Source organism: Bacillus seohaeanensis, from assembly GCF_042684945.1.
In the GTDB taxonomy this organism is placed as follows: domain Bacteria; phylum Bacillota; class Bacilli; order Bacillales; family Bacillaceae_B; genus Rossellomorea; species Rossellomorea seohaeanensis.
Genome location: NZ_JBHUMF010000030.1, coordinates 230687 through 346029, shown reverse-complemented (window position 1 = coordinate 346029; position 115343 = coordinate 230687). Strand labels below are relative to the sequence as shown.

The 115343-nt window shown below is 37.0% G+C and carries 104 protein-coding genes, 2 pseudogenes, 1 riboswitch and 2 other annotated features (2 of these 109 running past the window's edge); of the genes and pseudogenes, 73 read left to right on the top strand and 33 right to left on the bottom strand.

Translation table 11 applies throughout. From position 1 onward, the window contains the following. Window positions 1–858 carry the 3' portion of a glycogen synthase GlgA gene (glgA, locus tag ACFSUL_RS13175; protein WP_377936118.1) on the top strand. 597 nt of this gene lie to the left of the window's left edge, so 858 of the gene's 1455 nt are visible here — the last part of the coding sequence; the start codon falls outside the window, past its left edge; its stop codon occupies window positions 856–858. After that, the gene (locus ACFSUL_RS13170) at window positions 848–3235 is read left to right on the top strand and encodes a glycogen/starch/alpha-glucan phosphorylase (RefSeq protein ID WP_377936116.1); all 2388 of its coding nucleotides are present in this window, start codon (window positions 848–850) and stop codon (window positions 3233–3235) included. Before glgA ends, ACFSUL_RS13170 begins: the two co-directional genes overlap by 11 nt. 222 nt (window positions 3236–3457) lie before the next feature. On the opposite strand, the gene liaG is transcribed toward ACFSUL_RS13170, so the two are convergent. Then, window positions 3458–4327: a LiaG family protein gene (gene liaG / locus ACFSUL_RS13165; RefSeq protein ID WP_377936114.1), complete on the bottom strand. Its 870-nt coding sequence runs from the start codon at window positions 4325–4327 to the stop codon at window positions 3458–3460. Window positions 4328–4512: 185 nt separating this feature from the next. Next, window positions 4513–4747 (bottom strand): annotated as a pseudogene (locus tag ACFSUL_RS13160) (1,4-dihydroxy-2-naphthoate polyprenyltransferase); the annotation flags it as partial. 302 nt (window positions 4748–5049) lie between these two features. Between ACFSUL_RS13160 and ACFSUL_RS13155 the strand changes: the two are divergent. The 6 genes from ACFSUL_RS13155 (at window position 5050) to menC (ending at window position 12684) form a co-directional block, all read left to right on the top strand. Beyond that, entirely contained in the window at window positions 5050–6456 is a 1407-nt protein-coding gene (locus tag ACFSUL_RS13155) for an isochorismate synthase (protein ID WP_377936112.1), read from the top strand. Then, a complete protein-coding gene (menD, locus tag ACFSUL_RS13150; RefSeq protein WP_377936110.1) occupies window positions 6453–8204 on the top strand; it encodes a 2-succinyl-5-enolpyruvyl-6-hydroxy-3-cyclohexene-1-carboxylic-acid synthase in 1752 nt (583 codons plus the stop codon). The genes ACFSUL_RS13155 and menD overlap by 4 nt, the downstream gene beginning before the upstream one ends. Further along, window positions 8201–9013, top strand: a complete 813-nt coding sequence (menH, locus tag ACFSUL_RS13145) for a 2-succinyl-6-hydroxy-2,4-cyclohexadiene-1-carboxylate synthase (protein WP_377936108.1) — start codon at window positions 8201–8203, stop codon at window positions 9011–9013. The genes menD and menH overlap by 4 nt, the downstream gene beginning before the upstream one ends. A gap of 15 nt (window positions 9014–9028) precedes the next feature. Then, window positions 9029–9847, top strand: a complete 819-nt coding sequence (gene menB / locus ACFSUL_RS13140) for a 1,4-dihydroxy-2-naphthoyl-CoA synthase (protein WP_071410961.1) — start codon at window positions 9029–9031, stop codon at window positions 9845–9847. 231 nt (window positions 9848–10078) lie between these two features. Continuing rightward, window positions 10079–11578 carry an o-succinylbenzoate--CoA ligase gene (locus tag ACFSUL_RS13135; protein WP_377936106.1) on the top strand — a complete coding sequence of 500 codons (1500 nt, stop codon included), beginning with the start codon at window positions 10079–10081 and terminating at the stop codon, window positions 11576–11578. Then, window positions 11578–12684, top strand: a complete 1107-nt coding sequence (gene menC / locus ACFSUL_RS13130; RefSeq protein ID WP_377936144.1) for an o-succinylbenzoate synthase — start codon at window positions 11578–11580, stop codon at window positions 12682–12684. The genes ACFSUL_RS13135 and menC overlap by 1 nt, the downstream gene beginning before the upstream one ends. A 120-nt stretch (window positions 12685–12804) precedes the next feature. On the opposite strand, the gene ACFSUL_RS13125 is transcribed toward menC, so the two are convergent. The 4 genes from ACFSUL_RS13125 to yidD form a co-directional block, all read right to left on the bottom strand. Continuing rightward, entirely contained in the window at window positions 12805–13833 is a 1029-nt protein-coding gene (locus ACFSUL_RS13125) for a cytochrome d ubiquinol oxidase subunit II (protein ID WP_071410963.1), read from the bottom strand. Window positions 13834–13865: 32 nt separating this feature from the next. Next, window positions 13866–15218 carry a cytochrome ubiquinol oxidase subunit I gene (locus ACFSUL_RS13120; protein ID WP_377936103.1) on the bottom strand — a complete coding sequence of 451 codons (1353 nt, stop codon included), beginning with the start codon at window positions 15216–15218 and terminating at the stop codon, window positions 13866–13868. A 145-nt stretch (window positions 15219–15363) separates the two neighbouring features. After that, on the bottom strand, window positions 15364–16329 hold the full coding sequence (locus tag ACFSUL_RS13115; protein ID WP_377936101.1) for a metal ABC transporter solute-binding protein, Zn/Mn family: 966 nt from the start codon (window positions 16327–16329) through the stop codon (window positions 15364–15366). A 567-nt stretch (window positions 16330–16896) separates the two neighbouring features. Continuing rightward, a complete protein-coding gene (yidD, locus tag ACFSUL_RS13110) occupies window positions 16897–17142 on the bottom strand; it encodes a membrane protein insertion efficiency factor YidD (protein ID WP_377936099.1) in 246 nt (81 codons plus the stop codon). A 158-nt stretch (window positions 17143–17300) separates the two neighbouring features. Between yidD and ACFSUL_RS13105 the strand changes: the two genes are divergently transcribed. After that, complete coding sequence (locus ACFSUL_RS13105; RefSeq protein WP_377936097.1) at window positions 17301–17774, top strand: S-ribosylhomocysteine lyase; 474 nt, start codon at window positions 17301–17303, stop codon at window positions 17772–17774. A gap of 59 nt (window positions 17775–17833) precedes the next feature. Here the strand turns inward: ACFSUL_RS13105 and ytzI are convergent, their stop codons facing one another. Further along, window positions 17834–18013 (bottom strand): YtzI protein, encoded by a 180-nt coding sequence (gene ytzI, locus ACFSUL_RS13100; protein WP_071410968.1) that lies wholly within the window; start codon window positions 18011–18013, stop codon window positions 17834–17836. A 197-nt stretch (window positions 18014–18210) separates the two neighbouring features. Between ytzI and ACFSUL_RS13095 the strand changes: the two genes are divergently transcribed. Further along, entirely contained in the window at window positions 18211–18393 is a 183-nt protein-coding gene (locus ACFSUL_RS13095) for a polyribonucleotide nucleotidyltransferase (protein WP_071410969.1), read from the top strand. 233 nt (window positions 18394–18626) lie between these two features. Here ACFSUL_RS13095 and ACFSUL_RS13090 read toward each other — a convergent pair whose 3' ends face one another. Next, window positions 18627–18875, bottom strand: a complete 249-nt coding sequence (locus ACFSUL_RS13090; protein ID WP_377936094.1) for a DUF6154 family protein — start codon at window positions 18873–18875, stop codon at window positions 18627–18629. 274 nt (window positions 18876–19149) lie between these two features. Here ACFSUL_RS13090 and ACFSUL_RS13085 point away from each other — a divergent pair, with 274 nt between their 5' ends. Both ACFSUL_RS13085 and ACFSUL_RS13080 read left to right on the top strand, forming a co-directional pair. Beyond that, window positions 19150–19539 carry a phage holin family protein gene (locus ACFSUL_RS13085; protein ID WP_377936092.1) on the top strand — a complete coding sequence of 130 codons (390 nt, stop codon included), beginning with the start codon at window positions 19150–19152 and terminating at the stop codon, window positions 19537–19539. A gap of 21 nt (window positions 19540–19560) precedes the next feature. Beyond that, window positions 19561–19917 (top strand): hydrolase, encoded by a 357-nt coding sequence (locus ACFSUL_RS13080; protein WP_377936090.1) that lies wholly within the window; start codon window positions 19561–19563, stop codon window positions 19915–19917. A 230-nt stretch (window positions 19918–20147) separates the two neighbouring features. Here the strand turns inward: ACFSUL_RS13080 and ACFSUL_RS13075 are convergent, their stop codons facing one another. Further along, the gene (locus ACFSUL_RS13075) at window positions 20148–21032 is read right to left on the bottom strand and encodes a DUF6612 family protein (RefSeq protein ID WP_377936088.1); all 885 of its coding nucleotides are present in this window, start codon (window positions 21030–21032) and stop codon (window positions 20148–20150) included. Between the two features lie 157 nt (window positions 21033–21189). On the opposite strand from ACFSUL_RS13075, the gene ytkD reads away from it, so the two are divergent. The 3 genes from ytkD (at window position 21190) to ACFSUL_RS13060 (ending at window position 22962) form a co-directional block, all read left to right on the top strand. Continuing rightward, entirely contained in the window at window positions 21190–21660 is a 471-nt protein-coding gene (ytkD, locus tag ACFSUL_RS13070) for an RNA deprotection pyrophosphohydrolase (protein ID WP_377936086.1), read from the top strand. Window positions 21661–21741: 81 nt separating this feature from the next. Further along, window positions 21742–22524, top strand: coding sequence for an alpha/beta hydrolase family protein (locus ACFSUL_RS13065; protein WP_377936084.1), 783 nt, complete (start codon window positions 21742–21744; stop codon window positions 22522–22524). Between the two features lie 195 nt (window positions 22525–22719). Beyond that, window positions 22720–22962, top strand: a complete 243-nt coding sequence (locus ACFSUL_RS13060) for a DUF2584 domain-containing protein (RefSeq protein WP_071410975.1) — start codon at window positions 22720–22722, stop codon at window positions 22960–22962. A 124-nt stretch (window positions 22963–23086) separates the two neighbouring features. Here the strand turns inward: ACFSUL_RS13060 and pckA are convergent, their stop codons facing one another. After that, window positions 23087–24676 (bottom strand): phosphoenolpyruvate carboxykinase (ATP), encoded by a 1590-nt coding sequence (gene pckA, locus ACFSUL_RS13055; protein WP_377936081.1) that lies wholly within the window; start codon window positions 24674–24676, stop codon window positions 23087–23089. Window positions 24677–25164: 488 nt separating this feature from the next. Further along, a riboswitch (SAM riboswitch) is annotated at window positions 25165–25283 on the top strand. Window positions 25284–25552: 269 nt separating this feature from the next. On the opposite strand from pckA, the gene metK reads away from it, so the two are divergent. Further along, window positions 25553–26752: a methionine adenosyltransferase gene (gene metK, locus ACFSUL_RS13050; protein ID WP_377936079.1), complete on the top strand. Its 1200-nt coding sequence runs from the start codon at window positions 25553–25555 to the stop codon at window positions 26750–26752. 196 nt (window positions 26753–26948) lie between these two features. Here metK and ACFSUL_RS13045 read toward each other — a convergent pair whose 3' ends face one another. Then, window positions 26949–27467, bottom strand: coding sequence for a gamma carbonic anhydrase (locus ACFSUL_RS13045; RefSeq protein WP_377936077.1), 519 nt, complete (start codon window positions 27465–27467; stop codon window positions 26949–26951). Between the two features lie 253 nt (window positions 27468–27720). Here ACFSUL_RS13045 and ACFSUL_RS13040 point away from each other — a divergent pair, with 253 nt between their 5' ends. The 3 genes from ACFSUL_RS13040 to ACFSUL_RS13030 all read left to right on the top strand — a co-directional run bounded on the left by ACFSUL_RS13040 (window position 27721) and on the right by ACFSUL_RS13030 (window position 30986). Beyond that, the gene (locus tag ACFSUL_RS13040; RefSeq protein WP_377936074.1) at window positions 27721–28524 is read left to right on the top strand and encodes an alpha/beta hydrolase; all 804 of its coding nucleotides are present in this window, start codon (window positions 27721–27723) and stop codon (window positions 28522–28524) included. A gap of 14 nt (window positions 28525–28538) precedes the next feature. Continuing rightward, a complete protein-coding gene (locus ACFSUL_RS13035; RefSeq protein ID WP_377936072.1) occupies window positions 28539–29612 on the top strand; it encodes a tetraprenyl-beta-curcumene synthase family protein in 1074 nt (357 codons plus the stop codon). A gap of 372 nt (window positions 29613–29984) precedes the next feature. Beyond that, a complete protein-coding gene (locus tag ACFSUL_RS13030; RefSeq protein WP_377936071.1) occupies window positions 29985–30986 on the top strand; it encodes an LLM class flavin-dependent oxidoreductase in 1002 nt (333 codons plus the stop codon). Between the two features lie 50 nt (window positions 30987–31036). On the opposite strand, the gene ACFSUL_RS13025 is transcribed toward ACFSUL_RS13030, so the two are convergent. Both ACFSUL_RS13025 and ACFSUL_RS13020 read right to left on the bottom strand, forming a co-directional pair. Then, on the bottom strand, window positions 31037–31609 hold the full coding sequence (locus ACFSUL_RS13025) for a class I SAM-dependent methyltransferase (protein ID WP_377936069.1): 573 nt from the start codon (window positions 31607–31609) through the stop codon (window positions 31037–31039). After that, complete coding sequence (locus tag ACFSUL_RS13020) at window positions 31606–32568, bottom strand: TIGR01212 family radical SAM protein (protein ID WP_377936067.1); 963 nt, start codon at window positions 32566–32568, stop codon at window positions 31606–31608. The genes ACFSUL_RS13025 and ACFSUL_RS13020 overlap by 4 nt, the downstream gene beginning before the upstream one ends. 361 nt (window positions 32569–32929) lie before the next feature. Between ACFSUL_RS13020 and ACFSUL_RS13015 the strand changes: the two genes are divergently transcribed. The 3 genes from ACFSUL_RS13015 (at window position 32930) to ACFSUL_RS13005 (ending at window position 34981) form a co-directional block, all read left to right on the top strand. Further along, entirely contained in the window at window positions 32930–33223 is a 294-nt protein-coding gene (locus ACFSUL_RS13015; protein WP_377936065.1) for a YtzC family protein, read from the top strand. Next, the gene (locus ACFSUL_RS13010) at window positions 33220–33381 is read left to right on the top strand and encodes a glycogen biosynthesis protein GlgD (protein WP_377936063.1); all 162 of its coding nucleotides are present in this window, start codon (window positions 33220–33222) and stop codon (window positions 33379–33381) included. Before ACFSUL_RS13015 ends, ACFSUL_RS13010 begins: the two co-directional genes overlap by 4 nt. A 409-nt stretch (window positions 33382–33790) precedes the next feature. Continuing rightward, window positions 33791–34981 carry an MDR family MFS transporter gene (locus ACFSUL_RS13005; RefSeq protein ID WP_377936061.1) on the top strand — a complete coding sequence of 397 codons (1191 nt, stop codon included), beginning with the start codon at window positions 33791–33793 and terminating at the stop codon, window positions 34979–34981. Between the two features lie 48 nt (window positions 34982–35029). Here the strand turns inward: ACFSUL_RS13005 and ACFSUL_RS13000 are convergent, their stop codons facing one another. Genes ACFSUL_RS13000 through ACFSUL_RS12990 form a run of 3 tightly spaced genes read right to left on the bottom strand, consistent with a single transcriptional unit; the run spans window position 35030 to window position 37502 of the window. Next, window positions 35030–35698: a TetR/AcrR family transcriptional regulator gene (locus ACFSUL_RS13000; RefSeq protein WP_377936059.1), complete on the bottom strand. Its 669-nt coding sequence runs from the start codon at window positions 35696–35698 to the stop codon at window positions 35030–35032. A 32-nt stretch (window positions 35699–35730) separates the two neighbouring features. Beyond that, complete coding sequence (locus ACFSUL_RS12995) at window positions 35731–36780, bottom strand: ABC transporter permease (RefSeq protein WP_377936057.1); 1050 nt, start codon at window positions 36778–36780, stop codon at window positions 35731–35733. After that, window positions 36777–37502 (bottom strand): ABC transporter ATP-binding protein, encoded by a 726-nt coding sequence (locus ACFSUL_RS12990; protein ID WP_377936055.1) that lies wholly within the window; start codon window positions 37500–37502, stop codon window positions 36777–36779. Before ACFSUL_RS12990 ends, ACFSUL_RS12995 begins: the two co-directional genes overlap by 4 nt. Before the next feature lie 186 nt (window positions 37503–37688). Here ACFSUL_RS12990 and ACFSUL_RS12985 point away from each other — a divergent pair, with 186 nt between their 5' ends. From ACFSUL_RS12985 to ACFSUL_RS12965, 5 genes are all read left to right on the top strand, one after another. Next, on the top strand, window positions 37689–37871 hold the full coding sequence (locus tag ACFSUL_RS12985; protein ID WP_377936053.1) for a hypothetical protein: 183 nt from the start codon (window positions 37689–37691) through the stop codon (window positions 37869–37871). Window positions 37872–38014: 143 nt separating this feature from the next. Further along, window positions 38015–38240: a binding site (T-box leader), on the top strand. Window positions 38241–38293: 53 nt separating this feature from the next. Continuing rightward, a complete protein-coding gene (leuS, locus tag ACFSUL_RS12980) occupies window positions 38294–40708 on the top strand; it encodes a leucine--tRNA ligase (protein ID WP_377936051.1) in 2415 nt (804 codons plus the stop codon). Between the two features lie 84 nt (window positions 40709–40792). Further along, window positions 40793–41008 (top strand): hypothetical protein, encoded by a 216-nt coding sequence (locus ACFSUL_RS12975; RefSeq protein ID WP_071410988.1) that lies wholly within the window; start codon window positions 40793–40795, stop codon window positions 41006–41008. Between the two features lie 94 nt (window positions 41009–41102). Beyond that, a complete protein-coding gene (locus ACFSUL_RS12970) occupies window positions 41103–41414 on the top strand; it encodes a rhodanese-like domain-containing protein (protein WP_377936048.1) in 312 nt (103 codons plus the stop codon). A gap of 451 nt (window positions 41415–41865) precedes the next feature. After that, window positions 41866–42051: a sporulation protein Cse60 gene (locus ACFSUL_RS12965; RefSeq protein ID WP_071410990.1), complete on the top strand. Its 186-nt coding sequence runs from the start codon at window positions 41866–41868 to the stop codon at window positions 42049–42051. 51 nt (window positions 42052–42102) lie between these two features. Here the strand turns inward: ACFSUL_RS12965 and ACFSUL_RS12960 are convergent, their stop codons facing one another. Continuing rightward, on the bottom strand, window positions 42103–43362 hold the full coding sequence (locus tag ACFSUL_RS12960; RefSeq protein WP_377936045.1) for a BaiN/RdsA family NAD(P)/FAD-dependent oxidoreductase: 1260 nt from the start codon (window positions 43360–43362) through the stop codon (window positions 42103–42105). Window positions 43363–43615: 253 nt separating this feature from the next. Here ACFSUL_RS12960 and ACFSUL_RS12955 point away from each other — a divergent pair, with 253 nt between their 5' ends. After that, window positions 43616–45235, top strand: a complete 1620-nt coding sequence (locus ACFSUL_RS12955) for a putative polysaccharide biosynthesis protein (protein ID WP_377936043.1) — start codon at window positions 43616–43618, stop codon at window positions 45233–45235. A gap of 44 nt (window positions 45236–45279) precedes the next feature. Further along, window positions 45280–45996, top strand: a complete 717-nt coding sequence (locus tag ACFSUL_RS12950) for a pseudouridine synthase (protein WP_377936041.1) — start codon at window positions 45280–45282, stop codon at window positions 45994–45996. Window positions 45997–46214: 218 nt separating this feature from the next. Here the strand turns inward: ACFSUL_RS12950 and ACFSUL_RS12945 are convergent, their stop codons facing one another. Continuing rightward, window positions 46215–46433, bottom strand: a complete 219-nt coding sequence (locus ACFSUL_RS12945) for a DeoR family transcriptional regulator (RefSeq protein ID WP_071410994.1) — start codon at window positions 46431–46433, stop codon at window positions 46215–46217. A 417-nt stretch (window positions 46434–46850) separates the two neighbouring features. Between ACFSUL_RS12945 and ACFSUL_RS12940 the strand changes: the two genes are divergently transcribed. The 4 genes from ACFSUL_RS12940 (at window position 46851) to dat (ending at window position 51174) form a co-directional block, all read left to right on the top strand. Next, a complete protein-coding gene (locus ACFSUL_RS12940; protein WP_377936038.1) occupies window positions 46851–47564 on the top strand; it encodes an ABC transporter ATP-binding protein in 714 nt (237 codons plus the stop codon). Then, complete coding sequence (locus tag ACFSUL_RS12935; protein WP_377936036.1) at window positions 47557–48696, top strand: ABC transporter permease; 1140 nt, start codon at window positions 47557–47559, stop codon at window positions 48694–48696. The genes ACFSUL_RS12940 and ACFSUL_RS12935 overlap by 8 nt, the downstream gene beginning before the upstream one ends. 125 nt (window positions 48697–48821) lie before the next feature. After that, a complete protein-coding gene (pepV, locus tag ACFSUL_RS12930; RefSeq protein ID WP_377936034.1) occupies window positions 48822–50237 on the top strand; it encodes a dipeptidase PepV in 1416 nt (471 codons plus the stop codon). Window positions 50238–50334: 97 nt separating this feature from the next. Further along, window positions 50335–51174: a D-amino-acid transaminase gene (dat, locus tag ACFSUL_RS12925; protein WP_377936032.1), complete on the top strand. Its 840-nt coding sequence runs from the start codon at window positions 50335–50337 to the stop codon at window positions 51172–51174. Between the two features lie 477 nt (window positions 51175–51651). Here the strand turns inward: dat and cysK are convergent, their stop codons facing one another. After that, entirely contained in the window at window positions 51652–52584 is a 933-nt protein-coding gene (gene cysK, locus ACFSUL_RS12920) for a cysteine synthase A (protein ID WP_377936030.1), read from the bottom strand. Window positions 52585–52918: 334 nt separating this feature from the next. On the opposite strand from cysK, the gene thpR reads away from it, so the two are divergent. From thpR to ACFSUL_RS12895, 5 genes are all read left to right on the top strand, one after another. After that, window positions 52919–53473 (top strand): RNA 2',3'-cyclic phosphodiesterase, encoded by a 555-nt coding sequence (gene thpR, locus ACFSUL_RS12915; RefSeq protein WP_377936028.1) that lies wholly within the window; start codon window positions 52919–52921, stop codon window positions 53471–53473. An 85-nt stretch (window positions 53474–53558) separates the two neighbouring features. Further along, on the top strand, window positions 53559–54524 hold the full coding sequence (locus ACFSUL_RS12910; RefSeq protein WP_377936026.1) for an NERD domain-containing protein: 966 nt from the start codon (window positions 53559–53561) through the stop codon (window positions 54522–54524). Window positions 54525–54526: 2 nt separating this feature from the next. Next, the gene (locus ACFSUL_RS12905; RefSeq protein ID WP_377936024.1) at window positions 54527–55471 is read left to right on the top strand and encodes a diacylglycerol/lipid kinase family protein; all 945 of its coding nucleotides are present in this window, start codon (window positions 54527–54529) and stop codon (window positions 55469–55471) included. Between the two features lie 355 nt (window positions 55472–55826). Beyond that, complete coding sequence (gene pulA / locus ACFSUL_RS12900) at window positions 55827–57968, top strand: type I pullulanase (RefSeq protein WP_377936022.1); 2142 nt, start codon at window positions 55827–55829, stop codon at window positions 57966–57968. A gap of 164 nt (window positions 57969–58132) precedes the next feature. Then, window positions 58133–58909 carry a phosphotransferase family protein gene (locus ACFSUL_RS12895; protein WP_377936020.1) on the top strand — a complete coding sequence of 259 codons (777 nt, stop codon included), beginning with the start codon at window positions 58133–58135 and terminating at the stop codon, window positions 58907–58909. 19 nt (window positions 58910–58928) lie between these two features. Here the strand turns inward: ACFSUL_RS12895 and ACFSUL_RS12890 are convergent, their stop codons facing one another. Continuing rightward, a complete protein-coding gene (locus tag ACFSUL_RS12890) occupies window positions 58929–59207 on the bottom strand; it encodes a YtzH-like family protein (RefSeq protein ID WP_377936019.1) in 279 nt (92 codons plus the stop codon). A gap of 252 nt (window positions 59208–59459) precedes the next feature. On the opposite strand from ACFSUL_RS12890, the gene trmB reads away from it, so the two are divergent. Further along, complete coding sequence (gene trmB / locus ACFSUL_RS12885) at window positions 59460–60107, top strand: tRNA (guanosine(46)-N7)-methyltransferase TrmB (RefSeq protein WP_377936018.1); 648 nt, start codon at window positions 59460–59462, stop codon at window positions 60105–60107. Window positions 60108–60340: 233 nt separating this feature from the next. Then, window positions 60341–61183, top strand: a complete 843-nt coding sequence (locus ACFSUL_RS12880) for a YtnP family quorum-quenching lactonase (protein WP_377936016.1) — start codon at window positions 60341–60343, stop codon at window positions 61181–61183. A gap of 74 nt (window positions 61184–61257) precedes the next feature. On the opposite strand, the gene ACFSUL_RS12875 is transcribed toward ACFSUL_RS12880, so the two are convergent. Beyond that, complete coding sequence (locus ACFSUL_RS12875; protein WP_377936014.1) at window positions 61258–61572, bottom strand: hypothetical protein; 315 nt, start codon at window positions 61570–61572, stop codon at window positions 61258–61260. Between the two features lie 214 nt (window positions 61573–61786). Here ACFSUL_RS12875 and ACFSUL_RS12870 point away from each other — a divergent pair, with 214 nt between their 5' ends. Continuing rightward, entirely contained in the window at window positions 61787–62860 is a 1074-nt protein-coding gene (locus ACFSUL_RS12870) for a M42 family metallopeptidase (protein ID WP_377936012.1), read from the top strand. 89 nt (window positions 62861–62949) lie between these two features. Next, window positions 62950–63471 carry a DUF84 family protein gene (locus tag ACFSUL_RS12865; RefSeq protein WP_377936010.1) on the top strand — a complete coding sequence of 174 codons (522 nt, stop codon included), beginning with the start codon at window positions 62950–62952 and terminating at the stop codon, window positions 63469–63471. 140 nt (window positions 63472–63611) lie between these two features. Here ACFSUL_RS12865 and ACFSUL_RS12860 read toward each other — a convergent pair whose 3' ends face one another. Then, window positions 63612–64058, bottom strand: a complete 447-nt coding sequence (locus tag ACFSUL_RS12860; protein ID WP_377936008.1) for a YtoQ family protein — start codon at window positions 64056–64058, stop codon at window positions 63612–63614. Between the two features lie 242 nt (window positions 64059–64300). On the opposite strand from ACFSUL_RS12860, the gene ACFSUL_RS12855 reads away from it, so the two are divergent. The 9 genes and pseudogenes from ACFSUL_RS12855 (at window position 64301) to ACFSUL_RS12815 (ending at window position 74679) form a co-directional block, all read left to right on the top strand. Beyond that, window positions 64301–64813 carry a hypothetical protein gene (locus tag ACFSUL_RS12855; RefSeq protein ID WP_377936006.1) on the top strand — a complete coding sequence of 171 codons (513 nt, stop codon included), beginning with the start codon at window positions 64301–64303 and terminating at the stop codon, window positions 64811–64813. 987 nt (window positions 64814–65800) lie between these two features. After that, window positions 65801–66820 carry a PTS transporter subunit IIC gene (locus tag ACFSUL_RS12850; protein WP_377936004.1) on the top strand — a complete coding sequence of 340 codons (1020 nt, stop codon included), beginning with the start codon at window positions 65801–65803 and terminating at the stop codon, window positions 66818–66820. Window positions 66821–66822: 2 nt separating this feature from the next. Then, window positions 66823–67134 (top strand): thioredoxin family protein, encoded by a 312-nt coding sequence (locus tag ACFSUL_RS12845; protein WP_377936002.1) that lies wholly within the window; start codon window positions 66823–66825, stop codon window positions 67132–67134. A 235-nt stretch (window positions 67135–67369) separates the two neighbouring features. Beyond that, window positions 67370–68164 (top strand): DUF1444 domain-containing protein, encoded by a 795-nt coding sequence (locus tag ACFSUL_RS12840; protein WP_377936000.1) that lies wholly within the window; start codon window positions 67370–67372, stop codon window positions 68162–68164. Window positions 68165–68178: 14 nt separating this feature from the next. Further along, complete coding sequence (ytpR, locus tag ACFSUL_RS12835; RefSeq protein WP_377935998.1) at window positions 68179–68790, top strand: YtpR family tRNA-binding protein; 612 nt, start codon at window positions 68179–68181, stop codon at window positions 68788–68790. A 1907-nt stretch (window positions 68791–70697) separates the two neighbouring features. Beyond that, window positions 70698–72101, top strand: a pseudogene (locus tag ACFSUL_RS21380) (DNA translocase FtsK); the annotation flags it as partial. 144 nt (window positions 72102–72245) lie between these two features. Beyond that, window positions 72246–72905: a hypothetical protein gene (locus tag ACFSUL_RS12825; RefSeq protein WP_377935996.1), complete on the top strand. Its 660-nt coding sequence runs from the start codon at window positions 72246–72248 to the stop codon at window positions 72903–72905. Between the two features lie 251 nt (window positions 72906–73156). Beyond that, window positions 73157–74473 (top strand): UDP-N-acetylmuramate--L-alanine ligase, encoded by a 1317-nt coding sequence (murC, locus tag ACFSUL_RS12820; RefSeq protein WP_377935994.1) that lies wholly within the window; start codon window positions 73157–73159, stop codon window positions 74471–74473. 5 nt (window positions 74474–74478) lie between these two features. Then, window positions 74479–74679 (top strand): hypothetical protein, encoded by a 201-nt coding sequence (locus ACFSUL_RS12815; protein ID WP_377935992.1) that lies wholly within the window; start codon window positions 74479–74481, stop codon window positions 74677–74679. Here ACFSUL_RS12815 and ACFSUL_RS12810 read toward each other — a convergent pair. Continuing rightward, the gene (locus ACFSUL_RS12810) at window positions 74671–75786 is read right to left on the bottom strand and encodes an aminopeptidase (RefSeq protein ID WP_377935990.1); all 1116 of its coding nucleotides are present in this window, start codon (window positions 75784–75786) and stop codon (window positions 74671–74673) included. The two genes, ACFSUL_RS12815 and ACFSUL_RS12810, sit on opposite strands and share 9 nt — an antisense overlap. A 182-nt stretch (window positions 75787–75968) precedes the next feature. Between ACFSUL_RS12810 and ACFSUL_RS12805 the strand changes: the two genes are divergently transcribed. From ACFSUL_RS12805 to ytxJ, 3 genes are all read left to right on the top strand, one after another. Beyond that, on the top strand, window positions 75969–76463 hold the full coding sequence (locus tag ACFSUL_RS12805) for a DUF948 domain-containing protein (protein WP_377935988.1): 495 nt from the start codon (window positions 75969–75971) through the stop codon (window positions 76461–76463). A 13-nt stretch (window positions 76464–76476) separates the two neighbouring features. Then, on the top strand, window positions 76477–76935 hold the full coding sequence (locus tag ACFSUL_RS12800; protein ID WP_377935986.1) for a YtxH domain-containing protein: 459 nt from the start codon (window positions 76477–76479) through the stop codon (window positions 76933–76935). Between the two features lie 235 nt (window positions 76936–77170). Then, window positions 77171–77485 carry a bacillithiol system redox-active protein YtxJ gene (gene ytxJ / locus ACFSUL_RS12795; protein WP_377935984.1) on the top strand — a complete coding sequence of 105 codons (315 nt, stop codon included), beginning with the start codon at window positions 77171–77173 and terminating at the stop codon, window positions 77483–77485. 47 nt (window positions 77486–77532) lie between these two features. On the opposite strand, the gene pilM is transcribed toward ytxJ, so the two are convergent. Next, on the bottom strand, window positions 77533–79698 hold the full coding sequence (gene pilM / locus ACFSUL_RS12790; protein ID WP_377935982.1) for a pilus assembly protein PilM: 2166 nt from the start codon (window positions 79696–79698) through the stop codon (window positions 77533–77535). A gap of 199 nt (window positions 79699–79897) precedes the next feature. Here pilM and ACFSUL_RS12785 point away from each other — a divergent pair, with 199 nt between their 5' ends. The 5 genes from ACFSUL_RS12785 to motS all read left to right on the top strand — a co-directional run bounded on the left by ACFSUL_RS12785 (window position 79898) and on the right by motS (window position 84529). Further along, window positions 79898–80974, top strand: a complete 1077-nt coding sequence (locus ACFSUL_RS12785; protein ID WP_071411026.1) for a bifunctional 3-deoxy-7-phosphoheptulonate synthase/chorismate mutase — start codon at window positions 79898–79900, stop codon at window positions 80972–80974. Window positions 80975–81111: 137 nt separating this feature from the next. Beyond that, on the top strand, window positions 81112–81342 hold the full coding sequence (locus tag ACFSUL_RS12780; protein ID WP_377935980.1) for a hypothetical protein: 231 nt from the start codon (window positions 81112–81114) through the stop codon (window positions 81340–81342). Window positions 81343–81826: 484 nt separating this feature from the next. After that, window positions 81827–82825, top strand: coding sequence for a catabolite control protein A (gene ccpA, locus ACFSUL_RS12775; RefSeq protein WP_377935978.1), 999 nt, complete (start codon window positions 81827–81829; stop codon window positions 82823–82825). Window positions 82826–82971: 146 nt separating this feature from the next. Beyond that, window positions 82972–83793 (top strand): flagellar motor protein MotP, encoded by an 822-nt coding sequence (gene motP / locus ACFSUL_RS12770; RefSeq protein ID WP_377935976.1) that lies wholly within the window; start codon window positions 82972–82974, stop codon window positions 83791–83793. Next, on the top strand, window positions 83783–84529 hold the full coding sequence (motS, locus tag ACFSUL_RS12765; RefSeq protein ID WP_377935974.1) for a flagellar motor protein MotS: 747 nt from the start codon (window positions 83783–83785) through the stop codon (window positions 84527–84529). Before motP ends, motS begins: the two co-directional genes overlap by 11 nt. A 111-nt stretch (window positions 84530–84640) precedes the next feature. On the opposite strand, the gene ACFSUL_RS12760 is transcribed toward motS, so the two are convergent. From ACFSUL_RS12760 to ACFSUL_RS12750, 3 genes are all read right to left on the bottom strand, one after another. Continuing rightward, window positions 84641–85816: an acetoin utilization protein AcuC gene (locus ACFSUL_RS12760; protein ID WP_377935972.1), complete on the bottom strand. Its 1176-nt coding sequence runs from the start codon at window positions 85814–85816 to the stop codon at window positions 84641–84643. Beyond that, complete coding sequence (locus tag ACFSUL_RS12755; protein ID WP_377935970.1) at window positions 85813–86460, bottom strand: acetoin utilization AcuB family protein; 648 nt, start codon at window positions 86458–86460, stop codon at window positions 85813–85815. The genes ACFSUL_RS12760 and ACFSUL_RS12755 overlap by 4 nt, the downstream gene beginning before the upstream one ends. Before the next feature lie 231 nt (window positions 86461–86691). Further along, window positions 86692–87324 carry a GNAT family N-acetyltransferase gene (locus tag ACFSUL_RS12750; RefSeq protein ID WP_377935967.1) on the bottom strand — a complete coding sequence of 211 codons (633 nt, stop codon included), beginning with the start codon at window positions 87322–87324 and terminating at the stop codon, window positions 86692–86694. A gap of 299 nt (window positions 87325–87623) precedes the next feature. Between ACFSUL_RS12750 and acsA the strand changes: the two genes are divergently transcribed. After that, a complete protein-coding gene (gene acsA, locus ACFSUL_RS12745; protein WP_377935965.1) occupies window positions 87624–89342 on the top strand; it encodes an acetate--CoA ligase in 1719 nt (572 codons plus the stop codon). Window positions 89343–89621: 279 nt separating this feature from the next. Here acsA and ACFSUL_RS12740 read toward each other — a convergent pair whose 3' ends face one another. After that, the gene (locus ACFSUL_RS12740; RefSeq protein ID WP_377935963.1) at window positions 89622–92600 is read right to left on the bottom strand and encodes a transglycosylase domain-containing protein; all 2979 of its coding nucleotides are present in this window, start codon (window positions 92598–92600) and stop codon (window positions 89622–89624) included. 187 nt (window positions 92601–92787) lie between these two features. Continuing rightward, window positions 92788–92999: a binding site (T-box leader), on the top strand. A gap of 398 nt (window positions 93000–93397) precedes the next feature. Here ACFSUL_RS12740 and tyrS point away from each other — a divergent pair. After that, entirely contained in the window at window positions 93398–94660 is a 1263-nt protein-coding gene (gene tyrS / locus ACFSUL_RS12735) for a tyrosine--tRNA ligase (RefSeq protein ID WP_377935961.1), read from the top strand. Between the two features lie 120 nt (window positions 94661–94780). On the opposite strand, the gene rpsD is transcribed toward tyrS, so the two are convergent. Continuing rightward, window positions 94781–95383, bottom strand: a complete 603-nt coding sequence (gene rpsD / locus ACFSUL_RS12730) for a 30S ribosomal protein S4 (protein WP_071411036.1) — start codon at window positions 95381–95383, stop codon at window positions 94781–94783. A gap of 359 nt (window positions 95384–95742) precedes the next feature. Here rpsD and ACFSUL_RS12725 point away from each other — a divergent pair, with 359 nt between their 5' ends. The 3 genes from ACFSUL_RS12725 to megL all read left to right on the top strand — a co-directional run bounded on the left by ACFSUL_RS12725 (window position 95743) and on the right by megL (window position 99725). Beyond that, complete coding sequence (locus tag ACFSUL_RS12725) at window positions 95743–96357, top strand: hypothetical protein (RefSeq protein ID WP_377935958.1); 615 nt, start codon at window positions 95743–95745, stop codon at window positions 96355–96357. A 45-nt stretch (window positions 96358–96402) separates the two neighbouring features. Then, on the top strand, window positions 96403–98223 hold the full coding sequence (locus ACFSUL_RS12720; RefSeq protein WP_377935956.1) for a sensor domain-containing diguanylate cyclase: 1821 nt from the start codon (window positions 96403–96405) through the stop codon (window positions 98221–98223). Between the two features lie 293 nt (window positions 98224–98516). Continuing rightward, window positions 98517–99725, top strand: a complete 1209-nt coding sequence (megL, locus tag ACFSUL_RS12715; protein WP_377935954.1) for a methionine gamma-lyase — start codon at window positions 98517–98519, stop codon at window positions 99723–99725. Window positions 99726–99821: 96 nt separating this feature from the next. On the opposite strand, the gene ACFSUL_RS12710 is transcribed toward megL, so the two are convergent. Then, the gene (locus tag ACFSUL_RS12710; RefSeq protein ID WP_377935952.1) at window positions 99822–100307 is read right to left on the bottom strand and encodes a GAF domain-containing protein; all 486 of its coding nucleotides are present in this window, start codon (window positions 100305–100307) and stop codon (window positions 99822–99824) included. A gap of 240 nt (window positions 100308–100547) precedes the next feature. Between ACFSUL_RS12710 and refZ the strand changes: the two genes are divergently transcribed. After that, entirely contained in the window at window positions 100548–101201 is a 654-nt protein-coding gene (gene refZ / locus ACFSUL_RS12705) for a forespore capture DNA-binding protein RefZ (protein WP_377935950.1), read from the top strand. A 285-nt stretch (window positions 101202–101486) separates the two neighbouring features. Here the strand turns inward: refZ and hisJ are convergent, their stop codons facing one another. Beyond that, the gene (gene hisJ, locus ACFSUL_RS12700; protein WP_377935948.1) at window positions 101487–102284 is read right to left on the bottom strand and encodes a histidinol-phosphatase HisJ; all 798 of its coding nucleotides are present in this window, start codon (window positions 102282–102284) and stop codon (window positions 101487–101489) included. Window positions 102285–102562: 278 nt separating this feature from the next. Between hisJ and ezrA the strand changes: the two genes are divergently transcribed. Next, complete coding sequence (gene ezrA, locus ACFSUL_RS12695; RefSeq protein WP_377935946.1) at window positions 102563–104263, top strand: septation ring formation regulator EzrA; 1701 nt, start codon at window positions 102563–102565, stop codon at window positions 104261–104263. Window positions 104264–104389: 126 nt separating this feature from the next. Here the strand turns inward: ezrA and brnQ are convergent, their stop codons facing one another. Next, window positions 104390–105727: a branched-chain amino acid transport system II carrier protein gene (gene brnQ, locus ACFSUL_RS12690; RefSeq protein ID WP_377935944.1), complete on the bottom strand. Its 1338-nt coding sequence runs from the start codon at window positions 105725–105727 to the stop codon at window positions 104390–104392. A 353-nt stretch (window positions 105728–106080) separates the two neighbouring features. Here brnQ and ACFSUL_RS12685 point away from each other — a divergent pair, with 353 nt between their 5' ends. The 6 genes from ACFSUL_RS12685 to rarD all read left to right on the top strand — a co-directional run bounded on the left by ACFSUL_RS12685 (window position 106081) and on the right by rarD (window position 113694). Continuing rightward, a complete protein-coding gene (locus ACFSUL_RS12685) occupies window positions 106081–107232 on the top strand; it encodes a cysteine desulfurase family protein (RefSeq protein WP_377936140.1) in 1152 nt (383 codons plus the stop codon). Continuing rightward, complete coding sequence (gene thiI, locus ACFSUL_RS12680; RefSeq protein WP_377935942.1) at window positions 107229–108440, top strand: tRNA uracil 4-sulfurtransferase ThiI; 1212 nt, start codon at window positions 107229–107231, stop codon at window positions 108438–108440. The genes ACFSUL_RS12685 and thiI overlap by 4 nt, the downstream gene beginning before the upstream one ends. A gap of 89 nt (window positions 108441–108529) precedes the next feature. Next, complete coding sequence (locus ACFSUL_RS12675; protein ID WP_071411046.1) at window positions 108530–108733, top strand: small, acid-soluble spore protein, alpha/beta type; 204 nt, start codon at window positions 108530–108532, stop codon at window positions 108731–108733. Between the two features lie 468 nt (window positions 108734–109201). Continuing rightward, window positions 109202–110785: an acyl-CoA synthetase MbcS gene (gene mbcS, locus ACFSUL_RS12670; protein WP_377935939.1), complete on the top strand. Its 1584-nt coding sequence runs from the start codon at window positions 109202–109204 to the stop codon at window positions 110783–110785. A 143-nt stretch (window positions 110786–110928) separates the two neighbouring features. Then, window positions 110929–112524 carry an amidohydrolase gene (locus ACFSUL_RS12665; RefSeq protein ID WP_377935937.1) on the top strand — a complete coding sequence of 532 codons (1596 nt, stop codon included), beginning with the start codon at window positions 110929–110931 and terminating at the stop codon, window positions 112522–112524. A gap of 252 nt (window positions 112525–112776) precedes the next feature. Beyond that, on the top strand, window positions 112777–113694 hold the full coding sequence (gene rarD / locus ACFSUL_RS12660) for an EamA family transporter RarD (protein WP_377935935.1): 918 nt from the start codon (window positions 112777–112779) through the stop codon (window positions 113692–113694). Window positions 113695–113866: 172 nt separating this feature from the next. On the opposite strand, the gene ACFSUL_RS12655 is transcribed toward rarD, so the two are convergent. Then, on the bottom strand, window positions 113867–114667 hold the full coding sequence (locus ACFSUL_RS12655; protein ID WP_377935933.1) for an NAD kinase: 801 nt from the start codon (window positions 114665–114667) through the stop codon (window positions 113867–113869). A 206-nt stretch (window positions 114668–114873) separates the two neighbouring features. On the opposite strand from ACFSUL_RS12655, the gene sppA reads away from it, so the two are divergent. Further along, window positions 114874–115343: the start of a signal peptide peptidase SppA gene (gene sppA / locus ACFSUL_RS12650; protein WP_071411051.1), read on the top strand. Its footprint extends 547 nt past the window's final position; the window shows 470 of its 1017 coding nt (coding positions 1–470); the start codon lies at window positions 114874–114876; the stop codon falls past the right edge of the window.

Genomic DNA, 115343 nt, shown 5'->3' with positions numbered 1-115343 from the left:
TTTATGAAAGCAGCTCTACTGTCTTCCGATTATATTACAACTGTCAGTCCAACCTATCGCAATGAAATTTTAACTCCATATTTTGCAGAGAAAATGGAAGGGGTTTTAAACAGTCGAAAAGGAGATTTGATAGGAATTATTAATGGTATCGATGACCAACTTTACTCTCCTCTGGATGGGGAAGAAAGAATAATTCCTTTTGATACGGGAGATTTAAAAGGGAAGACAGAAACGAAAAAAGGTCTACAAAAGAGCTTAGGTTTACAAGTTGATGAGGGTATTCCGATCGTATCAATTATTTCGAGACTAACAAAACAAAAAGGGCTAGATTTAGTGCGATGTGTTTTTCATGAAATGATGGAAGAAAAGGTCCAATTTGTATTATTAGGTACGGGGGACTATGAGTTTGAGCAGTTCTTTCGAGAGATGGAGAGCCATTATAAAGATAAGGTCCGTGTAATTGTCGGTTTTAACGAGCAACTGGCAAAACAAATATATGCCGCTTCGGACATATTTTTAATGCCTTCTAAATTTGAACCATGTGGTCTAGGGCAGTTGATTGCGATGCGGTATGGTGCGTTACCTCTCGTTAGGGAAACAGGTGGCCTTAACGATACAGTCGATTCTTATAATGAAGTGACAGGAGAAGGAACAGGATTTTCTTTTAGTCATTTTAATGCACATGATATGCTGTTCACTTACAGAAGAGCGCTTTCTATTTATACTAACGAAAAGGAAACATGGGAGAGTATTGTTCGTACGGCCATGAGCAAAGATTACAGTTGGGCAAAATCAGCCTTCAAATATAATAAGCTTTATGCAAAGCTCACATCAAGGAGTGAGAGCCATGTTTTCTGATAAAAATGAGTTTAAACAGGGGTTTCTCCAAAAGCTTGAGAGGATGTATGGAAAAACGTTTCCTGAGTCTACCGTACAAGATCAATATTTTACACTTGGACAAATGATTCGCGAATATATAAGTACAAATTGGATCCAAACGAATGAGCAGTACCGTTTTTCAGATTCAAAGCAAGTATATTATCTTTCTATTGAATTTTTATTAGGGAGATTACTACGACAAAATTTAATGAATTTAGGTATTTATGATGTAGTGCAAGAAGGACTGAATGATCTTGGGATAGACTTTCCTGAGATTGAAGAAGTAGAACATGATGCAGGACTAGGCAATGGGGGACTAGGACGTTTAGCTGCCTGTTTCCTTGATTCATTGGCATCTCTTAACCTGCCAGGACACGGGTATGGAATTCGCTATAAACATGGTCTTTTCGAACAGAAAATAGTTAATGGTTTTCAAATGGAATTGCCTGAACAATGGTTGAGGCATGGGCATGTATGGGAAGTAAAAAAACCGGACTTAGCTGTAGAAATACCTTTTTGGGGGAAAGTCGAATCCTACATGGAAGAAGGTAAAATGAAATTTCGCCATATTCATGCAGAAGTAGTTTCTGCTGTTCCATATGATATGCCGATTGTCGGTTATAAAACAAGCACAGTTAATACGTTGCGTATGTGGAGTGCAGAGCCAGCAGCTTACAAGGCTGGAAGGGATTTGATGAAATATAAACGGGAGACGGAAGCGATAACCGAATTTCTATATCCTGACGATACACACGATGAAGGAAAGATTTTACGTTTGAAGCAGCAATATTTTCTTGTATCGGCGAGTTTACGTTCCATTATTGGTTCCTATTTATATCGATTTGGCGATTTGCATGAACTTCATAAGCATGTAGCAATTCATATAAATGATACTCATCCTGTTTTGGCTATACCAGAATTAATGAGAATATTGGTAGATGAATATGAGTTTGAATGGGAACAGGCCTGGACTGTAACGAAAAATACGTTTGCATACACGAATCACACAACTTTATCAGAGGCACTGGAGAAATGGCCAATCCGGATATTTCAGCCGTTACTTCCTCGAATCTATATGATCATTGATGAACTAAATGAACGATTTTGCAAAGAATTGTGGAATGAATATCCAGGGGATTGGAAGCGAATTGAGGAAATGGCGATTATTTCACATGGTCAAGTGAAAATGGCCCACTTAGCTATTGTTGGAAGCTACAGTGTTAATGGAGTCGCTAAAATTCATACTGAAATTCTAAAACAAAGAGAAATGAATTTATTTTATCAATATTATCCGACTAAGTTTAACAGTAAAACAAACGGTATTACACATAGAAGGTGGCTCTTAAATGCCAACCCTGCATTGACCGAACTAATTACTTCTGCAATTGGAAAAGAATGGGTTCACACGCCGAGCAACTTGCAGCAGTTGACAAAGTTTAGCGATGATGCCGCTTTTCTTGAAAAGCTCTATGAAGTAAAGCAAAAAAATAAACAACGTCTAGCCGATCGAATATTTAAACAAAATGGTATTAAAGTAGATCCTCACTCTATATTTGACATTCAAGTAAAACGATTGCATGCATATAAACGCCAGTTGTTAAATGTGCTTCATATCCTTTATTTATATAACCGTTGCCAGGAAGACCCGAATTATGATTTTCCACCAAGAACCTTTATTTTCGGTGCAAAAGCATCTCCAGGTTATTTCTATGCCAAGAAAATAATTAAACTCTTACATACTATTGCAGATCTTGTAAATAATGATCCTATCGTAAATGGGAGAATTAAATTAGTATTTTTAGAGAATTATAGAGTTTCTTTGGCAGAAGAAATTATACCAGCAGCTGATATATCTGAACAAATCTCTACTGCTAGCAAAGAAGCTTCGGGCACAGGGAATATGAAGTTCATGATGAATGGGGCAGTTACACTTGGTACACTTGATGGTGCAAATATCGAGATTCTAGAACAAGTCGGGCCAGAAAATATTTTTATTTTTGGCTTAAATGCACAAGAAGTTATGAAATACCAACAAAATGGTGGGTATTATTCCATGGAGTACTTCCATCACGATACGAGAATTAAAAAAGCACTGACTCAGTTAATTGATGGCACTCTTCCAGGTGCAGATGACCACTTTGAAACAATTTATGATTCATTATTAGCGGAAAATGACCAGTTTTTTGTACTACGAGATTTTGATTCATATGTGCGTATTCATGAAGCGGCTGGTAATGCTTATAAAAGAAGAGATGATTGGAATCAAATGTGTTTAAATAACATTGCATATTCGGGCTATTTTTCAAGTGACCGAACAATTACAGAGTATGCAGAAGATATATGGAAAATAAAGTGACGGTGCTGTTGTTCCTGGCACAGGACGGATATAATGTGTCAGGAACAAATAAGGAATGTATAGCAGAAAGAGGGGTCTTCTCCATAAGTTCGACTTATGGAGAAGACCCCTCTTTGTTTATAATCTGATCCCTAGAAGAGATCATAGAAGGGGCAAAAACGCCTTTATAGTATCCTGAGCTCATGCTTGTTAGGGTCATTCAAAATACCGCCGCTGTTATTATTAATATATATCAATGTATCCACTAGATAAATCAAGGTCTATCCTGTTTTTACCTGAGCCATGTGTACCTTCAATTGATTTATTTCCGCTAACCTTTTTTGTAATTAGTGGGAAGTTACAGTTAATATCGCCGCTACTTACCTTACCTTTTAAATGAAAATCTGCATTTGATGGCAAGTCGAGTTTGGCGGAACCAGAGCTGACATCTATTTGAATTGGATCGGATAATTCATCCATTTGAACTTTTAAAAAACCAGAGGATACTTTTGCTTTTAATGGTCCTGTGTAACGACTGATTTTTATATCCCCTGAGCTTACGTCAATTGTTCCATCTGTTGTTATTAAACTATCTATGTTGATATCTCCTGAAGAAACTTCTTGATCAAACTGTTTTGCAGTAATATTTTTAAGGTTTGCTTTTCCAGATCCAATTTCTACTGACAATTCATTTAATTTAAATGGGGTGTTTTGGGATTTACCAGAGAATTCTAGGTTGCCTGATCCTAGCTCAATTTCCATGTCTCTTTCATAGTCCTCGGGAATATAAATAGTAAGTTGCGATTTATTATTGAATGAAAACCATTGAAACCACTTTTTCTTCACTTTTACCTCAATGCTATCTCGATTTTCTTTTACGATTAGTTTCCCCTTGCCATCTAATGTAGCTTCTAAGTCGTTCCGATCTTCAGGAATAATTTTTGCCTTTACACTCGATACATCAATTTCAATTAGTTCCGTATTTTTATTTACAGATGCCTGGTTGTCATGGTCACCAAAGGAAAACCAAGAGAATAGATTTGAATTATAGAAAATGATCCCTAGACCGATAACAATAAATAATAATATAAATAGTGAGTTTTTCATTTTCATTCCTACTTCCTTCTTAATTTTTTTTAATCATAATTAAAATAGGGATAATCAACAATGTTCTTTAGATTTAATTTTTACTAAGTCTGGAGGCTGAGTTGATCTAGGATGTAAATAAAAAATAAGAAAGGGGGCAAGCAAAACAAAGATGGGGATAAATATTAAAGTGTCTTTTCATTTAAAAATCTTGTTTGCGTATAAAAAGGGATTAAAATAATAACGACGCCTATAAATAAACTGGAAACTGTTTCACCGAATGGCGTGTAAGTGATTGGTAAAGGTCTACCAGTATAAAAATAGTCTACTGCCATACAAACTATACCTACAATATACCGTTGATGGTTTGACTCTGTTTCGGACGATAACGCCACTGATACCAACATATTGCTCATTATCTAATCCCTTTACGTAGTCATAGTATTCGGCACTTTTTTATTTTGAAGAGGAGTGCTTATGACTCGAAGGACTAGCCGTCAGAAATAGACATTTCCTTTCCAAATTAAAGTTTAAATAATGGGGAAAAGTATCAATCCTTTTTCACAACCTTATGAAGGTGGAACTTTTCAATCTAAGTTGCTTTGTTTCTCAAATGAGAAAAAACGGGTTATTATATAATAAGGATAGAAGTGGAGTATTAATATTTTATCTGCGTTGACAGGCTTATTTTACAGGTGTATCTTAAAATAAGTTTGTAAATTGCTATGTGATTATTTGGGGGAATTCCATTGGTTACGATTCATAAAACCAAAACAGAAAAAGCATTTGATACAGCCAAACGAAAGGCGAAAAAATTAAATCATATGGTTCTTCTTAGTATAGTAGAAGAAATTGAAAATATAGACCCGTTAGCATTTTTTCATATTGGTCATTCTTTGTATGGTGGGGAAAGATTTTTATGGAAAGACCGAGATGATTCAACGGTTATAGCGAGTTTAGGCGTTGCGTATAGTTTAAAAAGCAATAGGGAGCATGATTGTTTTTCGCATGTTGAAAAAGAATGGAAGCGTTTAACAGACGAAGCAGTCATTTATTCGGCAGAAAAATGGGAAGGAACAGGGCCATTATTATTTGGAGGATTCACTTTTGATCCACTAAATAATAAAGGAGAAGAATGGGAGGCTTTTTCCCATGGCACATTCCGCCTTCCGAAGTTTATGGTAACAAAGGTTGGTAAAAAGTGTTATTTTACAATAAATGTTGTTTGTTCGTCACAAGGAGAACAAAGCTCTCTCTCTTCGCTTGAAAAGGAAAAACAGGAAATTTTCGGACAGTTAAGAAAGAATATTACCTTTAGAAAACCTGAGCTTCATTCCAGTAAAGATGTGAATCCAGTAGGTTGGAAGCAGTCTGTTTCAAATGTTGTTTCCCAATTGAAAAAAGGTGAAATGGAAAAGGTAGTACTTGCACGAAAATGTGAAATGACTTTCCAAGAAGATGTCTCCATAGACTATGTGGTTGATAATCTTTGGACGCAACAGACAGATAGTTTTATCTTTTCATTAAACATTGAAAATAGTTGTTTTATTGGTGCAACACCTGAAAGATTGGTTAGAAAAAGTGGAGAAAATATACTGTCAACTTGTTTGGCAGGTTCTATTGCAAGAGGAAGCAGTTTAGAGGAAGACGAAAAGCTTGGTCTTTCGTTACTATCTGATCAAAAAAATCGCTATGAACATCATCTTGTAGTGGAGAAAATCCAGGAGGCTTTAGCACCTTATTGCCACGAAATTGAAATGCCCAAAACGCCTAAATTGATGAAAATGAAGGACATTCAACACCTGTATACCCCTGTTATCGGTAAAGCATCAAAGCATGCCTCGCTTCTTGAAATAATAGAAAGAATGCACCCTACACCTGCTCTTGGAGGTGTTCCACGAGAAAAGGCAATGGAAACAATTCGTAAAGAAGAAGGAATGGACAGAGGATTCTATGCTGCTCCGATAGGATGGCTAGATTCTTATGGGAACGGGGAATTTGCCGTTGCAATACGCTCAGGATTAATTAATAAAAATTATGCTTATTTATACGCAGGCTGTGGAATTGTAGCAGATTCAGAACCTGAAAGTGAATTTCTAGAAACGGAAATGAAATTTAGACCGATGATAAGAGCAATAGGGGGCAATACAAAATGATGTCTGATTATCAAAAGGAAATAACAGCTTATTTAGCTGCGTTTATAGAAGAGTTAGCAGGAAGTGGAGTAGACGAAGTTGTCATTAGCCCTGGCTCTCGTTCTACTCCTTTGGCGTTATTATTTGCCCATCATCCTAAAATAAATGTTTATATTAATGTGGATGAAAGGTCTGCTGCTTTTTTTGCATTGGGAATAGCAAAAACAAAAAGAAAGCCTGTTGCATTGCTTTGTACGTCAGGTACGGCAGCAGCTAATTACTATCCAGCTATAATAGAAGCGAAGTACTCAAAAGTTCCACTAATCGTTTTAACAGCAGATAGACCTCATGAATTAAGAGAAGTAGGAGCACCACAGGCAATAGATCAGATTAATTTATATGGGAAACATGTCAAATGGTCTGTGGATATGGCTTTGCCTGAAAGTAGTCCAAGCCTTCTTCGCTACGTAAAATCGGCAGCGGCACGCGGTATAGGTATTGCGACTGGAAATCCGAAGGGACCAGTACATTTTAATTTTCCTTTCCGCGAACCACTTATCCCTAATCTTACTGATGATCTGTTTTCAAAATCTAGTAATGGTTCTAAATCAATGCAAAAAGATGTTAAACATGGAAAGAAAGAGCTTCCTTTTACAGCGACTGCCTCATTGCAAGCTGTTTTGAGCAAAAAGAAAAAAGGCTTAATTGTTTGCGGTCCAAATATAAATCCCGAGGCGATTTCGGAAATTGTTACGTTAGGTGGTCAGTGGGGATTTCCAATTATTGCAGATCCGTTATCACAGATGCGAAGTGGAAGCCACGATCAGAAGAATATTATTGATACTTATGATACTTTTTTGAGGATAGAAGAAGTAAAGACAGAGCTTCAACCAGATATTATTATCCGTTTCGGAGCAATGCCGGTATCGAAAGCATTAACCTTATATATGAAAGATCTTCACGAAACGGACTACTGGATTGTTACACCTGATGAGGACTGGCTTGATCCTAATGCCCAAGTTACTGAAATGATTTACTGTGATGAAAGTGCTTTTTGTCAGGCCTTTCCGAAAGAAAGTGACAATAAAGATAGTACATGGATAGAAAAATGGAAGCTTATCAATGATCAAACTAGAAAGCATATGGAGAAGACAGAATATGAGTTAGATGAAGGGAATGCAGTCCGTTACTTTCTTCAAACACTACCTGAGAATTCCTCTGTGTTCGTTAGCAATAGTATGCCAATTAGGGATATTGATACATATTTTCATAACAATCAGCAACAGGTTTCTATTATGGCAAACAGAGGAGTAAATGGAATCGATGGTGTTGTGTCGACTGCATTAGGAATGAGTACTGTTACAAAGCCTTCCTATTTGGTAATAGGGGATTTGGCGTTTTTCCATGATTTAAACGGTCTGCTTGTAGGGAAAAAATATAGCTTAGATTTAACTATCTTTGTATTAAATAATAACGGTGGTGGAATATTCTCCTATCTCCCGCAATCTTCAGAAGAAACCTATTTTGAATTATTGTTTGGGACACCGATGGATTTAGATTTTGCTCATGCGGCTAACCTGTACGGAGCGAAGTATTCAAAGGTTACAAGTATGGATGAACTTCAAATTTGTTTAGAAGAAGGACGTCAAGTAACAGGGTTGAAGATTGTAGAAGTGATGACGGATCGTGAAGTAAATGCTGTAAATCATCGAAAACTGTGGAATTCTGTTTCCCAGGAAATTATCGAAATACTAAATGGTGACGAATGATGATCATAACAGCTAATAATGTTAATTATTTTGTAGAAGTAACGGGAGAAGGACCACCGGTGTTATTTTTGCATGGATTTACGGGAGATAGTACGACATGGGAGGCAATTACTTCTAAGCTACAACAAAATTTCAAATGTATTAGTGTTGATATTATCGGCCATGGAAAGTCTGATGCACCTGTTGATTCGACGCGTTATGCTATTGAGAAGGTTGCAGAAGATCTCAAATATATTTTACATGAGCTTGATGTTCATTCCGTTTCCATTCTAGGGTATTCGATGGGAGGGCGTCTCGCATTAACATTCGCTATCTTGTTTCCTAGTTATATTGATAAACTAATATTGGAAAGCTCTACACCCGGCTTGCGCACCGAAGCAGAAAGAATAGAGAGACGTGAAAAGGATAAAACACTATCAGACATGATTGTAAAGGAGGGGCTTTCCTCATTCGTAGAATATTGGGAAAGCATTCCACTATTTTCTTCTCAAAAAAGACTGCCGCTATCTGTTCAAAAGTCAATTAGAGATCAGCGGCTAAGCCAAAATCCTAAAGGACTTTCTGCTAGTTTAGCAGGGATGGGAACAGGAGAGCAGCCTTCCTGGTGGGAGGAATTTAAACAACTAGATATATCAATACATGTATTAGTAGGGGAAGAGGATACTAAATTTGTTTCTATCGCAAATGAAATGAAAAAAGTGAATGAGAAAGTTGAAATTTTGACTTTTCCTCACGTAGGACATACAATTCATGTGGAAGAACCGCGAAAATTTGGTACAATGGTAGAGGAGATCTTGAAAAACTCATAGAGGAGGCAATTACATATGGCTATTGAATGGGTATCAGGAAGAAATTATGAAGATATTCTGTATGAAACATATAATGGGATTGCTAAAATTACGATTAATCGTCCTGAAGTAAGAAATGCTTTTACTCCAAGAACGGTTATGGAACTAATTGACGCTTTTGCTTATGCACGTGACGATTCGAGTGTTGGGGTAATCATTTTAACGGGTGCTGGCGAAAAAGCATTCTGTTCTGGTGGAGACCAAAGTGTACGTGGACATGGTGGATATGTAGGAGAAGATGAGATTCCTCGTCTAAACGTACTTGATTTACAACGATTAATCCGTGTTATCCCAAAACCAGTTATTGCGATGGTTGCAGGGTATGCTATTGGTGGAGGACATGTTCTTCACGTTGTGTGTGACTTAACTATTGCTGCAGACAATGCAATCTTTGGACAAACGGGTCCTAAAGTTGGAAGCTTTGACGCTGGTTATGGTGCAGGCTACTTAGCTCGTATTATCGGACATAAAAAAGCAAAAGAAATTTGGTACCTATGCCGCCAATACAATGCACAAGAAGCATTAGAAATGGGACTTGTTAATACCGTTGTTCCTTATGAGCAATTAGAAGCGGAGACAGTTCAATGGGCAGAAGAAATGTTAGAGAAGAGTCCGACAGCACTGCGTTTCTTGAAAGCATCGTTTAACGCTGATACAGATGGACTTGCAGGTCTTCAACAACTTGCTGGGGATGCTACACTACTTTATTATACAACAGATGAAGCGAAAGAGGGTCGTGATTCTTTTAAAGAAAAACGTAAACCAGACTTCGGTCAATTTCCTCGTTTCCCTTAATAGTCTAAAGCTTGATGGTACTCGACAAACACCATCAAGCTTTTTTTACTTAATGGGTAGTAACTTTTACGAAATCGATCTATTTTTAGTAAGTATGCTACTGAAAAATAGGCTATTTTCCGTAAAGCTTATTGTTTTTAACGGAAATCAACGGGCAGAATGTATAAGTGAAAACAATAATCTATGAGAAAAGAGCCAAAAAATAACAATGACAGGAATGGAGCTTAAAGGATGGAAAATGGAAGTACACCTAACTGGTTAAAACAGCGAGCTTTTCTTACACCGAATCGAATTGCATTAATCAGTTCGATAAAACAGTATACTTTCCAAGAGTTATGGGAGCGGACGAAATCAATAGCAGGAAAGATCAAAACTGCTACACTACACGCAGAAAGCTGGTGTATGGGCTTACTCATTAAAAACACCGAACAATCAGTACTGCTCATTCATGCTTTACAACAACTTGGAATATCAGCAGTACTTTTAAACAATAAATTGAGCGCAAAAGAATTAGATTTCCAACTGAATGATATGGGGCTTAAGATGGTTATATATGATGAGTCATTTCAAGGGAAAATAAACGAATTAGCGTCATGGAATTCCAATGTAAATATGCTTTCCATTTCAACGCTGCAAACATTTAACGAAACTCCTTTTGAACAAATTGAAACTTTTTCATTTGAAAAAGTGTGCTCTGTCATGTATACCTCGGGTACAACAGGAAAACCAAAAGGGGTATTACAAACCTATGGAAACCATTGGTGGAGTGCTATCGGTTCTTCCTTGAATCTTGGGCTTCATGAAAAGGATATGTGGTTATGCGCTGTCCCTCTTTTTCACATTAGTGGTTACTCCATTTTGATGAAAAGTGTTATTTACGGAATGCCAGTGAGGTTATATGAAAGTTTTGATGTGAGTGAAATCAATTATGAATTGAAACAGGGAAAGGTGACAATTATGTCGGTTGTCACAAATATGCTAAATCGTATGATGAATGAACTAAGAGCTGGTGATTCATACCATGAAAATTTCCGCTGTATGCTTTTAGGTGGGGGACCAGCGCCATTACCATTACTTGAAACGTGCAAGGAGCGAAACATTCCCGTTTTTCAAACATATGGGATGACGGAAACTTCCTCTCAAATTGTTACACTTTCGCCTGAATATAGTATTTCAAAATTAGGATCTGCCGGAAAACCCTTATTCCCTGCAGAAATTAAGATAATGAAAAATAATAAAAGAGCCTTACCGTATGAAGAGGGAGAAATCTATGTGAAAGGTCCCAATGTCACAAAAGGATACTATAAGAGGGAGGAAGCAAATGAGAATAGCTTTGTTGGAGAGTGGTTTCAAACTGGGGATATTGGTTATGTAGACGAGGAAGGTTTTTTATTTATGCTTGATAGGCGTTCTGACCTAATTATTTCAGGAGGGGAGAATGTTTACCCCGCACAAATAGAAGAAACATTACTAAGTTATCCAACAGTAATGGATGTAGGTGTTGTAGGAATTCCTTCTTCTAAGTGGGGAGAGGTTCCTTGCGCATTTGTCGTTACAAAACAAAAAAATGTTTCAGAAGAAGAGCTACTTCTCCATTGCAGGCAACACTTAGCTTCTTATAAAACACCGAAGAAATTTATTTTTGTTGATGAGCTTCCACGAAATGCCTCTAATAAATTATTAAGAAGAGTACTAAAAGATTGGTGGAAAAAGGAATTGAATCAAGAATGATGGACATACAAAAAGTTGTCTTACACATCGTCCAAATGCCGCTTAAAAACGCCTTTTCCACACATCTTGGGACAGTTGATATACGGGATGGGATTATCATTGAAGTTATCGATGGGAATGGAATGAGCGGCTATGGAGAAGTTGTAGCTTTCACTACACCTTGGTACACAGAGGAAACAGTAAAAACCTGTCTGCACATGCTTGAAGAAATCCTTATCCCACTTGTTTTTTCAAAAGAAATAAAACACCCCAAAGAAATTATTACACTTTTTAATAGCGTTAGAAGAAATCAAATGGCAAAGGCTTCACTTGAAATGGCCATTTGGGATTTATTTGCCAAACAACAAAATAAGCCATTATGGCAAATTATCGGTGGATCAAGACAAGAGGTATTATCCGGTGCTGTTGTCAGTGCTTCTTCAATGGAATTGATGATTAGGCAGACAGAAGATCTTGTTCAAGAAGGATATACTAGAATAAAAGTGAAAATTTCTCCTAAACATGATTATGGAATTTTACAGAGTTTAAGAAAAAAATTTCCCCATTTAATGATAATGGCTGATGCTAATTCAGCATACAGCCTGCAAGATAAGGAAGAATTAAAAAAGCTTGATGAACTAAAACTTGAGATGATTGAACAACCACTTGCTGTTGACGATATCGTGGAACATGCTATATTACAAAAAGAACTTCAAACGCCAATTTGTTTAGATGAAAGTATTACAAGCCCAATGGAAATGAAAAATGCAATACATCTGCAAAGTTGCAAAATGGTTAATATTAAGCTTGCTCGCGTTGGAGGCTATTCTAATGCACTTGACATCTATAAATTGTGCCAACAAAACAATATCGGTGTCTGGTGTGGTGGAATGATTGAGTTTGGTGTTTCTCGTGCTCATAATATTGCCTTGGCAACACTTAGTGGTTTCTCCTTTCCAGGTGATATTGTTTCTTCTACACGGTATTGGGAAGAAGATATAATTGAACCGGAAATTACGGTTAAAAATGGTAAGATAAAAAGAATAAATAGTCCAGGCATTGGTGTTACTATTAACTGGAAAAGAATGATGGAAGTGACGAAAAGTAGGAAGGAATACAATGCGTAAAACAAAGAGCTGAACAGGTAATTATGTTCAGCTCTTTACTTAATCCACGAATATAAAACTAATTACGAATTCTGGGGAATCGATTTAAATTCGGAAATTATTCAATATGGGTCGAAGCATTCAAGATTTTTGCCGTAAATATTGTTTATCATTCATAAACAATCTCCAGAAGTAGAAAAAGCCTGGAAATAATATCAAAAATCCGACAATATAGGTTATAAATACTGCTTTAAACGAATTTGGATCAGTAAAACCAGTTTGTATTGTTACAGCAGGATAAATAATATATGGTAAATGAGCTTTTCCATATGTAAAGCTTGCAAGCATATATTGAAGTGTAATTGCAATTACTGCTACACGAGGGTGCCCTTTTATACCATCTTGATCTGTTGGAAAAAATAATGCTATACCCGCAACTAGAAATCCAATAAGAGAGATTAGAAGAAGAGGCAAGTCATCCATCATATTATTGTAAATCCAGCGCGCCTCTGTCCGGAGTGTCACCATAAGGAATAATGCCATAATAATTACAAATGGTCCAATTATCATAGCATCCCTGCGATAAACCGTGTAAGCACTTAGCTCTTTGGACGTTTTTGCATAATCAGCTAGCAGTAGAGAAGAAAGAAAAAGGGTACTTGTAATAGCAAATCCAATAAATGCATATGCATTAGGACTAGTAAAAAGTTTGCCAAGTTGAAGAGTCTGTCCATCTGTAAAGTCTACATATTCACCATGTGAAATCGGCAATACACTAATGAGTAAGCCCGGGATAATTAAGCCAGTAATTCCAGAAACATATGTTAATATCTTTCTATAGTCATCTGCCACATGAGAAAACACAAGAAATGCACTTCGAATCGCGAGCAGTAGTAATATCATGCTACCGGGAACTAATAGCACTGTTCCTAAAGAATAAGCGGCTCCTGGAAAAAGACTGTACACAGCAACAACAAGGGCTACGATAAAGGTATTGGTTACTTCCCATGTAGGTGATAAGTAACGATTTGCGATATTGGTTGCTCTTGTCCTTTCCTTATTAATATAGAGCATAGACCAAAAGCCTGCACCAAAATCCATTGTGGCCATAATTGCATAGATGAACACAAACCCCCATAGTATCGAAATGGCAATAAGTGCTTGAGTCAATGATATTACCTCCGTAGTAAAAAAATTATAACTTATGTTGATAATGGAACATTTTTATTTTCAGATTTATTGAGGTCATTTTCCACTGTATTTCTCTTGAAGTAATAAAGTAATACGAGAACAACTGCGATTGCTAAGATGATATAAACGGCGACAAAGAGAGTGAATAAAGTGCCAAGGTTTCCGGATGACGTTACAGAGTCTTCCGTACTTAATATTCGATAAATCGTCCATGGTTGTCTTCCTGTACAAGCAAATATCCAACCAAATTCAATCCCCAACACAGCCAGTGGACCACTAGCTACAAAACTCCACATCATCCACTTAGGAAATGTATCTTTTTTCAATATTTTTTTCCAAGCAACGGCGATAAGAGCAAGAAGAATAAGTAGGCTTCCAATAGCGACCATTCCATTGAAGAGTGTATGTATAAATAATGGAGGCCAATATTCTTCGGGAAAGTCATCAAGCCCCTTGACTTCCGTATCAAAGCTATTTCCTGCGAGAAAGCTTAACGCCCAAGGAATTTCAACTGCCCATTTTACCTCTTTTTCTTCACGATTAGTAAAACCTCCTATAGCAAGCGGGGCATGTGTCTGTGTTTCGAAAAGCCCTTCTGCCGCAGCTAGTTTTTCCGGCTGATATTCATGAAGCATTTGTGCGGAAGCATGGCCATTAATAGCAGTGAGAAAGGAAAAAATCCCTCCAACGATGACACTGGCCATAAGTGCTTTTTGATGAAACTTATATACCCTCGTCCCAAAGGGGGTACGTAACATCTTGAATGCAGCGACTGCTGCAATTGCAAAAGAGCCGACAATATAAGCGGATAACGCAACATGTGTTGCAGTAACTAAAAAGCTAGGGTTGAAAAATGCTTCCCATGGATTAACATTAACAATCTCGCCATTTACAACCTCAAACCCTGCTGGTGTTCCTTCAAATGCATGTACATTAGTAATCAGAACAGCTGATGCAAGTCCACCTATTGCAACGAGAATCAAACTAACTATTCTCATCCATGGGGCAATTCTATTAGCTGCGTATACATAAATGGACATAAAAAGGGCTTCAATAAAAAATGCGTAAATCTCAATTTGAAAAGGTAATGCCATTACTCTACCGATTACCTCCATAAACCCTGGCCATAATAGGGAAAGCTGAACACCAGCAATTGTACCAGTGGGGATTCCGACTCCCAATAATACGGCGAAGGTCTTTGTCCATCTTTTTGCCATTACTGCATAATCATTGTCATTGGTCCTTTGATAAAGAATCTCTGCTACTAGTATCATTAAAGGAATTCCAACACCTAATGTGGCAAAAATAATATGGAATGCCATAGTGGTACCAAACATAGACCGTGCTATTAACAAATCGTCCATTCTCATAATTCCTCCATTCGTTCTTTAACATTTCCTTATTGTCCACAAAATGGTAATAAGTATGCAGAAATTAAAATAATGAAGCTTTCCCATCACGCATAGGTAAAAAAAACGAAGCAACCCTTTAAAAGGATTGCCTCGTTGATTATTGTAAAGCCTTTCTCAATGTTTCAATATTTTGTTTCATGAGCGAAAAATAGTCCTCATTATTCTTTTCATCCTTTTCTGTTAAAACAGAAAGGTTATGAAGATATAGTGCTTTTGCATTTAATTCTTTTTGGACGACTTCTGTTAGACGGGACGAAATATTTTGTTCGAATAAGATATATTGAACATTATCTTTTTCTCCCTGATCGATAATTTGCTTTAGTTCCTTTTGTGACGGTTCGTCCGCTGAATTGAGACCAGCTATTGCTTGTTGATTAATTCCGTACCGTTCCTCCCAGTAGCTGTATGCTGCATGGGAAACATAAATAGTATCGCCGGAAACATTCTTTGTTAATGTATTAAATTCAGTATCGAGTTCATCAAGCTGTGTCTGTAATTCGCTAAGATTAGACTGGAATTCTTTTTTATGCTCAGGCAGTTCTTCTGCAAGGGTATTATAAATAGATTCCGCCAGTTGTTTACTGTAGACTGGGTCTAACCAGACATGAGGATTTATATCATGCGAATGTCCTTCATCCCCATGAGCGTGATCTTCATGATCTGTTTCATTATCAGCATGATCTTTTTCAGAATCAGCTCCATGCGATAAGGAAATATTTTCTCCCGTAGCTACAACATTTACATCTTCTTTTTCCAAAATTTCATTTGCTTGGTCCACAAAGCCTTCAAGTCCTAAACCGATGTAAAAAAAGATATCCGAATCGGACATATCCATCATATCCTTTTGGGAGGGCTCAAAAGAATGCTCATCAGCTCCAGGGGGATAAACACTTGTTACTTCAACGTATTCCCCACCAATTTTTTCAGTAAAGTCTTTTAAGGGGAAGACAGTAGTATAAATGTTTAATTTGCCATTATTCTCATTTGGTTTAGATGGATTTGTACTACAAGCTGTTAATAAAAAAATTAGAAAAATAAAGGCTAGTTTATAGGTTATTTTCAAAAAATCACTCCTTTTTTATAATAGAGCTCTCACGATTATAGTAGAACTGCGAGTAGTATAATAAGGTTCTTTTCTCACAGATTGTTGTTTTACTTATGAATTTTGCCCGTTGATTTCCGCTACGGGCACAAGACTCCTCGGGGAGGAACGGGGGCCTTCTAGAAAAGCGGAAGCGGCTTGCCCAGCTCGTGAAGAAAATAGGAAAATTTCCTAAAGGCGCTTTTTGCCTTTTGGGGATTTTATCTTTTTCACAGCGAGCTAGCCGCTGGAGCTAGACATCGGCTTCGCCTGCGGGGTCTCCCACTTCCCTCTCTTCCCACAGGAGTCAAGTGCCCGCAGCGAGAATCAACTCAGTAGGTTAAACTTAGTTTTTCGTTAAAAAGCAACAATCTTTATGAAAAAAGCCTATAATAATAAGTTAATTGTAATGATTACGATTTGAAAGCCAAGAGTTATTTTACTACCGAATGAGAGAATAAGCAAGATATAAGAATGAAAATTGATTGTATAATTATATACATTTTTTTGCAAAATCCACACAATTATACAATCAATGAAAAAAGCCAGTTATTTTTTATTTTTCTGTTTGGAAGGTGGCCAGTTTTCTGGAACGTAATCGATACCGCCAGGATGAAATGGATGGCATTTCATGATACGCTTAATTGTGAGGTATCCACCGCGAATTGCTCCATATTTTCGAATTGCCTGTAATCCATATTCGGAACAGGTGGGATAAAAGCGGCAAGTTGGTGGCTTTAATGGTGAAATAACTAGACGATAAAATTTGATAAGTGCTAAAAATAGTTGTTTCAATATGTAAAGGCCTCCATTTATCAAAGGAATATCCTTATAGTAAAACAAACTGGAGTATTAAACAATTTTTTCATATACTCAATAATCGCATTAATTTGATGAAAAAACTCGGGATTTATTGTATAATAGATATAGATTCTCGATAGGAGTGATATTTAATGCCTTCAGTAGAAAGCTTTGAATTAGATCATAATGCAGTAAAAGCACCATATGTGAGACATTGTGGAGTTCATAAGGTAGGAAGCGATGGTCTTGTGAACAAATTTGATATACGTTTTTGCCAGCCAAACAAGCAAGCGATGAAACCAGATACTATTCATACGCTTGAACATTTGCTTGCTTTCACTATTCGTAAGTATGCAGAGCCTTACAACCATTTTGATATTATTGACATATCTCCAATGGGATGCCAAACAGGCTACTATCTTGTTGTAAGTGGCGAGCCTACGGTAGAAGAAATTATTGATCTGCTAAATAACACAATGAAAGAAGCAGTAGAAATAACGGAAATTCCGGCTGCAAATGAAAAGCAATGCGGTCAGGCAAAACTTCATGACCTAGAAGGAGCAAAGAGATTAATGCGCTTCTGGCTTGGTCAAAGCAAAGAAGAATTAAAACAAGTATTTGCTTAATATAATGTTTAGGCATAACAAAAGAGAGCAGGATTTGCTCTCTTTTGTTATGCCTTGTTTTAGCTTACATGATTATTTTTGTCTTCTTCCGTTTTTTTGTTCTCTAAGTGCGGATTGTTTTCAATTGGATCAATTGTATGTTTAACAGATGTATATGCTTTTGAGGTTGTGAGTACAGATACTGCTATAGTGACAATACAAATAATAACCGCAAGTATCATTACTATTGTTAAGGCCATGCTTTTTCCTCCTTTTCTACTGGAAATGGATTTATATAGTTTGCGTATATTGTGCTACTTCTACTTTAGCTTTTCTTTTTATTTTATCATGATATCAGGAAGGCAACATTATATAACATCATTATTCAACAATTTGTAACTAATTTTCTGTATTAATAGAATAACTTTTGATACCTTTAGGGGGAGGAGGAGTTTTCATGAATATATCTAGTATGATGGGAAAGCAAGTTGCTGAACTTCAACACACCTTAAGTATGAATTTGTTAAGTAGTCAAATGTCAACACAAACGGCACAAGCAACGGTAATGCTTGAGGATTTTCGAGAGAATCAAGCTGCATCACATCCATATAAAGGCCAAAGTTTGGATATTAAAGGATAGGGAAAAGGAGGAGAGGGGCCTATACTGGGCAACACTCCTCTTTTTATTGTCTAGCTCTATAGCCTTTCAAAGAGCCAAAGAACTCCTTTTGGAGATGCTCGTCTTATACAAGCCTTTAGTCTGGTCAAGGTGTTTGGACATTTGCTCGATAGAAAATGAATAACACTTCTATTAGAAGAGCCTACGTAAAGGTAAGCTTGTTTTTTAAACCATTCTTTAGCTTTTGTTTTTCATTAATGCAATTCTCTATTTTGGTAGGCAGAGAGTTCTATCTCTTCCCCAGACCATTTTTCTTTTAATGTCTCAAATATGTATAGCCTAAAAAAGTATTGGAGTTCTTCGGTACTTAATTCATGAATTAGCTCTAGAAGGTCTTCTCGAGACGTTTCTTCCAATATGGTAAGGGCGATGAGATCTAAATCTTCTTCAGTTCCTCTAATTCTTCCGCGGTACAATTCAAAAATTTCTTCAATTAATTTCACGCTTTTCACCTCTTTCTTATCATTCGTTAAGAACATACAAACCATTCGGAGCATATAAATAAGTAGGACAACCTATCTTCTTATCCCAAATAATGGGCAGCGAAATTCTCTTTGTAAAAATTTTATTTAATTGTCTTTACCCCTTCCGCATGAATTTAACCAAGGTGTCCTTCTATCCCGTATGAACAAATAGTCCCTAACCTTAAGATTTAGAGGGATGAAGTTCCCTTTTATCTTACACCCTTTTCTGTAGGTTTTAAGGAGGAATACTAAATTGAAAGTAATTATACCAGTAGCAGCTGGGCTTGGATCCCTTGTTTCGTATTTATTTGGAGGATGGGACACTCTTTTAATGGTCTTAATTATTGCTGTTGTTATCGATTATTTTACTGGATTGATTGCAGGCGCAATAGAGGGAAAGTTATCTAGCAGTGTTGGGCTCCGAGGCATCGGTCGTAAGGTGTTAATTTTTTCCCTTGTCACTGTTTCCCACCTTATTGATACTATACTAGGAAGTCAGCACTTTATTCGTGAAGCGACGATTATTTTTTATCTTTGTAATGAATTATTATCCATTATTGAAAATGTAAGTAGAGCAGGTGTACCGGTTCCCGACTTTTTAATCAAAGCAGTAGACGCATTAAAAAATAAACGTAAAAAATAACCAGGTATAAGAGTATCCGTTATGAGGAAAAAGAAGAGAAAAGATTATAATGAGGTGGAAAGCTTGGAAGAACAAAAAAATGATTACTATATTGAAGTTGCGACAGGAGAAATCTCCAGAAGTTCAACCGATTCACCTTGGAATTTTAAAATTTCTGCAACAGATGAGGAAATAACTCAATTGAGAGAGATATTTGATTCAAATCATTCCGTTAGTTGGCAGAACTTCTTTCGTGCTCATGTACCATATAAAGAATATCATCATGATTGGGAGAACCATGCTTATGATCGTAATTTAGTACAAGTGTATAAAATGATTCACGATCTTGGTGATACTGAATCGAAAAAATTCATAGATGAAATGGGCATTTTAGATTAGAGCATCCTAACATGAGAGAATAGATTCAGAAGTGAAATTATCTCCGTTATAAACAAAGGTTGTTTTTGTAGGATTTTTTGTTTGTGGACAATGAATCGTTCCTTTCCGCTCCACTTTATATTTTCAGCTGTTGTTAAAAGCCACAATCTTATAGAAAACAACCTAAATAAAAGAGATTGCCAGCAATTAAATTGCTGGCAATCTCTTCTACTAGTTACATCAGTAGTTTGTTAAAGGGAAATTTCTTCAGCTGTTTCTACTATTTCTTTTGGTACTTTAATTTCATTTACTTTATTAAATTGATCAAAGTCGCTCTCTAAAGTTGTTTTTGTTTTCATTTCATTGTCTTCAATTTTCATCGTCATATCCATCACAGAGTTAAGCTTTGTCGTGTAGAAGGTATCTTTGCTAATAAAAATTTCATATTGTACTTTATCAAATTGCATGTTTTGTAGTATTTCCTCTTGTCCTTGTAACATTTCTGGCATTACTTCTTTCATCGTACTTTCCAGAAGCTCATTAAATTTATCACCTTCTGCATCTAACGTTAAAATGTAGTGGTTGTCATCTTGTTCGAATGTGAAATCATCCATAAATGGTTCAAGATCTTTTAATTGCTGAGACGGATCTGTTTGTGCGTTAGACATTTGAAGAATTTGTTCAGAGTATTCTTTCGGCATTTTTACCCACTTATTCTGCATGTTATCCTTCATAAAAAAGCCGTCTTCGGTTAAGTAGCTTTCCGTTTCCATGTTTTCCATTGGCCCTGTTGCACCATCGGCAACCATGCTCATATCCATTTTTTGATGGATAGCAAGTGGTTCCATCACCATAGTTGAATCAATGGCAGATTCCATTTCTATAGTTCCTTCTTCACCTGGCATTGTCATCTCTTGATTCATTTTCATACTAGAGTGCATGCTCTTCAAATTTTCAGTGGCTTTAGCAGACTTTTCATACACTTCTTTTAATGTAAGCTCTGCCTTCTTTTCTTCTGTTTTTGTTTTTTTCTCTCCAGAATTCGAGTCATCCGATACAGGGGCTGCGGTTTGATTACACGCTGCTAAGAACAATACTAATACGAATGATATTAGTGGTAACAATAGTTTTTTCATATAAGCACTCCTCACATTTTTGTTTCCACCTAATAATACGTTAAATGGGGTTTGTTAGTTTCGAATTTTTGGAAAATGATAAAAAAGACCTAGGAAAGCGGAAGGGATGAAGAAGAGGGGATTCATCGGTATAATGAAAAGTGAATGAGGTGTTGCAATGTATCGGTTTATTGATCAGAATGGACTCAAGATTGAATTATCTTTTGAAAAAAATTCCTTCCTAGAACAATCGGCACATGTTCTTGTTTTGAGCCAATATGAAGGGAAGTGGCTTTTCACCTTTCATAAAAAAAGAGGTTTAGAGTTTCCTGGGGGTAAGGTCGAAAAAGGGGAAACATTAGAGGAAGCAGCGATCAGAGAGACATTTGAAGAAACAGGTGGGGTTATTTCCGGACTTCAGTTTATTGGAGAATATAAAGTATATGACAGTCCACCTTTTATTAAAACCATTTTTTTTGCTGACATTGGGCAGATAAAAGTGAAGGACTCTTATTTAGAAACCTATGGTCCTCGGTTGTGGCGAGGGGATTTACTTTCCATAAAAGATGATCCGAAATTTAGCTTTATTATGAAAGATGATGTGGTTACGATGACAGTGAATTATTTGAGGGATGAGGGTATTATATAAAATAGATTGTTTGCTAAAATAGGTTATGTACCGAGAGAAAATGTGTGAATATCTATGATGCGTCTTTGAAAGGAAGAGAATATGCAAAACGGGAAAATAATAAAAAAAGTCCCATTTCCGTCACCTAATCCCCATGTAGAGTTGTATGAGGTAGTATACTTTTCGGAAGGGTTGGCTGTGAAGGGGATGCTAGCCGAACCAAAAAACAATAAAGTGTATGACGGTTTTCTCTATTTAAGAGGAGGCATAAAAGGAGTGGGCATGGTTAGACCTGCTCGAATTGCTCAATTTGCTCAAGAGGGTTTCATTGTTTTTGCACCATATTATCGCGGGAATTTAGGAGGTCAAGGCCAGGAAGACTTCGCTGGCGATGATCGTTGGGATGCTTTTTCAGGATTCGAATTATTAAAAGATTACCAAAGAGTTCATCCGAAGAGAATACATGTATTTGGATTCTCTAGAGGTGGAGTAATGGCACTATTAACTGGTATACATAAACAAGATGCTACCTCTATTGTGACGTGGGGAGGAGTATCTGATATGTTTTTGACATATGAAGAAAGAAAAGATTTACGGAGAATGATGAAAAGAGTCATAGGAAGTCCGAATAAGTATCCTGAAAGATATGAGTGGAGAACACCGCTTTATCATATAGATAGAATCCAAGCTCCAGTACTTATCATTCACGGTGAAGAGGATCAAAATGTTTCTATTGAGCATGGAAAACGTCTTGAAAAGCGGTTAGAGGAGCTTAATAAAGCGGTAGAGACTAAGTATTTTAAAGGATTTACACATTACTTTCCGCCGGCAACAAATCGTGAAATAGTGGTGATGCTTTGTGAATGGATGAAGCGTCAGAGATAAAGTTCAAACCCTAAGGACTAGGGGAGGAAACTGAAGATAGAAATTTTTATTAATATAGGTTCAGGAAATGATTGGGAAAAGCTGGGGATGATCCAAAACGAAAGAAAAAGGATCTAGATTTAAAATTATTGATTTAGACAGAAAAAATCGCAAATGCGACAGAAATTTGATTTTAAAAAGTTAGGGGAAAAAATAATGGGAATGGGTCTTGAATTAAATACAATGATTGTTACGAAAGGAAACGAATTAAGAAAAGAGGAGAATCTCTTTGAACTAAAAAAAGCTGGGTATCGTCTTTATCCAATGCATATCCCCACCGAAGTAAGAAAGACAAAAGATGCTGAATCGAGCGGATATGCTACAATTGAAAAATTGGAATGGGAACAGGAGACGACAACTATTTTCTATCGGTTAATATCATTGAATTCGACAAATTAATAGTAAAATATGGTTTAAACGGAGAGGTGAAAGTGCTAGGAGGCACTTTCACTTTTCTATGAAAAAAGAGGTTGACTATAGTGTGAAGCACTATAAGTCAACCTCTTGATGTAAGATTCATAATCTATCGCACAGTTGGTCCGCCTTTTTCTCCAATTTCTTCTGCAACCTGGGAAAATTTATTGAAATTTTCATTGAACTTATGTGCAAGTTCTTTTGCTTTGCTTTCGTAAGCATTTTCGTCAGACCAAGTTTTACGTGGTTGTAAAACTTCATCAGGTACACCAGGAACATGTACAGGGATATCGAGACCGAAGACGTCATCCTTTACTGTCTCTACGTTACTTAATTCACCTTCCAATGCTGCTTGAACCATTGCGCGAGTAAAGGAGAGTTTCATACGGTTTCCAACACCATATTCTCCTCCAGTCCAACCTGTGTTAACAAGGAAGACTTGTGCGTTATGTTCATCAATTTTCTTTCCAAGCATCTCTGCATAGCGTGTTGCAGGAAGTGGAAGGAATGGAGAACCAAAGCAAGTAGAGAACGTTGCTTCTGGTGATGTAACTCCGCGTTCTGTACCAGCAAGTTTAGATGTATACCCACTTAAGAAGTGGTACATTGCTTGTTCTTTCGTTAATTTGCTTATTGGAGGCAATACTCCAAATGCATCGGCTGTTAGAAAAATAATTGTATTTGGATGCCCGGCAATACTAGGAACAATAATATTGTCAATTGCTTGAATCGGGTAGGCAGCGCGAGTATTTTCAGTTAAGGAATTATCTTCATAATCAGGTGTTCTGCTTTCTTCATCTAGGACAACATTTTCAAGAACAGAACCAAATCGGATAGCATCATAGATTTGTGGTTCCTTCTCCCTTGTTAAACCAATACATTTTGCGTAACAGCCACCTTCAATATTAAAAACGCCATTTGGTGACCAACCATGCTCATCGTCACCAATTAATCGGCGGTTGGGATCAGCTGATAGTGTTGTTTTACCTGTACCAGACAACCCGAAGAAAAGAGCGACGTCACCTTCACGACCAACATTTGCTGAACAATGCATTGGAAGGATATCAGATTCAGGGAGCATATAATTCATAACCGAGAAAATGGACTTCTTCATTTCCCCTGCATACTCTGTTCCACCAATTAAAACAACCCGTCGTTCAAATGAAACAATGATGAATGTTTCAGAATGGGTACCGTCTACTGCTGGATCAGCTTTAAAGTTTGGAGCTGATATAATTGTAAACGCTGATTTATGATCCACCAATTCATCTTCATTCGGACGAATAAACAATTGATGAGCGAAAAGGTTATGCCAAGCGTATTCGTTTATCACTTGAAGAGGCATTCTGTGTTTGTGATCTGCTCCTGCAAAACCTTTGAAAACGAAAACCTCGTCTTTTTCTTTTAAATATTGGATTACTTTGTCATGTAGTTTATCAAAAGATTCTTGAGAGATTGGTTGATTAACAGAACCCCAATCAATTTTTTCTTTTGTTGAGGGTTCTTCTACAATAAATTTATCTTTAGGCGAACGCCCTGTATATTTACCAGTCTCGGCACGAACAGCACCAGAAGAAGTTAATACGCCTTCATTGCGATTTAATACTTTTTCCACCAATCGTGGGACCGAAAGCTGATGTTGAATATTTTGACCGTTTAGTAATTCCATTAATTCATTAGACATACTCACTGAATTCATTCGAACCCTTCCTTTTATCATTATTTAAGGTTTTTACCCTAGTGAAGATAATGTTTAAGAAATAATTAAGAAAGATCAATTACACTTGGAATTAAAACCTTACCCTTTGTTTTCTTGATAATTAGTATAACACAATCAACTTATTAGTCTATACTATTTATTTATTTTTATAATATGTTATATTTTTGTCACAATTAATGTGAAAGAATCTTAGAGAATTGCCTTATTTCCTGCTATATGAAGAAGTTGTTTGTGAATTTTATTAATCAAAACCAATTATAATATGGAGAATTCTAAAATTTTACTACTATAGAAGTACTGTTCATATTATAAAAAAACCTTTTTTATCGTTTCGTAATTGTTTTGGATGAATTAGTCTATTTTAGAAACGGTAACTGATTATTTTCGTTAGTATAAACGACTAATCTTATTTATATATTTATTGACACGTGTTGACAAAGAAGTTATTATTGTACCTTGAACGGATACTCTTATCCCGAGCTGGTGGAGGGAAGCAGACCCTATGAAACCCAGCAACCTGCTCCAGTATCATTTCCGAGCGAAGGTGCTAAACTGAGGCAAGGTTTTTTACCTTGAACGATAAGAGTGAAAGGCTCGGCTATGTAGTGAAACCTTTCCTCTACTTTTAAGGGAAAGGTTTTTTCTATTTTACTAGAAATTTTAATAATTCCCTTTCCCCTTGACCTATTAGCAATTATAGGATGAAAGACAAAGCAAAATAATCATGTAAAACTGTCATTTTTAAGTTTTATTTTATAAAAAGCTCCTGTTTACTTCATACTATTTAGGGAATGAGTACCGTATCCAATTATCGGTTAGGAATCCTAACGATTACCTACTTAAGGAGGAACCTTAATGTCTACTAAAAGACGACTGTTTACATCTGAGTCTGTTACAGAAGGACACCCAGATAAAATTTGTGACCAAATTTCTGATTCAATTCTTGATGCTATTTTACAAAAAGATCCTAATGCACGTGTTGCGTGTGAAACATCTGTTACAACAGGCCTTGTATTAGTATCAGGTGAAATTACAACTAACACGTACGTAGATATTCCGAAGACTGTTCGTGAAACGATTCGCGGAATTGGCTATACTCGTGCCAAATACGGTTTTGATGCCGATACATGTGCAGTTTTAACATCTATTGATGAGCAATCTGCTGACATTGCTGCAGGAGTTGACCAAGCTCTTGAAGCTCGTGAAGGTCAAATGACAGATGAAGAAATTGATGCAATTGGTGCTGGTGACCAAGGATTAATGTTTGGCTTTGCATGTAACGAAACAAAAGAACTTATGCCTCTACCTATATCTTTAGCACATAAAATTGCTCGCCGCTTAACAGAGGTACGCAAAGAAGAAATTCTTCCGTATCTACGTCCAGATGGAAAAACACAAGTTACAGTAGAGTATGATGAAAATGATAAGCCTGTTCGTATTGACACAATTGTTATTTCAACACAACATCATCCTGAAGTTTCATTAGAACAAATTCAACGTAATTTGAAGGAATTTGTTATTGATCCTGTAGTTCCAAAAGGACTTATTGATAGTGAAACAAAATACTTCATCAATCCAACAGGAAGGTTTGTTATCGGTGGACCTCAAGGAGATGCTGGTTTAACAGGACGTAAAATCATCGTAGATACATACGGTGGATATGCCCGCCACGGTGGTGGTGCATTCTCTGGTAAGGATGCAACGAAAGTAGACCGTTCCGCTGCATACGCTGCCCGTTATGTGGCAAAAAATATCGTTGCCGCTGAATTAGCAGAAAAATGTGAAGTGCAATTGGCTTATGCAATTGGTGTTGCGCAACCAGTTTCCATTTCCATTGATACATTCGGAACAGGTGCGGTGTCAGAAGATGTTCTAGTTGAAGTTGTTCGCAACAACTTTGATCTTCGTCCAGCTGGAATTATTAAGATGCTTGACCTTCGCCGTCCAATTTATAAACAAACGGCTGCTTACGGCCACTTTGGCAGAACGGATGTTGACCTCCCTTGGGAACGTACGGACAAGGCTGAGAGTTTAAAAGCAGAAGCAGCAAAATAATTATATTAATTAAGAAAGGAGACAGTATGAGTAATGTAAACTCTACTGTCTCCTTTCTTTTCTATTTATCCTGCATTAACGGGAAATAAAACTCTCATTAATGGAAGTTTTCCTTTATTTGAAACGGAATTTTTGTACTATAGCAGACTTTATGACTAAAATTTCACTGGAAAGGGTATTACAATGGTATCGGTTATTATTCCACTGGGGTGCTGTTTTTATAGTATTGGCCTTTTTCAGCATATTCTCGAGAAATCCGATTCAGCTCGCTAATATCATGTTTGTTAAGTTCCCTTACTACTTTAGCGGGGCGACCAAAGGCAAGTGTGTTAGGTGGTATCACTTTCCCTTGTGGTACTAAGCTACCTGCTCCGATAAAAGCGCCTTCACCAATTTCGGCGTTGTCCAGTATAATAGAACCCATACCAATAAGAGCTTTTTTTCTAATTTTACAGCTATGTAAAATAACCCCATGCCCGACTGTTACTTCATCTTCAAGGATAAGAGGATTATTGGGACTTTGGTGTAAAATGGAGTTATCTTGTATATTGACCTTTTTACCAATTTTCGTAGGAGCGACATCTCCGCGAATAACAGTGTTAAACCAGATGCTTGAATATTCATCTATTTCAACATCACCAGTTATCGTTACATAATCAGCTACAAATACACTGTCTGCAATTTTAGGTTTTTTGTCATAATAAGAATAGAGCATAATACTACCTCTTTCTGTGATTTTTATTATAATTAATGTTAGCAGATAATAGAGTATAATAGAATAATAAAAGTGGAAGCGGCTTGGTCAGACCCGACAAGCATAAGGCGGGCATCCCGGAAAGGCGGTGTTTGCCTTTATGGGATGATTGCCTTATGATCTCGAGGGTCTAGCCGCTGTAACTAGATAAATAAAAGTGGAAGCGGCTTGGTCAATGGAAAAGCTTTAACAGTAGAAAAAAGGAGGAAATGCCATGTGGAAGTGGGAAACGGATCAAGAGGCGAAAGCAGTTATCGTAATTGTACACGGGGCAATGGAACATCATGGGCGATATGGCTGGCTCATTGAAATGTGGCGTTCATCTGGATATCATGTCATTATGGGAGACCTACCTGGCCAAGGGATGACCTCACGTTCTGCAAGAGGTCATGTTGACAGTTTTGATGAATACATTATAGAAGTAAAAGATTGGATTCAAGCTGCTTACCAATTTGAACTCCCAGTTTTCTTGCTTGGGCATAGTATGGGAGGACTTATAGCTACAAGACTTTTGCAGGAGACACATATAAATCTTGCTGGTGTTGTTTTGTCTTCCCCGTGTTTAGGAATGCTTCACACTCCTTCTAAGGCTATGGACTTGTTGTCGATTGGACTTAACAAAGTTGCACCAACGGTAAAATTCCCATCTGGTTTGACAGTTGATATGGCGACAAGAAATGCCGATGTTCGAGAAATAGATAGCAATGATACGTTATATATTACAAAAGTATCGGTTCGTTGGTATCGCGAGCTTGTCCAAGCTACGAAGCTGGCTTTAACCAATACAAAAAAGATGCCTGATATACCTTTGTTGGTTATGCAAGCAGGTGATGACAAGATTGTCGATAAAACTGCAGTGAAAAAGTGGTTTAACGAATTGAACATATCAGAAATGCATTATAAAGAATGGCCTAAGTGTTACCATGAGATTTTTAATGAGCCGGAACGCGAAGAAATATTTGAATACTCGAAAGCATTTGTAGAAAGTAGATTAAAAACAATAGGTTATATCGTGTAAGTGAGGTGAGGTAGTTGTCTATTCCGGGTCATCCGTTCTCATTAATGCCTAAAGTGTATCGAAAGGTTTTTCCTGTCGTGCATAGAGAATTGAACTATTGGAGACAAAAAGCAGATTGTATTCCTAATCCAGAACTAAGGAAACAAGCAGCAGGAAGTATAAAAGATAAAACCTTCCATTGTGAAGGAGGTTCTATTATGGCACTGCTTGCGCTTGAACATAAAGATGAGGTAATTCGTTTTATTGTTGCATACCAGACCATTAGTGATTATTTGGACAACCTTTGTGACAGAAGCACCTCTTTAGACCCATCTGATTTTACTCTGTTGCATCAATCAATGTTGGATTCTTTGACAATAGAGGCGGTTCCTAAGAATTATTATGCATTGCGTAATGATCAGGATGATGGAGGGTATTTAGTCGAATTAGTACGTACCTGCCAGTTTGCATTAAGAAAAATGCAGCAATATGAAAACGTAAGAGAACATTTATTAGAATTGTGCCAATACTATTGTGATCTACAAATACATAAACATGTCCAAGTAGAAGAAAGGGTACCGCGGCTACAAAAATGGTATTCCCAGTACAAAGATACTCTACCACCAATGGGCTGGTATGAATTCTCTGCTTGTTCTGGATCAACTTTAGGAATTTTTTGTATTGTTTCCTATGCATTTAGGAATGATTTTCAAGCTTCCTATGCTGATAAAATAAAGCAAGGTTATTTCCCTTATATTCAAGGGTTACACATTCTTCTAGATTATTTTATCGATCAAGAAGAGGATTCATTAGAAGGAGATTTGAATTTTTGTTCTTACTATGAAGATGAGCAACAGCTCAAGGATCGCTTGCTATATTTTTTAGTAAAAGCAGATGAATTTACTAATGAGCTACCTCATGCAAATTTTCATCGCCTCATTAATAAAGGACTTATCGGTGTTTACTTATCGGATGAAAAGGCTTGGAAGCAACAAAAGGTTCACAAATTTTCAAAAGAATTTATTGGAGAAGCTGGCTGGATAACAAGGTTTTTTTATTTGAATGGAAGACTTTATCGAAAATGGCAGAATTGGCGGAAAACTTCATAAGGACAGACTCATTTCTCGAATATAAAAAGGAAGTGAGTCTTTTTTATTGGAGAAGCGGTAAATACCGACTTACTTCCACTTTCTTTGTTGTCTGATTTTCATTGGATACCACCTCTTTCTTAGTCAAAGGCTGTTTTCTAAAGGATTGTTGCTTTTAACAACGGTTAAAAATATAGAGTGGATTAGAACGGAAAAGGACAGTCCATTGGTCATAAACCATAAACAATAAGCTTTGCGAAAACAGCGTAGTTAAAAGATAGCCATTACTTTTAAGCATGTTATTGGACATTCTTTTTCCAAAAAAAGATAATAATACACAACAGATGCATATTTGTTCACTTTTGTATGGTAAGTATGGAAAGGAATGTTCCTATGACAATTAAACTAAGTGTGTTAGATCAATCACCAATCTCTGAAGGAATGAACCCTGAAGAAGCATTGAAAAATACAGTAGAGTTAGCTCAATTTGTTGAAAGTCTTGGATATGAGCGGTTTTGGGTGTCAGAACATCATGACACTTACAGTTTGGCCGGTTCTTCGCCGGAAATTCTCATTACTCACCTAGCTGCTCATACATCAAAAATTCGTGTAGGATCTGGCGGTGTAATGCTACCGCACTATAGTTCCTACAAGGTTGCGGAAAATTTCCGTTTACTAGAGGCTTTGCACCCAAACCGAATCGATTTAGGATTGGGAAGAGCACCTGGAGGGATGCCTCGAGCAACAATGGCACTACACGATGGGAAGAAAAGGGATGTGCATCGCTATCCAGAGCAAATTGATGAATTAATTTATTATTTAACGGATTCCCTTCCAGAAAGCCATCGGTTCTACGGATTAAAGGCTTCCCCGATGATTAAGACTGTGCCGGAACTATGGCTTCTTGGTTCAAGTCCTTCAAGTGCGATGCTTGCTGCACAAAAAGGTTTACCCTATACTTTCGCCCAATTTATTAATGGAGAAGGTGGACCGCAGTATACGGAGGCTTACATAAACAATTTTGTTCCATCTGCTAGCTTGAAAGAGCCGCATAATATGTTTGCTGTTTTTGTTATTTGTGCAGAAACCAATGAAGAAGCGGAACGGATTGCATCTAGCATCGATCTTTCACTGCTGATGATTGAACAAGGAATGGAATCCCATGGAACACCAAGCCCGGAAAAAGCGGCGGCGTATAAATATAGCAGTTTTGAATTAGCGAGGGTTAAAGAAAACAGAAAACGAATGGTTGTCGGAACACCTAAAGAGGTAAAAGAACAGTTGCTTCACCTAAGTGAAAAATACCAAACAAATGAGATTATGCTTGTATCCATTACTTACGACATCCAAGACAAACGAAAAACCTTCGAACTAATCGCAAATGAATTACTTTAATAGTTTAACGTAATGAGGGACGGACCTTTCCACAGGTCCGTCCCTCATTTTTACCTTTTTTCCAACGCAATGATAAATGGTGGATTGTTTTGTTGATTCATGAATTGATATCGTAATACATGTACATAGTTTTGATCCAGCTTTTCCACATAACGGATAATATAATCACGTTCTACCGCTCCCTCACGGTGACCATGGTAAATAACAAGCACAAGGATTCCTTCTGGCCCCATCATTTCTAACAGCTGTTCAATGGCCGAGATAGTTGTTTTTGGTCTTGTGACAATATGTTTGTCTCCACCAGGTAAATAACCTAAATTAAAAATTGCTCCCATAATTTTTCCATGATGTACTGGAGGAATAGCATTCATCAGCGTTTCATGCCCTTGTTGGAACAATGTAACACGGTCTGCTAGTTCATGTGTAATGAGACGTTCGTGGGTGTTCTCTACTGCTTCTCTTTGAATATCAAAGCCATACACACGTCCATTTTCTCCAACAATCTGCGCGAGGAAAAGTGTATCATGTCCGTTTCCAAGTGTAGCATCAACGACTACATCACCAGGAGTCACTGCTTTTTGTAGCAGTTGTCGTGCAAAAGGAAGAATTCGTTCTAGTTTCATGAGATCACTTCCGATTTGTAAAATTTACCTTGCCAGGTGTCTCTTCGTTTTAATTCTCGATCAATGTGATTAAGAACATCCCATTTGTTCACACTCCACATTGGACCAACCATTAAATCAATTGGTCCGTCACCAGTTATGCGATGAACAATCATTTCTGGTGGAATTATTTCCAGTTGGTCGCATACTAAACTCACATATTCGTCAAAGGATAGAAATTCCAGTAATCCTTTTTCGTACTGCTTTACCATTGGTGTTCCTTTTAACAGGTGAAGTAAATGAATTTTAATTCCTTGAACATCTAATTTGGCAACTTCTCTGGCAGTTTCCATCATCATACCGTAATTTTCTTGAGGTAAACCGTTAATAATATGAGAACAAACGCGAATTCCGTGCTTTCTTAATTTATTTACACCTTCGACATAGCAAGTATAATCATGTGCACGGTTAATCATTGTCGCTGTCTTTTCGTGAACAGTTTGCAGTCCTAATTCAACCCAAAGATAAGTTCTCTCGTTGAGCTCTGCCAAATATTCTACAACATCATCTGGAAGACAATCGGGACGTGTTGCGATAGACAAGCCTACAACATCATCCTGCTTTAGAACTGTTTCGTATTTTTCACGAAGTTCCTCAACAGGTGCATGCGTGTTTGTGAACGCTTGAAAATAAGCCATGTATTTTCCATCTTTCCATTTTTTATGCATTCTTTTTTTTATATCGTTAAATTGCTTTTCTAATGGATCAACACGGTTTCCTGCAAAATCTCCTGAGCCTGCAGCACTACAAAATGTACATCCACCATGAGCGACAGTACCATCACGGTTGGGACAGTCAAATCCGCCATCTAACGCAACCTTGAATACTTTATGTCCAAAATGCTTGCGTAGATGATAATTCCAAGTATGATACCTCTTATCATCAAGTGCATATGGAAATGGATTTGTTGAGCTAGTCACAACAAACACCTCCTAAACAAACAATTCTTAAGGTCCGTCCCTCACTGCGTTAACGCAGTGAGGGACGGACCTTGTAATTAAGAGTTTATCATGAAAGAGGGAGAGGAGCGAATGGATTTTGAATGTTAGGTAAATAGGTGAAGATTTCCACTTTTATAAAGTAGGATGTTGTTCACAATAAGAAAGAAGAAGGAAATGATTCTTTGTCTTCTTTACACATAGATGTTGCAACAGGATACAGGTGTAAAAGGTTATAAGGAAAAGAAGTTTAATGGAAACAATAGTTCACTCGTTTTTTTATGATAAAAATTATTTCCATCTAGTTTGCTGACATCATTTTATTAGTAGGGGGTAATCAAGAGTGGCAACAAGACAATCGGTTGATGAATGTATTCAAAAGTGTGAAGACGCGATTCGTTACGCACAAGAGCAATATAAATCAGGTACACAACAAGAGCATTACCATGATCAGGAGTATACACAAGCAATGCAAGGGGTTGAAGAGGCAATTAATGATGTAATGAATCTGGCTAATAGTGCGAATGCACAACAACGAGATCAATTACACAGAATGAGATTGCAACTTCAAAATCTTCAGAACGAAATGATACTCTTAGACCATGACCCATCTACGGTTGGAGGGAAGTTACATTGAAAAAACGTTCAAAACAAAATAATCCAGAGCAAAAAACTCGTAACAACAACCGGAATTTAGAAACAGAGTTCGGTGAGGAGTATAATCCTGTACAAGAAGCGAAAAAGAAATATGAACGTCAAGGTCAGCCAATTAAATCAAAACAACGCACGGAATAATTAATAGGAGACTAACTATGACTAAATTAGTCATAGTTAGTCTCTTTTATATTAGTATCTAGACTTAGAATAAACTAGGCTGTGTCAACAATACGGTTGTGCTAGGAAATATTTAACCCATCTAGAATGAGGGGGAACTGTACAATAAGGCTATCAATAATTTTGGCCAGGAGAAATAATTAGGAGTGGGCAGAAAGAAATCGCAAAACAGAAATTATTGATAGGGGCATAGCGAATTTATTGAGGAGATGGTGGGGATATTTCACTTATTTAAAAACCGAGAAAATATTCTTGCCACCTAGCGTAAAAAAGAGTAAAATCCTTTTGGTACTCGAAATAATTGCAAAGTATAAGCGGCTCGAGAAACTAGCTGCTGTAACTAGACCAATTTCCGAAAGGAGCTTTTTTTATGCCAAAATCACTATGGTTCCTCGTTGTCGGTATGGCGGTGAATGTAACAGGGGCTTCCTTTTTATGGCCACTCAACACAATCTACATTAACGAGCATCTCGGAAAGTCTTTAACTGTTGCAGGTATCGTTTTAATGTTAAATGCAGGTGCAAGTGTAATAGGTAATCTTGTTGGCGGAACTCTTTTTGATAAAATTGGAGGGTATCGTTCTGTATTGCTTGGGATTGTTATAACGCTTACTGCTTTGATAGGGATAAATATTTGGAATGATTGGCTGGGATATGTCACTTTTCTTACTATAATCGGTTTTGGTTCGGGAGTGGTATTTCCTTCGATGTTTGCAATGGCTGGATCTGTCTGGCCTGAAGGAGGACGAAAGGCGTTTAACTCAATTTATGTAGCGCAAAATATTGGTGTTGCAGTTGGAGCATCCCTTGGTGGTTTCGTTGCATCCTTTTCCTTTAGGTATATATTTTTAGCTAATTTACTTATGTTTGTTATATTTTTCTTCATTGCATTATTTGGTTATAAAAATATTTCAGTGGAAAGAGTCCATCAAACATCTGTATTGAATGAATCAAAACTTATAAAGAATAAGGCTAAGTTTACTTCTCTTGTAATCATTTGTGCAGCATATTTATTATGTTGGGTTGGCTATGTTCAGTGGCAATCTACTATTGCTAGTTACACGCAAGAGGTTAATATAAGTTTAAAGCAGTACAGCATGCTCTGGACAATAAACGGAGCATTAATTGTATTGGCACAACCGTTACTCACCAAACTGATTAAAAAATTTGAAGACAATTTAAAAATTCAAATTATCATTGGTACAGTTATATTTATGATTTCCTTTGGTGTAGCTTCTGTGGCCGGTAATTTTCAATTGTTTGCAGTTGCGATGATTATTATGACAATTGGAGAAATGTTGGTTTGGCCGGCAGTTCCTACTATAGCTAACAGTTTGGCTCCAAAGGGAAGAGAAGGTTTTTACCAAGGAATTGTGAATAGTACCGCAACAGGTGGGAGAATGATTGGGCCGTTTATAGGCGGTGTCCTTGTCGACCTATTCAGCATTCAGGCATTGTTTGGCGTATTAATTGTCTTTTTCTTCATTTCATTAATTTTGTCTAGCCAATATGATCGTCCACTCAAAAAGAAAAAAGAATCGATTCATGTTTCAGTAAATTAAAGAATTAGCCAAAGAATATAAAATGAAAAACAAAGCCAGGGGGGGATTTTACCCCCCCTGGCTTTGTTTTTTTATACCATTCATGATGAAATGAATGGCAGTATCTATTTCTGCTTCTTCATCCATAAGGGAAATTTCCGGAAGCAAGACAAAGCGAGATACGAAATAACCTCCAATAAAAGTAAACATCAATCTTAGTATAATATTGTTAGGAATATCTACTAGTTCTCCGCGTTGTTTATACGTTTCAATAACTTTAGTGAGTCGGTGTCCAATGGTTTCTGAAAAATAAGGGAGTAGCTCGTTTCTTAAGTTTTCATTATATAAAAACTCTTTGATTACAATTTGAAATATTTCTTTATTTTCTTTAATAAAGGCAATTCTATTTTTAAGTAATGCTCTTAGAAAGTCTTCAAAGCATACTACATTTTTTGACATTACTTCGGTAAAAACTTCTTCCGCTATTGTTGGCAGTGACTCTTTTAGGAATGGGAGAATAACCGAAAGTAATAGATTGTCCTTCGTTCCATAATGACGAAAAATAGTTCCTTCCGCTACCTGTGCTGCTTTTGCTATTTCGCTAGTTGATGTGTTTGCATATCCTTTTTCTGCAAACATTTTAATCGCAGTTTCTACGATTTTTTGTTGTTTATTGGTTTGTTTTTTTGATAATTTTGCTTGGGCAATCATTGCATCTAAAAGATTGTGTTTAGACAATTAAGACCACTTCCTTTATAATCTGAACTTAATTATAACGTACGATACTTTTTCAAAGCGAATATATTTAGTGAAATAAAGATCACTGCAAATATTACTAGAGCAAGGAGATCTATTTGTATTTCACCTAAACCTTGCCCTTTATACATTACGGCCTTTAAAGCATCCGCTGCATAATAGAGTGGCATGATTTTCCCTACGGATTGTAACCAATCTGCCATTCCTTCAAGCGGAAGAATCCCGGTAAAAAATATTTGTGGAACCACTACTATCGGGATAAACTGAACCATTTGGAATTCAGAAGCAGCAAAGCTTGATAATAGAATTCCTAATGAGAGTGCCACTAATGCCAATAGTAAATTTATAAGAATTACATTCCACATCGAGCCTACAAGTACTATATCTAATACACTAACTGAATATAAGACAATAATGATGGTTTGAAGAATGGCAAATATTCCAAAACCAACTAAATATGCTGTCACTATTTCTCCTCTTCGAATAGGTGTTGACATTAACCGTTCCAATGTACCGGTAGTCCGTTCTTTTAATAAACCAATTCCTGAGATAAGAAATACAAAAAAGAAAACAAAGAAGCCAATTAAAATTGGACTTAAAACATCAAAGAATACCGTGTCACTACTACCATAAACATAATTAGTCTCGATATGGCTCCCTTTCAAATCCAATGGGCTATCTTTAATTAACTTTGCTTGAACCTGTGCTGCTATTGCTTGGTTTACTTTCACTTGTAATGATGTGGCCTGTGATGGGTCACTATTTTGTAGTGTCATTTCTATGTTTTCATTATCCATTTGTAGGAGACCATCAAGGTTATCTTCCACAACCGTATCGTTAGTTGCTCTCTCATATTCTTTGACAGTAATATTCGCATCTTCTAATACTTTTACAAGTGTATTATCGATATTTACTACGCCTAATGTCGGTTTAACGGAATCTCCATTAAATAGTAGATACATTAAGGATAAAATTAATAATGGGGCCACAAACAATAAAGCTAATGTTCGTTTATCCCGGAGCATTTCTTGACAAATCCTTTTGATTAATGCAACGGTTCTCATGGATTTTTCCTCCCTGCTTTTAGGAATACTTCGTCGAAATTGTTCACTTCGTAGTACGTCTTCAATTCTTTTGGTGTACCATTAGTTAGGATAATTCCATCTCTTACCATTGCTATATAGTCACATCTTTCTGCTTCATCCATAACGTGTGTTGTTACGATAATCGTTTTACCTTCTTCCGTTTTTAATCGTTTTAATTCTTTCCAAATTATTAGTCTTAGTTCAGGGTCAATTCCTACTGTTGGTTCATCTAATATAAGAATTTTAGGATTTTGAATTAAAGCAATCGCTAGGGATAGTCGACGCTTCATTCCACCTGAATAGGCAGATACTTTTTTATTTAATTCATCTGTTAAATTTACTAAGTCGGCAGCGTACGTGATGCGCTCCATCATTTCCGCTTTCTTCAACTTGTATAGAGACGCAAAGAATGTAAGATTTTCCCTACCTGTTAATTCTGTATAAAGGGCATCCGATTGAGCCATATATCCAATCTCTTGAAGTAGCTTTAAATTGGGCACTTTTTTATTTAACACATGAATAGTTCCTGTATCAGGCTTATCCATTCCTACTATCATTTTTACTAGCGTTGTCTTTCCTGCACCTGAGGGACCGATAAATCCATAAATTTGCCCTCCCTCTATGGTTAAATCTATCTCATTCAGGACGGTTTTCTTGCCAAAACTTTTACTAATTTGTTCTATCGCAATACTAATACTCATTAAAAAATACCTCCTGTCAAAAGAAGTGAGTGTTTACTCATTTATACTACAATTTATTTTATTTATGTCAATGAAAAAGTGAGTATTCACTTATTTTTTGCGAGATAAGATTCCTTGTAACCTCTACATATAGTATTAATCAGTGATAAAATAAAAAGTAGAATGTTTGCAATATTTTCAAAGGGGATGGTTCAAAATACCGTTGTATCTGTCACTGGTGCTGAACAAGGAATTGGGTTTGAAATCGCTGGAGAAGTAATTTATCCGCTTGTACCACAAAAGCGATTTCTAGAAATAAGGGGAATTTCTGGTTATATGATGTTCCTTTGCAGTGATGCAGCGAAAGGTGTCACATCACAGGTCAGGTGATAATCTTAGATGGGGGCACATTGTTCAATAGTTCCTCATTGTTTTCTTGTCAACATATGTAGAACCCTGAAAAAAGTTTCTTGTAATTAGGCTTGCAACTCTGTATATTTTTGAATAAAATAGGAAATACAGTAGATAACATAATAGAAACTGTGATGAGGAGCAGTAGTGATTGTTTTCTGAGAAAGAGAGTTGACGGGTGGTGCAAGTCAACCAGAAACATCATGAACTCGCCTTTGAGTTGCAAGTGTGAAAGTTTAGTAATACTTGCCGTTTTCCGCGTTAAGGATGAATAGAGCGAGTGCGAGTACATTACACTAACCTGGGTGGTACCGCGGGAGTATATACATATAAACTCTCGTCCCAAATATTTATTTGGGATGAGAGTTTTTTTATTTTTTATTTAAAAGGAGGTTCTCAATATGAGTTTTAATCATAGAGAGATTGAATCGAAATGGCAGAAATACTGGGAAGGTAATAAAACCTTTAAAACAACGACTGACGAAGGAAAACCAAAATTTTATGCACTAGATATGTTTCCATATCCATCTGGTGCTGGCCTTCATGTAGGGCATCCAGAAGGGTATACAGCCACAGATATTCTTTCGCGCATGAAACGCATGCAAGGTTATAATGTTCTACACCCAATTGGCTGGGATGCCTTTGGGTTACCTGCAGAGCAATATGCACTAGATACAGGGAATGACCCAGCGGAATTCACGAAACAAAACATTGATAATTTCCGCCGTCAAATTAAAGCACTTGGTTTTTCCTATGATTGGGATCGTGAAGTTAATACGACAGATCCAAGTTATTATAAATGGACACAATGGATTTTTACGAAGCTTTATGAAAAAGGGTTAGCTTACGTTGATGAAGTTGCCGTAAACTGGTGCCCAGCACTTGGGACAGTACTTGCGAATGAAGAAGTTATTGATGGAAAAAGTGAACGTGGTGGACACCCTGTCGAACGTCGTCCAATGAAACAGTGGATGCTGAAAATAACTGCTTATGCTGACCGTCTTCTAGAAGATTTAGAAGATCTAGATTGGCCAGAAAGCATCAAAGATATGCAACGTAACTGGATAGGTCGTTCTGAAGGTGCAGAAATTACCTTCAAAATAGAAGGTTATGAGGACAGTTTTGATGTTTTCACCACTCGTCCAGATACAATTTTTGGTGCTACTTACGCTGTTATCGCACCAGAACACCCGTTAGTTGAAAAAATTACAACTTCTGAGCAACAAGGTGCAGTAGAGACGTATATTAACGAAGTAAAATCAAAAAGTGACCTCGAACGTACAGATCTTGCGAAAGACAAAACAGGTGCCTTTACAGGCGCGTATGCGATTAATCCTGTAAATGGAGCTAAAATGCCAATTTGGATTGCAGACTATGTACTAATGAGTTACGGTTCTGGTGCGATTATGGCAGTACCTGCACATGATGAACGTGACTATGAATTTGCGAAAAAATTTGAACTCCCAATTGTGGAAGTGGTTGCAGGTGGAGATATCGAGAAAGAAGCGTATACTGGTGATGGAGCACATGTTAATTCTGATTTTCTAAATGATCTTGAAAAAGAAGAAGCAATAGTAAAAGCAATTGAATGGCTTGAAGAAAAAGAAATAGGAACGAAAAAAGTGACGTATCGTTTACGTGATTGGCTATTCAGTCGCCAACGATATTGGGGAGAGCCAATTCCTGTTATCCATTGGGAAGATGGTACCGCAACGACTGTTCCAGAAAGTGAGCTTCCACTTGTACTTCCAAAAACAACGGAAATTAAGCCTTCTGGTACCGGTGAATCTCCACTTGCTAATATTAGCGACTGGGTTAATGTCGAAGATCCTGAAACAGGTAAAAAAGGACGTCGTGAAACAAATACAATGCCGCAGTGGGCAGGTAGCTGCTGGTATTATCTACGTTATATTGATCCGAAAAATCCAGAGGCACTTGCAGACGCTAAAAAATTGAACGACTGGCTTCCAGTTGATATTTATATCGGTGGTGCAGAACATGCTGTTCTCCACTTACTATATGCTCGTTTTTGGCATAAATTCCTTTATGACATCGGAGTAGTTCCGACAAAAGAGCCATTCCAACAGTTGTTTAATCAAGGGATGATTCTTGGAGAAAATAACGAAAAGATGAGTAAATCAAAAGGAAATGTAGTCAATCCAGATGAAATTGTAGCAAGCCATGGTGCTGACACACTACGTTTATACGAAATGTTTATGGGACCGCTTGAGGCATCAATCGCATGGAGTACTACAGGCTTAGACGGAGCGCGTCGCTTCCTTGACCGCGTGTGGCGTTTACTTACAGAAGAGGATGGAAGCTTAAGTTCTAAAGTGAAGGATGTAGCTAATAGTGACCTTGATAAAGTTTATCACCAAACGGTCAAAAAAGTTACGGAAGATTATGAGGGAATTCGCTTTAACACAGGTATTTCTCAGTTAATGGTGTTCATTAACGATGCATACAAAGCTGAAACACTTCCAAAAGAGTATATGGAAGGCTTCGTCAAACTTCTTGCACCAATTGCACCACATATTGCCGAAGAGCTATGGAGCAAACTTGGTCATGAAGGAACGATCTCTTACGCAAAGTGGCCAACTTATGATGAATCCAAACTCGTTGACAACGAAGTGGAAATTGTTCTTCAAATCAACGGAAAGGTTCGTACAAAACTGACAGTTGCTAGAGATATCGGTAAGGAAGATTTAGAAAAAATTGCGATGGAAGACGAAACGATTCAATCGCAAATTGAAGGCAAAACAGTAAGAAAAGTAATTGCTGTTCCTGGAAAACTAGTGAATATTGTAGCAAACTGATAAAGATAAAAAGCTTAGCCACGTTTATTTAGCGGGCTAAGCTTTTTCCTTAAGAAAAGGTGTTTTAATGCAGGAGGAATACAAATGGCACAAAATGAAAACAAATCAAAGATGAATAACTTTATTATGTATTTATTTGGATTTTCCTCTTTACTATGGCTTACAGTAGGGATTATTTCTAAAGAAAAGCAGTTAGTTTATCTTGGAGTAGGGATACTGAACTTACTTACAGCTACCGCCTTCCACCCGAAGGTCCAAAAGAGAATTCAAGCACAACGTGAAAAAAGGGAGCAAAGGTAGTTGGAATTTTATATAGTAATTATCAAGCAATGATTTTTGCTCATCTACACCCATCTGATATAATCATACTGACTAATAGGAAAGGATGATTACGATGGATTCAATAAAAACAATTACAACTGATGAACTTCAAAAGAAATTAAAAAATGGCGAAGACCTTCATTTAGTAGATGTTCGAGAAGACGAAGAAGTAGCAGAAGGAATGATTCCACAAGCTATACATATTAAAATGGGGGACATCCCTGAATCAACAGACCGTTTCGACAAAGACAAAGAGTATATTGTGATTTGTCGCTCTGGCGGTCGTAGCGGAAAGGTGTGCCACTACCTGCAGGATCAAGGCTATAAAGTAGTCAACATGGAAGGCGGCATGCTTGCATGGGAAGGCGAAACAAAGCCTAAATAGAAAAGCGGAAGCGGCTCGATTAGCTCGAGAAGAAAAAAGGGGTTTCCCTCAAAAGGCGCCTTTTGCCTTTAGAGGGAAATCATCTTTTTCACAGCGAGCTAGCCGCTGAAGCTGGACAAAATAGAAAAGCGGAAGCGGCTCGATCAGCTCGAGAAGAAAAAAGGGGTTTCCCTCAAAAGGCGCCTTTTGCCTTTAGAGGGAAACCATCTTTTTCACAGCGAGCTAGCCGCTGAAGCTGGACAAAAAGAAAAGCGGAAGCGGCTCGACTAGCTCGCTAAAACTAGACAAAAAGAAAAGCCCCTCAACACTTTACACCTGTGTTGAGGGGCTTTTTACCTGAATATACCTTTAACACGTTAATGCATTCAGGGACGGACCTTTAAATGTGGTGGTTTTAATTTTCTGAAAAATGCTAACAATGTTAGTAATTGATTCGTTGGAGGAGAGAAAAGTGATTCAGGTGAAGATGTTTGATTATGAGCATGAGAAGGATTTGGAACAAGATATGAATTTATTTTTGAGCAAGGTGGAGGAAGGGAAAATAGTCGATATTAAATATCATGTTGCCGCGATGGCAGAGGAAGAGGAGGAGGAGCAAATTTATTGTTTTTCTGCGATGGTTATATATAGAAAATAAAAGGAAGAGGTTATGGAGAAAGGAATATAAGCTACCATAACCTCTTCCTATTTAAATTAATGCTGCATTCGAACCGGCAAGTCGACCTGTAACCAATGCAGATGTTATATTGTATCCGCCAGTATAGCCATGGATATCCAATACCTCACCGCAAAAGAACAAACCATGCATCTTTTTGGAATGCATTGTTTTAGGCTCTATTTCTTTAATGGATACTCCGCCTCCAGTAACAAATGCCTTATCTAAAGGTAATGTTCCATTAACCGTAAACGTAAAATGTTTCAATAAGTCCGCAAATTTCCTTATCTTCTCAGCAGATAAATTGTCTCCTTTTTCATCAGGAGTTATTTCCGCCTTTTCTAATAAAAACAAGAGATATCTCTCTGGTGCGAGACCTTTTACTATATTTTTCACAGCCTTTTTGCCATCTTCTTTTATTTGTTTATTCAATGACTGGAAGAGCTGTTCCGTATTCTGATCAGGTATACTGTCAATGACCATACTAACATGGTCTAGGTTCCATTTTTTCATTGCCTTTACTACAAATTGACTACACCTTAAAACGGCAGGGCCAGAAATGCCAAGATGAGTAAAAATCATATCCATCCGATGCGTAATCAATTTTTTTCCTTTAGGATTTAGTACACTTAGTTCAATATCTCGAAGGGATAAACCTTGTAGCGTTTTTGATTTGATAAAATTTTCATCAGAAGTAAGCGGGACTTCGGTAGGGAATATATCTGTAATTGTATGTCCAGCCTCCTTTGCCCAAGGGTACCCATCACCAGTAGATCCTGTATGTGGAACGGACTTTCCTCCAACCGCGATAACAACAGCCTTCGATGAAATAAATTCTCCTGACACCAACTTTACTCCAGAAGTTTGTCCATTTTCGTAGAGTACTCTATCAACCGATGTATTTGTTTTCGTTTCCACGTTTAATTCTTTCATTCTTTGCAATAATGCCTCTACAACATCTTGTGCACGATTAGAAACAGGAAACATTCTGCCATGATCTTCTTCTTTCAGGTATATTCCAAGTTTTTCAAAAAACGCAATAATATCCTCATTGTTAAAAACGGAAAAAGCACTGTATAAAAAACGCCCATTTCCTGGAATATGCTTAATTATCTCCTCTATAGGAAGTCGGTTTGTTACATTACAACGACCTCCGCCAGATATGGCTAGCTTACGACCAAGCTTATTTCCCTTATCGATTAAAAGAACCTTAGCTCCATTTTCACCAGCAGCAATGGACGCCATTAATCCAGAGGGACCTCCTCCGATAACAATTACATCATAATTTTTCATAAATTCACCAACTTTATATTTTCAAGACTATTAGACATCTTTTTTTAATAATATAGAAGGAATTGGTTGTGCGTATAAACTATTCCTCGATAAAATAAAGATAATCTTCACCCTGCTAGAATGATTCCCTTTATTTTATCGAGGTTTCGACTTGAATACAATGTTTCACTAAAAAATTGTCATTCGGTGTCGACAGTAGTAAACTACGTATAGTGTGTAAAAAAATGAAATGCCTTATATAGGAAGGGATTCTATGTCATCAAAATTAATAAGAGGAACGTTCATTTTAACGCTAGGAACGATTATCTCTAAATTACTTGGATTATTTTTTGTAATACCGTTTGATGCTCTATTAAAAGGTCATGAAGAAGGAGCATCCCTTTACCAATACGGTTATGTTCCATATACAATTTTTTTAACGATTGCAACAGGCGGTTTACCGCTGGCAGTATCTAAGTTCGTTTCAAAATATAATGCAATTGAAGAGTATGCTGTTGGTAGACGGTTGTTCAAATCGGGACTATTAATGATGGTAATCACCGGATTTGTCTCTTTTCTCCTCATGTTTGCTTTTGCACCTATTTTTGCAAGAATTACGATCCCCAGTGATGAACAAGTTATTTCTGTTAAGCAAGTAACGACTGTAATTAGAGCTGTTAGCTTTGCTCTTATTATTATTCCGTTTATGAGTTTGATTCGCGGATTTTTCCAAGGTCATCAATCAATGGGTCCGACAGCAGTATCTCAAGTTATCGAACAAATTGTAAGAATTGTATTCTTGCTTGGTGGAATATATGTTGTGTTACATGTAATGGATGGGTCAGTAACGACGGCAATCAGTATCGCAACATTTGCTGCTTTTATCGGTGGAATCGCAAGCTTAATTGTGTTGTTATGGTATTGGTTTAAACGAAAACCATCCTTAGACGAATTAAAAAAGCAAGATAAAGGGGAAGTAGATGTTTCTTTAAAAGATATGTATAAAGAAATCATTACCTATTCTGTTCCATTTATTTTTGTTGGTCTAGCAAATCCTCTTTTTCAAATAGTAGATCAAGTCACATTCAATCGGGCAATGGCTTCTGTAGGAAATGCTAGCAATTCAGATGCAGCTTTTGCGGTTCTAAACTTCTTTAGTCATAAGTTAGTTATTATTCCTGTATCTTTAGCAACAGCCTTTTCTATGACCTTAATCCCACTTATCACAACATCGTATACAAGTGGAGACCGAAAAGGGATGAGCCGCCAAATTGATCAAACCTTTCAAATTCTATTATTTCTAACAGCACCTGCGGCGATAGGAATCGCATTATTAGCAGAACCTACTTACACATTGTTCTATCATCCAGATTCACTAGGAACAGAAGTGTTAAGAAGTTATGCACCTATAGCAATATTATTTGCCTTATTTGCTGTTACAGCGGCAATTATTCAAGGGATTGATCAACAAAAGTTTACGATTTTCAGTTTACTTGTCGGCTTGTTGTTGAAACTGAGTTTAAACATACCATTGATAAAGCTAATGGAAACACAAGGTGCTGTGTTAGCAACGGCAATCGGATATTTTGTAGCAATTTTAATTAATTTATATGTTATTAAAAAGTTTGCAAATTATCGTTTTCAATTAATAATAAGAAGAACATTGTTTATCGGAAGTTTAAATGCTGTAATGGCGTTGGTCGTATGGGCACTCTATACATTATTAGAAAAATTTTTAAACCCAGAAGCTACCGTTTCAGCAATTATACTAGTAGCTGTTTGCGGAATAATTGGTGCAGCAGTCTATTTTTATTTAAGCTTACGTAGCAAGTTAGCGGAACGCCTCTTTGGGGAAAAGGTTATTCGCGTTCGTGAGAAACTTAAAATCGGCTGAAACAGCATAGAAAGAATGGGCAATTGCCTAAGGAGTTGAAACTTGTGAGAATTGATAAGTTACTTGCCAACATGGGATATGGAAGTCGTAAGGAAGTAAAAAAGCTTTTAAAAGCTGGTGGATTAAAGGTGAATGGTGAGGTAATTAAAGATGGTAAAGAACAGGTAAACCCGGAAGCTGATACTGTAGCATTATATGGAGAGGAAGTTCATTATCGGGAGTTTATCTACCTAATGATGAACAAACCTCAAGGGTTAATTTCTGCGACAGAAGATAATCATGACGAAACCGTAATAGATATATTGGAAATGGAAGATCAAGTTTTAAATCCGTTTCCGGTTGGAAGGCTTGATAAAGATACAGAAGGATTATTACTTATTACAAATGATGGACAATTGTCCCATCAGCTCTTATCTCCAAAAAGACATGTTCCGAAAACTTATTTTGCTGTAATTGAAGGGGAGGTTACAGAAGTAGATGTTGAGGCGTTTAAACAAGGGGTTACTTTAGATGATGGTTATAAAACAAAGCCTGGTCAACTGACTATAGTAAAACAAGGAATTACTTCGGATATTGAATTGACAATAACGGAAGGGAAGTTTCATCAAGTAAAAAGAATGTTTGAAGCAGTTGGTAAAAAAGTAATGTACTTGAAACGTATTTCTATGGGGCCGCTAGCATTAGATGAGAGTCTAGAGCTTGGGGAATATCGTGAATTAACAGAGGAAGAAGTGACGATGTTAAGAGAATATCGTCCATGAGAAACCAAGGGGATGCTGCGGTAATCCCCTTGGTTTCTTTAGTATAGGTGAATGGCTGTCAGGGCTAATCCATCCACTTCCGTTTTTCTATATGTCCAGCTCCAGCGGCTAGGGGCTTGAGATCATTTCCGGTAAAACAGCTAAGGGGAAAGAGCGACCCCCTGCTGTGTTACCGGAAATGCTTGTCGCTCCTAATCAAGCCGCTTCCGCTTTTCATTTTAAGATATTTTCACTTTTTTATCTGTTGTTGTCCATTGGCCGCGACTTGGGCTTTCTACTAAGTCGTTATAGGCTAGCACATTCAGGTCCCTTTGAATGGTACGAGGAGTAATACCGAATTCGTCCACTAGATCTTGTGTTGTTACTGTACCTTTTTCGTTAATGTACATGTAAACTGACTTGATACGAGTTAGCATTCGATTTGTTGAAGGTTTCAAAGAACCACTCCCTCATCTTATTTACGTAAGGCAAGGACTACGGACTGTCACTAAGATTCTCTCTTTTTATTGACTATGTAATTCTCCGCGTCGTAGACAACCCCTTTTCGGATTTAGCAGCTATAGACTCGAAAGTATCTTCCGGAAAGCAGGGAAATCGGTTGTTTTCCCGAAGATACTTGTCATATCCAACTAAGCCACTTCCAATTTTTTAGAATCATAAGATGTCAGACAATTATATTGTACCCCTCTTCCTTAAAAAATTCTAGGAAAATGTCCAAATTTACAAATAATTCATCTTCCTTTTCTAGTTCCCTTATATTTAAACTATGAAAGTAAATGATTTTAATGAATATTAATTGAAATATTTGACTACTTTTTCAACTTGAGTTCGTATAACAAATAGGGGGGGATTGTATGGAACTATTAACTGTATCGATAATATCTGCAGGGTATGACGAAAGGGCAGCAGTTATTAGAAATATCGACTTTTCTATAAAAGAAGGGGAGCTTGTCGGAATGATAGGCTCGAATGGAGCTGGAAAAAGTACAACAATCAAAACGGTGCTTGGGCAACTTTCTCATTATAAAGGTACAATAAACTTTCATGAAAATGAAGAATACGCTTATATTCCGGAGAGACCGATTTACTATGATGAACTTACATTATGGGAGCATATAGAATTTATTGGAGGTGTGGAGGAGATTCCTTATGAAAAGCTTCAAAAACGGGGAACAGAGCTACTAAAAAAATACCGATTATTAGATGTTGCGCACCAACTGCCATCTAGCTTTTCAAAAGGAATGCAACAGAAAGGAATGATTGTGCTAGCACTACTTACCAATCCGAAATTACTTATTATAGATGAGCCATTTATTGGACTGGATCCTAATGCGACGAAGCTTATGCTCTCTTCATTGGAGGAAATGCAGAAAAGTGGGACAGGTATTCTTATGTGTACACATGTGTTAGATACCGCTCAAAGAGTTTGTGATCGTTTCATTGTAATTGAAAAAGGGACAAAAATTGCTAGCGGCACCCTTTCGGAAGTTTTAAAGGAATGCGGTGTTACAGAAGGTGGGACATTGTATGATTGTATCCCTGAAGAGGGAGTAGATTTAGGTGACTAGTATCCAACTATTTTTTAACAGATGGAAGGAAGGAATTGTCTACCAGTACAATGTGGTGAAAACAGTTGCAGATTGGACAATACAATTATATTTAATTATTCCTTCCTTGTTTATCGGGGCACTGATCTACCGTTCTTGGTGGATGGAGACACCAGCTTGGATCGAAGAAATTCCGATAATGACATTTTTCTTCATTCCCTTCTTTTGGATATGGTTCGGGAATGTTCGTATTTATATTCAACGAGCAGATTTTATCTTTTTATTAAAGCACCGTAAGTTGTTTGAGGGATTGAAAAAATGGGGAGTGGTAACAAGTTTCATAATGCAATCAATCATTCAACTTCTTGTAGTGGGGCTACTCTCCCCATTTTGGTTTTTGCATTATAATCTTTCTTTAAGCCAATTTTTTCTGTTTGCCATGATTGTCGTTTCTGCCAAATGGGTTGTATTAGCGATAAAGCCAATTATTTTTATGCAAAGTTCTTTATGGAAGAAAGTTCTATGTAGTTGTATTACGCTATGGGGACTAAGTTTGTATTGGCTGTTGTCTTTTCGTTTAGTGCTTATTACTTCGCTATTACCTATTATCATTAGTGTTTTGTTATTAATAATTTCTGGTTTGTTACTTGTTCATTTTAAAGTTGGTCATAGATATCATCATTACAATTTACTTTTTGAGGAAAAACAAAAGGTGAAGTGGATTAATCTTATTTTTATGACGTCGCAGGATATTGACGTGCCAGTGAAAACTCCTAAGAAAAAGAAGCCATGGTTTGCTAAAGTAAGTTTAAAGTCTAAAAGAACTTCGTTGACAAGTTTATTAGAGATGTTCGGGAAGGTTCTTATTCGAAATTTTTCACATTCTGCTTTATATATGCAAGCAATTGGTCTTTCAGTTGCCGCACAATTTATTATCCCTCCACTTTGGTTGAAGTTATTCGTAATGGGGGTGGTATATATAGCGGTATTGATTTGGAATGATCAGCTATGGAATCAATTCATTACGAAGCATCCACTTGGAGGCAAATATAAAGAGAAAGAAGTATTTTTTAAAGCGAAAAAATTTACATTATCTGTTGCATGTTTGCCATTGGTAATAGAACTGCTGATTATACTTGTACTAATTATATAACTCTATAATCAAGGTTACCTGGCTTACGTTCCACATTGTTCTAGGTTTCACTTTGCTTTGCTTTACTCCCTAAAAAGATTACAATAATATTAATATAAATACATAGTGAATAAAGGAGATGCCTTATGCAGATAAATTGGATGGAGGAAGTTGACAAGAGGAAAGAAGGTTTATTTAGTGATTTGCAAAAACTTTTACAAATAAAGAGTGTCTTAGATGAAGAAAATGCAACAGAGGCTGCTCCATTAGGAAAAGGTGTGAAGGAAGCACTTCAGTACCTGCTTGATCTTGGTGAAAAAGATGGTTTTATACCCAAGAATGTTGATCATCTTGCAGGTCATTTAGAGTTCGGTGAGGGGGATGACCTTCTAGGGATACTTTGCCATGTTGATGTTGTTCCCGAAGGAGATGGATGGAGTGTTGACCCGTTTGGTGGGGAAATAAAGGACGGGAAAATATATGCCCGTGGAGCAATTGATGACAAAGGACCAACGATGGCTGCGTACTATGCAATGAAAATTGTAAAAGAATTAGGTGTCCCATTAAACAAAAGAGTTAGAATGATTATTGGAACAGACGAAGAAAGTGACTGGCGTTGTGTAGAGCATTACTTTAAGAAAGAAGAAATGCCAACAATGGGATTTGCACCTGATGCAGACTTTCCGATTATTTATGCTGAAAAAGGGATTGCAGACTATGATTTAGTACAACAAAGGAAAACAGATTCCACCGATGAGACTTCTTCTATTACTGTTCAATCGTTTCAATCTGGAAGACGATACAATATGGTTCCGGACTACGCGATTGCAAAGTTGGTGATGGAAGAAGATCATACAAGATGGATTCAAAAATTCCAGAGTTTCACAGAGCAAGAAGGAGTAGAAGGCAATTATTACGTGGAAAACGGTGCGCTTGTTCTAGAAATAAAAGGCGTTTCTGCGCACGGAATGGAACCTAAAAACGGTAAAAATGCCGGCTTGTTTTTAGCAGCATTTTTAAACAGATTGCCATTAGATCATACTGCTAAAAACTTTTTTGCGTTTACTACTGATTATTTTTATAAAGAATCAAGAGGAAACTATCTTGGTGTGAACTTCCGTGATGATATTACCGGAGATTTAACAATAAATGTTGGGAAATTAGAGTATAACGAAAAAGCAGGCGGCCGTTTGGGATTAAATATGCGTTATCCTGTTACATTCGATTTAGAGACTGCAAAAGAAAAACTCGAAGAAATAGTAAGCGAAAAAGACTTTGTAATTGAGAACTTTTCCAATTCGAAACCTCATCACGTGTCTAAAGATGATGTTTTAGTTCAAACATTAAAAAAAGTGTACGAAGAGCAGACAGGTGAAGAGGGAGAATTATTAAGTATTGGCGGAGGCACATACGCTCGTTCTCTTGAAGCAGGAGTTGCATTTGGAGCATTATTTCCTGGAAGAGAAGACATCGCACACCAAAAAGATGAATACATGTATGTGGAAGACTTACTAAAAGCTACAGCAATCTATGCTCAAGCTATCTATGAATTAGCTAAATAGTAAAGAAAAGTGAAAGCGGCTTATTCAGCACGTGAAGGAAATCATCTTTTTCACAGCGAGCTAGCCGTAGGACAAAAGTAAAAGGGAGAGAGGCGTCATGAATACTGTTTTTTTGAACGGGCAACTTGTTGATCGCGGGGAAGCGAAAGTAGATATAGAAGACCGTGGCTACCAATTTGGTGACGGTATTTACGAAGTTATTCGCATTTATAATGGTGAGCCTTTTACAATGAAAGAACATATGGATCGTCTTTATGAAAGTGCTAATAAAATTCAAATAGACATTCCGTTTTCAAAACAAGAATTTACGGAAAAACTTATCGAGCTTGCTATTTTAAATAAGGTCAACGATGGAATTATTTACCTCCAAATTACGCGAGGGACTTCAGCTCGCCAGCACCATTTTCCTGCTCCTGAGGTTAAAGGGAATATTGTGGCATATACAAAGGAAATGGCACGTCCTGTTTCCAAAATGGATGAGGGTGTAACAGCAAAACTAGTGGAGGATGTCCGTTGGCTTCGTTGTGATATAAAGAGTTTAAATCTGCTTGGTAACTTGCTGGCTAAACAAGAAGCTGCTGCTGAGGGTCATTTTGAAGCAATCCTTCATCGAGGTGAGACAGTCACAGAAGGATCTTCTTCTAATGTATTTATTGTTAAGGATAAAGTTATTTATACGCATCCTCCAACCAATCTTATTTTAAATGGAATCACAAGAAAAGTTATTCAAAAAGTGTGCCAGGAGAATAATATAACGTTCATTGAAGAGGCTTTTTCTATTGCGCAACTACAAGCAGCTGATGAGGTATTCATGGCTAGCACCACTTCAGAGGTCATGCCAATTATTAAAGTGGATGACAAAGTGTATGGTGAAGGGAAAATAGGTCCTGTAACAAAAAAATTACAATCTCTTTTTCAGATGCAAATGGAGTCTTAGATGAAATAAATAATTTGAAAGTGAGCTGCGTGGAACTGTAGCTCACTTTTTTTATAGGCTCTTTTCTCATAGATTGTTGCTTTCATTTATGAATTTTTCCCGATGATTTCCGCTACGGGCACTTGACTCTTCGGGGAGGATTGGGAGTCTCTTAGAAAAGCGGAAGCGGCTCGTTCAGTTCTGACAAGCATAATACGAGTATTATGGAAAGGCGTTTTTTTCCTTTTTGGGATGACTGACTTATGTCCTCGAGGAGCTAGCCGCTGTAGCTGGACAAAATAAAAACGGACCTACCATTTGGCAGATCCGTTAACGAAAAATTGAGGCGAGCAACCAAACTCCACATAGTTTGTACCTAAAAGGTGCGTTGCTCGTCTTACACAATTCAGCTCATCGCTTTAGTAATATAACACGTAATAATTATATATACAAGCCCTTTTTGAAGATACTTTTTCTCTACAGGTCATTTCGTACTAATTATTCAAAGCGAAATAAATCACTTGAAAGATATCTTTCCCCTGTATCACATGCAATACAAACAACGATATCTTCAGGGGATAATCTTTTTGCAACTTGTATAGCAGTATAGCATGCCGCACCGGAAGATGGGCCTACTAAAATTCCTTCCTCACGTGCCATACGACGGGTAGTATCATATGCTTCGTCATCTTGAACTTGGTGAATTTCATTAAAAATATTTGTATTCAGTATTTCAGGAACAAATCCTGGACTAGTTCCGACAAGTTTATGTTTACCTGGTTTTCCCCCTGATAACACAGGAGATCCTGCTGGTTCGGCAACATGGACTTGTAAATCTGGATATTTTTCTTTTAATACTTCCCCTGTTCCTGTAATGGTCCCGCCTGTCCCAGCTGTTGCGACAAAAGCAGAAAGGGGTTTTCCAATTTCCTTCATTGCTTCGATAATTTCGAGTGAAGTAGTTTGTCGGTGTGCTTCTGGATTCGCGTTATTTTCAAACTGCATTGGCATAAAGCTATTCGGAATTTCTTCTGTTAGCTCTTTTGCTTTTTTGATAGCACCAGGCATTTTATCTTCCCCTGGTGTTAAGACGACTTTTGCTCCATATGCCTTTAGCAAATTAATTCGTTCTTGTGTCATTGTATCAGGCATTACAAGTATTGCTTTATATCCTCGTGCAGCAGCATTCATTGCTAACCCAATCCCAGTATTTCCACTCGTAGGTTCAATTATTGTAGAACCTTCTTTTAATAAACCTGCTTTTTCAGCTTCGACAATCATTTGAAAGGCAGCACGGTCTTTTACACTCTTACTTGGATTATAAAATTCTAATTTTACGTATATTTGTGCACCATTCTCAGGCTGCAGGCGATTTAATTTTACTAACGGTGTATCACCGATTAAATCAGCTATATTTTGAACTACCTTCATGGTTCAACTTCCTTTCAAAAATATTCTACTTATAATAGTACTAATTCAAACAGAATCTATCAAATAACTGGACTTAGAACTAAAAGATTAAGCAAAGGTACTCTTAGTGAAACTATCCATTCAAGGAGAAAATCATTCGCCGACTGGAAGTTTGACTTTTACCCCGCATTAACTGACGGTAATCCCCTCATGCTTCGGGGAACCGTCAGTAAATGCCCAGTTAGTGGAAACTAACCAGTCGTGGAGAAAACCACTCCCCGACTGGAAGTTTCACTTTTAAAAACATATCATTTTGCTACAATAAAAATAATAATATAAAAGGACGGGGCTTTAGTTGAAAACACATTTTTTCTTTGCAGTACCGCTACCAACTACTTTAAAGCAAAAAATACATTCATCCTTAGTTGATTTGAAAGAAGAATCTTTCTTTAAAAAATGGGTACATGAAGAGGACTATCATATTACGTTAGCTTTTCTCGGTGACGCACCAGAAGAAAAGCTAGATAAAGCGAAAAGTATAGTGCAGAAGGTTGTGGATTCTTTTCCACCTTTTACAATTAAAACAAATAATTTTGGAACTTTTGGTAAAAGGGAGTCGCCTAGAATCTTTTGGCTCGGGTTGGAACAGTCTACGCAATTAGCCGACTTACAAAAGCTGGTTTATAATGCTTGTATGGAAGCGGGGTTCTCATTAGATAAAAAACCATTTAATCCACATATTACAGTAGCTAGGAAATGGAACAAAGACGAAGCTTTCACATCAAAATGGCTTGAAAGCTTTCAACCAGAGCAATCATTAACGATAGATGTAACAGAATTTGTATTGTTTCAAACGCATTTAAATAAAACACCAAAATATGAACCAATCTATACTATTCCTTTAAAATAAAGTGACACTTCCATCAGTGGGTGATTTTCCCCCTGATGGTTAGTTAGAGTAGGAGAAAAAGGGCAAGGTGAAAGGACGAGAGAGTTTGGCACAATTAGTGAAACTACAGGATTATGTATCTAGATATGAATTTGATGTTTATAGATATCCTTCCCAATTTGTACGTTTAAAAAAACAACAATGGGAAAAAGTGAAATATCAATGGGAAAGTGGGGAAATGGAGGAAAAGCCGGTTACCCCAGAAATCATAGAAATAGAGAAGGTAAGTGTAAAAAACAAACTTTTCTCGTTTCTTAAGAAAAAAGAGGAAGAAGCCTCTTTGCCAGAAAGGGAAGTATACAAAGAACCGGAAGATGAATTAGAGGTTGATATGGGGATTTATACAGACATACAATCACTTGAAGAATTAAAGAAAATTTTTCTTGACCAAATTTTTAAGTTTCAATTGAAGTGGGCAAGTTCTACTATTTTAGAAAAATCTTATGTCGATAACAGTTATCATTATGATGAACGTTTACGTTATCTGTTGCAAAGGTTTCCAGATAATACTTTAGTTTTTTATTGCCCTATTCTGAAAATAAAAAACGCACCTGTAGAATTAGAAGTCATTTTACTTACACCAACAGAGGTCTGGCTGTTATCGTTTTTAGAATTTGAGGATGGAGCAGCGTATATTGGCTCTCCAGAAAGGTTTTGGACGAAAAAATGGGCAGAAAAAGAGGAGAAAGTGCTAAATCCAGTAATCTCTTTAAAAAGAATGGAGAGTCTTATTGGACAAATATTGAGCCATGCAGAAATAGATCTACCTGTACAGAAAGGTCTTATTAGTAGAAATGGGTACATTGACTATCCACGAGCTCCAATAGGAATTCAATTTATTGATAAAAGAAGGCATGACCAGTGGTTTCAACAATTACGGAATTCGCGCTCTCCGATTAAAGGAGTTCAGTTAAAGGCAGCACAAGCATTAACGGAGTATTGCACAACTACATCCTTCCGAAGGGTACAGTGGGAGGATCATTCTGTTGTAGATGAACAGGATGAAGAATAAAGATGAAAACAATCTTTATTGTTAATAGGAATGCAAAGAATACATATTCTTTGCATATATGGGAACGTCTAGAGAAGAAGTTGGACGCAGGATGCGAAGTTTTTAAAACATCTTCTAGTTATGAAGTTGCGGAAATTATTAATAAAGAACGAAAGAAAAATCCCAAAGGCCCCCTTTATATCATAGGGGTAGGAGGGGATGGGACGATTAGTTCTGTTATCAACAATGTAATTGGACAAAAGAATATATATGTAGGTTATATTCCTGCTGGAAGCGGAAATGATTTTGCTAGAGGATTTACATTGCCTCAAAATGGCAAGGAAGCTTTTGAATGGGTGAAGCATTGCCAAAACAAGGGTAGCGCTAAGTCCTTTGATACTGGTTTTTTTCAATTAGAGAAGGGACGAAATGGGTATTTTGTGAATAATATGGGTATAGGTTTAGATGCATTAATTGCTGAAAAGGCAAATAGCTCTAAATGGAAAAAGCGTTTAAATAAGTGGTCTTTAGGTAAATTAGTGTACCCTTTTATTCTTTTGAAGGAAATTATCGGGTTTCAACGGTTCTCTCTTAATGTGACGATAGACGAGAAAAACACGTCTACTTTTTCTAATGTTTGGTTTCTGACGGTCGCAAATCAACAATACTTTGGCGGAGGAATGAAAATTGCACCTAATGCGGACCCTGCTGATGGAGAATTGGATATTATTATAGTATCTGGACTTGCAAAATGGAAATTGCTGTTATTGTTTTTATCCGTTTTTCAAGGGAAACATACCTCTATTAAAGGTGTAAACATTTTAAAAGGTGAATCGGTAAAAGTACAAACGAATGCAAATATGCCTGTGCATTCTGACGGAGATTCGATTGGCGAAGCAGTTGCAAATAAAGAATTAAACATAACGGTCAAGCCAAATAGCTTTCAAATGATAAGGTTGTTTTCGTAAAGTTTGTTGCTTTTTAACGAAAAACTAAGTTTAACCTACTGAGTTGATTCTCGCTGCGGGCACTTGACTCCTGCGGGAAGAGAGGGAAGTGGGAGACCCCACAGGCGAAGCCGATGTCTAGCTCCAGCGGATAGCTCGCTGTGAAAAAGATAAAATTCCCAAAAGGCAAAAAGCGCCTTTAGGAAATTTTCCTATTTTCTTCACGAGCTGGGCAAGCCGCTTCCGCTTTTCTAGAAGGCTCCCATTCCTCCCTGAGGAGTCTTGTGCCCGTAGCGGAAATCAACGGGCTGAATTTATAAGTAAAAACAACAATCTATGAGAAAAGAGCCAATGATAAAAAGAATTGGGTGATAGAATGTTAGTCATCAATCGGCTTTATGAAGCTTTTTTAGACGATATTTATACAATAACAATCTTGCTTCCCTATTCTTATTATGATGGGAAATCAACTGAGTTTTTTATCAAAGATGAGGGTAATTCGCTTGAAATAAAAGAAACACAGGCTTTGGCTGAACATATGAAATACATTTGTAGCCTTTCTACAGAACTCGAGTTAGGGAAAACGCACGTGATTATTGATGAACATGGGAATGAAACGGACCTGCAAATTGGTGCAGTTATTCGTAGTCCGCAGTTTGATGAAAAGTATTACTACGATGGAAATGATTTAGGTGTAACGTATGTGGATGGACATACCACTTTTAAAGTATGGTCGCCAACTTCAACAGCTGTAAAAGTAAGACTGAAAAAACAAGAAACGGATGAAGTAAAGCAATATGACCTTTTGAGACAAGAAAAAGGAATTTGGGAACTTGTAATCAAAGGGAATTACGATGGCTTTTTATATTCTTTTCTTACATGCAACAATTTAATTTGGAATGAGCTTATTGATCCCTATGCCAAATCTGTATCCTTCAACAGCCAATGGGGATGCATCGTAACCAAAGAGGATCCTCAAGTTCTGGTTAAGCCATTACCAGCCCTTTCTTCTCCAACAGACGCAATTATATATGAGCTTAATATTAGAGACTTTTCTGCTCATCCTGATAGTGGAATGAAACATAAGGGAAAATACTTAAGTTTTACTGAGAAAAATACAAGGACTTCTAATGGCTATAGTACAGGTGTTCAATATTTAAAAGAACTTGGAGTGACTCATGTAGAACTGTTACCCGTAAATGATTTTGGGGGAGTAACAGACGACAAAGAGGAAACACGCTACAATTGGGGATATAACCCTTTGTACTTTAATGCACCTGAAGGAAGTTACAGTTTAGCTCCAGAGAATCCACATGAAAGAATAAATGAATTGAAACGATTGATCCAATCTCTTCATAAGGAAAATATTAGAGTAATATTAGATGTTGTGTATAATCATGTATTTATAAGAGAAGAATCATCATTTGAAAAATTGGTTCCAGGCTACTTTTTTCGACATGATGAAAATGGGATGCCTGCGAATGGTACAGGAGTAGGAAATGATTTTGCTTCAGAAAGGTTAATGGCAAGAAAATTCATTGTGGATTCCATTGAATATTGGTTAACAGAATATGGAGTTGATGGTTTCCGTTTTGATTTGATGGGGATCTTAGATGTAGATACAATGAATTGTATTCGAGAAAAGGTGGAAAGTGTTCTACCAAATGCGATACTGATTGGAGAAGGATGGGATTTAAACACCCCTATTCCACAAGAAAAAAAAGCAAATCTTCGAAACGCTGATAGGATTCCAAATATTGGTCAATTTAATGACAGGTTTAGGGATACGATTAAAGGAAGTACATTTAACCTGTATGACAAAGGATTTGCTCTAGGGCGTGGGCATTTAGAAAATAAGGTAATGCATGTACTATCAGGGAGTATTGGAAGAGATGAACAGGAAAGGGCTTTGTTCAAAGAGCCTGTTCAATCTGTGAATTACGTTGAATCACATGACAATCATACACTTTGGGATAAATTAAAGGCTTGCTTACAGGAAGATAATTCAAGCCTTATGAAACGTCATCGTTTAGCCACTGCTGCTGTCCTTTTATCTCAAGGTATTCCATTCTTGCACGCAGGACAGGAATTTTACCGAACGAAGCAAGGGATAGAAAATAGCTATAATTCAGGGGACGATATTAATCAATTGAACTGGAGTGATAGAGAAAAATATAATGATTATGTTCAGTTTGTACAAGAATTGATAAAAATAAGGAAAAGTCATGGGGCTTTTCGTTTTCCAAATGTGGAATTAATCAAACAGCATGTTCAGATGAAATCGGAAAAAGATAATCTTATAACGGTTCATTATCAAAATGTCCGTTCTTATGGTCCGTGGGCAGAAATTTTGCTGATTTTCACCTCGGATATAAATTCAGTACAGTATTCACTTCCAAAAGGAGAGCAATGGATGTGTTTAGCGAATGGAGAAAAGGCAAGTATAAATGGAATAGGAATAAATAAAACATTTAACATGTTGTTAGAGCCCGTCTCGTCTTATGTTTTAGTAAGATAGACATAGGATGGTGCTTGACGAAAAATGTGTATGATATTAAAATTTAAAAAGAAGATGGCTTTTGAAGGCTATCTTTTTGTTTTTTACTTTGTATTTTGGTTTATACGCTAGGTAGAGACAGGATACAACTAACTCAGGTGAAGGACCAATAGAAGGTGAAAATATTGGAACACTTATTTGACGACCAAGATTGGGAAATAGTCCCTGCAGGAGGAGCGACAGGAGAGGCTTTTTTTGCTCAATATCAAGAACAAAAGCTTTTTTTGAAACGTAATTCCTCGCCATTCCTTGCAGTGCTATCGGCAGAAGGAATTGTTCCGAAGCTTGTATGGACAAAGCGGATTGAAAATGGAGACGTTATTACAGCACAGCATTGGTTAAAAGGTAGAGAATTAGACCCTGATGAAATGAAAAGTGAAAGGGTAGCCAAATTGCTTAACAAAATACATTCATCTAAACCGTTGTTAAGTATGTTAGAGCGATTAGGGCAAGAGCCTTTTCAGCCAGAACATATGCTTGCTGAAATAGAGACTAGTGTGGAATTTGATTTGTTATCGTTACCGATTGTAAGGCAGGCCTTACATTTTCTACAACAAGAACTGCATCAAATGCAGCATGAAGAATATGTTGTTTGCCATGGAGATGTCAATCATAACAACTGGCTGCTATCAGATGACAACCAGCTGTTTTTAATTGATTGGGATGGGGCAATGATAGCTGATCCAGCAATTGATCTCGGAATGCTTCTCTATTGGTACCTTCCAGAAGATCAATGGGAGAACTATCTTAATCAGTATGGTGTTCCATTAACAGATGAGCTAAGAGTCAGAATGCAATGGTATGTCGTAGCTCAAACATTACTGTCGATTCAATGGCATAAAGCAAAAGGTCGCTTTCATGAAATGAATCACTGGATTGAATACTTGCATAAAATCCTTTGAAACACGAACTTATTTTTTATTACGAGTAGGTATTCATTCCATCAACCCACTGAGACAAATTTTGCTGATGAGAAGTAATGTGAGTATCTAAGTTGGATGAAGATATCCCTGCATGGCTGTATTGATAAACTTCCTGTAAAATCGGTTTAATATTTTCATGGATGTTTGAATTCGCCATTAATGATTTAACTAAGCGTTCGACTTGCTCGCATTCGGAAACAGATCCGCAGCAATCTTCTTGATGGTTACGTAAAATATCTTGTAGCAACTGCATTTGATTTTGATAATTTAAAGGCATTTATAACACCCTTTCATATATAGAGTAAAAAAGGAATTCACTCTTATTTTGTGAATTCTTTTTTTGTTTATGCGCTTGATTTAAATATCTATATAATATGTTGCAAGGAAACACAACACATGGTATTGTTTTGAAAGCGGAAAGACTTACTTAGCCTAATATTTAACCTTTAGGGCTTGGAGAACTAGTCTATGAAATAGCATTAATCCATAAATATTTATAATTTCATAAATGAAAAAACGAGGTGTCGCTATGCGTTTAAGACATAAACCTTGGGCTTCAGAGAAAATTGCGGAAAACTCCCACTATGTTATTCCTGAACCTCAAGAAAAAAAGGGAAACTGGTCGTCCATATTTGGTAACAACAATCCTATCCATATTGAGGTAGGATCAGGAAAAGGTCAATTTGTAACGGAAATGGCAAGAGCCAATCCTGATATAAATTATATTGGTATCGAATTATATGTGAGTGTTCTCGTATCTGCATTAGATCGTTTAATTGAAGCTGAGCTTCCGAATGTGAAATTGTTGAATGTAGATGCAAGAAATTTAAACGAAATATTCGCTGATGGAGAAATTGACCGAGTTTATCTTAATTTCTCTGATCCATGGCCAAAAAATCGTCATGAAAAGCGTCGTTTAACGTATAAAACATTTCTTCAATCTTATGAAGATATATTAATAAAAGGTGGAGAAATCCATTTCAAAACGGATAATCAAGGGTTGTTTGAATATTCGTTGAAAAGCTTCTCAGCATATGGTCTATTACTAACATTTTTAAGCCTTGATCTTCACCATTCAGAGTTTGAAGGAAACATTATGACAGAATATGAAGAGAAATTTTCTGCCAAAGGACAGAGAATTTATCGATGTGAAGTAAAGTATCAAAATGAAAAATAATGAAGCGGTAGTGCAAGTGCCTGGCTTCTCCCATTTAGCAGTATATAGTTTTAAGCACTATATACTGTTTGGGGTGGCCAGGCATTTTGCTTTTTAAGCTACTTCTCTATAAGTTGTTCATTTATTCTGATAAAATAGAAGTATGGGAGAATTTTTACTACAAAAGGCTTGAGGGAGAGAAGGAATGATAGTTCTTTACCTTATTCCTTTTTAACAACAAAGGAGGAATTTTAATGGAAACGTTAACGGTTGGGGGAGTCAAAATATATTGGCTACAAGGCGGTGTGACTCATATGGATGGCGGTGCCATGTTTGGCGTAGTGCCGAAGCCGTTATGGTCTCGTAAGTATCCTGTTAATGAAAAAAATCAGATTGAGTTAAGAACGGATCCGCTATTTTTTCAATACGAGGGAAAAAATATTTTAATTGAAGCCGGTATTGGAAATGGAAAGTTTGACGATAAGCAAAAAAGGAATTATGGGGTACATGAGGAATCAGAAATACAAAAATCGTTAGAAGCATTGGGTTTATCAACTGATGATATTGATATTGTCCTTATGACACATATGCATTTTGACCATGCTTGTGGTCTCACCAAATATGAGAATAGTGAACTTGTATCCACGTTTCCAAATGCGTCCATTTATACATCAGAAGTAGAGTGGAATGAAATGAGAAATCCTAACATCCGTTCGGGGAATACATACTGGAAACAAAATTGGGAAAGTATTCAACATCAAGTAAAAACATTCAAGGAAGAAATTGAAATCCTTCCTGGTATAAAAATGATTCACACTGGTGGACATAGTGATGGACACTCCATTATTACGCTTAACTTAAATGGTGAAAAGCTAATTCATATGGCTGATATTATGCCAACACACGCTCACCGAAACCCTTTATGGGTGTTAGCTTATGATGATTATCCGATGACATCTATTTATGCAAAAGAAAAATGGATTAATAAAGCAATTGATGAAGATAGTTGGTTTATTTTTTATCATGATGCACATTATCGAGCAGTAAAGTGGAATAATGGTGGGGAAGTAGTAGAAGCAGTTGAACGTAAAAGGTGAAATAGAAAAGCAGCCTGATTATTTAATCAGGCTGCTTTTTCACTGAAAAATAAGCAGAATAAGTTAGTTTAGACTTAAGAAATAGGATATAAATCCATTAGCGTACCAGTATACGCATCAACAATAAACTCAAACTGCTGTAACCCCGAACCGTTCCTTTTCGAGATTCCACCGCGGTATATCTTTGTTTTGTGTGCGTGCTTTTCATAGTTTTCCGGCTTCATTTCAATCCAAGATCCATCAATATTACCATCCTGTTTAAAAGACCTTTTTACATCTTGTAGCACTTTCTCAGCTGGGACGAAAGAAGAGGAGGAGATGGTGTCTTTTAGTAGAATGCCTCCTATAGCACCTATTCCGACTCCAACGATAAAAGACTTCCAATTCATTACGGCACCTCCATTAATTTATAGACCTACTGTTTATATTACTATAAACACATTTAAACGAAAAAGAATAAAAGACAACATTTCACCGCTCATAGTGGCGAATCGTATGAAAGTTCTGTAAAATAGAAAAGTGAAGTGGCTTGCCTGTAGCTGCTGGAACTAGACACATGAAAATGTACATAAAACGCACAATAAGTAAAAAGGGGTTATATTTATGAATCAAGATACTTTAGAACTATTCAAAACATTAACAGAACTACCAGGTGCTCCTGGTAATGAGCATGCTGTTAGATCATTTATGAAAGAACAATTATCATTATACTCAGATGAACTTGCCCAAGACCGTCTTGGTGGTGTATTTGGTGTAAGAAAAGGTAATGCAGGAGATCCTGTTGTAATGGTAGCAGGACATATGGATGAAGTTGGATTTATGGTCACATCTGTTACGAAAAACGGGATGATTCGATTCCAAACTTTAGGTGGCTGGTGGAGCCAAGTGCTACTTGCTCAACGCGTACAAATTATAACAGAAAACGGTCCGGTTATTGGTGTAATTGGAAGCATCCCACCGCATTTGTTAGGAGAAGAACAACGGAAAAAACCGATGGATGTAAAAAACATGCTGATTGATATAGGGGCTGACGATAAAGAGGATGCTGCACGGATAGGTATTAAGCCTGGTCAGCAAATTGTTCCGGTTTGTCCGTTCACACCAATGGCAAATGATAAAAAGATTTTAGCAAAAGCGTGGGATAATCGTTACGGTTGTGGCTTATCTATAGAGCTTCTGAAAGAATTAAAAGGAGAAAAATTGCCTAATACATTGTATTCTGGTGCTACTGTACAGGAAGAAGTTGGTCTACGTGGTGCTCAAACGGCTTCTAATATGATTAATCCTGATATTTTCTTTGCTCTTGATGCGAGTCCGGCAAACGATATGTCAGGAGATAAAAATGAGTTTGGACAACTAGGTAAAGGTGCATTACTGAGGATTCTTGATCGTTCCATGGTGACTCATAAAGGAATGAGAGAGTATATTTTAGATACAGCAGAAACAAATAGCATTCCTTATCAATATTTTGTTTCGCAAGGTGGAACAGATGCAGGAAGAGTGCATACATCAAATGAAGGGGTACCAAGTGGTGTTATCGGTATCTGTTCTCGTTATATTCATACGCATGCTTCTATGATTCATATTGATGATTATGCTGCAGCAAAAGAATTGATTGTGAAGTTAGTAAAACAATGCGATCGTACTACATTAGAAACAATTAAAAATAACGGTTAAACTACTAGAATGTTATTTTAAATATGGGGCTGCTCAGGGAGAATATCTTCTACGGGCAGCCCTAATCTTGTGTCTTTGGAGGGGCAACAATGAAAATCGCGATAGGTACAACTAATCCTGCAAAAATAAATGCAGTAAAAAAGGCTTTTGAACGTATTGATAGCCAAGAGGTAATATTTGAAAGCCATAAAACAGAATCAAATGTAAGTGAACAACCTTTTTCGGATGAAGAAACGATAACAGGTGCACTAAACAGGGCCAAAAATGTGTTACAAAAAACGGAGGCCGACATTGGTATTGGGTTAGAAGGTGGTGTAACAGAAACTACCTTTGGATTATTTTTATGTAATTGGGGTGCTTTGGCTGATAAGTATGGAAATGAAATCACTGCAGGAGGAGCAAGGATAAAATTACCGAATGAAATTGCTATACGATTAAAGGGTGGAGAGGAACTTGGTCCTGTAATGGATGACTATACGAAAAGAAATGGAATCCGCCATAAAGAAGGGGCAGTTGGTGTTTTTACAAATGGATTCATTACTAGAGACGAGATGTTTCAACATGTTGTAAAACTTTTAATTGGGCAATGGAAGTATGGAGAGGGAAGATAACGATTTTTGGTTTATGGAAATGCAGCTCGAGCGGCTAGCTCGCTATGAAAAAGAGAAATGCCCCCTAAAGGCAAAAAGCGCCTTTTGGGGACATTTCCTATTTTCTTCGCAATCTGATCAAGCCGCTTGCGCTTTTCTTTTTATTCTGTTTCAAATATATACGAAAGAACCTTAATTGCCTGACTAACATTCTCTACGGTTACGTTTGCTTTATTGGATAATTCTTTTAGTGGGTGGTGTAGTTTTTCAGGTCTAATTAGAATTAGTGGTTTCCCTAGTGTAATAGCAGAACTAGCGTCCATCGCTGTATTCCATTGTTTATATTGTTCGCCAAAAAGTGCAATGACAAGGTCTGATTTTTTCATTAGTAACTCGGTACGTAAATTGTTTATGCTTGATGCTGCTTCATCACGAAAAACTTTTCCAGGTTGCTCTCCTAGTATTTCTTCCCCAATGCTGTCACTTCTATCGTGGTTCTCCATCGGCCCAACAAACGTGATCGGAAGTTGAAGAGAATGAACTTCTTCTTTGATTTCATTTCGCCAATTGCTATGTATTTCTCCAGCTAAGTATACAGTGATATCCATAGGTAACACGTCCTTTTCCTTAAATTTTTTTCGGATATACTTGGTAGTTTCGGCTGTAAAAAGCGATGAAGAAAAATCAATGAAACACCCTTACTTAATCCTATCATATCTAAACTCCTTGGCTCTATAAGAAACTTTTTTCGACAGTAAACTGCAAATTTTGATAGTAGGGTTGTCAATAGGGCTTTGTGAGGGGTATTATAGACTAGGGCTCGAGTAATACCAAGGGAGGATAAAAATAGATGAACAAGTTTATTGCGATTTTTTCCATGTCTCTATTGCTTTTACTCTCAGGATGTGGCAATACAACTATTGAGGAACAAAAAGAAAAAACGGATGGGGCTGTAAAAGAGGCTTTTACTAGTTCTGCTGAAAAAACAACTGATACAGCAGGAAATGTTTCATTGTACCTTCCTTTTGGTGCAGATATAGAAAAGGAATCTCCTAATAACATTATTATTTCGAAAAGCTCTAATACATTTATTCTTTTTACGAATCCAAATGAAAAAGAAGATAGTGAATTATTATATACAATGACAGTTAAAGATAAAAATAATATAGTAGCAGAAGAGACATTTCAAAAAGAAAACCGTTTTGGATATTACGTTATTAAACAGTTAAAGGATAATAAAGAATATGAATTAATAGTTGGTGTAGGTGGAACAAAAATGACTACTCAATCAACTATGGAAAATTTGGCTGAAAACAGTGAAATGATGATGAAAATTGTTAGGTCGATAAATACTGAAGATTAATCTACTAGGCTGTTTTCTAAAAGAGTGTTGCTTTTGACAACATAGAAAACACAGAGTGGATTGGGGCGGAAGGCACTTGACTCCTGTGGGAAATAGAGGAAAAGTCGAAATCCCACAGACGGAACGGATGTCCAGCTCCAGCGGCTAGCTTGCTGTGAAAAAGATAAAATTTCCAAAAGGCAAAAGGCTCCTTAAGGAAATTTTCCTATTTTCTTCACGAGCTGAACAAGCCACTTCTGCTTTTCCAGGAGGTTTGACTTCCTCCCCGCGGAAAGCAAGTGCCTGTAGCGGAAAGGAACGGTCCATTGTTTATCACCGAAAACAACAAACTTTGCGAAAACAGCCATATACTAAGACTGTCTTTTTGATAAGACAGTCTTTTTTTTATGAGGCTGGGACAAATGTGCTCTAGGTGAATAAAAAAACGAACTAATTCTTTCATTTGAAGGCGAATTAGTTCGTTTTTTTTATAAGTCTTCATAAAACTTGTTGTTCTTTTTAACTTGTTCTAGCTGTTGATTGGAGTGCAAGACGAAGACTCCTGCGGGAAAAGCGGAACAGGTGAGACCCCGCAAGAGCGCAGCGCATGTCTAGCTCCAGCGGCTAACTCGCTATGAAAAAGATGAAATACCCTAAAGGCAAAAAGCGCCTTTTGGGTATTTCCCTATTTTCTTCGCGAGCAAAACGAGCCGCTTCCGCTTTTCTCGGAGGCTCACCGACCGCCCGCGGAAAGCGAAGTCTTGACACGGAAATCAACAGCGGTGTGTAACAGTGATTACTAAACAATTTAACCTGACATTGTTCGTCTTTAGGGGATAGTACTTTAGTTATGTCCCAGCCTCTTTTTTTATTGCTTCATGTACTATGAAACATTCGCCTATCGATAATTAGTTATAGACAAAAATAACATGTGTCTTTACACTAGTAAATAGATGTTAACTAGCAAAGTATGTTGGACATACTTCTCTTAAGAAGGAGGCATAATATATGAGGGATTTTTTAAATAAAAAAGGTATAAAGTTTACTGCAAAAGCCTATTTTATAGATGCACTAAGTTATATGGCGTTAGGTCTTTTTAGTTCGTTAATTATAGGGGTCATTATTAAAACAATCGGCGAGCAATTCCAATGGTCTTTCTTTCTAGAAATGGGACAAATGGCAATGGATCTTTACGGACCAGCGATAGGTGTAGCTGTAGCTTATGGTTTAGGTGCACCACCGCTTGTTTTATTTGCCGCTATAGCTACAGGTGCTGCCGGGCAAGCGTTTGGTGGTGGACCTGCGGGTGCTTATGTAGCAGCAGTATTAGCTGCTGAAGTTGGTAAGCTTGTTAGTAAAACAACCAAAATAGATATTATCGTCACGCCATTTGTTACCATTTTCGTTGGGGTTTCTGCTGCTTATTTTATCGGGCCAGAGATTGGAGATTTTATGAAGATTTTTGGAAGTTGGATTGAATGGGCGACAGAGCAAAGACCGGTTATTATGGGTATACTAGTAGCAGCATTGATGGGACTTGCATTGACCGCTCCAATTTCGAGTGCTGCAATTGCCTTTATGCTAGATTTAAGTGGCGTTGCAGCTGGGGCGGCCACTATTGGTTGTTCGGCACAAATGATAGGTTTCGCAGTCATAAGCTACCGCGAAAATAAAGTGGGAGGATTACTTGCTCAAGGTATAGGTACTTCGATGTTGCAAGTACCGAATATTGTAAGAAATCCTCTTATATTAATACCGCCTACTGTCGCTGGAATGATACTTGCACCGTTCGGAACGACATTATGGGTGATGGAAAATAATCCTGGTGGTGCAGGAATGGGAACAAGTGGTTTAGTAGGACAGATCATGACATTTACAACAATGGGTTTTACGATAGAAGTATTGATGAAAGTTCTCGTATTGCATATTATTGGACCAGCCGTGTTAAGCCTGTTATTATCTGAATATATGCGAAAAATCGGCTGGATTAAAGAGAATCAGCTGCTGATTGACACAGGAGGGAAATGAAGATGGAAAAATTGGCAAGTATTGAACAGTTTAATGAATTGAAGCAAGATGGTAAACATATTTTTATGTTTTCTGCAGATTGGTGCCCAGATTGTCGCGTGATTGAACCATTTTTACCAGAAGTAGAAAATAAATATAAAGAATTTACATTTATCTATGTTGATCGAGATCAATTTATTGATTTGTGTGCAGAACTTGATGTTTACGGAATTCCTAGTTTCGTTGCTTTTGAAAATGGAGAAGAAAAGGGTCGATTTGTAAGTAAAGATCGTAAAACGCAAGAAGAAATTGAAAGTTTTATTGAAAGCCTCTAATCGTCAATAAGTGTTGTTTCAAAGGATGTCCCGCTTAATAAGGCGGTTCATCCTTTTCTTTTGTCTAGCTCGCGATGAAAAAGATGCTTTTCCTCTAAAGGGAAAAAGCGCCTTTTGAGGAAAATTCCTATTTTCATCGCGAGCTAATCAAGCCGCATCCGCTTTTCTTTTGAATTCCACTAGTTTTGTTGTAAAATGGTATAGGATAATGACTCCTCAAAAGGAGGGAATAAATATGGATGTAAAAAAACTAAAAAACATTATTCAGGAGCGATTAAATCAAGACAATCGAACATTTACATACGATCGGGAGAAAGATACGCTTCGAATTGAAAATAAAGAAACTAAAAAAGGAATAACGGTATCTTTACCGCCTATTGTTGCTAAATGGAAGGAAAAAAGTGACGCAGCAGTTGAAGAGGTTATCTATTATGTAGAGGAAGCTCTAAAAGTTATGGGAACAGAGTCTACATTAGGAGATAAACAAAAATCAATTTTCCCTGTTATACGTTCTACTTCTTTTCCGACAGAATCAAATGATGGGGTTCCATTAATTTTTGATGATCATACTGCGGAAACACGCATTTATTACGCACTTGATTTAGGAACTACCTATAGATTAATTGATGAAAAAATGGTTGAAAAAGAAAAATGGAGTATGGAACAAATAAAAGAAGTTGCGGCTTTTAATGGCAGGTCTTTACCTATTAAAGTGAAAGAGGATGTAGTGGCAGGAAACACATTCTACTTCCTTAACCAAAATGATGGTTATGATGCAAGCAGAATTCTTAATGAGTCGTTTCTAAGAGAGATGAGGGAAAAGGTTGAAGGGGAGATGACCGTCTCTGTTCCCCATCAGGATGTCCTTATCATAGGAGACATTAAAAATGAAACGGGATACGATGTTCTTGCCCAAATGACAATGAGTTTCTTTACGAACGGTAAAGTACCGATTACCGCACTATCTTTTCTTTATGAAGATGGTGAATTGGAACCGATATTTATTTTAGCAAAAAACCGGAAAAAGTGAAGGGAGAAAACAGAATGAACGTTTTTTATAATAAAGAAGGTATTGGTGATACATTAATTATTTCTACACAACTAGGGTTTGACGGAGAAGTAAGTTTTGAAAGAAAAGGGGATGCAGCACGTCTGTTTGATGCAGCATCTGGAAAAACAGTTGGGTACAATCTTTTTCAAGCATCAAATTATTTGGATGTCTCCGAAAAAGGGCAAGTAGAAATGAATGATGAAAAGCTTAAGACTATAAATGAAGCTATTAAGAAAAATGGGTTTGATGAGGTATTAGAAGCAGATTTCACTCCGAAATTTGTCGTAGGATATGTAGAAGAGAAGGAAAAACATCCAAATGCTGATAAATTAAGTATTTGTAAAGTAAATGTTGGCAAAGAAACATTGCAAATCGTCTGCGGTGCTCCGAATGTTGATAGTGGACAAAATGTAGTTGTCGCCAAAGTTGGAGCTGTTATGCCAAGTGGAATGCTAATCAAGGACGCAGAACTACGTGGAGTTGCCTCTTCAGGAATGATTTGTTCCGCAAAAGAACTAAACTTGCCAAATGCACCTCAAGAAAAAGGAATCCTTGTTTTGGAAAATGACAAATACGAAGCAGGACAACCTTTTGACATGAACTAAGAGAAAAAATGCCTGCTTCTATAAAAGGAATGCAGGTATTTTTTATGGTTCGAATCCAGTGGCTCGCTGTAAAAAGAGAATTACCTTCTAAAGGAAAAAAGAGGGTAATCTCTATTTTCTTCACGAGTTGACCGACCCGCTTCCACTTTTCTATTTGTTTAGTCCTAATACCCCCTTTGAATTCTTGTTTGTTAGATGGAATTAAAATAAAACAATAGGCAGGATGTATTAAAGCCATAAATACAAGTGTAACTAAACTAATTTTGCATGATATTAATAATATTACATCTATTTCCATCCGATGTACTTTTCGCCACATTTCCCTAACATTTCTCCTAATCTATCGAATTTACTCGAATTTTTCTTACTAACTGATAGAATAAAGAAAGAGTATAAAAGAAAGAGTGATTGACTTGAGTTGGATAAAAAAAATATTAGGAAAAGTTATTGATAATGAAAAGCATAGCGAAGAAGAGGTAGTAGAAGATAGAAAGATAGAGACCCAAAGGCGTGGGGATAGTGATATAAAACAAAGAGAAGTCGAAGCAAGGATGGCCTATCACTATCCGAAAGAGAATTTTCGCTTTCCGTTAATTTCTGATAATGATGCAGCATCTAATGAACGTATTAGAAGACCAAGAAGAAGAGAGAAAGAGGAAGAAAAAACGAAGCTAACGCAAAAACAACCTTCACAGCCTGTAAGCAAACAAACAGGATGGAAAGAGAGTAAACAGCCAGTACCCAAAAAAGAATCGAGGCATACGCGGCCGTTCCAACCTACGGAAATTCCTTCTCCTATATATGGTTTTCAAAATAGACCAAGAAAAGAAGAAGAGACTGAATTGGAATTAAAGCAAATTTCCCAGAATGAGGAGTACGATAAGAGTCATTTAGAAGTTAATGGCACTAGTAATACATCTAACAGCATATATGATTATGAAGCTGTTAAAGAGGAGCCAGATCCACCTATAATGACTATAGAAAAAGAACAAATAGAAGAAAATAATAATCTTCATGAGAATGCAGCGGAAACTAATTTTAATGAGAATACGCGGAATAGTAGCTATAGCGCAATCAATCAAAAAGATGATGAAGTTAGCCCAGCTAATGAGGGGGATCAACCACCTACTTATAGCTCTTCTGCTAGTCATAAAGAGCTAAATCCTATTATAAGTATAAAGGAAGGGCGATACGGCAACACGGATCAATTAATTAATGAGGATGCAGTAGAAGAGGAAAAAGTGGACCTGATCCAAATGGAAGAGGATGCAGCAGAAGAGGAAAAAGTGGACCTGATCCAAATGGAAGAGGATGCAGTAGAAGAGGAAAAAGTGGACCTGATCCAAATGGAAGAGGATGCAGCAGAAGAGGAAAAAGTGGACCTGATCCAAATGGAAGAGGATGCAGTAGAAGAGGAAAAAGTAGACCTGATCCAAGTGGAAGAGGATGCAGTAGAAGAGGAAAAAGTGAACCTAGGCCAAATAGAAGCGGATTTAACGAAGGACGAAAAATCGGAACCGGATCGAATAGAGATAGAAGAAGCGTCAGTAGGTCATGACAAAACGAAAATGGAAGAAGGGCAGAACGCTACTATTTCAGAACCGGCAGTAGAGAAGTCACCAGAAGTTTCAAAGCCGGCACGCTCCCATCTCCCATTTAATGTTTTAATGCTAAAACAAGATAAGCGGAAAGTGCAAAACAATGCAAGACAATCAAGAATGGAAACAAGGCAGCAAAGGGAAACGAAAATAGAAGAAAAGTCTGTCCTACGGGAAGAGAACACAGTTTTCTCCGAACAGAAAGAGCCCGTTGAGTCTTCTGAGGTACAGGGGAAGAAAGCGACTGAAAGCTATAATCAATTTGCTCAATCTGCTAAAAAGAAAGAAGGATATGCATTTCCTTCAATGGAAATTTTATCTCCGCCAGTCAGTAAACAAATGAGCAATGAATGGCTTGAAAATCGAAAACAATTACTTAATGAAACGCTTCTTAATTTTAATGTAAGAGCAAGCGTCGTAAATGTGACACAAGGTCCTTCTGTAACTCGTTTTGAAGTCCAACCAGAGCCGGGAGTAAAAGTTAATAAGATTACGAATTTATCAGATGATATTAAATTGAGTTTAGCTGCGAAGGATATACGAATTGAGGCACCAATACCAGGTAAGCATACGATTGGCATAGAGGTACCTAACAAGGAAAGCCGTCCAGTTTGCATCAGTGAAGTTATTTCAAGCCCGGCATTTCAAGAACATACGTCACCGCTTACAGCTGCTTTAGGCCTTGATATTTCTGGGGCACCAATTGCAACTGATCTAAGTAAAATGCCCCATGGCTTAATTGCAGGTGCAACAGGGTCAGGGAAAAGTGTATGTATCAACTCTATTCTCGTCAGTCTTTTATATAAAGCTACACCTGATGAACTCAAATTACTTTTAATCGATCCGAAAATGGTGGAACTTGCACCTTATAATAGAATTCCTCATCTAGTTAGCCCAGTTATTACGGATGTGAAGGCAGCGACAGCGGCACTAAAATGGGCAGTAGAAGAGATGGAAAGGCGATATGAATTGTTTGCTCACACAGGCTGTAGAGATATTAAACGATTTAATGAACTTGCAAAGCGGAATAATCAGCATAGTGATGTTCTCCCATATTTAGTAATTGTTATCGATGAGCTTGCAGATTTAATGATGATGTCTCCGGCAGATGTAGAAGAAGCAATCTGCAGAATTGCACAGAAGGCACGCGCTTGCGGAATACATTTAATTATTGCTACTCAACGTCCATCCGTTGACGTAATTACTGGTCTCATAAAGGCGAATGTTCCAACAAGAGTTGCTTTTTCTGTTTCTTCTCAAGTGGATTCTAGAACAATTATTGATTCCGGTGGTGCAGAGAGATTGCTGGGGAAAGGAGATATGTTGTTTTTAGAAAACGGTTCTTCCAAACCAGTGCGCTTACAAGGGACTTTTGTTTCAGATGATGAAATCGATGATATTATTGAATTTGTCCGAGATCAAGCGGAGCCTAATTACTTATTCCAACAGGATGAATTAATCAAAAAAGCTCAGATTACGGAAGAAGAGGATGAACTTTTTTATGAGGTATGTGAATTTGTTGTCGATCAAGGAGGAGCTTCTACCTCTGCTCTTCAAAGACGCTTTCGAATTGGCTATAATCGAGCAGCGAGATTGATGGGGCTTATGGAGGAACAGGGAATCATTTCTGAACAAAGAGGTACCAAACCAAGAGATGTACTTATTTCAGAGGATGATTTAGGAGCTATTCAAGAAACTAGTACAATTATGTAAGACATGGTATTCTGTTTATGTATATAGGAAAGCGGAAAAAAGAGGGTATTTTTCCGCTAATTATTTTTGAAAACGAAAGAAACCAGAAATGCAAGCCTGATGCAAATCCTCGTCTTGAAAAGTAAATTTTGAATAGGTGAGTGGATGAAACATAATGATCGTCTTTTGGACCTGTCTATGTATAGACAACAGAAGCAGCGAGTGGCAGAAGAACAAGTAGAAGTATTGTACAATCGTTCTCGGGAATTTGTAGAAAGAGAAACAAATATCAGAGAAAAAGTGCGTGCAAAAATGCTTTTCATGAAACGATTTAACGTAAATAAGCAGTTTGCTAACTCTGAGAAAGTAGAGCAAGTGTTTCGAGAATGGTATCTGTTTGATTATAAAACCATTAAAGGAGATACATTATTCTTTCAATACTTACGTGCAGAGGATAATAATTTATCAGAGTCCTTAAAAATAGTAGGGGCTCTATTTTTGACAGCCCCTTGGGTGCCAGTGAAATTAAAAGGAATTGATAATAATACATCATCCTTCAAGGTGCTTGATATAATTCAGGGGAAAGTAGAGCATGTTAAAGGTAACAATATTCAAATTCCCCACCTGCGGGAAGATACTATTTTCTTTATGAGAAAAATTCCATTAGTGCTTACGCAATGGCTAATAGGTCCTTATTTTGTGCTAGGAAATGAAGAACAACTGTTGTCATTGCAGAAAGAGTATAAAAGCATGCACCAAAGTAATGGTGTATTGTGGAGAACATTCTTGAAAGAAACGGCACCAAGATACATATTGTCAGACTAATAGTAGCTATTGCTACAGAAATAGTGTAAGAATTTTGTACCTTTACTTTCTTAAGGATGAAAGTCTCACTTAAGGAAAGTTCGTAGTCATGCATTTTAAAAAGTGATATAATGTTTCAAGTTGCAAGCGGATGTTACACTTGCAGATAAAGAAAAGGGTCGTTAAGCTTTTAGTGTATTGTGAGGACAGATAGCAAAAAATTGTTCGTTTCATATAATGCTTTTAGATAGACGATTGTTGGAGGTTCTATTATGACAATATATCATTTCGTAGGAATTAAGGGGTCTGGTATGAGTGCGTTAGCCCAGATACTCCACGATATGGATTATGAAGTCCAGGGATCCGATGTAGACAAATATTTTTTTACCCAGAAATCATTAGAAGATTCCAATATAAAAATTCTGCCTTTTGGGCGTGAAAATATTCAGGAAAATATGCATGTAATTGCAGGGAATGCTTTTCCGGACACGCACGAAGAAATTGAAGAGGCGATGAATTTAGGAATACCGGTAACTAGATATCATAAGTTTCTCGGGGATTTTATGCAGAAGTTCACAAGTGTTGCTGTTACAGGTGCACATGGAAAAACATCCACAACAGGTTTATTGTCTCATGTCATTAAAGGTGCCAAACCAACTTCATTTTTAATTGGAGATGGAACAGGTAAAGGTGAAAAGGATGCAGAGTATTTTGTCTTTGAAGCCTGTGAGTATAGACGTCATTTTCTTTCGTATTTTCCTGATTACGCGATTATGACAAATATAGATTTTGACCATCCTGACTATTTTGCAAATGTAGATGATGTTTTTTCTGCATTTCAGGAAATGGCAATGCAGGTGAAAAAGGGAATTATTGCATGTGGAGATGATGAACAGCTACAAAAAATTCAAGCGAAAGTGCCTGTTTTATTTTATGGTTTTGCTGAAGAGAATGACTTTCAAGCACGTAATGTTACAACGGATCCTACTGGCACGACGTTTGATGTATTTGTACGCAATGAGTTTGATGCGACATTCAAGATTCCGACATTTGGGGATCACAATATTTTGAATGCGCTAGGCGTTATTGCGATTTGTCACTACGAAGACATTGATACTTCTGTAGTACAGGAACAGCTAAGCTCTTTCAAAGGGGTTAAAAGGCGCTTCTCAGAAAAAGAAGCTGGGACACAAATTTTGATAGATGATTATGCACATCACCCGACAGAAATTAAGGCTACTCTTGATTCGGCAAGGCAGAAATATCCTGATAAAGAAATTATTGCAGTGTTTCAACCGCATACTTTTACAAGAACACAAACGTTCTTAGCGGAGTTTGCTGAAAGCTTAGGTTTGGCAGATAAAGTTTATTTGTGTGAAATATTCGGTTCTGCTAGGGAAAATCACGGTAAATTGTCTATAAATGATTTGAGAGATAAAATTGATAATGCAGAGATAATTGATGAACACCAGACAGATCCACTTCTTGAACATGATAATAGTGTGTTGATTTTTATGGGAGCGGGAGATGTTCAAAAGTTTCAAGCTGCATATGAAGAAAAATTAAATAACAAAGTTATGAAAGATTAAAAAAGATGGCCTTTTACGTTAAGGCCATCTTTTTGTCTAATTTCAGCGAGCTGTTCAAGCTGGTTGCGCTTTTCTTTGTCCAGCTCCAGCGGCTAGCTCGCTGTGAAAAAGACGATTTCCCTCTAAAGGCAAAAGCACCTTTAGAGGAAAATCCCTATTTTCTTCGCGAGCTGAACGAGCCGGTTGCGCTTTTCTTTTCACTTTAAGTTTTCTGGATTTAGTCCCTCTAATTCAGGAAGGACGAAGCGGCCGTCCTTACGGATTAGTACATCGTCAAAGTAGATTTCTCCGCCGCCGTATTCAGGTCTTTGGATCATTACCATATCCCAGTGGATATTAGAATGGTTGCCGTTGTAGGCATCTTCGTAGCATTCTCCTGGTGTGAAGTGGAAGCTGCCGTCAATTTTTTCATCAAATAAAATATCTTGCATTGGATGTTGGATATGTGGGTTTACTCCAATTGCAAATTCGCCTACATATCTTGCTCCGTCATCTGTATCGAATATTTTATTTATACGTTCTGTATCATTCGCTTCTGCTTCAATAATTTTCCCATCTTTAAAGGTTAATTTAACATTTTCAAAAGTGAAACCGTGATAGGGTGATGGTGTATTGTAGGTGATAATACCATTAACAGAATCCTTTACTGGAGCAGAATAGACCTCACCGTCGGGAATATTTAGTCTACCGGCACATTTTACTGCTGGTATATCTTTTATAGAGAAACTTAAATCTGTTCCTTCTCCAACAAGTCTTACCTTGTCTGTGTTGTTCATTAAATCAACTAAACTATCCATCGCTTTATCCATAAGGCTGTAATCAAGATTGCAAACATTGAAGTAGAACTCTTCAAATGCTTCTGTGCTCATTTTTGCTAATTGAGCCATTGAGTTTGTCGGGTAACGAAGAACAACCCATTTCGTTTTTGGAACACGTATATCTCTATGTACCTTTTTCCCAATCGTATTTCCGTGTATCTTCATCTTTTTATCCGGTACATCGGATTGTTCGCTTATATTATTTCCTGCACGTAGTCCAATATAGGCGTCCATATTTTTCATGACATTTGATTCGAAGTCTGCCATCATTCCAAATTGTTCTTCTTGTGCCCCCATAAGGAGTGCTCGATCAATAGTGTGGTCTTTAAGTGAAACAAAAGGGTATCCACCTGCTGCATAAGCTTCTTTCACCAAAGCGGTAACAAGTTCACGCTGTATACCGAAGTTTTCAATTAATACTTTTTCACCAGGTTGCAGTTGGACAGAATATGTAATAAGGTTTTTGGCTAATGTTTCTATGCGTGGATCTTTCATTGTCTTGTGCCTCCTATACAGTAATAGTATTATTGTAACGTAAATATTAAAAATTGGAAAAAAACTGCATGGAAATTAAACAAACATATTGCAGGATTTTGAGAAGAAAAGGAGAAAATGTATAATTAGGTTTATTATTATATACTAGTGGGAAAAGTATTACATCACGGAGGTGAACTAAAATGGAACTTATTCTTTACTTAAGCGTTGCTGTCATCGCTATTGCTTTTTTCATATTAGTAATCAGTGTAATAAAAACAATGAAGTCTCTTCAAACAACGCTAGATAGTGTTTCAACTACGCTTAATGGTCTTGAAGGGCAGCTTCAAGGTATCACAAAAGAATCTACCGAGTTATTACATAAGACAAATCTTTTAGCTGAGGATATTCAGAAAAAGTCGGAAAATCTTAATACGGTTGTATATGCAGTAAAAGATGTTGGGCAATCCATTCAAACATTAAATACTTCTGTTAAAAAAGTTAGCAGTTCTATCTCTACTGAATTTGAAAAAAATCAAGGAAAAATATCTCAAATAGTTCAGTGGGGAAATGCATTTATAGAATTAAAAGACAAATGGAAACAGAAGAAAGAAGAAGACATCGTTTCGGAGCCTGCACCAACTACGTCGCGAAAAAGTCGAGTAGCGATGAAAAACAAAAGAGCTTATGATAATTAGGGAGGATGAGTTGATGAGTCAACAAAACGAACAGAACAAATCAAATGAAAGTAACATTAATACGAAAGACTTTGTTATTGGTACATTAATTGGTGGTATTATTGGTGCGACTACGGCATTACTCCTAGCTCCTAAATCAGGAAAAGAGCTACGTAACAACTTAAATGAACAAGCAGGTGCGATAAAAGATAAAACTAGCCAATGGAAGGATACGGCAGTAGAGAAAGGAACCGAGCTGGCAACTGTGGCAAAAGAAAAATCGGCATCTATTTCTAAAACGGTTCAAGATCAATCGAATGGTATCGTTGGTAAATTGAAAACATACCGCAGTAACGGTCAAGAGGATGGTCAGAAACTAGAGGAAACAGCTGTAGAAGACACTTCCCTTTCTCAAAACGAACAAGATATGAATCAAAAGCTTGAAGAAACGATAAAAGCCTTTGATGAAACAGAGAAAACATATAGTAAATAATTTTTGGAGAATAAGCTGGGAGGTGATATGATTACTTCCCGGCTTTTTTGTGTCTAATTTGAGCGGTTTAGCCCCTTGAGGTTTTGTTTTGCCTTTTCCCAGCGACCCGAGTTTTTGGGTGTGTGTTTTTGTTTTGCGCAAAAAGGGTAATAATAGGTTGGAGGTAGGCTAAGAGGACTAGTGAGAGGTCATAAATGAATTTTCACTGGTTTCAATGAAGAAAGGAGAGAGAAACATGCTACAAAAAATTGAAAGTGTTCAACAATTTGAAGAGTTGTCTAAAGAGAAATCGAGGTTTTTCTTTATGAAACATAGTTTGACTTGTCCAATCAGTGGGAATGCATTTGAAGAGTATCAAAAATTTCTTAACAGCCATGAAGAAGTGGGGTATTACTTAGCAGTTCAGGAGTCGAGAGAATTATCTAATCATATCGCGGAGAAGTTTGGTATTAAGCATGAATCACCGCAAGCTTTTTTATTTATTGACGGCAAGCCCGGGTGGACTGCTTCTCATTGGAGTATTACAGAAAAAGCGTTAAATGAATTATAAGAACAAGGATGCCGATGAGAGTAGCTACTTTCATCGGCATCCTTGTTCTATTTTTTATGAGTATTTAAAGGCCACCTTATTTCTAGTTCATCTCCATGATATATAGGGTGATGAAACGATATTTCTTCTCCATTTCGTAAAAGAAGGAATTTCCCTGTTGCGTTTGCGGGCATTTCAATATCTACATGCTGAAATAAATCTTGAAAAATAAACTGTTGTAGGTTTTTTGCTGCAATTTTCAATCGATCGCCTGATTTTACAAGATCTTCTTTTTGTATCAATTCACCATTCCGATAAACTTGGATACATTCTTTGTATAGTGAAACCTTCTCTCCGTTAAAGGAAACGTCAATCTTTCTATAGAAGGGCTGCTGCTTTTTTTCTGCAAGCATGCCAAGCGTTGGAATTGTTGGTTTTTGGAGGGTAATAGTGTCATTAGACTCCACTTTATAAGATGGCTTTACTTCCTTTCCGTTTACCAGAACTTTCCCAGAAAATAATGGTATAAATGTATCTTTTCCGTCAAGTGTGATGCGGTAGGGTTTCCATTGCTCCAACCAATTAGAAAAACCATGAGACTCTAATACATAGGAAAGTTGGTCATTGTAAGTGATTTGAATAGTATCTTTATCTTGAACCTTTTCATTAGCCGATGCCTTTTTGCCATTTTTATTAATTGTTAGAGAGTGTTTGACTGGTTTCCCATTGATATAGATGGTCTTGGGAGGTGTTGGTTCAATTAAATCAGCAATCTTTATATTTGGCTCAAGTCCATCCTCTCCGTTAATGATGGTTATGCTGTCTCCGTCTGAAACTTTATCTTCTAACGAGCAAGGATGATTATTTTTTTTCACTACCGGGGCCTTTCCATATCCGCCAGGTAGTGTAATAGATTGACCATTTACCGATATAATATAAGCATTTCCAGGCTTTCCGTATAGTTTACTAATTTTTATTCCCGCACCCAGGAGGCAATCACCCACTGTTAGATTTTTCACTTCAAATACTCTAACAGGTTGCTCATTAATATAGGCAGTGACATACTGAACAGGCACCTGTCTAGCTGCGATGGCAATGCCAATAGGCGTGACAAGTTCCGGACCTTTATCGATGTTATCTGCTATCGATAAATTTTGGATAGCATCGACTCCTCGAACTGCGACACGATTATCAGGTAGGTTCAAAAAGGTAGAGAGCCATTTTGGCAATTGAGGCGTCAAACTTCCTCCGCCTACTAGCATAACTGCTTGGGGAGACTGCTTATTATTTAAACGCTGTAGTTCATCTGCTATTTCAGATGCTAAGTGTTTAATGGAGGGCGTAATTTTTTCCACCACTTCTTCTTTCGGTATTTCTGTTTCAAACCCTAAAATATCTGTTATTGTAATCAATTCAGATGTTTGAAGTTCTCTTTTTACTTTTTCTGCTATAGGAAAGTCTAATAAAAATTGCTCACTTAACGATTCTGTAATTTCATCTCCTGCAGTTGGTACCATTCCATAGGCTGTTACCGTACCTGTATTTGTCAGTGCTATATCTGAAGTGCCTGCTCCAATGTCGACTAATGCAACATTCAATCTTCTCATTGAAGGAGGAATTAGAACATTGATAGCAGCAATTGGTTCAAGCGTTAACGCCTCCATCTCAAGATTAGCTCTGTTTAAAGCAGCAATTAAAGACTCTACAACAACGCGTGGTAGAAAGGTAGCAATAATATCAACAGCGGCTTCATCCCCCTGTTGATCTATTAGACTGCCAATCTCTTCCTCATCTAAATGATAATGTAAAACAGAATAACCAACACAGTAGTAGTGGTAGCTCTTCGATTCATTCTGTTGTTCAGCTGCAAGAGACTGGGCCTTTTGAACAGCATCCAACTCTAAATGAAGGACATCCTCCTTTGTTAAAAGTGGTTTTCCTTTGATATCCATTTGACTATGGGCCATTTGCGTTTTTAATGCTCGACCAGCAGCTGCGACGCATACCTTTTTTAATGGACCATGCTTTTCTTCTAGCTTTTCTTTAATGTCTAGAATAACGTTGGAAACTGCCGGTACATCATGGATTTGTCCATCTAACATTGCCCTTTCTTTATGTTCTTCGGAAATTATATCTATAATTTTAAAATTTCCATCACTTTCTTCCAACATTATACCTACGACAGACCTTGTGCCGATATCTAAGGCGAATAGCTTTTGATTATTTTCCAACATGGACACCTACTTTTAAATAATGACATATAATACTTTAGCGCTTAAAAGCGTTTAATTAATAAAGAATTTTATCGTGACATTTTAGTTATATTCTATTATAATTAATCTCAATATCTATAAAAAATGTATCATACTTTACATGTACAATTATAGTTTTTTTAGGTATGAATAGAAGTGAAAATAGAAAGGGTGCTGAATTGTGAGTAATCAAGAGCTTGATCAATTAAGAAATTCTGTCGATGAAATGAACTTGAAATTATTAGAATTAATTAGCGAACGAGCAAAATTAGTTCAAGAAATCGGGCGTGTAAAGGAAAAGCAAGGTAGTTACCGTTATGATCCGGTCCGCGAAAGAGGAATGCTTAATCTTATCAAAGAGAACAATGAGGGCCCATTTGAGAACTCTACGGTTGAGCATATTTTCAAAGAAATCTTCAAAGCAGGTTTGGAATTGCAAGAGGATGATCATCGTAAAGCACTTCTAGTTTCAAGAAAGAAAAAGCAAGAGGATACAATAGTTAATATTAACGGTGATACAATTGGAGATGGCAAGCCACACTTTATCTTCGGTCCATGTGCTGTTGAGTCATACGAACAAGTGGCAGAAGTAGCAAAAGCCGTTAAAGGAAAAGGATTAAAATTATTAAGAGGTGGAGCGTTCAAACCTAGAACATCACCTTATGACTTCCAAGGACTTGGATTGGAAGGGTTGAAAATCCTTAAAAAGGTTGCAGATGAATATGATTTAGCTGTCGTAAGTGAAATTGTAAATCCTGCAGATATTGAGCCAGCATTAGATTATCTTGATGTGATTCAAATTGGTGCTCGCAATATGCAAAATTTTGAATTACTAAAAGCTGCCGGTGCTGTTAAAAAACCAGTTTTATTAAAACGTGGTCTTTCTGCTACATTAGAAGAATTTATGAATGCTGCAGAATATATTATCTCTCAAGGTAATGAAAATATTATTCTTTGCGAACGTGGAATTAGAACATATGAAAAAGCAACTAGAAACACATTAGATATTTCAGCGGTGCCAATTCTTAAACAAGAAACCCATTTACCGGTCTTCGTGGATGTAACGCACTCAACAGGGCGTAGAGATATTCTGCTACCTGCAGCAAAAGCAGCCTTAGCAATCGGAGCAGATGGCGTAATGGCAGAAGTTCATCCAGATCCAGCCGTGGCACTTTCTGATTCAGCTCAACAAATGGATATTGATCAATTTGATCATTTCTACAAAGAACTATTAAATAGTTTACCAGTCCATGTGTAATTTTAAACGAATAGAAAAAGAGGCTGACCCAAACAATGTGCTTAAGCACTTATGGGTCAGCCTTTTTTAAATTGAATGAATTGTGAAAGTTTCTCCACCTTTAATGGAAGTAATTGCAGGAATATGTAGACTAGCGTATGATTATGTTCATAAAAAGAAAAGCGGAAGCGGCTTGGTCAGGGGAGACAAGCATTTTCGGGAAAACAGAAGAGGGCGCTCTTTGCCCTCATCTGTTTTATCGAAAAAGACCTCGAGCCCCTAGCCGCTGTAGCTGGACAAAAAGAAAAGCGGAAGCGGCTTGGTCAGGGGAGACAAGCTTTTTTGGAAAACCAATCAGTAAATCAGTCGTTAATAGTAGTAAAGTTTAACACTGTTTGTTTTATAATAAGGCTGTTTTCGTAAAGTTTGTTGTTCTTTAACGGAAAACTAAGTTTAACCCACTGAGATGATTCTCGCTGCGGGCACTTGACTCCTGCAGGAAGAGAGGGAAGTGGGAGACCCTATAGGCGAAGCCGGTTGTCTAGCTCCAGCGGCTAGCCCGCTGTGAAAAAGATAAAATCCCCAAAAGGCAAAGGACGCCTTTAGGGAATTTTCCTATTTTCTTCACGAGCTGACCAAGCCGCTTCCGCTTTTCTAAGAGGCTCCCATTTCTCCCCGCGGAAAGCAAGTGTCTGTAGCGAAAATCAACGGACAGAATTCATAAGCAAAGACAACATTCTATGAGAAAAGAGCCTATAATAAAGAAATATTCTTTGCTTTTCATACAGTTAAGTGGTAGCTCTTTATTCTTTTTTAATGTTTAGTGTACAATAATAATAGCTTGTATAGGTATGTCTAAAAGGAGTGTCGAAAATGAATGTTACAATATATGATGTAGCGAGAGAAGCAAATGTGTCTATGGCAACGGTTTCTCGAGTTGTAAATGGTAATCCAAATGTAAAACCAGCAACAAGAAAGAAAGTAGTAGAAGTAATTGACCGTTTAGGTTATCGTCCTAATGCAGTGGCACGAGGTTTAGCAAGTAAAAAAACGACAACTGTCGGTGTTATTATTCCTGATATATCCAATATCTTTTTCGCTGAGCTTGCAAGAGGAATTGAGGATATTGCAACAATGTACAAATATAATATTATTTTAAGTAATTCAGATCAGAACTCTGAAAAAGAACTGCATTTACTTAATACAATGCTTGGGAAGCAAGTAGATGGAATAGTATTTATGGGTGGCCAAATAAATGAAGAGCATGTGCAGGAATTTGAAAGGTCGCCCGTTCCAATTGTATTGGCCGGAGCTATAGAGGAATCAAATAAAGTTCCATCGGTTAATATTGATTATAAAGAGGCTGCATTTGATGCGGTAAAAGAGTTGGCTGATAAAGGACATAAAAAAATTGCATTTGTTAGTGGTCCTTTCCATGACACTATTAATATAAAGTATAAGCTAGAAGGATACAAGGAAGCACTAGAGGAATCAGGTATTACCATCAATGAGGACTATATTATTGAAGGTGATTATACATATGATTCAGGTCTAGAGGCTTGGGCAAGATTAGAAGAGCTTGATTCCAAACCTACAGCAATATTTGTCGGAAGCGATGAGATGGCTCTAGGAGTTGTCCATGGTGCACAAGACTCAGATTGGGCAATACCAGATGATGTAGAAGTTATTAGCTTTGACAATACAAGGTTAGCGTTAATGGTCCGTCCACAATTAACAACGATTGTCCAACCTTTGTATGATATCGGGGCTGTTGCCATGAGACTGTTAACAAAATTGATGAATAAAGAAAATGTTGACGAACAAACGGTGGTTCTCCCTCACCGTATTGAACATCGCGGCTCAACAAAATAAGAAATTTGTCGATACTAAGGTAAGAGAAAGCATTCGTAATAGACAAGCTCTTGACGGAGGCTTTAACAAAAATTCTATAGGGAAAGTGAAGCAAGTTTGAATTAGAAAGCAGAAAAATTGAAATATGAATTTTCGGGGAGAGGAATATGAAAAAGCTTGATTTTCTAACGCCTTTTGGTGTCGTTGTAGGATTATTGTTTGTTGCATTTGCAATCATTACAAATTCCGGGTTCGCAGGATTTACTTCATTTTTGGACGTTTCTTCTGTTCTAGTTGTTATTGGAGGATTAATGGCTGCGATGCTCATAAGCTTTTCCATAAAGGAATTAAAACTACTAGGTAAAGTGATGAGACAGACGTTTAAAGAAGAAACGTATGATTTAAAGTCCTTAGTTGAAACATTCGTTAGTCTGTCAGAGCGTGCTAGAAGGGAAGGGTTGTTAGCATTAGAAGTTGATTTAGAAAAGGTAGATGACCCTTTTATTAAAAAGGGGATGCTACTTGCAGTCGATGGTATCGAACCAGATGTAATCGTGGATATAATGAATGCGGAAATTATTGCTTTAGAGGAAAGACACAGGAAGAATAAAAGTCTACTCGAAAAAGCAGGAGAATATGCACCTTCATGGGGAATGATTGGAACTTTAATTGGTCTTGTCCTTATGTTAAAAAATTTAAATGATCCTACGTCATTAGGTCCAAATATGGCAATTGCACTACTAACTACTTTATATGGTTCTCTTTTAGCTAACCTCGTATTTATTCCAATGGCTTCGAAATTAGCACTGAAAACGGAAAAAGAGGTTTTTGTGAAGCAGGTGATTATCGAAGGTGTAATTGGTGTTCAATCGGGTCAGAATCCTAAAATATTGGAAGAAAAACTGCGAGTTTTCTTATCTAAAGAAGAATTGAGTAAACCAGAAAAAAAAGGAGCGGACCTAGAGGAGGCAGCCATTGATGAGGCGTAAACCAAGGCAGCCAGAAAAATCTTCAGGTGCTCCAAAATGGATGGTTACTTTTTCCGATCTTGTAACACTGGTTCTGGTTTTCTTTATCTTATTATTTTCGATGTCTCAAATCGATTTAGAGAAATTTAAAACGGTCGCAAAATCTTTTGAATCACGGGAAATTCTTGAGTTTTATCCGTCTGTTATACCAATGGAAAACCCTTCAGGAGAACCTAATTCTATAGAAAATAACGATGCAGGAAATTCGCAAACAACTGATAGAATGGATAGTAAATCCCTTGATGAATTATTAAATGAAATCCAAACATATCTTAAAGAAAATAAGCTTGGGAATGTAATAGTAGCTACTAGAACCGAACGAGGTGTCGTCCTTGTATTACAGGAGCAAGTGCTGTTTCATTCTGGACAAGCTTCGATTATCGGTAGTGCGTATCCATTTTTAGATCAGGTAGGGGATATGCTTACGGAAATTCCCAATCTTGTAAAGGTAGAAGGACACACGGATAACAGACCAATTGCTACAAGTCGATATCCTTCCAACTGGGAGCTGTCTTCTTCAAGGGCGAGTAGTGTAATTCGCTATCTTACGAATAATCATAACTTAGATTCAAAACGTTTTATCGCTGTTGGCTATGGTGATACGCGGCCAATTGCACCGAATAATTCAGCAGAAAACTTGCAAAAAAATAGGCGAGTAGAAATCATTATTTCTGACCCTGCTTACGAAAAAGAATAAATAAGTCAAACGGTTAAAATGGACGATCGAAATTCGATCGTCCATTTTACTAATATTAGTTTTCAAAACTCCTTCGCTAAACTTTCGTTTCCTAAAGAAACCAATTGATTTTTAACTAGGAGGTTTTTGTTTAAGTTGTTGTCGTATCGAATAGAGAGCCTTATCAACAGTCATCTTATTCTTTTCCGTTATTTCGTTTTTCCTTGGAATTGGGGGGTACATTTGTTTAGAGTCAAACCAACTTGAAGGAAGTTGGACACCGGCTTTTTCTTGCCAACGATTGGTCCAATTAGAAGGGAAAGATTTAGTAAATTCCATTCTTTCTGACATCTCAAGCCATATAAGTGCCCAAGCTCTCGGAACGACTCTCCAAATGTCATATCCCCCACCTCCTACAGCAACCCATTTGCCGTCACAGTATTTATGTGCCAATTCATGTGCAAGCTTAGGAATAGCTTTATATATCTCAATGGAGGAGGATAGATGTGTCAGTGGGTCGTAGTAGTGTGCATCTGCCCCATTTTGCGTAAGAATGACATCAGGTTTGAAAAATTCTGCTACCTCTCTAAAAGAATTTTCATAAGCTTCTAACCATGATTCATCTTCAGTAAATGCATCTAACGGTATATTAAAGGAATAACCATACCCTTTTCCATGGCCACGTTCGTTCACATTACCCGTTCCGGGAAATAGATATCTTCCAGTTTCATGAATGGAAAGAGTACAAACATTTGGGTCGTCATAAAAAGACCATTGTACACCATCTCCGTGATGTGCATCTGTATCAATGTACAAAACCCTTGCGTTATATTTTTCTTGAAGATAGCGGATTGCGACAGAACTGTCATTATAAATACAAAAACCAGATGCCTTTCCGCGAAAGCCATGATGTAGTCCCCCTCCTAAATGGACGGCATGATTTGCTTTTCCAGTCATAACATAATCAACAGCAGTTAATGTCCCCCCAACAAGATAGGCACTAGCATCATGCATGTTTGGGAAAATAGGGGTATCTTCCGTTCCAATACCAAAGCTTTCTGCTCGTTCCTCTTGAAGCTGCCCAACGCTTGCCTGTTTAACTGCATTTATGTAGGTTGTATCGTGGTTGAGCGATAGTTCTTCTTCTGTAGCCATTCTAGCTGGAACAATTTCATCTTTATGGATAGCGTTTAATTCGTTTAATAAGTCAATTGTTAAGGTCAAACGAAACTGATTAAATGGGTGTTGATCAGAAAATCGATAACGCAATAATTCATCAGAATAAACAAAAATGCTGTTCTTTTTCATGATGAAACTCCTGGCATATTAGGCCATAATACAGTGTATCCTTCTTTTTTTAAATGTTCGACTACACCCAAGGGATTCATTGTCTTAACCCTAAACACTAATATCTTATAAGAATCATCATGTTTATCTGGATAAACAAGTACACTATGAATATTTGCGTTATGTTCACGAATAATGCCGGCGACTTCATAAAGAATGCCTGCTCTGTTTGGTACCTTCACTTCAATTTGTGACCCAGGCTGATGTGCACCAGTCAATTGAATAAGTGTATGCAAAAGGTCTGTTTCCGTAATTATGCCAATCAATTTCTTTTCTTTAATAATGGGAAGACAACTTATATTATGCTCATAAAATAACGCTGCAACTTCTTCGACAAAGTCTAGAGGGTGTCCAGTAATGACATCTGTCTTCATAATTAGCTTTAACTGATTTTGTAGTTCTTGATCTGCTTTCTCTTTTTGAAAAATCGATGGAGTTCCATCTTTAACATCCCTGTCACTAACAATACCAATAAGCTCTGATTGATTATTAACGATAGGTATATGACGAATTTTCTTATCTCTCAATAGCTTTATTGCCGATTCAATTGTATCTTCGGGTTTTAATGTTTCAACATTTGTATTCATTATTTCTTCTACAATCATGTTTTCCATTCCCCTTTGTTTTCCCGTGTTCGTTAGGAATTTATAAAATATTAGTATGTGAATAGCTACGGAGCTGTTATGTTTAGCTCGAGTGGCTTCCGCTTTTCATTGTCCAGCTCCAGTGGCTAGCTCGCTGTGAAAAAGATAAATTCCCCCAAAAGGCCAAAAGCCGCCTTTAGGGGAAATTTCCTATTTTCTTCACGAGCTAAACGAGCCACTTCCGCCTTTCTATTAATACATAAAGCGGTTCATGAATCGGAGGCTGTCAAATTGTTGTATGGAGTCGTTGTCGACTCGTTTTCCGATGCGCACCATCAAGCAGTTAGCAGGATGGGAACTTATTTCAGGATCATCTGTTGCAAACCATTCCAATCCGCCAGCGTTCATCATCTTTTCCATGACTTTTCTATATTCCCATACATTCAAACCTGTTCCTTTCAGGTCCCAATGCCAGTAATATTCTGTTGTAATAATAATGTAGTCTTCCATATGATCATCCATCATGGAAACCTTTAAAAGGTTTTTGCCAACAGAAGCCCCTCTAAATTTTGGTATAACTTCGATGGCACCAAGTTCAATTAAATTTTCCATTTTCCCTTTTGACCACCTCTCAAGTGGGTCAGGGTATAAATAGGTAACATATCCTACAATTGTATCGTTTTCCCTTGCTACAATAATCCGACCCTCTGGCAGTCTTGCAATCTCAACCAACGCTTTATGTTGCTGCCTTGGAGGACGAAAGGCGACTAAATCCTCGTGAAATTCCAATCTAGCAAGATCTTCTGCTAGTATTGGTCCCTCAATGATAATATTTCCCTTTGCTGTTTTTATTTCTGATGCATTATATGTTTTTGTAAAGTCCATTCGGTCACCGCCTTGATAAGAATCCTAAGTCTATTATACATAAAATTAGCATAGTAAAAGCGTTTTCACAAAATTTTCAGACGTTAATGGTTATCGTATTAAGATATTTTCCTATTTGTTTTTATTTGGAGAGTAAATCCTAACTTTTGAATAACTTTCTGTGTGGAGTTGTCAGCCCCTTATTCGGAGGGGGAGTTTAGGGTAGTTAATATTCCTGCTTGATTTTTTAAAAAATTGAGAATATATTTATTTTATACTATAATATAGTTGTAACTTCTTACATAAGGGGGATTCGGTCGATGAAAGTGGAAGCGTTACCAGTTACAAAAGGGGATTTCAATCTAACAAACTACGAAAATACTTATGATAATTTTGATTGGAAAGAAGTCGAAAAACAGTTTTCATGGTACGAGTCAGGGCGTGTAAATATGGCATACGAAGCAATCGATCGCCATGCAGAATCTTACCGTAAAAACAAGGTTGCTTTATATTACCGTGATCCAGAACGTAACGAAAAGTATACATTTAGGGAAATGAAAAAATTATCGAATAAAGCAGGGAATGTATTAAAACAGTATGGGGATGTTGAAAAAGGCGATAGAGTATTTATCTTTATGCCAAGATCTCCGGAGTTGTATTATTCTGTATTAGGTGCAGTAAAACTGGGAGCAATTGTTGGTCCGCTTTTTGAAGCATTCATGGAAGGTGCTGTCCGTGATCGTTTGGAGGATAGTGAAGCAAAGGTATTGATTACTACGCCTGAATTACTTAACCGTGTTCCAGTTAATGAACTTCCTAATTTGAAGCACGTATTCCTAATTGGTGAAGATGTTAAAGAAGACGATGTCCATGTTGACTTTCTATCAAAATTTGAAGAAGCAAGTGATAAACTTGATATCGAATGGGTAGATAGAAATGATGGATTAATTTTACACTATACTTCCGGCTCTACAGGAAGACCAAAAGGTGTGTTGCATGTCCATAATGCAATGCTCCAACAGTACCAAACATCTAAATGGGTATTGGATTTAAAAGAAGACGATGTATATTGGTGTACAGCAGATCCTGGTTGGGTAACAGGTACATCTTACGGAATCTTTGGTCCATGGTTGACTGGGGCTTCCAATGTTATTGTGGGCGGACGCTTCAAACCGGAAAACTGGTATCAGACGATTGAAGACTTTGGCGTAACGGTTTGGTATAGTGCACCAACTGCTTTCAGAATGCTGATGGGTGCTGGAGATGAGGTAGTAAAGAATTTTGATCTTAGCTCATTAAGGCATCTACTTAGTGTCGGAGAACCTTTGAATCCGGAAGTTGTCCGTTGGGGAATGAAAGTATTCAACTTGAGAATTCATGATACATGGTGGATGACAGAAACTGGTGCGCAGCTTATCTGTAATTATCCTTGTATTGAAATTAAACCAGGATCAATGGGGAAACCAATCCCAGGTGTAAAAGCAGCAATTGTGGATGATCAGGGTCAAGAGGTTCCTCCTTATCGTATGGGGAACTTAGCGATAAAAAAAGGTTGGCCATCTATGATGCATACTATTTGGAACAATGAACAAAAATATGAGTCTTATTTTATGCCAGGAGATTGGTATGTCTCAGGTGATTCAGCATATATGGATGAAGACGGTTATTTCTGGTTCCAAGGACGAATTGATGATGTAATCATGACTTCGGGAGAACGAGTAGGACCATTTGAGGTAGAGAGCAAGCTTGTCGAACATCCAGCTGTTGCAGAAGCAGGGGTAATTGGAAAACCAGATCCTGTTCGTGGAGAAATCATTAAGGCTTTTATTGCTTTGCGGGAAGGCTATGAAATATCAGATGAACTTAAAGAAGAAATTCGCCAATTTGTTAAAAAAGGATTGGCAGCACATGCAGCGCCACGAGAAATTGAATTCAAAGAAAAATTGCCAAAAACAAGAAGTGGAAAGATTATGAGACGTGTCTTAAAAGCTTGGGAATTAGACCTTCCTACAGGGGATTTATCTACTATGGAAGATTAATTTAATAGAAAAAGGGGATTGATCTATAAGAACCGAGTACTTATAGGTCAATCCCCTTTTTGTTCGAGTTGTTACATTTAGTTTTAGTTCCTGTCTCTCAAAAATGAGATAATTAATTTGCAGTAGCATGACCAGCCCGAGAAGGAGAAGAGTTGGTCTAGAAATAAGAGAATATGGAACAGTATAATCCTCTCTTGAGATCAAATACCAACATGTGATTCTAGATAAAAAAGCCAAGTAAAAAGTTTAAAAAACTTTTACTTGGCTAAAAATAGCTGATTAACCTTCGTTTTCTGTCGGAGGAGTAGGTTGTTCAGGTGTTGGTGGAGTTTCTCCACCAGTGCCTGATCCGCCACCATCGGCATTATCACCGCTATTTCCCCCAGCGGAACCATCATCCTCACCACTATTTCCTCCACTATTGTTGCTACCATCAGTTGGTGGTGTAACTTCCGGATCTTTAGGTTTATCTGGTTCTTCTTTTGGAGGAGTCTGTGTTTCTTGTGCTGCTCCTATTCGAACAGTATTGGATGGAGCAGATTGTTTACCTGCTACATCAACAGCGATGACATAGTACTCGCCATTTCCAACAGACAGGGTATTACTACCATCTGATTTTACACTGCCGACTTTTGTACCTGATGTACTAAATATTCGGTATCCGATTACGTCTCCACTAGCAGAAGGAGTCCAAGTTATCTTGCTTCCAGAGGCTTTCAAGCTTACGGTACCAGGAGCAGCTCCGTCATCTGCTATTTTATTTTCGGCTACTAAAATATTTTTAAATCTTGCATCGCCTTGAGGAATTAGCTGACGCGGATCAGCGGAAATTCCATTTAATATTCGGCTGACAAAGTCAGGATTTAAGATTACTCCAGGTTGAGAGAATTCCGCCGGTGTATTAGGTAAAGCTAAATATTTATTCCCATTAACCATGACGTAACGACTTGTTAGCAAGCTATCATCTGTTTTCGTTGGGACAAATTTAGCATTAAACAAGTCACTTTTTACAAGACCGGCCTGGCTACAAGCTTCTGATGGAAGCATACCAGAAATAGAACAGTATGACCTTCTGACGATTCCACCAGGCATTTTAAATTGTTCTTCCGGATCTATTAATGCTGGAGCTAAATCGCGAGCATTGTTTAAAAAGTTTGCCCAAAGACGAATATTTCTTAAACCATAGTGTCCGTAGGTGCCTGTCGCTCTGTACATGGACTCGGGTTTGTCATATCCAAACCAAGTACCGAATGTAATACTAGGGTTAGAAGCGATAAACCAGTGATCATGATAGTCTTGTGTTGTTCCAGATTTTCCAGCCCAATCTGAACTGAAGTTTAGGTACTTTTTGGCGTACCTACCAGTTCCAGCATAATGATCTAGTGTATCTCTCATCATATCAAGAGTTAGATAAGCAGTTTGAGGACTGAAAACCTCTACTGGTTCTGTCTTGTGTTGATAGATAACTTTTCCTTCATCATCAACAATTTTATCAATCATATAAGCATCAACGAATTTTCCACCATTTGCGAATGTAGTATAGGCATTTACATTTTCCTCCACTGTTACACCAGTAGTTGTTGCGCCCAGAGATAGTGATAGGTTGTTTCTCTCAGATTGATCTATACTAGAAAAGCCCATTTTCATAAGAAAATCATTAAAAGGATCTTGATTGACAATACCTGCATAGGTCCTTGCAGCAGGGATATTTAGCGACTCTGCAAGAGCTAATCTTGCAGGGAACAGTCCATTGTAATTATAGGAATAGTTTTGCGGAGACCACATGCTTCCATCTCCAGCTCGTATACTCATCGCAACATCTGGTATAGGTGAACCAGGGGATATTGTCCCATATTCTAGTGCAGGTGCGTATGCGAGCAAGGGTTTCATCGTTGATCCATTTTGTCTAAGTGATTGTGTAGCATGATTTATCTGTTCTGTATCAAAATCACGACCACCAACAAAACTGATGATTTTCCCTGTTTTGTTTTCCATCATTATTGCTCCAACTTGAACAGGTCGCTTAACTTCTTTCATTTCCCCGGTTTCTGGATCTTCGACTGTGTCCGTTAGAGTTGGGCCGTACATTTCATATTCATCTTTTGTTTTCTGCATATTATCATAGATTTCTTTATTAATAGTAGAGTGAATATGATAACCGCCTTTGCGGACATCACGGTCAGCTAACGTGTAATATTTTTCTTTTAATTCATCATTCTCTTTTAAATCCTCTTTTGTATAACCATCTTTTTTAGCCAGAACTTCTGAAATAACTTCTGTAGCTCTTCTTTCAAGCTCAGCAGTTAACCAAGGATATTGTTCCCTTGGTGAGGACTTTGGTGAAATAAAATCTTTCGTAATATCATAAGAGACTGCTTTTTTGTATTGTTTTTCTGTAATATAGCCTTCTCTTTTCATCCGATAAAGCACAATCTTCATTCGTTCAAGACCGGGCTCTAGGTTCTTTTTCACTTTGCCATTATTGCTAAAAGGTGTATAAGCAAACGGTGCTTGTGGTAAACCTGCAATAAAAGCACTTTGTGGTAGTGATAGGTCTTTCGCATCAACCCCAAAAATCCCGAGCGCTGCTGCTTGTACACCTGCGATATTTTGGCCAGTTGCATCTCTACCAAGGTCAGCCATATTTAAATATGCCTCAAGAATTTCATCTTTCTCAAAAAATTGCTCTAGTCTCATTGCTAAAAGAATTTCCTTTGCTTTTCTTTCGAATGAAACTTCATTTGTTAGAATTTGGTTCTTAATTAATTGCTGTGTAAGTGTACTTCCTCCGGTTTGGGTTGCTGAATTAGTGAATTCCTGCATGATAGCTCTAAGGATTGCTTTAGGGACAATTCCGTTATGCTCTTTGAAGTACTCGTCTTCTGTAGCAATAACTGCATTTCGAAGATGTTCAGAGACATCTTTAAGCTGAACTTCAACTCTTTCGAGGTCTGTCCTCATTTTGCCTAAATAGACATCGTTGGCAAAATAAAGCTGAGAGGTTTCCTCATAACTGTAAATATCCTTTTTCATTTCGTCATAGGTTCTAATCGGTTCATCTTTAACAAGAGAGGCAAAGTACCCTGCCCCGACACCCCCTGCAAATGCTGTACCTACTACTGAAATAACCATTATTATTAAAAATAAGTTCCACATAACACCATATGTGATTCTTGCTCGTTTGTGCAGTCTATTATTAGTGAAGAATGCTATTATCGGTCTGAGTCTTTCAAGTAAACTATTCCATTTTTCTTTCATAATCATACCCCCTAGAACATTCTTATTATAGCATACTTCACTTAGCACCTGTCGGTAAAAGTCGAATGAAAAGTTTTGGTAGTAATTAAGCAGTTATTGACTATTATTTTAGACTATGGTAAAAACTTTATATAAGAAAATAATCTACATAACATTCTTATCTATAGTTAGTAAAGATAATGAAATAGCTAGTGCTACGAAAGGAAAAAGTAGTCTTCTTTCCCTGTATACAGAGAGTCAGTGGATGGTGGGAACTGACACAAAAAGGAGATGAATTACATCCTGGAGCTTTTGCTGTGAACATTTTAAGTAGCAGCAAACGGTAAAAACCGTTATTATTTATGAGTGAAGGACTTTTTTTCCTTAATTTGGGTGGTACCGCGCGACAGCGTCCCTGCTTTATGCAGGGGCGTTTTTTTATTTTTTTGGCTGCTTTCGTAAAGTTTGTTGCTTTTTAAAGGAAAGCTAAGTTTAATCTACTGAGTAGATTCTCGCTGCGGGCACTTGACTCCTGCGGGAAAAGAGGGAAGGGAGAGACCCTGCAGGCGAAGCTGATGTCTAGCTCCAGCGGCTAGCTCGCTGTGAAAAAGATAAAATTCCCAAAAGGCAAAAAGCGCCTTTAGGAAATTTTCCTATTTTCTTCACGAGCTAGGCAAGCCGCTTCCGCTTTTTTAGGAGGCTCTCATTCCTCCCCGAGGATCTTGTGCTCGTAGCGGAAATCAACGGGCTTAATGTGTAAGTAAAAACAACAATCTATGAGAAGAAAGACTTTTTTTAAAATTAAAGGAGGATTACTAATGGAATTATTAAAAGATTTAGCATGGCGTGGCATAACATATCAGCAAACTGACGAAGAGGGATTGAAGAGTGTACTAGAGAAAGAAAGTATTTCTATTTATTGTGGAATAGATCCTACTGCTGATAGTATGCATATCGGGCATTTACTACCATTTTTAACATTGCGAAGGTTTCAAAATCATGGTCATCGTCCACTAGTTCTTGTAGGTGGTGCAACCGGTCTTATTGGAGATCCAAGCGGAAAAAATGAAGAACGCAAACTGCAAACTGTCGAAGCTATTCAACATAATGCAGCAAGTATTAAAACTCAATTAGAAAGTATCTTTGATTTTGAAGGGGAAAATGGGGCTATCATGGTTAATAACTATGACTGGATAGGCTCAATGGATGTTGTAACCTTTTTACGTGACTTTGGTAAACATGTTGGAGTTAACTATATGTTAGCAAAAGACACGATTTCTTCTCGTTTAGAATCAGGTATTTCGTTTACGGAATTTACTTACACAATCCTGCAGGCGATGGACTTTAATCACCTCTATGATAATTATAATTGTAAACTGCAGGTTGGTGGAAGTGATCAGTGGGGAAATATTACGACAGGCCTTGAATTAATAAGAAGAACACACGAAGAAGAAACAAAAGCATTCGGATTTACAATACCACTTGTAACAAAAGCGGATGGAACAAAATTTGGAAAAACAGAAAGCGGTGCAATTTGGTTAGATCCGGAAAAAACATCTCCATATGAGTTTTACCAGTTTTGGATAAATGCAGCGGATGCAGATGTTGTTAAATACCTAAAATATTTTACATTTTTAAGTCATGAAGAAATAGAGGACTTAGCTAAAGCAGTTGAAACAGAGCCGCATCTTCGCAAAGCACAAAAAACGCTTGCTGAAGAAATGACAAAGCTAATACATGGAGAGGAAGCATTACAACAAGCTATCCGTATTACAGAGGCATTATTCAGCGGTGACATTAAGTCCTTGTCTGCAGAAGAGGTAAAAGAGGGATTCAAAGATGTACCGACTTTCCAGCAATCCAAAAATGAAGAAATAGGCTTAATAGATCTACTTGTTGGGGCTAAGATATCTTCATCAAAACGTCAAGCGCGTGAGGACGTTGGGAACGGTGCAATTTATATTAACGGTGAAAGAATAACAGATCTTCAACATATAATAAATGAAAATGATAGGATTGAAGGAGAATTTACAATAATCCGTCGAGGTAAAAAGAAATACTTCATGATCCAATATGTATAAGAGAACAAAAGAAATGCCTTGCTTTTAGTAGCGGGGCATTTTTGATGTGGATAATGAAGTATAAGAGAATATAATAAAAAAACTCTGTCCAGTACTGGACAGAGTTTTTGAATATAACGATTAACGAGAGTAGAACTCAACGATAAGAGATTCGTTAATTTCTGCTGGAAGTTCAGAACGTTCTGGTACACGAGTGAAAGAACCTTCTAATTTTTCTGCATCGAAAGTTAAGAATTCAGGAACGAAGCTGTTTACTTCGATTGCTTCCTTAACAATGTCAAGGTTACGAGATTTTTCACGTAAACCAATTGTTTGACCAGGTTTTACACGGAAAGATGGGATATCTACGCGAGATCCATTAACCGTTACGTGACCGTGGTTAACTAATTGACGAGCTTGACGACGAGTACGTGCAAGACCTAAACGGTATACAACGTTATCTAAACGACACTCAAGAAGTGCCATGAAGTTTTCACCTTGTTTACCTTGCATTTTACCAGCTTGGTCAAATAAGTTACGGAATTGACGTTCAGTTACTCCGTACATATGACGAAGTTTTTGTTTTTCTTGAAGTTGTAAACCGTACTCAGAAAGTTTTTTACGTTGGTTAGGACCATGAGGACCTGGAGCGTAAGGACGCTTTTCTAATTCTTTACCTGTACCGCTTAGAGAGATTCCTAAACGACGGGATAGTTTCCAACTTGGACCAGTATAACGAGCCATAATATGACTCCTCCTTTATTGTTTTTATTTTGTTGTAAAATAAAAACCAGGTGTGAATAACAATCATGCGTATTTTGTTTTCATGTACCTTCGCCCTAGCAGCAGAGAGTTACAAGATACACCTCATATGGAGGAACAAAATACAGACATAAAAGACTTCACAAAGGCTGCATTATTTTACACAAATAGTATTATATGACGCTGGGACGTATAAGTCAAGGATATTTGGTTGTGGCTTCTTCAAAGGCTATAGTAGTTTATAGTACTTTTGTACCTTGATATGGTATAATTTTATAAAAGAAAATAATTAAATCAAATTTTGATTAACAGGGTAATACTGTTCGTTAATACGGGATAAAATGAGTGATTATAATTTGAAAGAATCAAGACGTGAAAGGAAAATAAGACTAGCTTTAATTGTTGGTGCTTGTTTTTTAATAGCAATAGGATTTATTTGGCCTTTTTCATCAGAAAAAAAGGAAAATGATATCGCAAAGGTTCCTATGATTCAAGTTCAAGTATTAGAAAAAGCAAATGCTAGCACTAATCCACTTGTTGTTGTTTCAAAAATAGTAGATAAGAAACAACTTCTTATTTTATATGAAATTGAGAAAACTAATGATTATTTTTTTAACGTGCAAAAAAGTATTTCTTTAAATGATAAAGTACAAAAGATATTTCTAAATGAAAACGAGACAGGCGTTTGGGTTCAAACAGTTAATAATAATGAATGGATTTTATTTTCTGATTCGTTGGAGGAGTCAAGACGAAGTAAAGAAATACCTATAAAGATGTCCAGTAGTTCGGTGGATTTTACTTATAAGTCGTCTTCTCAGTCAATTAAGGTTATTTCTGAAAAGGGTGTCGAGATTCCGTTAACAAAAGGTGATAAACCAGCGGATGTTCATTTAATTTCACCTTCTTTGTGGCTGATAGTTTTTGAAGATGAATTACAAATTGCTAAAGGTTCGTGAAAATTTGAATAATTTTCACAAACCTTTTAGGTGTGGGTGGGACATATGAAGATAGCAAAGCAAAAAGAAATAATCAAATATAAAGCTAGCCTGTTTGATTTGATACATGGTAATGAATGCAAAAATAACAAGGTCCTTTCATGGTTAAGAGTAGTGAAAAGTTTTTTAGATGTAGAAGACGTTTACTATTATTATAACGATAATTACTATTTTAGACTTATGGAGGATAGTTCTTACACTGATTTACCCAAAGAAATCACGTACGAGAAGGCTGAAAATTTGTTTAGTGATTCTATGCTGATAGACTTCACTACCTCTTCTAGTAAAATTCATCCTTTTTTTGATTATGGATTTCTCTTTAAAACGAAAGAAAAGTCGCCGCAAGGGATATTGTGGCTGAAATTTAAAGAGGATCTATTATTAAGGGAAGACGTTTTGCAAGACTTCTGGGAGGAAAGTTGTAGATTCCTCCAGTTTTTCATGCAGATGAAGACAATTAAGGATGATGAACACAGGTATAGAGAGTTGTTTAATGTAACAGAAATGTTTCATTCAACAAGAGAAGTGCAAAAATTGTTGAGTCACATAATCGTTACACTTGAAAGGGTATTCCCTAAATATGTTTTTCACTTATTGTTGTCAAATGACTATGATGATTATGCTAATCTTCCAATTGGAAATTTTGATTTTAATCAAGCAGTTCCAAAAGCGATGAAGGCGTTTGTTAATGGAAGCATGGAGGTAGATGAAGGCTCTGTACTATATGCTCCTTTGAGAGGAAAACAAGGAGTGTATGGTGTTTTAGAAGTAGATTCTCAGGGTGGACCTAATTTTTCTAGTCAGCAAGTGGAATTCATACGGTTACTTGCTTATACTGCTGGAAGTGCTTTGGAGAATGCAAAATTGTATGAGCAGTCACGACGGTTAATAACGGATTTGCAGCTTATAAATGAAACATCTCATCAACTTAATATGAATTCTAAAATGTCCGAAACACTTTCTTTATTAAAAAAACAAATAAAGCACTCTTTTCGTGCATCTGTCGTAGGATTTACCTTTCTGGAGAAGGATGAATTTGAAATTTTAAGCACCAGCTCCCCCTTCTTTTTTACAAGTGAAGGAGAAAAATATATTTCATTTGTGAGAAATAGAATCCAAAAAGAGAAAGATTCTATATTTATTGGCGATATGATGGATAAGCTATGTAATGGTTCTTACCGGTCATTGATGGCTGTTCCAATGATACAGGGTGACACCTTAAAAGGTTTTTGTATTGTTCTACACGAATTACCATACTCTTTTTCATTTGATATGTATAAATTGCTGCAGTCCTTTATCCATCATTCAACTTTAGCTATTACAAATGCGATGTTGAGGGAAAAGTTAGAAAAGCTAGTTATAACTGACCAAATGACGAATCTTTACGCTCGTCATTATTTAGATGAAAAAATGGAAAGTTCCTTATCTGAAGATCGATGTGGTGTATTTTTATTGATAGACATTGATGATTTCAAATCAATCAACGATTCTTATGGACATCAGGTAGGGGATGAAGTGATTATTCAGGTTTCCAATCACATAAAGAACGCTGTTGGTGATAAGGGATCGGTGGCAAGATGGGGCGGAGAAGAGTTGGCAGTGTACTTTCCTAACAAATCAATTGAAACAGGAAAGCAAATTGCGGAACGTGTTGTAGAAACTGCTCCCGATAATAGTAATCCTAAAGTTACACTTTCATGTGGTGTAACCAGCTGGAAATTAGCTGGGGATAATAGAGAAACTATTAAAGAACTAGTCAGAAGAGCGGATCAGGCGTTATACTTTGCCAAAAATAATGGGAAAAACCAAGTTGTCATGGGGAATTAAGCTTCTTTGTTTTTTAGAGTACTAAAAAATTGCCTCTTTTATTAGTGAGGGGGGAATAGTTCAAAACTGAAATTTAAAAGGGATGGGCCAATAAATGCTTACTATTTCACAGTATATTGTACCGGTTTACGTTATTTTCGTACTATATACTAGTTAGAAAATTATCGGCATTTTACCTAAGGTTTGTCCCTTTTTCTAATCAATTTATTGAAAACGCTTTCTTTTGTTGATGATATATCATATCCTAAAATAGGAAGTATTAATAATTTGGGGAATTTCGGGAGGAATAAACAATGAATAAGGAAAAGGGATTTGAGACAAGGGTTATACATGAGGGATACGATTCTTCCTATCATCACGACAGCTTAGCACCGCCTTTATATCAAACTTCTACTTTTACTTTTGAGAATGCTAAACAAGGGGAAAATAGATTTGCAGGTGAGGAAGAAGGTTTCATTTATTCACGTCTTGGTAATCCAACTGTAGCGATGCTGGAAAAGAGAATGGTCTCGCTTGAAGGTGGAGAAGCAGCATTGGCATTTGGTTCCGGAATGGCAGCTGTTTCCGCTGTTCTATTTTCGTTGACGAAAGCCAATGACCATATTTTGTGCTCTCAAGGAGTGTATGGGTGCACATTTGGCTTACTTCAATTAATGAATGAGAAGTATAATATTGATCATAGTTTCTCTGCGATGGATTCAGAAGAGGAGCTGCTAAATAAAATTGAACCGCATACAAGGTGTATTTATGTAGAAACACCTATAAATCCTACGATGCAGCTTATTGATTTGGAAATGGTAGTGAGCGTAGCAAAGAAAAAAGGGATACCTGTTGTCGTCGATAATACATTTTGTTCTCCATATCTTCAAAGACCACTAGAACTTGGTTGCGACATCGTCATTCACAGTGCAACTAAATATATTGGAGGACATGGTGATGTGATTGCAGGGATAATTGTCGGCAAAGAGGATGTAATAGCAACAATTAAAATGACAACACAGAAAGATATCGGGGGTATCATTTCGCCTTTTGATGCTTGGCTACTGCTTAGAGGTCTCAAAACATTGCCGGTTAGAATGGATAGACATTGCGAAAGTGCAGAAAAGATAGCTGAATTATTAAAGAACCATCCGTCTGTAGAAAAAGTTATTTACCCGGGGCACAGTAATCATCCGCAATATTGGATTATGAAAAAACAAATGAAAAAACCTGGAGGCATGATCTCGTTTACAATAAAAGGAACGAAAGAAGATTCCCAAAAGGTAATGGATGAATTAAATTTGATAAAAATAGCTGTTAGCTTGGGAGATGCAGAGACATTAATACAACATCCAGCGACAATGACTCATGCTGTTGTTCCAGCAGAATTCAGAAAAAAGATGGGGATAGAGGAGACTTTACTTAGATTGTCTGTTGGCTTGGAATCTGTTGATGATATATGGAGTGATTTAAACCAAGCTCTTAGTAAAATCTCGGTAGGCACAGCCACTGAAAATGTTTAAAAGTTATAGAGGTTAAAATGAAAGAGGAGCCAACGAAAAACGGGGTATTAGCATTCCGTTCTTTGTTGGCTTTTGTTTTGTCTCAAGGCTGCACACTTAGATATGTTTTACTAGTTCTTGGACAAACTCTTCTAATTTTTCTTTGTCTTGTTTATCGAATCGGAATGTTTCTGGACTGTCGATATCTAAAACACCAATTAGAGTATCATTCTTCACAATAGGTACAACTATTTCAGATTGTGACGCTGCATCACAAGCAATGTGACCAGGAAATTTAGAAACGTCTTCTACGAGTAACGTCTCTCTTTTTTCCGCTGCTGTTCCACAAACGCCACGACCTAACGGAATCCGTATACAAGCTGGAAGGCCCTGAAAAGGTCCTAAAACTAATTGGTTGGATTTCTCTTCATATAAATAGAAGCCGACCCAATTTATATTATCTAAAAACTGATTAAGTAATGCAGATGCGTTACTTAAGTTTGCAACAACATTTTCTTCGCCTTCAATCAATGCTTTCAGTTGCTTTCTCACTAATGAGTAACCATTCTCTTTTGAGCCTTCATATTTTTCTACTTTAAACACCAGTAACTCCCCCATTTCAACAAAATTAGATGTATTCTAGGTCTTTTTCGTTTTGAATAACGTAATTAACAGAAAAGTTGTCGATAAATACAAGAAGGATATCGACTAGATAAGACGAATTCTTTTGAGTAGCAGAGGCTTTTATGAAACAAGAATAACTATCTTAATTTTTTTCCATTGAACCATTTTTAGCACAATTTTTAAAATCATTCAATTATTTAATGAAAAGAGGGAGAGATTATGAGAGATATAAAGCTATCTAGCCCAACAAAGAGTAATATCTTACAATCCGCTATTTCACTATTTTATGATCATGGCTTCGATGGTACTTCCGTTCGTGACATTGCAAATAAGGCCAAGGTGAATCCTTCCAATATTTCTTATTATTTCAAAGGTAAACAAGGTTTGCTAGAAACATGCTTTAATCGTTTTTTTGAAGAATATTTGAGTTTTCTTGAAGCAGAAGTTCACAAGTTAGAGCACGATTCTGCAGCAGATTGCTTAAAAAGATCTGTATTTAATATTTTACACTTTCAAAGTGAGAATTATCTTATGGCGAGGTTTGTGTGGAGGGAGGTTTCTATTGACTCTCAGGTTATTAGAGAAATAATTTCATCCTATTTGATGAAAGAAAAATACTATATGAAGATGCTATTAGAAGCTGGGATGAGTGAACAAACGCTGAAAAAGCAGCCAATTAGTTTCTCCATTATACAATTAAAATCAATGTTAACGATGCCGTTTTTAAATAGTCAGCAATTGAGGGAAGTATGGCATGTATTTCCACATGAGAATTATTTTATCGAGCAGTATTATCGACAGATAGAAAATTGGATTGATATGTTATTAGTGAATGAAGAAGTGGTGAGTAATGGTAAGCTTATTGTGTTGTAAATTCCATTTAAATATCGAATGAAAAAGGGCATGAAGCTGATTACACTTTCTGCCCTTTTTTGTTTGACTGTTTCTACTTTTCATTGTTCAGTTCTAGCGAGCTATCCAAGCCGCTAGAACTTTTCGGATTGTCTAGTTCGAGCGGCTAGCCCCTCGAGGTCATAAGTCAAGCATTCCAAAAAGGTAATAAAACACCTTTCCGGTATGCTCGTCGGGGCTGATTGAGCCGTTTCCACTTTTCTTGTTGTCCAGTTCGAGCTGCCCAAGCCGCTTCCACCTTTCTGATTAAAGGAATTTCATTTCCTGTCTGCCTTGGTTTATGTCACGTGATTGGTGGGCATCGGAACCATAGACAATTTTAATTCCATATTCTAGTGCTTTTTGAACGATTTCGGTTGTAGGATAGGGCTGCCCGCAATATTTTTTGTATATTCCTGCTCCGTTGTAATCGAGTTCGTATTGGTTATTTTTCATTGCTAGTAGTATTTCGTTTATTTCTGAAAGAAATGTTTTTTTGGCAGGGTAAAGATTTTGGAATTTTCTTACTAATGTAATATGCCCGATTCTTTTAGGTTTATATGGTCCTAGATCAGTGGTTACAGACTTTAGTACGGTTCTAAAATATTGTTCATATAGCTTATCGACAGATCCAAATTTCTGGGCCATCTCGGCAAATACCTCTGAACTGTAGTCTAAGCAATCCCAATTGCCTTGGTGATGAAGGAAATGTACTGATAAAATACTATCTTCTATAAAAGGACCATATTCATTTAAAAATTTTTTTGTTTCCTCTTCAAATCCTTCAATATAGTCAATTTCTAATCCTGAAAGAATAGAAATGTTTTCTTTATATTTGTCTTTCAATATTGTTAGTTTATAGAAGTAATCTTCGAGAGCGGAAAGATTCATCCCACTGTCCTTTGTAGGGGTGGAATCTATAAAACCATTTGGCAAGGGAGCATGCTCTGTGAAAGTAATTTGTTCATATCCGAGCGAAATAGCTCTTTCAACATACGATTCAAAAGAATCAGTAGTTCCGTGTGGGCAAAAAGGTGTATGTATATGACCGTCAATTTTTTTCATTTTTCATCATTTCCCTTTCCATATATCCAGCGATATAATAGTAAAATAGTAAACAATTTGACTATAAAGTGAAGCTTCAGTTAGTAAGAGTCTTCCTGCCTGTTAATGTGGGATAAACTAAAAAATTTTCACCAATTCTATTGGAACAATGAAAATTTAGAAATTAATAGTCAAAAATTGTCGTTTACATGGTATCATTATAACAATGCGTAGTCATTTAATACACATTTACATAGAATAGTGAACGTTTATAGAAATAGTTGAACAGGGGGCTTATGATGCAGTACGTCATCGCTGGAATTATACTGGTAATTATTATATTCCTATTTGGATTCTTTTATAGAAAAAGATATTATACAGAAATAGACCGTCTCGAGGCATGGAAAATTGAGATTATGAATAAACCCGTTTCGGATGAACTTTCTAAAGTGAAACAGCTTAACATGACAGGACAAACAGAAGAATTATTTGAACGTTGGAGACAAGCATGGGATGAAATTGTCGCAGGAGATCTTCCGCAAGTAGAGGAGCTTTTGTTCGATGCTGAAGAGAATACAGACAAGTTTCGCTTGAATAAGGCAAAAGAAGTACAAATGAAAATCGAAAATGTGTTAACAGGCACGGAAGAAAAAATAGAAAATATATTGACGGAATTAAATGTATTAGTCGGGAGTGAAGAAAAAAATCGACTTGAAATTGAATCTCTAAAAGAAAATTACAGAGAAAGTAAAAAGAAATTGCTTGCTTATCGTCATACGTACGGAAAAACAGCTAAGGAGATTGAAACGAAGCTTGACGAACTTTCTTCTAATGTAGAGCAAATTGATGAGTTGACGGGGCAAGGTAATTATTTAGATGCAAGGGAAATGGTCATCAGTCTCTCTGATGAAATGAATACGATTATGTATAGGATGGAAGTAATTCCTCCTCTTCTATCGGAATGTCAAACAGTGATTCCCGCACAGATAAATGAGTTAGTAGCAGGATTTAAAGAGATGGAAGATCAAGGATATATGTTAGAGCATATTGATATTGATAATGAAATAGATGCTCTCAAAAGATACTTAGAAGAAATAAGTGAAAAACTACAATCAGTGGAAATTGAAATTGTTGAAGAGGGTACGAAAGAGATAAAAGAAAGAATAGAGGTAATGTACGACTTACTTGAAAAAGAAGTGCATTCCAAGCACTTTGTTGTACAGTATAAAAGCGGTGCAGAATCTGCACTGTTGCAATTAAAAGAAGATAACGAAAATCTCCAATATGAAATGAACTATGTTCAACAAGGGTATCATTTAGAAGAAAAAGAAATGTATCTTCCGAAAGAATTAGAAAAGAAAATAGATAAGCTTTTGAAACGTTATGCTATGTTTGAAACGAAATTTAGTGATAACCAAACAGCATTCTCTTTTTTAAATGATGAGCTAAAAGAAATGAGAGATACGTTAAATGAGTTAGACGAACAACAGAAGGAGTTTGAATTACATCTTCAAACTTTAAGGAAAGATGAGTTATCCGCGAGAGAAAAGCTAGTCGATTTAAAGAAGCAGATTTCAGAAGCAGGTAGAATTGTTTCTAAGAGTAATATTCCGGGACTGCCTGTCGGTTACATGGACATATTAGAAGAAGCGCAACGAAAAATTGAACAGGTAAATGTCAGTTTAAATGAGAAGCCTTTAAATATGGGGTTTGTGCAAGAATCCCTTCAGCAAGCAATAGACACCGTACAACATTTTCATGACAAAACAAATGAACTAGTTGAGAATGCAATGCTTTCAGAAAAGGTCATTCAATATGGAAACAGATATAGAAGCAGCTATGCATCTGTTGCAGAAAATTTACAAATTGCTGAAAATGCATTCAGAAGCTTCGAATATCGTACAGCGCTAGAACATGCAGCTACTGCAGTAGAGTCCGTTGAACCTGGTGCAATGGAAAAGGTTGAAAAATTGGTTAACGAAGAAATAAGTAATCGATAATATCGACCTTTGTTTGTTGAGACTGCCCACTGCCCAATTCGTTTTTGCTTTTAGAGGATTTAACAAAAAAAGACAAGTTGTAAAGATGCTAATCATCTTTACAACTTGTCTTTTTTATTTTCATAATTATGCTTCACTGACTTGTTTTGTTTTTCCTTGTAATGCAGCGACGAGATAACCAATAATTGCCCCGACAAGGGCTGGAACAATCCATCCTATTCCTTGAGCAAAGAAAGGTAGAAAGCTTAGGAAGTCTGTTAAACTTGTGACGTCCACTCCAGCAGTCTTTAATCCGTCGACAAAACTAATTAGACCAGTCGGGATTAGCGCTCCTACATATACATAAGAATAGCCGTTGTACCAGTTATGCATAAAGGATAATAGGATAAGTACAATTGCAACAGGATAAATAACGATTAACACAGGCAATGAAACAGCAATTAACTGAGTTAATCCAAAATTTGCAACCACCATACTAAAAATAGATAAGATAATGACTAATATTTTGTACGAAATTGGTAGAATTTTAGAAAAATATTGCGCGCAAGCAGATACTAAACCGACAGATGTAGTGATGCAAGCAAAGGTAATGGCGAGTGCTAAAATAATTGCCCCGAGAGAGCCGAATAAATACTCTGCTGAACCAGAAAGTATTGCTCCTCCGTTAGCTTGTGTTCCAATCGCGTCTGCACTTGAAGCCCCGATATATGCGAGTGATAAATAAACAAGTGCTAATCCAGCTGCAGCGATAAATCCTGCTATCGTACATACTTTTGTTAACGTGGCTTTATCTTTTACCCCACGATCTTTTATCGCAGAAATAATTACAATACCAAAAACTAGAGCAGCAATAGTATCCATTGTTAGGTATCCCTCAATAAAGCCTTTAAATAGGGCTCCATCCAAATATTCACCTTGAGGAGCTCCCGGTGTGCCCATCGGAGTAAGAATACTTTTAACAACCAAAATTGCCATTATGATGAGTAAGGAAGGAGTGAGCACCTTTCCTATTCTGTCTACTAGTTTTGTTGGATTCATTGCTAACCAAGTGGTAATGCCAAAGAAAACTATAGTATAAAAGAATAATGACAAACCATATTTTGCTGTACCTTCTGGTAAAAATGGTATAACACCTATTTCATAAGCGACTGTTCCGGTTCTAGGAATCCCAAAGAAAGGACCGATTGCAAGATACATAATAACAGTAAAAATAATTCCGAAAACAGGATGAACCCTGTTTGCTAGTGTTTGTAGATCACCTCCAGTTTTTGCAATAGCAATAACAGCTAATAAAGGAAGACCTACTCCAGTAATTAAGAAACCAATAATTCCAGTCCAAACATGTTCACCAGCTTGTTGACCAAGAAACGGTGGGAAAATCATATTTCCAGCTCCTAAAAAAAGAGCGAAAAGCATCAAACCAATTGTAAGAACACTATTAAATGATAGCGCTTTCCTATCCATATTCATCTCTCCTAAAATAATCATTATCACTTGAGCAAATAAATACTACCATATGTTTTGTGAAATTTGTCGAAAAATTAAAAAGTAGAAATATTCAGTATTTTAAAGTTGTGCAAAACAAAGAGTATTTCCCTCTAATTTTCGCAAAAATTCTGTTATCTAGCAATTGAAATGATAAATTTTACTAAAATTGGTATTATTGCAAGATAACTTTGTAGAGATGTAGCAAGTTAGTAATGTTCGTTCTAAAATAATTTTTGTATGAAAAAACACCGGAAATATATAGTTTCTTTTTATCAAGATATAAATTGTGATAACATAATACTTTGATATAGAGGAAATGAGTGTGGAAGATGATTTATTTTGATAATAGTGCTACTACTAAACCATATAAGGAAGTTTTACATACTTTTACGAAAGTAAACGAACAACTATTTGCTAATCCTTCGTCTATACATAGCTTTGGGGGAAGGGTGGAGAAGTTAATGCAGCAAGCTAGAGAACAAGTAGCTAGCTTACTGCATGTACAAGGGAAGGAAATTATCTTTACTTCCGGTGGTACGGAGTCAAATAATTTAGCGATTAAAGGTGCGGCACTTCGGTATAGAAATAGAGGAAAGCATCTTATTACTTTAAAGATAGAACATCCATCCGTGTTAAATGCTTTTAAACAATTAGAAGAGTTTGGGTACTCTGTAACATATTTAGATGTCGATGAAAGTGGAAAAGTAGATCCTGCAATGGTTGAAAAAGAAATTCGTGAGGATACTATTTTAATTTCGATTATGCATGTGAATAATGAAGTAGGAACCATTCAACCAATAATGAAGATAAGTGAAATACTACAGAGATATCCAAAAGTAATTTTTCATGTCGATCATGTTCAAGGTTGTGGAAAAGTACCTTTGGAAATGAAGCATTCACGTATTGATCTATGCACTATATCTGCACATAAAGTTCATGGGTTAAAGGGAACTGGCTTGTTGTATAAGCGTGATGGGATCAATTTATCGCCAATTTTAACTGGCGGAGAACAAGAAGCTAATATTAGAAGCGGAACTGAAAATGTTGGTGGAATTGCATCCTTTGCAAAAGCACTTCGTCTTCATTTTTCTAAAACAGAAAATGATATAAAAAAAATGTTCGACATTCAGCGATATTTAAGGGACGAACTGGAAAAGCTTGATGAGGTTATAATACATACTCCTAAAGCAGACCAGGCACCTCATATTATTAATTTTTCCGTAAAACATTTTAAAGCAGAAGTCCTTGTCCATGCTTTGGATAAACATGAAATATTTGTTTCGACAACTAGTGCTTGCTCATCCAAACAAAGTAAACCAAGTAGGACCTTATTATCTATGGGAGTACCTTTAGAAATAGCTGAGAGCTCCTTAAGGATAAGCTTATCGTTTGAAAATACATTAGAAGAGGCAAAACAATTCCTACAAGTATTTAATACAGAAATAAATTCATTAATGAAAACAATGAGGAGATCAAAATGAAATATAATCGAATTCTAGTTAGGTATGGTGAAATATCAACAAAAGGTAGAAACAGAAAAATGTTTACAAGCAAGTTGCGAGAAAATATTTTAGCTGCACTAAGAGATATGCCAACTATTTCTATTAATGCGAGCCGCGATCGATTACATATACTTCTTGGTGAAGAAGACGGGCAGGAAGTTCTTTCTCGATTGCAGTCTATATTTGGTATTCAATCGTATAGTCCAGTTGTAAAAGTAGAAAAAAATATCGAAAACATATGTATGGCTGCATATAATTTAGTTAATAAATTGTATGAAGAAGGTAAAACATTCAAAATCTCAACAAGAAGAGCGGACAAAACCTTTCCGCATCAAACAAATGATATAAATTACCAAGTAGGTTCTTATGTATTAAGGAATATAGAAGGGTTAAAGGTAGATGTAAAAAATCCAGATATCAATGTTAATATCGAGATAAGAAAAGAAGGTGTTTACCTTTCGTGTGAAAATTTCGAAGGGGCGAAAGGTATGCCAGCCGGAACAAGCGGAAAAGCAATGTTGATGCTATCAGGTGGTATCGATAGTCCTGTGGCAGGCTATTTGACAATGAAACGCGGAGTAGAGATAGAGGCTGTTCACTTTCATAGCCCTCCATTTACAAGCGATAGGGCAAAACAAAAAGTTATCGATCTTGCTCAAACACTAACGAAATACAGTGGGAAAGTAAAATTGCATATCGTACCGTTCACAAAAATCCAGCAAACGATACATGATCAGGTTCCTGAAAACTATACGATGACATCTACTAGGAGAATGATGTTGCGTATTTCAGATATAATCCGAAGTAAAAATGAAGGATTAGCAATTGTTACTGGAGAAAGTTTGGGACAAGTAGCAAGCCAAACATTAGAAAGCATGCTCGCAATTAATGATGTAACCAATACTCCGATATTAAGACCGCTTATTTCTATGGATAAGTTAGAAATTATTGATATTTCTCAAAAGATTAATACGCATGAAATATCCATTTTGCCATATGAAGATTGCTGTACTATTTTTACACCTCCTGCACCCAAAACGAGGCCAAAGAAAGAAAAGGTTCAGTATTATGAGAGCTTTGTTGACTTTCAAACTTTAATTGAACAAGCTGTTGATGAAACAGAAACAATAGTGCTTAATGTTGCTTCCACGGTAGCTTCTAATGACGAGTTTGATGACTTATTATAATGATTTTTTTAGCATAAATTACCATTGATTATTTAAGTATGAAGTCATGTGTTTTCGCACAATCTATACTCACAAGGAGGTGAAAACACATGGCACAAAACAATAACTCTAACCAATTAGTAGCTCCTGGAGCTCAACAAGCAATCGACCAAATGAAATTCGAAATCGCTTCAGAATTCGGTGTTCAACTTGGTGCTGATGCAACATCACGTGCTAACGGTTCTGTTGGTGGTGAAATTACGAAACGTTTAGTTCAAATGGCTGAACAACAATTAGGCGGCGGAAGCTTCTAATTAGCAAACTAAATAAAAATGGCTACAAGGAGCGAGTTAATCTCGCTCCTTTTTACGTATGGAACCGATAGTATATTTGCTTATCGATAATTTTTCCACCTAAATTGTCCATGCCTAGCTTCAGCATCAGTCCCTTTTAAACACATATAAATGAGGAGTAAGAAGTAAATATTTCCTTATCTTAACTGCTTATTCCCCTTTACGTTTTGTCGGTCATTTTAAAATAATCTTAAAGAATAATTTAAAAAGTCAGAATAATCTAGTATAATAAATATGTCATGAAAATTGGTAGGTCTTTACTAGAGTTTTTAGTAATAATGCTGATAGGTGACAAAATGAAAAGTGGAAGCGGCTTCTAAGGGTAACACAAGTATCTTTTCAAAAACAAAACAGGTCGTTTTTGACCTAAACTGTTTTAAAAAGTGAGCTCGAGCCTCTATCCGCTTGTATTTAACAAGGGGGAGTACGATGAAACGAGAAGAATTAATTGCGCCAGAAACGTATAACTTGGTAGAGGAAATGGAGAAGTTTGCTAGTGACGCAGAACGAGTAGCCCTCAAATGGGAAAATGAAGAAGGACAAAAAGAAACTATTACCTATAGTAAATTAATTGAAAAGGCGAATAAAATTGGAAACGTTTTCTTGAACCGTGGGCTTGAAAAAGGAGACGTTGTTCTCGTTATGGTTCCAAGATTAATTCAAGCATATGAAGTGTATGTAGCGGCGTTGAAGGCTGGTCTCGTAGTGATTCCGAGTTCTGAAATGCTTCGTACAAAGGATCTACAATATAGAATTGAACATGGAGATGTAAAGGCGGTAGTTGCTTACTCTCCTTTTGTAGAACAATTTCAAAGTGTAGAGGGAGTATCTACTCTACAAAAATTTGTTGTTGGTCCGAAGCAGGATGGATGGGTATCATTAGAAGAGGAAGTGAGTAGTGCCTCCGGAACACTTCCTTTTGCCAAAACAGCAAGAGAGGATATGGCTTTCCTTTCCTACACATCTGGGACAACTGGCAATCCTAAGGGGGTAGTCCATACTCATGGTTGGGCATATGCACATTTAAAAACGGCCGCAAAAAAATGGTTAGCGATTGAAGATGGAGATACTGTTTGGGCAACAGCTGCTCCTGGTTGGCAGAAATGGATTTGGAGTCCTTTCTTATCTGTGTTAGGATCTGGTGCTACGGGACTAGTGTATAACGGTACTTTTGAGCCTAATAAGTACCTTGGATTATTGGAAAAGGAAAAAGTAAATGTTCTTTGCTGTACACCGACAGAATATAGATTGATGGCCAAGGTAGATGATTTAGGTCAATATAATCTCGAAAATTTACATAGTGCTGTCTCAGCAGGAGAACCATTAAATAGAGAAGTTATCGATGCTTTTAAAAAGCATTTTAATATCGAGGTAAGAGACGGATACGGACAAACAGAAAACACATTACTTGTTGGTATTATGAAGGGGATGGAGCTAAAACCGGGCTCTATGGGGAAACCTACTCCAGGAAATAGAGTGGATATAGTTAATGAGGATGGTGAAGTCTGTCAAGTTGGTGAAGTAGGGGATATAGCTGTACATGTAGAAACACCAGCTTTATTTAAAAACTATTATAAAGATCCAGAAAGAACAGCCATGCAATTTAGGGGCGATTATTATATAACAGGTGACAAAGCAAAAAAAGACGAAGACGGTTACTTCTGGTTTGAAGGTCGAGGCGATGATATTATTATCAGCTCCGGCTATACAATTGGTCCTTTTGAGGTAGAGGATGCATTAGTTAAACATAAGTTTGTGAAAGAATGTGCCGTCGTAGGCAGTCCAGATGAAGTGAGAGGGCTGGTTGTGAAGGCATTTATCATACTAAAAGATGATGTTGATGAAAATACGCCTAATCTCATAAAGGATTTGCAGAATCATGTGAAAGAGCTAACGGCGCCATACAAGTATCCACGAAAAATTGAATTTGTAAAGGAACTTCCTAAGACAACTTCAGGAAAAATTAGACGAATAGAGTTACGACAAAAAGAACATAGCACTTTAAAGAGTTAAAGAGATAGTGTAGAATAGCAAAAAATAGAATGAGGCTGACCCTAAGGAAAGTGCCTGGCACTTATGGGGCAGCCTCATCGTTTTGGTCAAAAAGAATGTGAGTATGTAAACAGAAGTTATTTATAAGAAAGGAAGCATTATTGATGGGCACATTATGGTATAACGGGACAATTTATACGATGGAACAGGAAGGTTCTATAGTTGAAGCAGTTTTTACAGAGAAGGGAACAATAGTAGATAGTGGGGAGCTTACATTTTTAGAGGGAAATCATAACTCATCGATTGAAAGAAGAGTTGATTTAAAAGGGGCAGTAATGTTTCCAGGCTTTGTTGACAGCCATATGCACTTAATTGGTCATGGTGAAACATTGACTCGTCTAGATCTTGCTAATATGATGAGCAAACAAGAAGTGCTTGATGCCATAAAGATAAAGGTAAGTGAGGTAGAAAGGGGCAGTTGGATTATTGGAGAAGGCTGGAATGAAAACTTATGGGAAAATCCGGTTGTTCTGACGAAAGAGGAATTAGACCAAGTGGCCCCCAATCACCCTGTTCTTCTTAAAAGGGTGTGCCGACATGCAATGGTAGTGAATTCACTAGCTTTAGAAAATGCCAATATTAACACTTCTACTCCAAATCCTTTAGGTGGGTTAATTGAAAAGGACAATGAGGGTAGTTTAAATGGTTTACTAAAAGATAAAGCCCAAGATTTAATGGTAGAGGCTCTGCCTGAGATTTCTTCGGAATACATAGAAAAAGCCTTAGCTTCAGCTGTAGAAGATTGCTGGAAATATGGTCTTGTAGGTGGGCATACCGAAGATTTAAGTTACTACGGTAATTTCCATAAGACCTATCAAGCTTTCCAAAAGATAATAGGCGAAAGCGGAAAGAAATTTAGAGCGCATTTACTTGTTCATCATGAGGTAATTGAAGATTGGAAAGAAGATGGTCATCATTTTCTAGGAGGAACAGACTTTGTTGAATTTGGTGCAATGAAAATTTTTGCTGATGGAGCACTTGGGGGAAGAACGGCGCTGTTAAGTCATCCTTATGCTGATGATTCTACAACAAATGGAATGGCAATTCATTCCGATGAAAAGCTTTTTGAGCTTGTAGAGAAAGCTAGACTTTACGGGATGCCGATTGCAGTTCATACAATTGGTGATCTTGCATTTGAAAAAATGCTTCATGCTGTTACGAAGTTTCCTACAGAAGAAGGAAGACGAGACAGATTCATTCATGCACAAATTTTACGAGCTGAATTAATAGAGAAAATAAAGAATTTACCACTTGTTTTAGATATTCAACCTCGTTTTGTCCCTTCTGACTTCCCTTGGGTAACAGATCGGATTGGTAATGAAAACATGGACTGGAATTATGCATGGAAAACTTTATTGGGTGAGGGGATACATTGTGCAGGAGGATCAGATGCCCCGATTGAACCTATAAATCCGTTACTAGGAATCCATGCGGCTGTAACGAGAACGAATCCGCTTGATCCGAAAAGAGTTGTATACAATCCTGATCAAAGATTATCCATGTATGAAGCTATTTCACTATTTACAAAAGGCAGTGCCTTCGCTTGTCATCATGAACACGACAGAGGATTGATAAAAAAAGGATTTGATGCAGATTTTACTATTCTAGAGGAAGACCCTTTTAAGGGAGAACCAGATAAATTGTTAGAACCACTTGTAAAGATGACAGTGGTAGACGATACGATTGTTTATGAAAAATAAGTCAAACACTAGCTTAACTACAACTAGTGGGAATGAAAGATAATTCCCACTAGTTGTAGTTTCTTTTTTAAAAAGGCTATTTTCGTAAAGTTTGTTGCTTTTTAACGGAAATCAACGGGCTGAATGTATAAGTAAAAACAACAATCTATGAGAAAAGAGCCTTAAAAAATAAATTATGAATTGTCATCGTCCTTATTCCTCGCTATAATAAAATTATTTCGAGAACAGAAATAATTTTTGGAGGATTACAATATGAGATCAGAAGAACAGGTAGGGATATTTTATACCGCATTTTCTTACTTTTTGTGGGGGATATTACCGATTTATTGGAAGTGGTTGGGAGATGTTTCGGCTGATGAAATTTTAGCTAACAGGATTTTCTGGTCTTTTTGGTTTATGCTATTATTTTTATTTGTTACGAAACGATGGAAAAATTTTGTTTCGTATTTAAAGAGCTCACTCATGAAGAAAAAACAAGTTGGTGCTCTAGCTGTCGCATCTTTACTTGTTAGTACAAATTGGTTTATTTATATTTGGGCCGTTAATTCCAACCAAATGGTAGAAGCAAGTCTAGGTTATTACATAAATCCGCTTGTTAGTGTTTTGCTAGGTGTTTTTATATTAAAAGAGAGTTTGTCCAAGGCTCAAATTGTTTCTTTTGCCTTAGCAACAGTAGGTGTATTAATTTTGACTATCTCCTATGGGCAGTTTCCTTGGATAGCGATAGGTTTAGCATTATCTTTTGGATTATACGGTTTAGCGAAAAAGATGATTAAAGTAGACTCGGCAATTGGTTTGACGCTAGAAACAATGACGGTAGCCCCATTTGCTCTAATTTACATGCTTTACTTAACTGCTGAGCAAAAAGAATCTTTATTTCAACTATCTTTTCAAACGGATATTTTACTAATCGGAGCTGGAGCAGCAACCGCTATTCCACTGTTATATTTTTCAAAAGGTGCACAGCAGATTCCGCTATATATGGTTGGATTTTTGCAATATATTGCACCAACATTGACTTTGATTCTCGGAATCTTTGTATATAAAGAGAGCTTCTCAGAAACACATTTATTATCCTTTCTCTTTATTTGGGCAGCATTGTCTATTTTTACTGTTTCGAGGATGCAAATGGCAAGACGGCAAAGAAGAGAAAAGAAACTTAGTGCATAGGAAAGGACGATCCATATTTTGGATCGTCCTTTCCTATATTAGGCTGTTTTCTAAAAGATTGTTGCTTTTAGCAGAATGGAAAACGCAAAGCATCCGCAGCGGAAAGGAACGGTCAAGGCTCCATTACTTCTACCCGAAAAACAACAATCTCTACGAAATGAGCCTTATATTATTATAGAAAGGATCTCTTCACCTTTTCCCAGAAAGAGTTGTCCTTTAATTTTACTGTTTTTATAACTTTATCAGAGAGTTGAACTTCAACTTTCTTAACGTGTTGAATACCTAATGCTTCGTTATCCATTCCCATAGAAGGATAGTTATTTCCATCCTGAACTACTTCGAGAATAAGTTTTCGATTTCCACTTAGAATAAAGGAAGAGCCTAGCGTACGGTATTGGTTATTATTTAACGATGCTAATTCACTGACTTGCAGGCAAGGAAGCATCGGATCGACAACGGAACCATTTACTGATTTATTATATGCTGTACTACCTGTAGGGGTTGCGATAATCATTCCATCTCCTCTAAATGTCTCAAAGTGCAGCTTGTCAATAAATACATCGATGACAAATGTTTTAATTATTCCAGAACGGATACTAAATTCGTTTAAACAATGAAAGGAAGTTTGATTGTCGACGGTAACTTCAATTGTTGGGTATTTACGAACTTCTATTTGTTCTTTTTTCATTGCTTCAACCATCTTGAGCGTATCGTCAATATCAAAGTCGCAGTACATACTGAGTGTTCCGGAAGTAGAGATGCCGGTATACAGAGCATCTTGTCTAAAGTCTGTTTTTCTGACAGCTTGCAAGAAAGCACCATCATCGCCAACGCTAACAATAATATTAGCTTGGTCCGGGTTTTTTACAATGTTGAAATCATAACGTTCAGCTAATTCATAGAGGTTTTCTACGTTTGCTTGAATGTTTTCTTCTTGCAATGTAAAAAAGTAAATATTGCGTCGGTTACTCATGGGATGGGCCTCCTGAGAAGTTTTTTGGATATTTTTTAAGTTATTGATATATTTTACTAGAAACTCTCTTCTAAATATTTTACCATATTTATGAAACTTAAATCTATCCTAGTCGTATATATGAGGGAATGGAGTTTAGGTGGAGAAAGCGAATAATTCTTCGTTTTTACGCTGAATTACACAATATAAAGGAGGAATACATTCGAATGAATGCAAAAAGATGGATCGCATTAGGGATAGCAGCTTTACTGTTTTTTATTTCTGTCATTGCTAACTTCGCTTCCGCGGCTTTAACGACAGACTTTAATAAAGCTTTTGAAGGAATGTTTGAAGGAACTGAAAAAGCCTTTACGGAAGAGGTAGTGGAAGAAGGAGATGAATCCAGTAGAATAGCGGTCTTAGAAGTAGAAGGAGTTATCCAAGATACAGGAAATGTAAGTTCTGTTTTTGAAAGTCCTGGATATAACCATGAAATATTCATGGAAAAATTAGATGCAGTTCAAGAAGATGATACAGTTAAAGGGATTATCCTTAAGGTAAATTCACCTGGAGGTGGAGTAGTAGAAAGTGCTCAAATTCATGAAAAACTTGTAGAAATCAAAGAGAAAACGAAAAAGCCTATATATGTTTCTATGGGGGCTACGGCTGCATCGGGGGGCTACTACATATCAGCTCC

Coding starts and splice junctions, on each gene's coding strand:
- ytzI (WP_071410968.1), bottom strand. CDS start 18,013: ATGGCCTTAACAATAGTAATGATACTTGCGGTTATTATTTGTATTGTC.
- ACFSUL_RS12850 (WP_377936004.1), top strand. CDS start 65,801: ATGAGGGATTTTTTAAATAAAAAAGGTATAAAGTTTACTGCAAAAGCC.
- ACFSUL_RS12760 (WP_377935972.1), bottom strand. CDS start 85,816: ATGAAAAAGAACAGCATTTTTGTTTATTCTGATGAATTATTGCGTTAT.
- ACFSUL_RS12880 (WP_377936016.1), top strand. CDS start 60,341: ATGGAAACGTTAACGGTTGGGGGAGTCAAAATATATTGGCTACAAGGC.
- ACFSUL_RS13170 (WP_377936116.1), top strand. CDS start 848: ATGTTTTCTGATAAAAATGAGTTTAAACAGGGGTTTCTCCAAAAGCTT.
- ACFSUL_RS13105 (WP_377936097.1), top strand. CDS start 17,301: ATGCCTTCAGTAGAAAGCTTTGAATTAGATCATAATGCAGTAAAAGCA.
- ACFSUL_RS12845 (WP_377936002.1), top strand. CDS start 66,823: ATGGAAAAATTGGCAAGTATTGAACAGTTTAATGAATTGAAGCAAGAT.
- ACFSUL_RS13005 (WP_377936061.1), top strand. CDS start 33,791: ATGCCAAAATCACTATGGTTCCTCGTTGTCGGTATGGCGGTGAATGTA.
- ACFSUL_RS12860 (WP_377936008.1), bottom strand. CDS start 64,058: ATGGATATCACTGTATACTTAGCTGGAGAAATACATAGCAATTGGCGA.
- ACFSUL_RS12865 (WP_377936010.1), top strand. CDS start 62,950: ATGAAAATCGCGATAGGTACAACTAATCCTGCAAAAATAAATGCAGTA.
- ezrA (WP_377935946.1), top strand. CDS start 102,563: ATGCAGTACGTCATCGCTGGAATTATACTGGTAATTATTATATTCCTA.
- ACFSUL_RS12675 (WP_071411046.1), top strand. CDS start 108,530: ATGGCACAAAACAATAACTCTAACCAATTAGTAGCTCCTGGAGCTCAA.
- rpsD (WP_071411036.1), bottom strand. CDS start 95,383: ATGGCTCGTTATACTGGTCCAAGTTGGAAACTATCCCGTCGTTTAGGA.
- ACFSUL_RS12685 (WP_377936140.1), top strand. CDS start 106,081: ATGATTTATTTTGATAATAGTGCTACTACTAAACCATATAAGGAAGTT.
- ACFSUL_RS12940 (WP_377936038.1), top strand. CDS start 46,851: ATGGAACTATTAACTGTATCGATAATATCTGCAGGGTATGACGAAAGG.
- ACFSUL_RS12780 (WP_377935980.1), top strand. CDS start 81,112: ATGATTATGTTCATAAAAAGAAAAGCGGAAGCGGCTTGGTCAGGGGAG.
- ACFSUL_RS12905 (WP_377936024.1), top strand. CDS start 54,527: ATGAAAACAATCTTTATTGTTAATAGGAATGCAAAGAATACATATTCT.
- pckA (WP_377936081.1), bottom strand. CDS start 24,676: ATGAATTCAGTGAGTATGTCTAATGAATTAATGGAATTACTAAACGGT.
- menB (WP_071410961.1), top strand. CDS start 9,029: ATGGCTATTGAATGGGTATCAGGAAGAAATTATGAAGATATTCTGTAT.
- ACFSUL_RS13080 (WP_377936090.1), top strand. CDS start 19,561: ATGAGGAAAAAGAAGAGAAAAGATTATAATGAGGTGGAAAGCTTGGAA.
- ACFSUL_RS13065 (WP_377936084.1), top strand. CDS start 21,742: ATGCAAAACGGGAAAATAATAAAAAAAGTCCCATTTCCGTCACCTAAT.
- acsA (WP_377935965.1), top strand. CDS start 87,624: ATGAAAGTGGAAGCGTTACCAGTTACAAAAGGGGATTTCAATCTAACA.
- pulA (WP_377936022.1), top strand. CDS start 55,827: ATGTTAGTCATCAATCGGCTTTATGAAGCTTTTTTAGACGATATTTAT.
- ACFSUL_RS13095 (WP_071410969.1), top strand. CDS start 18,211: ATGAATATATCTAGTATGATGGGAAAGCAAGTTGCTGAACTTCAACAC.
- ACFSUL_RS13120 (WP_377936103.1), bottom strand. CDS start 15,218: ATGGACGATTTGTTAATAGCACGGTCTATGTTTGGTACCACTATGGCA.
- ytxJ (WP_377935984.1), top strand. CDS start 77,171: ATGCTACAAAAAATTGAAAGTGTTCAACAATTTGAAGAGTTGTCTAAA.
- ACFSUL_RS12720 (WP_377935956.1), top strand. CDS start 96,403: ATGAAGATAGCAAAGCAAAAAGAAATAATCAAATATAAAGCTAGCCTG.
- ACFSUL_RS12985 (WP_377936053.1), top strand. CDS start 37,689: ATGGTTCAAAATACCGTTGTATCTGTCACTGGTGCTGAACAAGGAATT.
- pepV (WP_377936034.1), top strand. CDS start 48,822: ATGCAGATAAATTGGATGGAGGAAGTTGACAAGAGGAAAGAAGGTTTA.
- ytpR (WP_377935998.1), top strand. CDS start 68,179: ATGAACGTTTTTTATAATAAAGAAGGTATTGGTGATACATTAATTATT.
- ACFSUL_RS12990 (WP_377936055.1), bottom strand. CDS start 37,502: ATGAGTATTAGTATTGCGATAGAACAAATTAGTAAAAGTTTTGGCAAG.
- ACFSUL_RS12805 (WP_377935988.1), top strand. CDS start 75,969: ATGGAACTTATTCTTTACTTAAGCGTTGCTGTCATCGCTATTGCTTTT.
- ACFSUL_RS12960 (WP_377936045.1), bottom strand. CDS start 43,362: ATGAAAAATTATGATGTAATTGTTATCGGAGGAGGTCCCTCTGGATTA.
- mbcS (WP_377935939.1), top strand. CDS start 109,202: ATGAAACGAGAAGAATTAATTGCGCCAGAAACGTATAACTTGGTAGAG.
- cysK (WP_377936030.1), bottom strand. CDS start 52,584: ATGAAGGTAGTTCAAAATATAGCTGATTTAATCGGTGATACACCGTTA.
- trmB (WP_377936018.1), top strand. CDS start 59,460: ATGCGTTTAAGACATAAACCTTGGGCTTCAGAGAAAATTGCGGAAAAC.
- ACFSUL_RS12955 (WP_377936043.1), top strand. CDS start 43,616: ATGTCATCAAAATTAATAAGAGGAACGTTCATTTTAACGCTAGGAACG.
- metK (WP_377936079.1), top strand. CDS start 25,553: ATGTCTACTAAAAGACGACTGTTTACATCTGAGTCTGTTACAGAAGGA.
- ACFSUL_RS12725 (WP_377935958.1), top strand. CDS start 95,743: ATGAGTGATTATAATTTGAAAGAATCAAGACGTGAAAGGAAAATAAGA.
- ACFSUL_RS12810 (WP_377935990.1), bottom strand. CDS start 75,786: ATGAAAGATCCACGCATAGAAACATTAGCCAAAAACCTTATTACATAT.
- ACFSUL_RS12970 (WP_377936048.1), top strand. CDS start 41,103: ATGGATTCAATAAAAACAATTACAACTGATGAACTTCAAAAGAAATTA.
- menH (WP_377936108.1), top strand. CDS start 8,201: ATGATGATCATAACAGCTAATAATGTTAATTATTTTGTAGAAGTAACG.
- ACFSUL_RS13045 (WP_377936077.1), bottom strand. CDS start 27,467: ATGCTCTATTCTTATTATGACAAAAAACCTAAAATTGCAGACAGTGTA.
- motP (WP_377935976.1), top strand. CDS start 82,972: ATGAAAAAGCTTGATTTTCTAACGCCTTTTGGTGTCGTTGTAGGATTA.
- liaG (WP_377936114.1), bottom strand. CDS start 4,327: ATGAAAATGAAAAACTCACTATTTATATTATTATTTATTGTTATCGGT.
- hisJ (WP_377935948.1), bottom strand. CDS start 102,284: ATGAAAAAAATTGACGGTCATATACATACACCTTTTTGCCCACACGGA.
- pilM (WP_377935982.1), bottom strand. CDS start 79,698: ATGTTGGAAAATAATCAAAAGCTATTCGCCTTAGATATCGGCACAAGG.
- ACFSUL_RS12870 (WP_377936012.1), top strand. CDS start 61,787: ATGAATCAAGATACTTTAGAACTATTCAAAACATTAACAGAACTACCA.
- ACFSUL_RS12975 (WP_071410988.1), top strand. CDS start 40,793: ATGGCACAAAATGAAAACAAATCAAAGATGAATAACTTTATTATGTAT.
- rarD (WP_377935935.1), top strand. CDS start 112,777: ATGAGATCAGAAGAACAGGTAGGGATATTTTATACCGCATTTTCTTAC.
- motS (WP_377935974.1), top strand. CDS start 83,783: ATGAGGCGTAAACCAAGGCAGCCAGAAAAATCTTCAGGTGCTCCAAAA.
- ACFSUL_RS12840 (WP_377936000.1), top strand. CDS start 67,370: ATGGATGTAAAAAAACTAAAAAACATTATTCAGGAGCGATTAAATCAA.
- brnQ (WP_377935944.1), bottom strand. CDS start 105,727: ATGGATAGGAAAGCGCTATCATTTAATAGTGTTCTTACAATTGGTTTG.
- murC (WP_377935994.1), top strand. CDS start 73,157: ATGACAATATATCATTTCGTAGGAATTAAGGGGTCTGGTATGAGTGCG.
- dat (WP_377936032.1), top strand. CDS start 50,335: ATGAATACTGTTTTTTTGAACGGGCAACTTGTTGATCGCGGGGAAGCG.
- refZ (WP_377935950.1), top strand. CDS start 100,548: ATGAGAGATATAAAGCTATCTAGCCCAACAAAGAGTAATATCTTACAA.
- ACFSUL_RS12995 (WP_377936057.1), bottom strand. CDS start 36,780: ATGAGAACCGTTGCATTAATCAAAAGGATTTGTCAAGAAATGCTCCGG.
- ACFSUL_RS12815 (WP_377935992.1), top strand. CDS start 74,479: ATGGCCTTTTACGTTAAGGCCATCTTTTTGTCTAATTTCAGCGAGCTG.
- ACFSUL_RS12875 (WP_377936014.1), bottom strand. CDS start 61,572: ATGAATTGGAAGTCTTTTATCGTTGGAGTCGGAATAGGTGCTATAGGA.
- megL (WP_377935954.1), top strand. CDS start 98,517: ATGAATAAGGAAAAGGGATTTGAGACAAGGGTTATACATGAGGGATAC.
- ytkD (WP_377936086.1), top strand. CDS start 21,190: ATGTATCGGTTTATTGATCAGAATGGACTCAAGATTGAATTATCTTTT.
- ACFSUL_RS12665 (WP_377935937.1), top strand. CDS start 110,929: ATGGGCACATTATGGTATAACGGGACAATTTATACGATGGAACAGGAA.
- ACFSUL_RS13025 (WP_377936069.1), bottom strand. CDS start 31,609: ATGAAACTAGAACGAATTCTTCCTTTTGCACGACAACTGCTACAAAAA.
- ACFSUL_RS13030 (WP_377936071.1), top strand. CDS start 29,985: ATGACAATTAAACTAAGTGTGTTAGATCAATCACCAATCTCTGAAGGA.
- ACFSUL_RS13075 (WP_377936088.1), bottom strand. CDS start 21,032: ATGAAAAAACTATTGTTACCACTAATATCATTCGTATTAGTATTGTTC.
- ACFSUL_RS12825 (WP_377935996.1), top strand. CDS start 72,246: ATGAAACATAATGATCGTCTTTTGGACCTGTCTATGTATAGACAACAG.
- ACFSUL_RS12855 (WP_377936006.1), top strand. CDS start 64,301: ATGAACAAGTTTATTGCGATTTTTTCCATGTCTCTATTGCTTTTACTC.
- ACFSUL_RS12655 (WP_377935933.1), bottom strand. CDS start 114,667: ATGAGTAACCGACGCAATATTTACTTTTTTACATTGCAAGAAGAAAAC.
- tyrS (WP_377935961.1), top strand. CDS start 93,398: ATGGAATTATTAAAAGATTTAGCATGGCGTGGCATAACATATCAGCAA.
- thiI (WP_377935942.1), top strand. CDS start 107,229: ATGAAATATAATCGAATTCTAGTTAGGTATGGTGAAATATCAACAAAA.
- ACFSUL_RS13135 (WP_377936106.1), top strand. CDS start 10,079: ATGGAAAATGGAAGTACACCTAACTGGTTAAAACAGCGAGCTTTTCTT.
- ACFSUL_RS12750 (WP_377935967.1), bottom strand. CDS start 87,324: ATGGACTTTACAAAAACATATAATGCATCAGAAATAAAAACAGCAAAG.
- ccpA (WP_377935978.1), top strand. CDS start 81,827: ATGAATGTTACAATATATGATGTAGCGAGAGAAGCAAATGTGTCTATG.
- ACFSUL_RS12740 (WP_377935963.1), bottom strand. CDS start 92,600: ATGAAAGAAAAATGGAATAGTTTACTTGAAAGACTCAGACCGATAATA.
- ACFSUL_RS13060 (WP_071410975.1), top strand. CDS start 22,720: ATGGGAATGGGTCTTGAATTAAATACAATGATTGTTACGAAAGGAAAC.
- ACFSUL_RS12890 (WP_377936019.1), bottom strand. CDS start 59,207: ATGCCTTTAAATTATCAAAATCAAATGCAGTTGCTACAAGATATTTTA.
- leuS (WP_377936051.1), top strand. CDS start 38,294: ATGAGTTTTAATCATAGAGAGATTGAATCGAAATGGCAGAAATACTGG.
- menC (WP_377936144.1), top strand. CDS start 11,578: ATGGACATACAAAAAGTTGTCTTACACATCGTCCAAATGCCGCTTAAA.
- menD (WP_377936110.1), top strand. CDS start 6,453: ATGATGTCTGATTATCAAAAGGAAATAACAGCTTATTTAGCTGCGTTT.
- ACFSUL_RS13040 (WP_377936074.1), top strand. CDS start 27,721: ATGTGGAAGTGGGAAACGGATCAAGAGGCGAAAGCAGTTATCGTAATT.
- ACFSUL_RS12800 (WP_377935986.1), top strand. CDS start 76,477: ATGAGTCAACAAAACGAACAGAACAAATCAAATGAAAGTAACATTAAT.
- ACFSUL_RS12755 (WP_377935970.1), bottom strand. CDS start 86,460: ATGATTGTAGAAGAAATAATGAATACAAATGTTGAAACATTAAAACCC.